Below are 113,776 nucleotides of genomic sequence, written 5' to 3'. Positions count from 1 at the left end.
CGCTGGGAGCGGCTGCGTTCTGGTGGTACCGCATGAAGGCCATGAACGACGCCGCGCGCGAGGTGGCCGACGTCGTCGGGCGCGTCCAGGGCAACATCCGCCGCAAGAAGCTGCGCAAGCAGGCGGCGCTGTCGCCGCTGACGGCGATCGACGACCCGGTCGTGGCGGCGGCAACGCTGATCACTGCCATGGCTGCGGAGCACGGCCCGATCCTGCCGAAGCGCGAAACCGTCATCCGTGAGGTGATTTCGCAGATCGCCGAGAACCAGAAGAAAACCGATGAGGCCGTCGTCTACGCCAAGTGGGCCTCGGCGCAGATCGACGACACGACCATCGTCATCGACAAGCTGGCGCCCTTCCTGCGCGAGCGCCTCGATCCGCACGAGCGGGAAGATCTGCTGCAGATGCTGAACCGCGTCGCGCAAGGCGGCGAGCAGAAGTTCAAGGTCGCCGATCAGCGCATGCTGCGGCTGAGGCAGAAGCTGGGTTTCGAGGTCAATTGAGAAACAGCTGGGGCGCATGTCATTCTGGATAGCGAGCGCGGTAGCATCGGTTGCCGCCTACCTCATCGGCTCTACGCCTGCGGGCTATCTGGCGGGGAAACTGGTTAAGGGCATCGATATCCGTGAGCACGGCTCCAAGTCTACCGGCGCGACAAATGTATTGCGCACACTTGGAAAGTGGCCCGCATTGGTGGTGCTTCTGGTGGATGTGCTGAAAGGCGCGGCAGCGGTCGTCTTTGCCCGCTGGTTTTGTTCCTGGCTTTTCACAACCATGCCGCCGGCACCGTGTGATATGCCCGCTTGGGCTCCTTGGGCTGTATGCTTGGCCGGACTTGCGGTTTTGCTGGGGCATAGCCGTTCGATCTGGCTGAATTTCACCGGCGGCAAATCGGCTGCGGCGGGGCTGGGCGTTTTGCTGGCGATATCCTGGCCTGTGGGTTTAGGCGCCGCGACGATATTTGGCATCGTGTTGGCAGTTTCCCGAATTGTCTCCCTGAGTTCTATGCTGGCGGCGCTCACCGCGATCGCTCTGGTCTGCGGTATGGAACAGCCGTTGCCCTACCGGTTGCTGGTCATTGCCGGTGGCATCTACGTGATCGCGCGCCATCGCCCCAACATTGCGCGGCTTATGTCAGGAGCCGAGCCGCGCCTGGGGCAAAGTGGCACTCATACCCGGCCTAAATCGCCTCACCCTTGAGCAGCCTTGGGGTGTCGCCCGACAGCCCCGACGCCTGGCGGATGAAGAACTCTTTCAGCCGGGGCATGCGCTCGACGAGGCCAAGGCCGATGTCGCGAAGCTGGCGCAGCGGGCCGATGTCGTTGGAGAACAGCCGGTTCAGCACGTCGGTGGTGACGCCCATCTGCACGGTGTCGAAGCGGCGCCATTGCTGGTAGCGCTCGAGTACGTCGAGCGCACCGATGTCCTGCCCCAGGCGATCGGCCTCGACAATCACTTCGGCCAGCGCCGCCACATCCTTGAAGCCGAGATTGAGCCCCTGGCCGGCGATCGGGTGGATGCCGTGGGCGGCGTCGCCGGCAAGCGCGATGCGGGGGGCGACGAAAGCGCGCGCGATGGTCAGGCCGAGCGGCCAGGCGCGCGGCTTGTCGGTGACGCGGATCTCGCCGAGCTTGAGGCCGAAGCGCAATTCCAGCTCATGCTCGAAGACGAGGTCGTCGCCCGAAACCAGTTTCTCGGCATCCTCGGAGCGTTCGACCCAGACCAGCGATGAGCGGTTGGTGCCGTCCTCGGTCGGCTTCAGCGGCAAAGTGGCAAACGGGCCGGCGGGCAGGAAATGCTCCTCGGCGCGGCCATTGTGTGGGCGCTCATGCGCCACCGTGCAGACGATGCCGGACTGGCCGTATTCCCATCTCACCGTCTTGATGCCGGCCATGTCGCGCAATTTCGAATTGACGCCGTCGGCGGCGACCAGCAGGCGCGCCTTCAGTGTCGCGCCGTCGGCCAGATGCACGGTGACGCCCGCGCCGTTCGTGTCGAAGGCGCTGACCGCGACACCTTCGATGATATCGATGCCAAGCTTTTGCGCGCGGCTGCGCAAGGCGCCGTTCAGATCGCGGTTGGCGACCATGTGGGCGAACGGTTCGCCCGGCGCGACCTCGCCGTCGAAGGTGAGGAACACCGGGCGCACCGGATCGGCGGTGCGCGAATCGGTGACGATCATTTCGGTGATGGCTTGCGAGTGGCCGACGATTTCCTGCCAGACGCCGAGCTGGTCGAGCATGCGGCAGGCGGCGGCGGCGATCGCCGAGGCGCGGCTGTCCTGCTGCCAGACGCCGGCAGGGGCTGCATCGACGACGGCGACCGCCAGGTTCGGCCGCGCCTGTTTCAGCGACACGCCCGCGGCGAGGCCGACATAGCCGGCGCCGGCGATCAGCACGTCGAGCGAGTTTTTTGCGTCCGTCTTGCGGCCTGCCATGTCAATTCCTTTCGAAGCCGTGACCGTCCTGCCTCCACGGGGACATTGCGGCCTTGACTGCCCGCCATTCCTGTCGGAAACCGCCATAGCATCTTAAGGCGAGGTCACGAAGCATGACAGCGGCCATGGACGAGCTTCTCAGCATTCTCGACCTCGAGCAGCTGGAACACAATCTGTACCGTGGTCGCAGCCCCAAGCTCGACTGGCAGCGCGTCTTCGGCGGCCAGACCATCGCCCAGGCGCTGGTCGCCGCGCAGCGCACGGTCGAGCCCGAGCGTCATGTGCATTCGCTGCACGGCTATTTCATGCGGCCGGGCGACACCAAGGTGCCGATCGTCTACGAGGTCGACCGCATCCGGGACGGCGGCTCCTTCACCACGCGCCGCGTGGTGGCGATCCAGCATGGCCAGGCGATCTTTTCGCTGGAAGCCTCGTTCCAGCAGGATGAGGTCGGGCTTGAGCATCAACTGCCGATGCCGCGCGACGTGCCGGCGCCCGACAGCCTGTTGTCGCAGCGCGAATTGCTGGGTAAATTCGGCGAGGCGGTGCCGGAAGGCATCAGGCGCTACTGGGAGCGCGACCGGCCGATCGAGATGAAGCCGGTGATGCTGAAACACTACACCAGCCGCGAAAAGCTGGAGCCGCAGCAGAACATCTGGATCCGCACCACCGGCCCGGTGCCGGCCGACCGCGGCATACAGGCTGCGGTGCTTGCCTACCTCTCCGACATGACGTTGCTGGACACCTCGACCTTTGCGCACGGCCGCGCCATTTTCGACCGCGACATCCAGGCGGCGAGCCTCGACCACGCCATGTGGTTCCACCGCAGCCATCCGCTCGACGACTGGATCCTGTACACGCAGGACAGCCCGTCGACGCAAGGGTCGCGCGGCTTCACCCGCGGCTCGCTGTTTGCCCGTGACGGCACGCTGATCGCTTCGGTTGCCCAGGAAGGCCTGATCCGCCTGAAGCGCCCGCCTGCCGAATAGGCATTTTCTGAAAATTGCCTATTTTTTAATCAGTGACTGTCCGATGACAATGTGCACCGCGCTGCTGCGGCCCGGGCAATCCGTTTGTTTACAATGAGTTAACGCACTGCTTCGGCAACTGGCACGGAGCTTGAATCCTGTCGGGCACTCTCCGGGCTCTTTGGGATCGGTGAAGGTGTGCAAACGCGGGGGACCGCAACAGCAAAGGGTGAAACCTTATGAAAATCGTGATGGCAATCATCAAGCCGTTCAAGCTCGACGAGGTGCGCGAAGCGCTCACCGCCGTCGGCATCCAGGGCCTGACCGTCACCGAAGTCAAAGGCTACGGGCGTCAGAAGGGACACACGGAAATCTATCGCGGTGCGGAATACGCGGTCAGTTTCCTGCCGAAAATCAAGATCGAAGTCGCGGTCAGCACCGACCTGGTCGACAAGGCCGTCGAAGCCATCACGGCGGCGGCCAAGACCGGCCAGATCGGCGACGGCAAGATCTTCGTCTTCGGCATCGATCAGGCGGTGCGCATCCGTACCGGCGAAACAGACACCGACGCGCTCTGAGCGGCGAACACGTATTCCAATGGAGAGTTCAATGAATATTCCTTCCACCTTGAAGACGACGGGACGCGCGGCCGCACTCGGCTCGCTCGCTCTCGCAGCATGGGGCAGCGTCGCCGCCTTCGCGCAGGAAGCAGCCCCCGCGGCCGCTGCTGCCCCGGCGGCGCCGACGCCCGTGCTCGATACCGGCAACACCGCCTGGATGCTGACTTCGACAGCGCTGGTGCTGATGATGACCATTCCCGGCCTCGCCCTGTTCTACGGCGGCATGGTGCGCAAGAAGAACGTGCTCGCCACCGTCATGCAGAGCTTCGCCATCACCTGCCTGGTGACGATCCTGTGGTTCATGTTCGGCTATTCGCTGGCCTTCTCCACCAATGATTCGGCGAGCTTGAACAGCTTTATCGGCGGCGCCTCGAAATTCTTCCACCATGGCATCACCACCTCGTCGCTGTGGTTGCCCGGCGTGGCGAACATTCCCGAGTTCGTCTTCTCGATGTTCCAGATGACCTTCGCCATCATTACCCCGGCACTGATCGCCGGCGCCTTCGCCGAACGCATGAAATTCTCGGCGCTGCTGATCTTCATGGCGCTGTGGCTGCTGGTCGTCTACGTGCCGGTCGCGCATTGGGTCTGGGGTGGCGGCTTCCTCGGTACGGCTGGCGTGCTCGACTTCGCCGGCGGCACGGTCGTCCACATCAACGCAGGTGTCGCGGGCCTGATCTGCGCCCTGGTTCTCGGCAAGCGCGAAGGCTACGGCACCGTCAACATGGCGCCGCACAACCTGGTCTATTCGGTGATCGGCGCTTCGCTGCTGTGGGTCGGCTGGTTCGGCTTCAACGCCGGTTCGGAACTGGCGGCTGACGGCCTTGCCGGTGCTGCCATGCTCAACACCCAGGTTGCCACCGCCGCGGCGGCGCTGGCCTGGATGTTTGCCGAATGGATCGTTGCCAAGAAGCCTTCCGTGCTCGGCATCATCTCGGGTGCGGTTGCCGGCCTCGTCGCGGTGACGCCGGCTTCCGGCTTCGTCAACCCGACCGGCGCCTTCATCGTCGGCATCGTCGCCGGCGTGCTCTGCTACATCTCGGCGGTCAAGGTGAAGCACATGTTCGGCTATGACGACTCGCTCGACGCCTTCGGCGTGCATGGCATCGGCGGCATCATCGGTGCGCTGCTCACCGGCGTCCTCGCCGATCCGGCAATCAACAGCCTGTCGTCGGGCGCCTCGCTCGGCAAGCAGGTCTACGGCGTTGCCGTCACCATCGTGTGGACGGCCATTGCTACCTTCGTGATCCTCTACATCGTCAAGGCACTGGTCGGCCTGCGGCCCAGCACCCAGGAAGAAGTCGAGGGCCTCGACGTCACCCAGCATGGCGAGGTGGTTCCGTAAGGCCACCTGCCAACGGGACCGGCGGAACCCTCCTCCCGCCGGTCCCCTTTTCCGGTTATGCAACTCCTGGGAAAGCCGCTGAACACTTTTCCTGGAGTTGCCTGGAGAAATCCCGTCGTGACGCTCCCGAAAAGGGCTCACGCCTTGAGGCCCGGTTCATTCCGGGCCTCTTTTTTTTGCAAACTGTTGCGGCGGGCCGGGACTCACCATTGTCGGCCGCATCCCCCGCGCGGGGGATGCAGGCGCCGGACCGGTGTGACACCTCGTGGAAGATCGCGAGATTCGCGACCTCACTCGAATCTCACCATGAAAAAAGCCTATGAGAAGCCGACGCTGTCAAAGCGTGAAAAACTGTCCCGTGTCACCGCTGGCATCCCTTTATCGCAGCAGGCATGAGGCGAAACGGCCGTGGCGCGCTCTGTTCAAGATCGTTGCCCACGTCCTTATAGTTAATGCGGCCTTAACCTTCCCCCCGATAGTCTGACGTTCGAATCTGCCGGAGTGCGTCATGCGCCCGGCCAGGCAAAAACAGACGGGGAAGAGCATGCGTTCAGGGGCTTCAGCACCGCTCGCGCTGACCGATACGGGGCACGGCATCCAGGCATTCGCGCGGCGCCAGGTCGGACGGCTGGTGGGCGCCGGCCTGTTTGTGCTGGTCGCCTCTGGGGTTGCGGCGCTGGCCACCTGGAACGTTGCCGACCCGAGCTTTTCGCACGCAACCGACAACATCGTCACCAACGCCATGGGCTATGCCGGCGCGGTGTTCTCCGACCTCGCCATGCAGTTCTTCGGCCTTGCCGCGGTTGCCGCGCTGGTGCCGGCGGTGATCTGGGGCTTCCTCCTGTTTTCGGCGCGTGGCGTCGACAGGCTGCCGAAGCGCGGCCTCGCCTGGTTCGGCTTCGCGCTGCTTGCAGCAGCGATGGCCGGCTGCGTGGTGCCCCCCAAGACCTGGCCGCTGCCGACCGGCCTCGGCGGCGTGTTCGGCGACATGGTGCTCAACATCCCGGGCCTGCTCATTGGCGGCTACCCGACCGGCCTCGTTGCCAGCATCATTGCGATACTGCTCATCGCGCCGGCGCTGTGGCTGTTTGCCTATGGCTCGGCGCTGATTGCGCGCAAGAACGGCTTTGCCGTCATGGAGCGCACTGCCGAGCCCGATCCCCGAGAGGACGACCTGCTCTTCGACGAAGACGAGGACGAGGGCGACGAAGGCATATTGGCGCTCGGCGCAATTACGCACTGGTGGCTCTCCTTCCGTGCCTGGATGCACCGCCGGGCTGTGCGCCGCCAGCAGGAGCGCGACGAGTACGAACCGGAGATGGAGCAGCGCTCCACCGCATGGCGCCGTGCCGCTGAACGGGTCGAATCGGCCGAGTTCGCCGAAGCGCGGATGAGCCCGGATGGGCGCGCCCGCGTCGAGCCGGAATTCTTCGCCGCCATGGTCAATGATCGCAGCGTTTCCGTCGATCCGGACGATGACGACGTCCTCGATGCCGGGTTCGACAATGGTGACGAAGAGGTCGATCTCGACGACGAACCGGTCCAGCGCCGTGCCGCGCCGAATGCCAAGGTGCAGAACTTCCGCTCCGATGCTGCGACCCGTGTTGCAGCACCTGCGCCGCGTCCCGCTCCTGGCGCCCGCGTCCAGCGCGAGGCGCAGACCTCGCTGATCGGCTCGGAAACGTTCGAAATGCCGTCGCTGCATTTCCTGTCCGAACCGAAGAATGTGGTGCGCGACGCCAGCCTCTCCAAGGACGCGCTGGAGCAGAATGCGCGCCTGCTCGAAGGCGTGCTGGAAGATTTCGGCGTCAAGGGCGAGATCGTCGCAGTGCGCCCCGGCCCGGTGGTCACGCTCTATGAGCTGGAACCGGCGCCCGGCATCAAATCGTCGCGCGTCATCGGCCTGTCCGACGACATCGCCCGCTCGATGAGCGCCATTGCCTGCCGCGTCGCGGTGGTGCCCGGCCGCAACGCCATCGGCATCGAACTGCCGAATGCCAAGCGCGAGACCGTCTATCTCAGGGAGATCATGGCCAGCCGCGATTTCGAAACGACCAAGGCCAAGCTGGCGCTGGCGCTGGGCAAGACCATCAATGGCGAGGCGGTCATCGTCGACATCGCCAAGATGCCGCACGTGCTGGTTGCCGGCACCACCGGCTCCGGCAAGTCGGTCGCCATCAACACCATGATCCTGTCGCTGCTCTACCGGCTGACGCCGCAGGACTGCCGGCTGATCATGATCGATCCGAAGATGCTCGAACTCTCGGTCTATGACGGCATCCCGCACCTTTTGACGCCGGTCGTCACCGATCCGAAGAAGGCGGTGGTGGCGCTGAAATGGACCGTGCGCGAGATGGAAGACCGCTACCGCAAGATGTCCAAGGTCGGCGTGCGCAACATCGACGGCTTCAACGCCCGCGTGCAACTGGCCGAGAAGAAGGGCGAAAAAATCTCGCGCACCGTGCAGACCGGCTTCGACCGCCAGACCGGCGAGGCGATCTACGAAACCGAGAATCTCGACCTCGAGCCGATGCCTTACATCGTCGTCATCATCGACGAGATGGCCGATTTGATGATGGTCGCCGGCAAGGATATCGAGGGCGCGGTGCAGCGCCTGGCGCAGATGGCGCGCGCCGCCGGCATCCATGTCATCATGGCCACCCAGCGCCCGTCCGTCGACGTCATCACCGGCACCATCAAGGCCAATTTCCCGACCCGCATCTCCTTCCAGGTGACGTCGAAGATCGACAGCCGCACCATTCTGGGCGAGCAGGGCGCCGAGCAGCTGCTGGGCATGGGCGACATGCTCTACATGGCCGGCGGCGGCCGCATCCAGCGCGTGCACGGCCCGTTCGTTTCCGATGATGAGGTCGAGAGGATCGTCGCGCATCTGAAGCTGCAGGGCGTGCCCGAATATCTCGACGCCATCACCGAAGATGACGGCGAAGACGATGACGACGAGCCGTCAGGCAAGGGCGGTGGCGGCGGTGGCGGCAATTTCGAGGATTCCGACGATCCCTACGACCAGGCGGTGGCCGTGGTGCTGCGCGACGGCAAGGCCTCGACCAGCTACATCCAGCGCCGGCTCGGCATCGGCTACAACCGCGCGGCGTCGATCATCGAGAAGATGGAGAAGGAAGGCATTGTCGGCCCGGCCAACCATGCCGGCAAACGCGAGATCCTGGTGCCGACGGAGGACGACAAGTTCTGATTGGCCAAATACCGCCTGGCGGCAACCTTTGAACCTTCTGGTGCGTTACAGCGACTGAGCGCTGTCCGGTCCGCCAAACTTAAGTCTAACTGGGGGTCCACGGACTGCAACGAGACACACACCACACGAGAGTGACCGGCATGAAAAACGACCTCAGCGATTTCGCTCCAAACCGCCGCCAGCTGCTCGGCCTTGGCCTGGTTCTTGCCGGCGCCGCGGCCGTCAATGTCATGCCGGGGTTCCAGCTTCTGGCCTCTGCGCAGGCGGCGGTGCCGCCGACGGCGCAAAAGATCGCCGACCACTTCTCCTCGGTCAAGTCGATGTCCGGCGAGTTCGTCCAGTTCGGCCCCAACAACCAGCAGACCGGCGGCAAGTTCTTCCTCGAGCGGCCGGGCAAGATCCGCTTCAACTATGACGGCAAGTCGAACTTCCGGGTGATTTCCGACGGCAAGTCGGTGGCCATCCTAAACAAGCGGCTGAACACGTCCGATCTCTATCCGTTGTCGAAGACGCCGCTGAAGCTGCTGCTCGACAACCGGATCGACCTCTCCGGCGGGCGCGTCAAATCGATCAAGGAAGAGAGCGACCTCACCACCATCCAGCTCGCCGACAAGTCGGTGTTCGGCAATTCGAAGATCACCATGATGTTCGATCCGAAATCCTACGACCTGCGCCAGTGGACCATCACCGACGCGCAGGGCAAGGACACCACGGTGATGATCTACAACACCAAGGAAGGCGTCAGCTTCCCGCCGGACACCTTTGCCATCGACTATACGGCGAACCGCGAACTGAACACCAAGACGAGATAGCGTTCTGCCGCTGCGGGCATCCTCCTGCGCCGTTGGCGGTTAACGCCTGCTTGTTTTTAGATCGTGTGGCTGGCAGTAGTTCCAGGACCAAATTCATAGGCACAATGTCCTGTCGGGCTGTCCCGGCAGGATTTTCGCTGCCTCGGACCGGACTCCTGCATGCCCTTTTCCATCGCCACCTGGAACATCAACTCCGTGCGTCTGCGCATGCCGATCGTCGAGCGGCTGCTCGCCGAGCAGGCGCCGGACGTGCTCTGCCTGCAGGAGACGAAGGTTCCCGACGAGCTGTTTCCGGAAAAAGCCTTCCGCAAGGCGGGCTACGAGCACATCGCCTTCCACGGCCAGAAGGGCTATCACGGCGTGGCCACGGTGGCGCGGCGGCCGATCGAGATGGTCGAAAAGCGGCGCTTCTGTGAGATCGACGACAGTCGGCATTTGTCGGTCAAAGTGCAGGCCGGCGGCAAGGCGATCCTCATCCACAATTTCTATGTGCCGGCCGGCGGCGACGAGCCCGATCCCGAGATCAACCGCAAATTCCGCCACAAGCTCGACTTCGTCGCCGAGATGAACGCCATCCGCGCTGAACATAGCGAGGCGTCGGCCGCGATCCTGGTCGGCGACCTCAACATCGCGCCGCTGGAGCACGATGTCTGGTCGCACAAGCAATTGCTCAACGTCGTCAGCCACACACCGGTCGAGACCGAAAATTTCGAGGCGATGCGGATCGCCGGCGACTGGGTCGACCTGATGCGGCTCAACGTGCCGCCAGAGGAAAAGCTCTACACCTGGTGGAGCTACCGGGCGCAGGACTGGGAAGCGTCGAACCGCGGCCGCCGGCTCGATCATGTCTGGTCGTCGCCGAACCTTGTGCGTGATTTTGCCGGCTACGAAATCCTGCGCGCCGCACGCGGCTGGGACCGGCCGTCGGACCATGTACCGGTGATTGCACGGTTCGACTTGGATTAGTCACGCCTATGTAACGCTTGTCTGGTTGGACTTACCCATCAAACCGCGGCGCCAGCTTCTCGATGCGGGCGATCATGGCTTGGAAATCCTCGAGGATGCGCTGGTGCAGTTTCACCGCCACGTCGGGGTACTCCTCGAGGATGCGGCGGAACATCTTGCGGCTCAGCCTTATCACTTCCGAATCGGTCTCGGCCGAGGCGCTGGTCAGTCGCCTTGAGTCGGCGATCAGCGCCAGTTCGCTGAGGATCGTGCCAGGACCGGCGGTGCCGATCGGGATGCGGTCGCCATCCTGCTCGCGGTAGAGCACGATCTTCCCACTGACCACGATATAGGCTGAGTCGGCTTCGTCGTCTTCGCGGTACAGCTTGCGGTCGGCCTGTAGATGCGTGGCTTCGGCGCCGAAGGCGAGCAGACGCAGCTGTTCCTGCGTGAAACCCTCGAAGAGCTTCACGGCAGACAGGATGCGGATGTCGTCATCCAGCGCCATCTCTAGCTGCGTCCCCGAACGGTCAGTCCAATCCCTCCCTTAGAGCGCCGCGCGTCCTCCTGGTCACGCAAAGGATGCTCCAACATCTTCAATTTGCGCAGCGTTCTTCCCCAAAACCGAATCGATTTTGGGCCGATGCGCGGGTCGATCCAGGCCCCTCCAGCCGGATCGTACCCGAAACAGTCCCGCCCCGACCGCCTATTGAATAATGAAATGTTTAAGGAACCAGCTTGTAGCCGCCGCTTTCTGTCACAAGAATTTCAGCATTGGAAGGATCGCGCTCGATCTTCTGGCGCAGCCGGTAGACGTGGGTTTCCAGCGTGTGCGTGGTGACGCCGGAATTGTAGCCCCACACTTCCTCGAGCAAGACGTCGCGCGTTACCACCTTCTGGTCGGCGCGATAGAGATATTTGATGATCGACGCCTCCTTCTCCGTCAGCCGCACCTTGGCGCCGCGCTGGTCGATCAGAAGCTTCTGGCTGGGCTTGAACGTATAGGGACCGACCGAGAAGGTGGCGTCCTCGCTCTGCTCGTGCTGGCGCAGTTGCGCGCGGATGCGGGCAAGCAGCACGGCGAAGCGGAACGGCTTGGTGACATAGTCGTTGGCGCCGGCCTCGAGGCCCAGAATCGTGTCGGAATCGGTGTCGTGGCCGGTCAGCATGATGATCGGCGCCTTGTAGCCGCCCTTGCGCAGGATCTTCACCGCCTCGCGGCCATCCATGTCGGGCAGGCCGACATCCATGATGAGCAGGTCGATGAGCCCACCACGCGCAGCAGCAACACCTTTGGCGGCGGTCGCTTCCTGCAGGACGTCGAATTCTTCGTAAAGGGCGAGTTGCTCGACGAGGGTTCCCCGCAGGTCGTCATCGTCGTCAACGATAAGAATGGTACGTGATGTCATGGATCAATCCGTTGTTTTGAAAAGAATTTTCAGTTGACCGACCCCCATTTATGCGGAAGCTGACCGGCGCAACAGTCCGATCACAGTGATTTGTTCCGTGACACGATCATACAAGAAAAAACGCGTTCGCAATGCAGCCGGCGCAATTTTGCCTAAAGGGCTGCGGGTGCTGGTGGTACGGGCGAGGCCCGGCAACCCAAGCCAGGGGATTTTGCAGGCCGGCAGCAAGGTGTTCGCGTGCGCGCTCGGACGCGGCGGCATCTCCGCCAACAAGCGCGAGGGCGACGGCGCGACGCCGCTTGGCGAGATGCGGATTCTATCGGGATATTTTCGGAGCGATCATTTCGCCGTGGCCCGCAAAACCCGGCTGGCAATGACACCGATCGGGCGCGATCTCGGCTGGTGCGAGGTGCCGGACGACCGCAACTACAACCGGCCGGTGAAAATCCCCTATGGCGCCAGCCATGAGCGGATGCGGCGCGATGATCGCCTCTATGACGCCTGCCTGGTGCTCGACTGGAACATGGCGCCACGCCGGCGCGGGCGCGGCAGCGCCATCTTCTTCCACCTGGCGCGTCCCGGCTTCACGCCGACGCAAGGCTGCGTTGCGGTAACCGCGCGGACGATGGCGCGGCTGTTGCCGCTGATTTCGGACAGGACGGTGGTGAGGGTGGTGAGGTAGCGGTGAATAGTGAATAGTGATGAGGGACGAACTCGCTGCTCTCTCACCATTCACCACTGCCTATTCCTCTGCCAGCCAATATCCAGCAGTCCCAGCCTGCCCAACTCCCGGTCCATGGCGCGGGCGACATCCTTGCGTTCGCCGCCAATGTCGCGCAGCTCGCGATCGGAGAGATCCTCGACGTCCTGGTGGACGACATTTTGCTGGGTGAGATGGATCGCGACCCTGGCGTGACTAAGCCAGTCGAGCACGGCACGCAACCAGGTCGGACGGGCGATCGGTGAATGAAAAGCGACGGTGGACATGGTGTGATCCGTTCCTCCGGATATCAAATCCGGTTTGATAGTGTTTCGATTGCGCCCATCATGTCGGATTGAAAGGCAAAGGAGAAACGAGTAGTTTTCTCCATATCATCAAGTTTTATTTGGAGATCAATTGGCCCGCCTGCTGCCCGGAACCCGCGCCTTGAGGACGCTCGAAGCGGCGGCCCGGCACCTCAATTTCACCCGGGCCGCGGACGAGCTCGGGCTGACGCCGGCCGCGGTCAGCCACCAGATCAAGGAAATCGAGGACCAGCTCGGCATCGTTCTGTTTACCCGCACCAGCCGGACCATCCGGTTGACCGAGGCAGGCACGGTGCTGTTCGAAGCCTCGCTCGATGCGCTCGACGTGCTCAACCGGGCGGTGTCGCGGGCACAAAAGATGACGCGCGGCATGGCGCTCCTGAAAATTACGCTCGACCCGCAATTTGCGACCAAATGGCTGATGCGGCGTGTCGACGATTTCCGCAAGCATCAGCCCGGGATCGAACTTCGCTTCGACATCGCCTATGAGGTGCGCGATTTCGATCGCGACGACGTCGATATAGGCATTCGCTTCGGCACCGGGAAATATCCGGGCATTGTCAGCCACCGTCTGTTCGACAACATCATCATTCCGGTGTGCAGCCCGGCTTTGCTGACCTCCGGTCCGCCGCTTCGAGAGCCGCGCGATCTCTTCCGGCACACGCTTGCCCATATCGTATGGGCGCGCCAGGGCGTGACCTGGCCGAACTGGCGCATGTGGATGGCGGCGGCCGGCATCGACGATTTTGATGACAGCCGGACCATCGTTTTCGGCTCTTCGTCAGATGCGGTGCAGGCGGCGCTCGACGGTAATGCGGTGGCGCTCGCCGATTTCGCCATGGTGGCCAACGACCTGTCGGAGGGACGGCTGGTGCGGCCATTCGAACTCGGCCTCAAGGTCGCGGCCGAGTTCGCCTATTTCCTGGTTTATCCAGCCGCATCGGCAAACGACGCCAGGATCATCGCGTTCAAGGACTGGATCCTGGGCGAAGTCCACAACCCGCAGCCGGACCCGACGCGCCGGACATGGGACGAGCTGTAGATCAGCCGGCGACGACCGGTGCGCCGAACCAGCCGATCACCACACCGATGATCAGAAGCACGCCGAGCCAGTGACCGCCGTCGATCAGGGTCAGGTCCCAGCCGAAATTTTCATAGCGGTGGTTGGCCGTCAGCGTCGTGGCGACAAAGCCGAGCCAGAGGACGAAGCCGAAGACCAGGCCGGCGACAAGGGCCGGCTCGCCGCCGGTCATCGCGCCGACAACCAGAGCAACAACTAGCGCCATGATGAGTTCGGCAATGAAGGAGATGACGAAGGGCAGCTTCGACTTGCTCATTGTCGCCGGATCGAGCTTGGCCGCCTTCAGCCACGGCTTGCTCAGAGCCGTGTACCAGACGGCGCCGAAGAGCCACGCCACCACGGCCGCGACAACGACCGCCAGCCAGTTCACTGCTGAAAAATCCATAAAAGTCCTCCCCTCAAGCATGTCGCCCAAAAAGCGTTGAGCGGTCTTGGGATAACGACATGCATATTCTTCAAATCAATGCGCGATCGAACGCCTGTTCGGCAGCGCCGTCAAGCGAAGCGCCAGACCGTGGTGCGCTTGACCAGCGCATCCTCGAGCGCCCGCGTCACCGCCACTTCGTAGACGGCCAAAGGCTCCAGTCCGGCCTTGGGCATGTAGGAGCGGCCGGGATCGCCAACGAGGATGTCGGCGCCGCGCGCCTTCAGCGTCGAAAACCACGGCATCAGCGTGTCGGCAAAAGATCTGTCGTAGAAAACGTCGCCGGCCAGCACCACGTCCCAGCCGGCATCGGTGCCGATGCAGTCCGTGCCGCAAAAGTCGATGGCAACACCGTTGGCCTCGGCGTTGAGCCGGATCGCCGTCTCGCAGAACGGGTCGATGTCGGCGGCGATCACTTGCGCCGCACCGGCCTTGGCGGCGGCGATGGCGACAAGTCCGGAGCCGGAAGCGAAGTCGAGCACGCGTTTGCCGCGCACTTCAGACGGGTTGTCGAGGATATAGCGGGCAAGGCCCTGGCCACCGGCCCAGGCAAAGGCCCAGAAGGGCGGCGGCAAGCCGATTTCGGTCAACTCGTCCTCGGTTCGCTGCCAGAGGTCATGCGCCTCATCGGCAAGGCGCAGAAAAATTTCCGGCACGTGCGGCGGCGCCACGAGCGCCGTGTTGTCGAGAATGAACTTTTTCGCGCTGTTCGGCGTGAGGACCGTCACGGAGCGGGCGTCAGGCCGCCCATGCGGCAGACTTCCTTCCATTCGGCCGGAGTCACCGGCTGCACGGAAAGTCGCCCGAGCCGCACCAGCGCCATCTCGGCGAGTTTCGGATTGGCCTTGACCTGTTCCAGCGTCGGCGGGTTCGGCACGTCCTTGAAGGCGCGGATGTCAACACATTCCCAGCGCGGATCGTCGGTCGTGCTATCCGGATGCGCCAGCGCGCAGACTTCGGCGATGCCGACGACGTTCAGCCCCTCATTGGAATGGTAGAAAAAGCCGAGATCGCCGATCTGCATCGCCTTCATGTTGTTGCGCGCCGCATAGTTGCGCACGCCGTCCCATTGCGTGCCAGCCTTGCCTTTCGCCTTCAACGCTTCGAAGGAGAAGACCGAAGGTTCGGATTTGAACAGCCAGTAGTTCATGTCTTTGCTCCTCCTCACGGCTTGCCCGATTAACTAGCCGCCGGCTTGTTGAAGGTCCAGTTCCACTGGCGGATTTCGACGCTTTCGAACAACCCGGCCTTGGCATAGGGATCGGCGGCCGATAGCGCCTGCGCACCCGCCATGTCAGGCGCCTCGACGACGACGAGGCTGCCGTTCGGCTTGCCGTCGGCATCGAGGAACGGACCGGCAAAGGCCAGTTTCTTGTCGGCGTTCAGGCCCTCGAGAAAGGCGACGTGGGCGGGCCGGGTGTCGACGCGCACCTGCAGGCTGCCGGGCTTGTCCTTGCAAATCAACGCAAACAGCATGCTTTCGAAACTCCGGGTTGGGATTGCGACTACAGTTCGCCTTGAACTGCCGAAACCGAGTTTTTGCTTTTATGGTGCCTTCGGGTCAATGCCAAATGACGATCTGCCGCGTTGGATCTCCGCCCCGCTCAAGGCCAAGGCATTGAAATGATTGATCCACTTGGGTTTGATGAAAGTCACAGGCGATATCGCTTCGCCCGAAAGAGCAGACACAGGCAATAGCGCTGCATTGCGAGAAAATAGCGCCTGGCCTTTGCGATTACTGCTTATAGGACGCGACTGGATATTTCGTAAGTCAAAGATAATCAATTTTCGATATGCTACGCTCCCAGCAGTTGTGGGAATGGGGCTGGTTCTTCCAGAACGCCTGAATAGAGGACGCAATGGAGAGCATCGCGGGTGACATGACAGACAGGATCGACGACGCCACGCCTGCTTTCACGGCCAGCATGGAGACCGAGCGTGTTCTCGTTTCTGCAATCATTCCTTGCCTGAACGAAGAATTGACGATTGGCATCTGCATCCGCAAAGCTTTCGATGCCTTCTCGAGGCGCGGCGTCAAGGGGGAAGTCGTCGTCGGCGATAATGGCTCCACGGACAGGTCGGTGGAGATTGCGCAACAGTTGGGAGCGCGCGTCGTCCATCAGCCGGTAAAGGGCTATGGCGCGGCAATCAGCGCCGCGGCTGAAGCAGCGGAAGGCAAATATCTCATCATGGCCGATGCCGATGATTCCTATGACTGGAGCCAGCTCGGCGATTTCATCGATGCGTTGGAATTGGGTGCGGACTTTGTCATGGGCAATCGGTTCGCCGGCGGTATCGAGCCGGGCGCCATGCCGCTATTGCATCGCTACCTGGGCAATCCCGTCCTGTCCACCATCGCCCGCTGGCTGCACAAATCTCCGATCCACGACTTCCATTGCGGCATGCGCGGTGTCACTCGAGAGGCATTTCATAAAATCGGCGCACGCTCGCCGGGAATGGAATTCGCCTCGGAAATGATCATCAATGCGCATCGCGCTGGGCTCGCCATTCGTGAAGTGCCGATCAAGCTCTACCCAGACAAGCGAAACCGCGCCCCGCATCTGCGTTCCTTCCGCGACGGTTGGCGCCATTTGCGGCTCATTATTGCTCACGCGCCGGACACGCTTTACCTGATACCTGGTCTTACCTTGCTGGCGACGGGTATTGTCGGCCTGGCCGTTCTCGCTGCCGGACCTGTTCGCATCGGCGGATGGTACTTCGGAATTCACTTCGTCGCGCTCTCGGCTATGGCGACGTTGATTGGCCTTTCAGCGATCCTGTTCGGTATGCTGGCAAAGGTGGCAATCGCCATCTACCATCCGGGCTACAGCGGTCGAATTGTGTCATGGCTGACGCGCGGTCGCCCTTTGGAATGGCTGGTTTTTTCCGGTGGTGTACTCGCGGCAGCCGGCTTCGCGGCGGACGTGGCACTGGCGCTACATTGGATTTTTGTCGGCGGCCCCATGGAGCAATCTGTGCACCTGACCTTTGTGGTCACCACTATCTGCGTGGCCGGCATGTCCATGGTCCTATCCGGCTTCGTGCTCAAGTTGCTGCTTGATACATTGAGTGCCAGACATGAGTTCTAACCCTTCAGCAGCCTCGCGAGCGGAAATTCAAGCAGTAAGCCGCGCGGCCGAAAAGCCTTTTCTGTCGGTCGTTATGCCTGTCCATGACGGGGCGGCATGGATTGGAGCGACACTTGCTTCACTTGCTGCGGAGCTGACTGGCGACCTGCAGATAATCATTATCGACAGCAGCCCGACGAACGCCACAGCTGCCATTGTCGAGCGATTCCTCCACTGGCCGGCGTTCCGGCTGCTTCGGCGAAAAGATCTCGGGCCTTGGCAGTCGAAGACCAACCTGGGCGTTGAGCTAGCCGCCGCCGATTATGTCTGCATACTCCACCAAGACGACCTGTGGTTGCCCGGGCGCATTGAGGCCGCTCGACGCTGGCTCGCGGACGCACCCGAAGCAGCGCTTCATTTAGCCCCGACTGCGATCGTTGACCGCCACGGCCGGCGAATGGGATGCTGGAACTGTCCCTTGCCAAGCGAAAAGGTGCTCGAATCTGAATTCTTGCTGGAACGGCTTCTCGTACAGAATTTTGTGTCTGTGCCTGCTCCGATTTTTCGTCGGAGTGCGTGGCTGGCATGCGGGGGCATGGATGAGATGCTTTGGTATACGGCGGATTGGGATATGTGGGCGAAGCTCGCTGTTGCCGGATCTGTCGTTTATCACCAAGAGATAACCACAGCCTTCCGGGTTCATGGAGGTTCGCTGACTGTAACCGGGTCGCGTAATGCGAATGAATTCCGTTCGCAAATGCAGACTGTCCTAGAGCGCCATCTGTACCGGCTTTCGGCGCGCAGCCGACGCCAGATTGAATCTGCTGCTCGGGCATCGATCAGCGTTAATGTGTCGCTGGCGGCTGCGTCGGGCGGCGACTTGAAGGCCTTGGTTCGAGCGGCTCGCACCATGCTGTCGCTCGGGCCGACGGGATTAAGGCGTTACTTGCGCGATTCGCGATTGCTAGAGCGCGTCATGTGCCGGCTTCGCGCGAAACTGACGGGAGCGTTCTGAGGCAATGTTCAGCTCTGCCAGGATCGCCGACAACCAAGTGGACAAGAGCGACCATGCCGGTGCTCACGAAAGACCGCTTTTGGAACGTGGATGGCGGTACACTGTGGTGGGAGCGATATGCGCAATTGCGCACAATGCCATCATGATTGCGGTTGATCAGCTGGGTGGGCACTACCTGCTGGGCATCATGATTTCATTCCTGGCTGTGATGCCTACGGGATACGCTCTGCACAGCTGGTTCACCTTCGGCAAGCCACTTCGCTTGAAATCATTTGCGCGTTTTGCGGCAGGTGTGGCTGCGGCCTACCCGATCTCGGTAGCCATGATGGTGCTTCTCTGTTCATGCCTCGGCCTTGGTGTTGCGATTGCGTCTCCGATCGCCACAGTTGCGTTACTCATCTGGAACGTTGTCGTTGCGCATTTTGCTATCTTGTCACGGTTCAATCTAAAGCCCGTCACCTTGCCGGCGACATCCTCTCGCTCAACCACGGGAAACGAGGAATGAGAATGTTGCCGCCAGGACAGATCATGCGCAGGGCTCTTGGCCGCCATTTCAAGCCGGTCGGAGACATCTACCGTCGTCTTTTCGTCAATCTCAATGTAATTGCGGATTTTCTCGATCGCGAATTGCCGAACGGCGCGAAGGTTTTGGATATCGGCGGCGGGGATGGAGCGCTCGTCGACCGGTTGCTTGATCGGCGCCCCGACCTAACGGTTACGATGTGCGATCTCGCACCTTCAATCGGTGCGTTTCTAAGCAACGCAAATCGACCGAAGGTCGAACTTCTGCCCGCCACGGACCTTTCCAGCGTGCAAGGATCTTATGATGTTGTGACGATTTCCGACGTCATTCATCATGTGCCGGTCGATGGGCGCGACGCATTCTTCAAATCGCTGGCCGACAGTTGCGAACGCTGGGCCTGCCGGAAGATCATCTTGAAGGACATCGAGCCTGGTGGAATACGCGCCACCTTGTCGCTTCTTGCGGACCGGCACATTACCGGAGACAAGCATGTCGTGCTATTTTCACGCTCGGACTTCACGGCCATGGCAAGACGGCATTTCCCTACAGCAAAAAGAGCATCGGCGTTACCGGACCGGCCGAATTATTGTGAACTGCTCAGCTGGTAGTAGATGGGTAGATCCTGGCGGGTCGCGAGGCGGTAAGCGCGCGGATCAACGACACGCTATTTGGTCGCGATGGTGCCGAGCATGCTGGCGATCCGATGACTCTCCGGGCGATCGACCAGGAATTTGTCGATAAACTTCAACGGGAATGTCAGCGTCAGGATCGCGGCTTTCGCTATCATGTAGCGGGTTCGGTTCTCTCGACCAACAACGACGCCGATATATTCCGAAAGGATGTTGACGATCGCGCTTGTCGGTCCTTGATGTGTCTGGACCTCCACCTTTCCGAACCGCCGGAGGAGTTGCTCAATCCCGTCCTTTGTGAAGTTGCAGTAGTGGGCAGGATAGCCATGGTAGGGGAACAGGAAGGGGTTGATGCACAGAAGCTTTCCACCCGGCCTTAGGACACGGAACACTTCATCGACGACCGCTTCCGGATTGGGAACATGCTCGATCACGCTGTCCAGAATAACGAAGTCGACGGAATTGCTTGCAAGCGGCGTGTGCTCGATATTCGCGACCAGATCGACGTTCGGGGTGGGGAACAGGTCAATGTTGAGGACATCGGAGCGAACGCGCCGTGCGCCAGAGCCAAACTCAACGATCATTGAGTCCTGAGGTATCAAAGCAAGAAACGAATTCAGCGTGTCGTGCGGTGAATATTCGCTTGTGATGACCTGCTTCAGCGAATTGTAGAGACGGGCGCGCGTGCTAGTACCGGTATACGCCTCTTCATGGAAGCTCGCGTCGAAGCCCTCCCTCACCGGCGACTCGACAAAGAATGGAATGCCTTTGTGCACGGGATAGGTGGCAGGGCAAGATTCGCAGGTCAGGGCAACCTGGCTTGTGCCAAGCTTAGAATAGCAGACTGGGCAGACGAGGCCCGATGCCATCTTGGGTTGTAGCACGCGATGTCCTTTCAAGCCGCCGCATTGTCGCAGAAGGCAGGTTGCCGTGTCTGAATATAGCCCCTTCTTAACAAGCAAAACGCTAACAGCGGCTAAAGTCCGCTGCGTATAAGCTGGCTGGAGCGGAGCACTGCAAGAACCCCGTATCATAAGCGCGACGGCCGCAGCACAGTGCTCGGAAAATTAACCGCGCTGGGACCATGCTCCGCCAAGCGGAGCTGCCGGGTAAGAGTGGTCTGCCTGGGGCACGATCGAGGGGGTTGTCTTGAATACGCAGGAGCCGGGACCAAACAAGCTGTTCGCTCTCGGGCAGCGCCCAACCACAATTCTTCTGCATGTCTTGATCGCACTCAAGATCATCTTGCTGTTCGTTCTGGCTTGGAACATCCGCTTCGTCATGGATGAATTCGTCCAACTCGGATGGGCCAAATATTTCTCCAACGGCCTGTTCGATACGATCTGGCACCCCAAGGCGGTCGGCTATGCGGTCTTTTATGAGATTGCTCATCTGATCGGCTGGAATGCCACATCAATTCTGCTTGCTGGCCGCATGCAGTCTGCGCTGCTGGCCTGCGGCACCATCGCTTTGATCTACGCATGCGCTCGCGCTCTTGGCGAGGACCGCGTGCGTTCTTTGACGATCATCCTCATTCTCCTGTGCTTTTCGAATTTTATGGAACGCATCTTTCGCACAATTGCCGAACCGCCAGCTGTGTTCTTCGCCGTGGCGGCGCTGCTGGTTATCCTGCGCGCACCTGCGTTGAGCGCAAGGCAGCTTCTCGCCGCTGGCATGTTAAGTGGCCTTGCCTTCCTCACCACTCAGAAATCGATCTACTTTAACGTTGCGCTCGGGGTCAGCCTTGTCGCTGACGCAGCCTTGATGAGACGCTACGCGACAGGTGTAGTCCGCGGGGGGTGGCTTGTGCTCGGATGGGCCGTTCCCGTAATTGTCTATTGCTTCATCTTCGGCGGTGGCGCCCCCGTTCTCGCGGCCAAAAACCTCATACTAGGCCCGGTCGAGATTGCGACGCGTGGAGGCGGTGACTACGGGGGACTGAGGCAGTTCGTGCTGCAGACCCTGGCGCGGAACGCCATTCTTTATGGGATCTGTTTCTCCGGCATGGCTCTGTCGCTGATGCGGATCATGAAGCTCGATGAACGAAGGCGAATTGCACTGATCTTTTCGCTCATCGTGACGGCGCTGGTGTTCGCACACGACCAGCCCTGGCCTTATGTCTTCATCATGGCGTTGCCGTTCATTGCGCTCTGGTCATTGGAGCTTCTCGACGTTACCGCGGCCTACGCGCGCTACCGGGTTGCTGTCCTGACGGTGCTGATCACAGCAATGGCCATGAGCTACGTAAGCGATGTTGTTTACCTTCGCCTCAACAATCAGACCCAGCTAGAACTGGTCGCGCGCGCGGAAACGTTGCTCGCGCCGAGTGAGAAGTATTTCGACGGCATCGGGATGCTGCCCAATCGACAGGAGCCTTCCACACTCTGGCTCGACCAGCACCATGTCTTGAAAACGTTGCAGGAAGGCAGGGAATCGGAAGCGTACAAAATCCTCTCTGACTCTCCGCCCAAGGTGGTCCTCTGGTCATATCGCATGGATTTGATCGACCCCGTGATCGCCCCTCTTATCCGTGACAGCTACGTCCAGATCGCTCCCAACATCAGAATGGCCGGTCGTCGCCTTCGCTCCGGTCGTCTGGACGTTTTCAAGGTGCCGGTCCCTGGACGGTACAACCTGTATACGACGAACGGGCAGCCAGCAGATGGCAAGGTCGAGATCAATGGCACCCCGCGTTCCTTGCCTTTGTCGTTGGAGGCCGGTGTCAGCGACGTTGTTCTGCGCAGCGGTCCGGCCGAGGCACTGCTGCTTCCGGAAGGTGATTACGAAAACCTCATCGTCGCGGGTGAGGACAATGCCGAGTTGTTCCGAGGTATATACAATTAGATATCAGCTTCGGTCTTCAGCGGCCGCGTCATCAGGGCGGACACAGCCTGCCGTATGGTGATCGTGCCGTCCAGTATCGCCGACACCGCAGTAATGATCGGCGCGTCGATGTCGCGCTCGGTGGCGATGCGGGCGGCGATCGCCGCCGTCGGCACGCCTTCGGCGAGTGGCAGGCCGGCAAGCGGTTTGCCTTGTCCCAAGGCCAAGCCGTAGGCGAAATTACGCGACTGGGCTGACGAGCAGGTGAGCAGCAAATCGCCGAGGCCGGAAAGCCCCATCAGCGTCTCCGGTTTTGCACCGAAGGACGCGCCGATGCGGCGCAATTCGACGAAACCGCGCGTCACCATGGCGGCCTGCGCACTGGCGCCGAGCCCGGCGCCGGTGACTGCACCGGCTGCGATGGCAAAGACATTCTTCAGCGCGCCGCCGATCTCGACGCCGATCAAATCGTCGCTGGAATAGCAGCGCAGGTTTTCCGCCGAAAAGCGGGCGGCAAGCTCGGCCGCCAGGGCATCATCACGGGCGGCGACCACGACGGCGGTCGGCAGGCCCCTGGCGACATCGGTGGCGAAGCTTGGGCCGGACAAGGCTGCGACCGGGGTTTCCGGCAAAATGTCCGCGACGATTGCCGACAACAGCGCGCCGGTGTCGCGCTCAATGCCCTTGGCGCAAAGAACCAGCGGAATGCCTTTCGGCATATGGGGCTTTGTCGTCGTCAGCATGGCGCGCAGCGCTTGCGCCGGCGCCACGGCCAGCACGCAATCGGCGTCAGTCAGCGCAGCGCCGATATCGCTCGTCGCCGCGATGCCGGGCTCGATGGCGATGCCGGGGAGATAGCGCGGGTTCTCACCGCGGTGGATGGCGGCGACCGTTTCTTCATCGCGGGCGTAGAGCCGGACAACGTGGCCGGCGCGCAGCATGGCCAGTGCCAGTGCAGTGCCCCAGGCGCCGCCTCCGAGCACGGCAACACGCCAGCCGGTCTTCTCCCGGGCGCTCATGCTTTCGCTCCGCGCCGGCCGGAGCCGACCATCGGCGCCGAGATCGAGTCCAACGGCCAGCGCGAACGCGGCACGAAATCGGCGGCGTTTTCATCGGCTATGCCGGCCCGCAGCCGTTCGATGCCGGCCCAGGCGATCATCGCCGCATTGTCGGTGCATAGTTTCAGCGGCGGCGCGACGAAGGCGAAGCCGGCCTCGGCGCACTGCTTCTGCAGCGTCGCCTTGATCGTGCTGTTGGCGGCGACGCCGCCGGCGACGACCAGCGAGGGCGTGGCCTTGTCCGGAAATTCCTGGCGGAAGCGGGCAAGCGCCCGTGAAACGCGGTCGCCCAGCGCGTCGGCCACCGCCGCCTGGAACGAGGCGCAGATGTCGGCGACATCCTGCTCGCTCAGCGGCTGGATGGCGGTCGCGGCCTGGCGCACGGCGGTCTTGAGGCCGGAGAAGGAGAAATCGGGTTGCGCCGACCCCTTCATCGGCCGCGGAAAGGCAAAGCGCGTCGCATCGCCGGTTGCTGCCGCCTTCTCGACATTCGGCCCGCCGGGATAGGGCAGGCCGAGCATTTTCGCCGTCTTGTCGAAAGCTTCGCCGAGCGCGTCGTCGATGGTCGTCGCCCAGCGCTGGTAGTCGCCGACGCCGCGCACGGCGACGATTTGTGTGTGGCCGCCGGAGACCAGCAGCAGCAGATAGGGAAAGTCGAGCCCGTCGGTCAGCCTTGCGGTCAATGCGTGGCCTTCGAGATGGTTGATGGCGATCAATGGCTTGCCGGCGGCAGCGGCAATTGCCTTGGCCGTCATCAGGCCGACGATCAGTCCGCCGACCAGACCAGGCCCGGCGGTGGCGGCAATGGCGTCGATGTCGGCAAGTGCTGTGCCCGAATCGGCAAGGGCGGCCTCGACGATGCCGTCCAGCGCCTCGACATGGGCGCGCGCGGCGATCTCCGGCACGACGCCGCCAAAGGCGGCATGCTCCTCGATCTGGCTGAGCACAATGTTGGACGCAATGACCGGCGCGGCGGCACCATCCAGCGTCACTACGCTGGCGGCGGTCTCGTCGCAACTCGTCTCAATGCCCAGAACGCGGATCAATTCGTCGCTGTCTCCAGAGATTGTGTCGCCGGACTTTCCTAGTTAGTAGAGGCGGGCCTCGTTAGGGAGAGTGCCGGAAACGCAAAGCCAGCCGGGGGTTATCACGGACCGCGCGCCATGCAAACTTTGAAAATCGGAACACGCGGCAGCCCGCTCGCGCTCGCCCAGGCGCATGAGACGCAGGCGCGGCTGATGGAAGCGCATGGCATGCCGGCCGAAGCGTTCGAGGTGGTCGTCATCTCGACCAGCGGCGACCGCATCCAGGACCGGCCGCTGTCGGAAGCCGGCGGCAAGGGCCTGTTCACCAAGGAAATCGAAGAGGCGCTGCTGGCCGGGGCGATCGACATCGCCGTGCATTCCTCCAAGGACATGCCGACGGTGCTGCCCGACGGGCTGGAGCTTTCCACCTTCCTGCCGCGCGAGGACGCGCGCGACGCCTTTATCGGCAAGGCGGTAAAGCGCATCATCGACCTGCCGCAGGGCGCCAAGGTCGGCTCGTCGTCGCTGCGGCGCCAGGCACTGATCCGGCGCATGCGGCCGGACCTCGACGTGGTGATGTTCCGCGGCAATGTGCAGACCAGGCTGCGCAAGCTGGAGGAAGGCGTCGCCGAAGGCACGATCCTCGCCCATGCCGGGCTGAAACGGCTGGGGCTCGGCCATGTCGTCACCGATCTGATGCCGCTCGATGCTTTTCCGCCGGCGCCGGGGCAAGGTGCGATCGGCATCGAGACCCGCATCGGCGACAGCGCTGTCGAAAAGATGCTGGCGGCCATCCACGATGTGCCGACGGGCCAGGCGCTGGCCTGCGAGCGCGCCTTCCTGGCGGCGCTCGACGGCTCCTGCCGCACCCCGATCGCCGGCTATGCGACGATAGCAGGCGGCACGCTGGTCTTCGCCGGGCTGATCATTTCGCCTGATGGTACGCAATCGCATGAGGTGACGGCCGAGGGCCCGGCGCAGGATGCCGCCCGTATCGGCATGGAAGCCGCCTTGACGGTGCGGGCCAAGGCCGGCGAAACCTTCTTCGACGGCTGGGTCTGATATGCGTGTCCTGGTGACGCGGCCGCAACCCGGGGCATCTCACACCATGCGGCGGTTACAGGAACTGGGATTTGAGCCGCTCCTTCTGCCATTGACCGAAACGGTGACGCTGCCGGTCAATGTCGGCGCAGCAGGCGACGAGGCCGTGGCCCTTGCGATCACCAGCGCCAATGCCGTGCGCCATGCGCCGAAAGAGCTCATCGCGACGCTTGCCGCCTTGCCTTGCCATGCCGTCGGCGCAAGGACGGCTGAAGCGGCGCGCGCGGTAGGGTTTTTGTCGGTCAGCGAAGGGCCGGGCGATGCCGAGAAACTGGCCGATACGATTGCCGCCGGCCTTTCCGGCAAGGCGATCATCTATCTCACGGGACGCGTGCGGTTTCCGGCTTTCGAGACGCGGCTGCGGGAGGGCGGCGTCGAGGTCCGCGCCATCGAAACCTATGACACCGTCTCACTGAACTATTCCGACGATGAAATCCGTGCGCGCCTGTCCGGTCAGGCGGTCGATGCGATGCTGCTTTATTCGGCCAAGGCGGCGGCAGCGTTGCAGACCTTGGTCAATCGGCCGGAATTGGGCGATCTCCTTGGAAAGGCGCGGGTTTTTGCCCTGTCCGAGCGCATAGCAGCTGCGCTCGGCGATGTCGCCGGCAAAAAAATAGGGGTTGCCCGGGAACCGCAGGAGGAGGCGTTGCTTGAGCTGTTACGTGCAGGCCCCTGACCCCCGTGTCATCACGCCGCCCCTTTTCACCGCTTGGTGATGTGCTAGACCATTTTTAAACCATCACGCGCCGTCAGGCGTTGAGACGAAGCAGGATTTGCGGAGCCCAGGCATGGTCAAGACGCCGAAGATGCGACATTCGAAAAGCCGCCGGGAGCCGGTGACCATCGAGCTCGAACCCGGCGCCGTCTCGCGTATCGTCGATGCGGATGCCGCCAAGTCTGATGCCGACGTGGCGGCATCCCCTAGCCCCGATGCGACCGAGACCTCGGCCGAATCGGTCATGCACGAGGAGGCGGCTGCCACAGCCGATGCACAGCCGGAGACGCCTGACGAGCCGGTTCATGCTGACCAAGCTGATCTCGAGCCGTGGGAGCATTCCGACGCCGCGGCGCAGGCTGTGCCGGAGAGCGCCGGTGCAAAGGTGTCCGGCGAACCGGAAAGGCCTTATCCCGCCGCCTCCGACGCACCACCACGCGCCAAGGCCTCCGACTACAGTTTCGAGGATGCCTCACCCAAATCGGGTGAGCCCCAGGAAACACCAAAAGCCGCCGAGGTGAGGAGCCAGCCCATGGCAGCGCAGCCGAAGCGTTCCAACGGCATTGCCGCCGGCATCATTGGCGGTGTCATCGCGCTGGCCGCCGCCGGCGGGCTGCAGTTTGCCGGCGTGCTCGGTGCTCCGGGTTCGGGCGGTGGCACGGTCTCGCTCGACGGCGTCAATGGCGAGATCGCCTCGCTGAAGAGCGAAATCGCCGACCTCAGGGAAGCCAGCGGCAGTGGTGCCGCAACGGCGAAGGTGGACGGGCTGTCATCGGCTCTGGATCAGGTGAAGGCCGATGTCGCATCGCTGAAATCGGCGGTCGAGCAAGGTGGCGCCGGCGACAATGCCGGGCTTGCCGCGCTTGGCGACAAGGTCAAGCAGATCGAGACGGCGGTCGCCGCGCTCGGCCAGGCCGGCAACGCAGCTCCGGTCGATCTCAGCCCGCTCAACGAAAAGCTTTCGAGCCTGGACGCCCTGGTGAAATCGGCCGGCGAGGCGGCCAAGGCGCAGGAAGGCCGGCTCGCCGCGCTTGAACAGTCGGTGACGCAGCTCTCCGGCAAGGTCGAGTCACAGGCCTCCCAGCCGAAGATCGCGATGGCCATCGCCGCTTCGGCGCTGAAGGCGGCGCTCGACCGCGGCGCGCCGTTCGCCGCCGAGCTGGAAACCTTCGCGGCGATCTCGCCCGATGCGCCGCAGATTGCGGCGCTGCGCCCCTATGCCGAAAAAGGCGTGCCGACCCGCACCGAAATCGCCGGCGAGGTCGATGCCGCGGCCAGTGCGATGGTCGCCGCCGCGACCCCGGTCGACGAAAATGCCGGCTTCTTCCAGAACCTTTTGTCGAGCGCCGAATCGCTGGTCAAGGTACGGCCGATCGGCGCCGTGGAGGGCGCCGGCGCGCCCGAGACCGTGGCGCGTATGGAAGTGGCGGTCAACCAGGGCGACTACGCCAAGGCGCTCAGCGAATATGCGACGCTACCGGACGCGGTCAAGGCGGCGGGCGCCGACTTTGCCGGCAAACTGAAGGCGCGCATCGAGGTCGAGACACAGGTCGACGCGCTGATTGCAGGCGCGATGAAGGCATGAGGACGACACGATGATCCGCATTCTCATCTTTCTCGCCGTCGTCTTTGCGCTCGGCCTCGGCTTTGCCTGGCTGGCCGACCGCCCCGGCGAGATGGTCGTCACCTTCAACGGCTACCAGTACCAGGTCAGCCTGATGGTGGCGGCGGTGGCGATCGTTGCCGTCGTCGCCGCGGTGATGATCGTCTGGTGGCTGATCAAGTCGCTGTGGAACAGCCCGTACACGATCTCGCGCTATTTCCGCGTGCGGCGCCGCGACCGCGGCTACCAGGCGCTGTCGACCGGCATGATCGCCGCCGGCGCCGGTGATGGCGCGCTGGCGCGCAAGAAGACCAAGGAAGCGGCCAAGCTGATCCGGTCCGACCAGGAACCGCTGATCCATCTGCTCGAAGCGCAAGCCTCGCTGCTCGAAGGCGACCATGAGGGCGCGCGCGAGAAATTCGAGGCGATGCTCGACGATCCCGAAATGCGGCTGCTCGGCCTGCGCGGGCTCTACCTCGAAGCCGAGCGGCTGGGCGACCGCAACGCGGCGCGCCACTACGCCGGCCGCGCGGCTGCCGTGGCGCCGCAACTGGCCTGGGCGGCCGAATCGACGCTGGAAGATTTGACCGGGCGCGGCGACTGGGACGGCGCGCTGAAGCTGGTCGAGGCGCAGAAGTCGACGCGGCAGATCGAACGTGACGCCGCCAACCGACGCCGCGCCGTGCTGTTGACCGCCAAGGCGCAGGCGCTGACCGACAGCGATCCCAATGCGGCCAAGACAGCCGCACTCGAGGCCAACAAGCTCGCGCCCGATTTCGCACCGGCCGCGGTTGCTGCGGCCAATCTTTTGTTCAAGCAGAATGACGTCCGCAAAGGCTCGAAGATCCTCGAAGCCGCCTGGAAGGCCGAGCCGCATCCGGAGATCTCGGAGCTCTACACGCATGCAAGGCCAGGCGATGCGGTGGTCGATCGCCTCAACCGGGCGAAGAAGCTGCAGGAGCTGAAGCGCAACAACGCCGAATCGTCGATGACGGTGGCGCGCGCCGCGCTCGACGCGCAGGATTTTTCCACCGCCCGCCGCGAGGCCGAGGCCGCCCTGCGCATGGATCGTCGGGAAGGCGCTTACCTGCTCCTGGCGGATATCGAGGAGGCCGAGACCGGCGACCAGGGCAAGATCCGGCAATTGCTGTCCAAGGCCGTCCGGGCGCCGCGCGATCCGGCCTGGGTTGCCGATGGCGTCGTCTCCGAACGCTGGGCGCCGGTGTCTCCGGTTAGCGGCAAGCTCGACGCCTTCACCTGGCGCGCACCGATGGAACGGCTCGGCCAGCTCATCGACAGCCATGAGGATGCGCCGGCAGCCGAGGTGCCGGTGCTTGCGGCACCGGCGAAGCCGGCAAAGGAGGCCGAGGTTGTTGACCATCCCGCCGTCGCCAGAACGATCAGCGAGGCTCCGATTGAGCCGAAGTCTCTGGTGGGCGACGACCATGTCACGCCGGTCACCGCCGCGGCTTTTGCTGCCGTGCCGACGGATAGCGAAGCGGTCGAGCCGGCCGAGGAGGTTATCCGGTTGCCAGACGACCCCGGCGTCGACCCCGAAGACGAAGCGGAGAAATCACCGCGCCGGTTCCGCCTGTTTTGAACCCTGATCTGATGTGAGCACCATGTTCGAACGCGTTCTGTCCTTTCTGAAAGACCTGCCGGCCGGCGCGGGGGCTCGCGCCAATGCCGACGATCCGCGCGTTGCCGCCTCGGCTTTGCTCTATCATGTGATGAGCGCTGACGGCGTGCGCCAGGATGTCGAGTGGGAGCGGTTCAAGCACGTGCTGGCGCAGAGCTATTCGATCAGCGGCGATGAGCTCGATGCGCTGGCTGCAGCCGGCGAGCGCGCCGACAATGAGGCGATCGACCTCTATGCTTTTACCAGCGTCTTGAAACGCCATCTCGATGCCGATGCGCGCAAGGCCTTCATCGGCCTGATGTGGGAGATCGTCTATGCCGACGGCGAACTGCATGAGCTGGAAGACAACACGGTCTGGCGCGTCGCCGAACTGATCGGCGTCGAGCGGCAGGACCGAATCGAGGCGCGCCGCAAGGCGGCGGCCGCCGCGCCCGGCGCCAGCGGAACATCGAGCGACGAATAGGATCCTAGCTCTCCATGCCGCCTAGACCGAGCTCGAAACCGAAAATCCTGATCGTGCTGCATCAGGAGACTTCGAGCCCCGGCCGGGTCGGCCACATGCTGCTCGAGGAAGGTTTCGATCTCGACATCCGTCGGCCGCCGCTCGGCGATAGCCTGCCGGAAACGCTGGAAGGGCATGCCGGCGCCGTCGTGTTCGGCGGGCCGATGAGCGCCAATGACGAGGATGAGTTCGTCCGCCGCGAGACCAACTGGCTGAATGTGCCGTTGCGCGAGAACCGGCCCTTCCTCGGCATCTGTCTTGGGGCGCAGATGCTGGCCAACCATCTCGGCGGCAAGGTCGAGGGTCATGGCGAAGGACTGGTCGAGATCGGCTGGTATCCACTGAAGCCGACCGAAGCCGGCAAAAAGCTGCTGCCTTGGCCCGACATGGTCTACCAATTCCACCGCGAGGGGTTTTCGCTGCCCAAGGATGCGACGCTGCTGGCGACGGCGGAAACCTACCCCAACCAGGCCTTCCGCTATGGCGACAATGCCTGGGGCATCCAGTTCCATGGCGAACTGACCAGGATGATGATGCAGCGCTGGGTAGTGCGCGGCGCGCACCGTTTCGAACTGCCCGGCGCGCAGCCCGGCCGCGACCATCTCGGCGGCCGGCTGATCTGGGACATGCATCTCAAGCGCTGGCTTAGCGAATTTTTGGGCCTGATCTTCGGTAAGCCCGCTTCGGGACAGGGTAAGACCGGATTGCCCTGAACGGGCTCACGACCAGGGCCATGTTAGATCCGCGCGCCGCCGGTCGCGTCGATCACCTGCCCGGTAGCCCAACGCGCCTCCTTGGTAGCCAGCAACGCGATGATGTCGGCTACGTCGGCCGGTTGACCGACGCGCGAAAATACCGACATGGCTTCCGCGCCGGCACGGGCCTCCGGTATCCTGATCCACTCCGCGTTCATGTCGGTTTCAGTGACACCCGGCATCACCGTATTCACCGTTATGCCTCGGCGGCCGAACTCCGGCGCCAGCGCCAGCGACAGGGTTTCCAGCGCGCCTTTCGATGCCGCATAGGCGGGATGGGTTGGCGCCGCGATCCGGGTAAAGCCGGTCGAAACGTTGATGATACGGCCATTGTCACGGATATGGTCGGCGACGGCCTGTATCAGGAAGAAGGGCGCCTTCAGGTTGATCGCCATCAGCTCGTCGAAGACATCCTCGCTGGTCTGCGCGAGCGAGACCGCGGGCGCTATGCCGGCATTGTTGACCAGAATGTCCAAGCCGGGCTCGCCGGTCGCGGCAATTGTCGCCGCCCTGAACTGCTCCCAGATACTGTCCGCCGCCTCCTTGCCTTTTCTGAGGTCGCCATGCACGGCGACTGCTTTGGAGCCGAGGGCCTCGATCTCGCGAAGCGTGGCCTGTGCGGCGTCGGCGTTGCTGCCGTAGTGCACGCCAATGAGCGCGGCGCCCTGCTTGGCGAAAGCCAGCGCCACAGCGCGGCCGATACCGCGCGAGCTCCCTGTGATGAGGGCTACCTTGTTTGACAATCCTGAAGACATTGGTCGCTCCTTGCGAATTTATAGTGATTGATATAAAAAGACCAAAAGCTAGGCTTGTCAATGATTTTATAGCGATCGATATATAATGAGTGAACCGACCCGGAAACGTGGCAGACCCAGGGTGCTGGATCGTGACGTCGGACTTGAAGTCGCAGCACGCCTGTTCTGGCAGCATGGCTATGAAGGGACGTCGATAGCGGACCTGACCCGCGCCCTGGGGATCACGCCGCCGTCGCTGTATGCGGCCTTTGGCTCCAAGGAGGAGCTCTACCGGCAGGCGCTCGACCACAATGCCGAGCACGAGAGCAAGCATCGCCTCGAGGCCCTGCAAGGCGAAATGTCCGCCTACGATGCGATTGCGTTCTACCTGCACGATGTGGCGAAGGAATTTGCCAACCCGGACAAGCCGCGCGGGTGCATGGTCTCAAACGCGGTTCTTCAACATGCGGAAGAGAACGAACCCATTGCCGAGGTCGTCGCCGACCGGCGAAAGACGACCACCAGGATCATCAAGGCTCGTTTCGACCGCGCCGTGGGCGAGGGCGAGCTGCCGGCCGGCACCGACACCAATGCACTCGCCCACTTCTACGTCGCTGTCATGCAGGGCATGTCGGCGCAAGCCTGTGACGCCGTATGTTCGGCGACATTGGAGCGTTTGGCGAACATTGCCCTGTCGGCCTGGCCAGGCATCCGGACGGATCACTCCGCCCCCCGCTGATGCGCGAACGCTGCATGCATTGCTCGTCCAAGCGCTAAAGGCTACTTCGCCAAGAAGTATTCCACTCGATCGCCTCAATCGCCGTGAGCTGCGCCCGGTATTGCCGCGAATCGCGGATCGGTTGGCCCCTTGCTTGCGCAACGCCTGATATGACGGCAATAATTTGGTTGCGGGACGGAGTGACGTAGCTGACGGCGTTGGGGGGAAGCGTCATGGAAAAGCTGATGCCGCTGTTTGTGGTCGGGGCGATGCTCCTGATCGTTGGCAGCCTGATCTACAGCGGGGCAAAACGCATTGCCGGGCTGTTTTCCGGTTCGTCTTCAAAAGAAAAAGACAAGCCACAGCCAAGCCGTGCGCGAACCTCTGAAGCGGCCCCCGCTATATCGCCCAAACCTAACTCTGCGGCAGAAAAGCTGATCGCCGAAATGCAGCAGCAGGCCAAGAACAGCGACGACCAGCGCAAGGCGGCGTTCAAAGCGCATGTCGAGCGCAAGATCCCGCCGATTTCTGTCGATGGCCGCGAAGCGATCGAACGTGGGCAAGCCGCGCGCATTGCGATCAAGCACGTCTTTCCGCCGCGTCTTCCCCAACGAAGCATGAGCTATTTTGGTGGGCTGCCGATTGTCCCCGATGAATTCGACTGGCCAACGGTTCATAATCGGGAGGGATTGCTCGAGCGYCTCAATTTCATGGCGCAAATTGACTGTTCGGATCTGCCGCCGGGACCGGGACGGAATCTGCTGCCCGAAAAGGGCTATCTCTATTTCTTCGCGCCGATGTCCGACACGTTTGGGGYGGATGCGATGCACTTCGTGACGCGCTACGAACCACGTCAGGTGACACAGAAGTGGGCGCCGCTTGACATGCCGGCCACTGCCAAGATCCAGGGATCGGATCCTATGGACGAAATCTTGCGGGGCAAGCGAACCCACTATGACCGGGTCGAGGTCGAGTTTGCCTGGATCGAGGAGCCGACCGACGCCGAAGTCGCGACGCGTGCGGACGAAGGTCATGCTTTCGAGGTCGCCGACAAAATTCGGGCCGAAAGGGTCGACGCCTTCTACGGTCCGCCAGTTGCCCCCGATTCGCTGCTTTCCGCTCATCATGCGCCGAAAGACACGTTTTGGACGCCGTATCCCGGATTTCCGGCCAATTGGCATTCGGCGCGGACCGTTCGGAAGCTTGTGGAGGCATATCACCGCGAAGAGGCAGCCGATGTCACGGCCCAACTGAAGGCGCTTGGCGATGTTGCCGAAGATGATCCGGAGGCCAAGCGGTTACGGACGGTGCAGCGCGAACTGTCGGCGTTCGGTTCGAAGATGTTCAACGCATTCTTTGCGACGGTCAATGTCGGACTGAAGGATTATGACGCACCGCCTCCCGAGGTGAAGCAGCAAATCCTTGCCTTTCTGGAAGAGTTGCATGTCAACGGTATGCCGTCATCCTCGGTGCGGCGGCCGCATCATCGGCAGCTTCCGCAGGTGATGAATGATTGGCTTTCAATCGCGGCCATCAAAGGCGCAGAAGGGGGACTGACAGATTCGGCCGGTGCGGCGCTCATCGGTCCTGACGTCGTTGCCGCCCTGTCTCACCGCCACATGTCCCGTACCCATCAGATGCTTGGCAAGGGTCAAGTCGCCCAGGTCGCGGCCGACGAGATGAAGGACCGCTACCTGCTGTTGCTCCAACTTGGGCCGGATATGGCGCTAAACTGGACCGTCGGGGAGATGGGGCCGCTTCAATATTGGATTACGCCAGAGGACCTTGCGACCAAGCGATTCCAGAACGCAATTTTGACAATCGAAGCCTACTGACTGATGTTGGTTGGGGCTTTGCCACCCCCATTTAACGTCCGCTATCTTTCTTCCCTGCACTAAAAGCGGACCTGCAGCTCCGGGCCATCTCAGCCGCCCAAGCGGATAGTCGCAAGCTGATTGTCGCGAGCGTCGGATCCAGTGGCTTGGATCCAGCGCTCGATCAGTTGCGGCTGTTGAGATGCCGCACCCGGCGCAGCTGCGGAAACAACACCGCCCATAGGCCGGCTACGGCAATCGCCCCGACGCCGCCGACCACTACTGCCGGCACCGTGCCGATCAGCGCCGCCATGGTGCCGGCGCGGAATTCGCCGACCTCGTTGGAGGCGCCGACGAAGACCTGGTTGACGGCGTTGACGCGACCGCGGACCTCGTCCGGCGTCCACAACTGGATCAGCGTCTCCCTGATATAGACGCTGAACATGTCGGTGGCGCCGAGACCGGCAAGGGCCAGGATGGACAGCCAGGTGATGGTGGATACGCCGAACAGCACGGTGAAGGCGCCAAAGCCTGCGACGAAGCCGAGCATGATCTTGCCGGCATTGTCGCGCAGCGGGTGCCCGGCCAGCCACACCGCAACGCAGATGGCGCCGATGCCGGGCGCCGAGCGCAGCAAGCCAAGACCCCAGGGGCCGAGTTCGAGAATGTCGCGCGCATAGACCGGCAGCAGCGCCGAGGCGCCGGATAGAAGCACGGCAAAGAGGTCGAGCGAGATGGCGCCGAGCACGATCTTCTCGCTCCAGATGTAGCGGAAGCCGGCAAACAGTGTCTCCATCGTCGGCTTGTCGGTGGCGCTCCGCTGGGCGGGCTTGGGAATGGTGAAGATCAGCAGACCGGCCACCAGCATCAGAGCGGAGGCGGTGGCGTAGGCGGTTTCGGCGGAGACGCCATAGAGCAGGCCGCCGGCGACCGGGCCGACAATGGTCGCCGTCTGCCAGGCCGATGAGTTCCAGGCGATCGCATTGCCGAAATCCTCCGGCGGCACCAGATTGGCGAACAGCGACGATGAGGCCGGGCCGTAAAAGGCGCGCGCCATGCCGAACAGCGCCAGCACGACGAAGATAGGCAGCGGACTGACGAGGCCGCGCAGCGTGAAATACAACAGAACAAGCGCACAGCCCGCCTCGGTCACGGTCGCCAGCGCCATGATCAGGCGGCGCCCAAAACGGTCGGCGACGACGCCGGTGACCAGTACCAGGAGCAGCGACGGCAGGAATTGGACGATGCCGACAATGCCGAGATCGAACGGATCGCGCGTCAGATCGTAGACCTGCCAGCCGACGGCGACCGACACGATCATGGTGGCGAAGGTGGTGAGGAAACGCGCCGCCCAGTAGCTCAGGAAGGAGCGGTGACGGAAGGCAGCGTAGCGCTGGTCCGGCGACGTTTGTTCTGCTGTCATGGAGAGAGGCCCCGTTGCAAAGACTTGGCCGGCGGGGCACTTCCACGATGGGCGCTGTTCCGGCCAGGGAACTGAGTTCGCCGGGGCATGTGCGCCCGAATCAATCTGGGATCAAGGGATTTCCGGTCCGTTTGACGAAACGGAATGGAAAATCATTCCCTCAGCGCGGCGGAGATAGCCTGCAAACCACCCTGCAATTCCGCCTCTTTCGGCCAGCCAAAGCCGACGCGGAAAAACCGCTTCGGCATGTCGAACCAGTGGCCCGGGCCGACATAGGTGCCGTGGCTTTCCAGCAAATTGACGTAGAAGCGGCCGAGGTCGAAGTCGGCATCGACATTCAGCCTGGGGAAGCCGACAACGCCGCCTTGCGGCCGCACCCAATCGACCAGGGGCTCGCGGTCGATCCAGGCCTGGACGATGTCGCGGCGCTTGGCCATTTCGGGCAGCAGTGCGGCCAGGAAAGCATCGCGGCGCTCCAGCATGCCGCGCGCAATGCCTTCGTCGATGACGCTGCCGCAAATGCCGATCTGCTCCTTGGCCGCGAGGAAGCGCTCCTGCAGTTCGGCATCCCTGGTGATCAGCCAGCCGATGCGGATGCCGGGAATGCCGAAGGCTTTCGACAGCGACGAGACGCTGATGGCCTTGGGGCTGAGCGAAGCCGCCGCCGGCAGGCGCTGCCCATAGGACAGGTCGCGATAAGTCTCGTCAACCAGCAGATGGCAGTTACGGCTTTCAGCGAGCGCAATCAGCGCATCGAGATCGGCGCGGGCCATCATGGTACCGGTCGGGTTGTGCGGGCAGGTGACGCTGATCAGCCTGGTGTTCGGCTGCAGCTGGGCCGCGACGCGGCCGACATCGACGGCAAAACCTTCGTCGAAGTCGAGATCGACATAGGAGATGGCGCAGCCAATCGCCTTGGGGGTCTCGATGTTGGTGGCGTAGTTCGGCCGGACCACGACGAGGTGGTCGCGCTCGGACAGAAGCGAGGTCGAGATGATGAACAGCGCGCCGGCCGCACCGGCGGTGACCAGCACGTCGTCGGCGGAGATGCCTTTGTCCTGCGCCGCGATCAGCGCCCGCAGCTCCTTGTCGCCGCGATGCTCGCCATAGAACAGCGTAAGGTCGGGCAGCGACAGGCCGATGTCGGAGAGTTTCTGGTCGGCGATCGAGCTTTCCGAGAGATTGAACCGAATGCGGTCGTAGCCGTATTCCTCCGGCGCCTCTTTCTCGATCACCATTCTGGCGTAGTTCATGGCCGCTCCCCCTGGCTTGCGCTGATATCCAAGCCACAAAAGCATGAAGCCCGCCAAGGCAAATTCGCCGGCAGGCTTCTGTTCCAGTCATCCAAACTGTTGGCTCAGCGCCGCGCCGCTGAGGATCAGGCCGGGACCTTGGCCTTGCGGCCCTTGGCCTTGGCCGGTGCGGCCACGGCTGCCTTGCGGCCGAGGCCGATCGACTTGGCCAGTTCGGAGCGCGACGCCGCATAGTTGGGGGCAACCATCGGATAATCGGCCGGCAGACCCCATTTGGTGCGATAGGCTTCTGGCGTCAGGTTGAAATGGACGCCGAGATGGCGCTTCAGCGATTTGAATTTCTTGCCGTCTTCGAGGCAGATGATGTAGTCCGCCGTCACCGACCGCTTGGGATTGACGGCCGGGATCTGCGGCGGCGCCACCGGAGCCGGCGGCTGGCTGAGCCCGCCGATCGACGCCGCAACGCTGGCGATGAGATCGCTCAGGCCGGCAACGGGCAAGCGGTTCTTCTCGACGTAAGCGGACACGATGTGGGCGGTTAGTTCGAGCAGGTCAATGTCCTTGCCAGAGTCGTTGCTGTCGTCGGCCAATTTATCTCTCCGTCGCTAGGGGGGTGGCGGAAACTTCCAGAGCTGTCCCAGCGGAGCCGGAAATCCGCTCTAGTCATTTGTCTTGCCGCATTTGTACGGTTGCGCCAGATGATTCCATCCGGTGCAACCGCTCTAATCGCCAAATCTGCGTAACGCAATGACTTCGTGTCGCATCACACGTCATTTTGAACAACTATACTGAATCTTAATACTATCAGACGATCAGCGCCCTGTCGCGCCATAGTCGAAAGCCGCCCTCGAAAGCGCGCGTATTGTCGCCGCGCCTGGATTTGGCGGGCAATTCATCCAGTCTGTCGACATTGCCGCCGCCAATGACGATATAATCCGGCTGCAGGGCCGCGCGCAGCCTCTCGACGACGTCGAAGACGTATTTGCGCCATTTCTTCTTGCCGTATTTCTCCAGGCCGCGCTCGCCGACATAGTCCTCGAAACTGCGGCCCTTGCGGTAGGGCAGATGCGCCAGTTCCATCGGCTGGCCGACATTGTCGAGGATCATCGCCGCGCCGAGCCCGGTGCCGAGGCCGAGAAACAGCATGCGTCCGCGATCGTAGCTGCCGATCGCCTGCAGCAGCGCATCGTTGACGACCTTGACCGGCTTGCCGAAGGCGGCTGCGAAGTCATAGCCGTCCCAGCCCTTGCCGAGATTGGCAGGATCGAGCGACGGTTTGTTGTTCCTGACGGGGCCGGGATAACCCATCGAGATCACATCATAGGCCAGCCCCTCGGCCAGCGTCTTCACCGTGGCGACCATCTGCTGCGGCGTCAGGTCCGGTCCGGAGTCGGCGCGGCGGGGTTCGCCGCCGGCGCTGGTGAGGATCTTTACATGCGAGCCGCCGACATCGATCGTCAGCACGATCGGTTCGGCCCCGGCTGTCGCAGGCTTGGCGGCCTTGGCCATGTCGTTTCCTCCGCTCACTTGGTCGGATTGATCCAGCCGTTGGGCGGGCCGAAGCTGGCCATGGCGTCGGCCGGGCCCCAGGTCTTCGGCTCATAGATGTGCGGCGGCGTGGTGTCGCCCAGCACAGGGCCGACGATGCGCCAGGCGAGCTCGCTGGCGTCCTGGCGGGTGAACAGCTGGCCATTGCCGTTCATGGCGTCGCCGATCAGCCGCTCATAGGGCGGCATGTCGCCTTTCGAGTCGTCGAGCGCGGTGAGTTCGACCTGCTCGCCGACCATGTCGTCGCCGGCCGCCTTGCGCTGCGCGCCGATCGAGATCGCCACCTGCGGGTCGATGCGGAAGCGGACGTAATTGGCATCGCCCGGCTTGATCGGATCAAAGACGTCGAGCGGCGGCCGCTTCAGCCGCACGATCACCTCGGTCACATGCACCGGCATGTTCTTGCCGGTGCGGATGAAGAACGGAACGTCCTGCCAGCGCCATGTGTCGACCATGAAGCGCACCGCGGCAAAGGTCTCGACCGGCGAGTTCGGCTTCACGCCTGGTTCCGCGAGATAGCCTGTGAACTGGCCTCGCACGACGTCGTCCTTGGTCAGTGTGCGGATGGCGCGCAGCACCTGCACCTTCTCGTCGATCAGGTCGTCGGCGGAGCGGCCGACCGGCGGCTCCATGGCGAGCAGCAAAAGGATGTTGAGCAGATGGTTCTCGATCACATCGCGGATGGCGCCGACGTCGTCGTAGAAGCGGCCACGCCCATCGATGCCGAAATCCTCGGCCATGGTGATCTGCACGCTCTCGACGAAGTTGCGGTTCCAGATCGGCTCGAGGAAGGAATTGGCGAAGCGGAAATAGAGCAGGTTCTGGATCGCTTCCTTGCCGAGATAATGGTCGATGCGGAAGATAGACTGCTCGTCGAACACCAGATGCAGCACCCGGTTCAGCCAGCGCGCCGATTGCAGATCGTGGCCGAACGGCTTTTCCACCATCAGCCGCGCGCCATGCGCGGTGCCCGACTGCTCCAGGCCCTGGACCACGGTCTCGAACATGGTCGGCGGCACCGCCATGTAGTGCAGCGGCCGCTGCGCCGAGCCGAGCGCGGTCTTCAGCTTTTCGAACGTCGCCGGGTCGCGATAGTCGCCGCTGACGTAGCGCAGCATATTGGCAAATTTGGCGAAGATCTTTTCGTCGATCTTGCCGACGACGTTGACGATGCCGTCGCGGGCGCGTGCTTGCAACTGCTTGATGTCCCAGGCGTCGAAGGCAACGCCGATCACCGGCTCGGTCAGCGTCCCCTTGGCGACCATCTGGTAAAGCGACGGAAAAATCTTCTTGTGGGCGAGGTCGCCGGTTGCTCCGAAGAGCACCAGCGTGTCGGACCGTTCCTGGCTCATACGTTCGTCTCCCCTGTCGGCTTCACTTGCCAGCCTTCGGCTTTTCGACATGGCCGCCGAAGGCATAGCGCATAGCCGACAAAAGCTTGTCGGAGAATTCGGATTCGCCTTGCGAGGAGAAGCGGTCGAACAGCGCCGAGGACAGCACCGGCGCCGGCACGCCGGTATCGATCGCCGCCTTCAGTGTCCAGCGTCCCTCGCCGGAATCCGAGACGCGGCCGCCGAACTGGGCCAGCCCCGGGTCGCTCTTCAGCGCGCCGGCGGTGAGGTCGAGCAGCCAGGAGCCGATCACGCTGCCATGCCGCCAGACTTCGGCGACTTGCGGGAGGTCGATGTCGAACTGGTAGTATTGCGGATTTTCCAGCGGGCTGGTTTCGGCGTCTGCCGTGCGCTGCCGTTTGCCGGCATTGGCCGATTTCAGGATGTTCATGCCTTCGGCGTAGGCTGCCATGACGCCGTATTCGATGCCGTTGTGGATCATCTTGACGAAGTGGCCGGCGCCGCTCGGTCCGCAGTGCAGATAGCCGAACGGCGCGGTCCCCGCAGCCTTGTCCGGCGTGGCGCCGGCATCGGCGCCGGGCGCCAGCGTGGCGAAGATCGGATCCAGATGTTTGACCGCAACGTCGGGGCCACCGATCATCAGGCAGTAGCCGCGCTCCAGGCCCCAGACGCCGCCGCTGGTGCCGACATCGACATAGTGCAGGCCCTTGGCCGCGAGCTCGGCCGCCTGGTCGACGGCGTCGTGATAGTAGGAGTTGCCGCCGTCGATGATGATGTCGCCGGGTTCCATCAGTGCCGCCACCTGGTCGGCGATCTTGCCGGTGATCGCCGCCGGCAGCATCAGCCAGGCGCTGCGCGGCTTGGACAGCTTGCCGACAAACTCCTCCATCGAGGCGGCGCCAATGGCGCCGTCGGCGACCAGGCCGGCAACGCTTGCCGGGTTGATGTCGTAGACGACGCATTCATGGCCGTCGCGCATCAGGCGGCGCACCATGTTGGCACCCATCCTGCCCAGTCCCATCATTCCGATCTGCATGGTGTTGTCCTAGTCGCTGGAGGAAAGAAAATTACTGGCTCTTTTGTTTGAGCATGATCTTTTCCGAAAACCGGTTCCCACTTTTCGGGATCATGCTCCTGGTTCTTCAATGCCGACGGTGAAGTCGACATTCTCCCAACGGTCGCCGTCGGGCCAGAAAAAAGTGAAGATGATGGTGTTACCTGGCGGAATATCGGCCACGGGCAAGTCAGCCAGATGAACGCCCAGAGCGTTTTCGGCTGTGTCGATTTCGTGGATGGTCTGCCAATGGTCGCCGCTCCAGCGGATCAGCGCCGGCTGCAGCAATTCGATGCGTAGGCTCTTGCCGGCCTGCATCGTGCGCAGCTTGTTGTTGAAGCGCCATATCCTGAGCGGCGAACCGGTCTTGCCCTCGATGTAGCGCTTGACGCCTTGCGGCGGCATGTCGAAGACGGCGCCGTCGCGCAGCGAACGCAACAGCTTTATGTGTTCGGAATGCGCCCAAACCAGCGGCATGGCGCTGCCCGACGGCGTGCCCAGCCACAATTCGCGTTCCGGCAAATCGGCGCCGTCCCAGACTTGTTCCGGCAGCAGGCCACCTTGCCCGGCGGACGCCTCGAATGTCCTCAGCAGGCTTGCCGCCTTGTCCTTGTTTCCGGCGGCCAATTCGTAGTGAGCGCGTTCGCCGGCAAGCAGCGGCCAGGGGCGGCCCTCGCCGGTGCCATCGAAGGGCGCGCCGTCGGCGTGTTCGCCATAGCCGTCGCTGGTGTAGCGATACCAGAGAGGTCCTTGCGGCAGGTCGCAGCGCAATTGCGCGTCGATGATCGTGACCGTGTCGACGATGCGCGGATCATCCGCGGCTCTGAGGCCAAAGCGGACCAGCGCCAGCGCGTCCGGGCTGACGATCGCCTCGGCGGGCTTGTCGGTATCACCCGGCGGCCGGTTCTTGATCGGCACGAAACCGTCCTTCGGTGAAGCCGCGCCAGCATCGTCGGCCGGCGCGATGCGGACATAGTAGCCGTCGACGCCGGTCTTCTGGCACTCCGGCGTGCCGCTGACGTAGGTCCAGCGCTCGATCTGGTCGTTCCAGCAGTCGGCGACCTCGCGCAAATAGTTAGCCGGCTCCGCCATGCCCGAGGCTTCGAACAGATCGGCGGCGCCAAGCAGCGCCGATATCTCGACGGCAAGCGTGAACGGGCTGTAGCCGGCATCTTCTTCCCAGCGGTCCTGCCCGGTAACGGGGCCGTTGCGCACGACATAGGACGCCGCCTTCTCGATCATCGGCATGAAAGCGGCGAGTTTGGCGCGCGGCAGATGTCCGGCACGGTGCAGCGCATCGGCCAGCAGCAGCGGGAAGGCACATTCGTCCATCTGGATGCCCGGCCAATAGGGCGATCCGTCAAGCCACACATTCTGTGGCCAGTGGCCGTCCGGTTGCTGGATGGAGCGGAGATAGGTGAGGATCTGCAACGCCTGCGGGGCGTCGCCGGCGGCGAGGAAGCCGCCCGCGGTCTCGACCAGGTCGCGCGGCCAGACAAGGTGATAGCCGCCAAGGTCGTCATCGCCCTTGCTCGCCCCCCACGGGATCGACAGGCTGGCGACGGCAGCACCTGGCCTGGCCAGCGACAGGTGCGTCGCCAGCACCGCGGTGCTGACACGGTAGGTGTTGCGGCCGGATGCATCATGGTGGTCGAGCGGCAGCAGCCCAGCCTGCCATTTCTGCCATTTCGCGACATAGGCCCTTGCCGCCGGCTCAAACCCGCGCTTCAAGCTGGCGGTGGCGTTTTCGGCGGCTTCGTCCGGGGTCGAACCGAAGCCGAGCGCCAGCAGGGCCGTGTTGTTGCCTGAGGAAAAACCGATCTCGCCGGTCAGCGCGACATTGCCGTCCTCGGCTCTTTGGCCGGATAGGCCGAGCCGGCCGTCGCGGCTGAGCTGCTGCCAGCCGTCGGAAAAGCCGACATAGCCGGCGGAGCAATCGCCCCAGGGTAGCGACGAGGCCAGCGCCAGGCAGGTGCCGCGCCCAGAGGCGAACAGCATCGGCTTGCCCTTGTGCTCGCCGACCCATGCGGTGTTGCCCATGCCGGCATTGACCAGATGCGGCGCCAGCAGGGCGTAGACACGGTAGTCGGCGGCATTGCCCTCCAGCGGCGTGAAGCTGGTCTCCTGCAGCAGCGCCGGGCGCGCCGGATCGGCCAGGATGCGCTTTTCGATCCGGTAGCGGAGCGTGGTGTTGACCAGCCGGTAGGCGGGCACGCCGTCCTCGAACGGCTCGATGACATGCGTGGCGTCGCGCTTCTCCTCGGAGAACCAGCCGCCGGGGCCGGTGACCAGCAGCCCCATGTCGCGCGTGCAGGCGCTGTCGAGGCCGGGATAATAGACCTCGTTGACGATGCCGTGGCTGAGCGTGAACCAGATGCGGCTCGCCGGCGACAGCGCTGCGCCAACGCCGCTCTTGGCGCTCGACGTCCAGCGCGCCGGAATTCCGGGCGCGCCTTCGGCTAGGGTCGGCGGCGTCGCTGCCATGCATGGTCTCTCCTGGACCCTTCCCTAGACCAGCACATGAAGGCTTTTCAATCATCGCACCTGAAGTTGATCGCCAAAGCGGGGCTGATCGCAGTTGACAAGCGGGCGCATCTGCATTTGTCTGACAATAGATAAAAAACAGGCAGCTAACGCCAAAATCATCAGCAACAGTCGGCGGGGCCGACAATCCATGGGAGGATAATGACATGAAGAAACTGCTCGTCCTGAGCGCGCTCGCGGCAATGCTCGCCTCGGGCACGGCGCTGGCCGACACCAGCGGCAAGAAGATCGCCTTCTCCAACAACTACGCCGGCAATTCGTGGCGCCAGGCGATGCTCGACAGCTACGGCATCGTCACCAAGAAGGCGGTCGAGGACAAGATCGTTGGCGCCGCCGACATCTTCACCACCGCCGACAAGGAAGTGCCGACCCAGGCGGCGCAGGTGCAGAACCTGATCCTGCAGGGCTACGACGCCATCGTCATCAACGCCGCCTCGCCGGATGCGCTCAACGGCGCCATCAAGCAGGCGTGCGACGCGGGCATCGTCGTCGTCTCCTTCGACGGCATCGTCACCGAACCTTGCGCCTATCGCGTCGTCGTCGACTTCAAGGATATGGGCAAGCAGGAAGTCGAGCAGATGGCCAAGTTCCAGCCCAAGGGCGGCAATCTTCTGGAAATCCGCGGCCTGGCCGGCACGTCGATCGACAATGCCATCCACGCCGGCATCCTTGAGGGCGTTGCTGCCCATCCCGAGTTCAAGATCGTCGGTTCGGTCACCGGCGACTGGGATCAGACGACGGCGCAGAAGGCGGTCGCGACCATCCTGCCGTCGCTGCCCGATATCGTCGGGATCGTCGACCAGGGCGGTGACGGCTACGGCGCCGCGCAAGCCTTCGCCGCCGCCGGCAAGCCGCGCCCGACCATCATCATGGGTAACCGCCAGGACGAGCTGAAGTGGTGGAAGGAGCAGAAGGAGAAGGACGGCTACAAGACCTGGTCGGCCTCGATCGCGCCCGGCGTGTCGACGCTCGCCTTCTGGGTGGCGCAGCAGGTGCTCGACGGCCGCAAGGACATCCCGCACGACCTCCTGGTGCCCTATCTCGCCTTCACCCAGGACGATTTCGAGGCCGCGCTGCCGAAGATCAAGGAAGGCGGCGTCGCCACCCACGAATACACGCAGGAAGAGGCTATCGCCGCTATCAAGGCCAATATCAAATAACAATGATGATCGCATTGCCGTACGCATCGCCAGCCGGGTATCGTTGAGCATGCTCAAGGCAAACACCGACATCGTCCGTCTGCACGGCGCCGAAAAGCATTTCGGCGCCGTTCGTGCCCTTAACGGCGTCGACTTCCATGTCGGCACCGGTGAATGCGTCGGGCTGGTCGGCCATAACGGCGCCGGCAAGTCGACGCTGATGCATATGGTGGCCGGCACGCTGCGGCCGGATGGCGGCGAGATCGCGGTGCGCGGCAATGCGGAAACCGATTACTCGGTGGCGCGCGCGCTAAAACTCGGCATACGCTGCGTGTTCCAGGAACTGTCGCTGTGCCCGAACCTCAGCATTGCCGAGAATACGCGCATCAATCATCCGGCGCTGACCGGGTTCGGCTGGCGGCGCAAGGCTGCCGCTCTCATCGCCACCAAGCTGGATGAAATTTTTCCGGATCACGGCATCTCGGCGGACGACATTGCCGGCGATCTGTCGATCGGCCGGCGGCAGATGGTCGAGGTAGCGCGCGCCTTCACAGTGACGCGCGATCCGCTCGACCTGGTCATACTGGACGAGCCGACCTCCTCGCTTGACGCGCATACGGCGGGCCAATTGCTTGCCTTCGTGCGCCGCTACGTCGCCGCCGGCGGCAGCTGCATCCTGATCTCGCATGTCTTGGGCGAGGTGCTTCAGAATGCCGATCGAATCGTGGTGATGCGTGACGGCAAGGTCGTTGCCACGGACGCGGCAAAGGCCTTCGACCGCGACCGGCTGGTGGCGACCATGGGCGGCGCGGAAGCGCGCGAGAAAATAGCTGCAGAGATCGCCGCCGCCAGACCAGCGGCCGGCCCGGTCAGGGTGCGGGCGCGGCCCGAACGGCAGCAGGACGGCAGGGAGCTTGTTGCCCGCGCCGGCGAAATCATCGGGCTTGCCGGGCTTGCCGGCCATGGCCAGACGGATCTGTTGCTGGCGATCTTCGCCGCCGCGGCCCGCGCCAAGGCCGGCATCGAGGTGACCGCGCCGGTGGCGCTGGTGGCCGGCGACCGTCAGTCGGACGGCATTTTTCCGCAATGGTCGATCGCGGAAAATATCGGCATCCGCTCGCTGGCGCGGCTGCGCAAAGGCCTGCTGATCTCGCCGCAGCGGGAGGCCGAGCTTGCCGAATTCTGGAAGCAGAAGATCGGTATCCGTACGCCCGACATGGCCAACAACATCTTTTCGCTGTCGGGCGGCAACCAGCAGAAGGCGCTGTTTGCCCGCGCACTGGGCTCGGATGCCGAGATCGTGCTGATGGACGATCCGATGCGCGGCGTGGACATCGGCACCAAGCTCGAAGTCTACGATCTCGTGCGCGAGGAAGCGGCCAAGGGCCGGACCTTCCTCTGGTACACCACCGAAACCGAAGAGCTCGACAATTGCGACCATATCCATGTCTTCAAGAATGGCCGCATCGTCGCCAATCTGACGCGCGACGAACTGACCGAGGAAAAGATCATCCAGTCCTCATTCGGTGATGCGGCCTGAGATGACGGCTATCGCTCCCGGCACGACCCCAAGTTCTTCGCCGCGCAGCAGTGCCGCGCGGGCCCGACTGCTGCGCAGCCTGTTGCCGGCGCTGTCGCTGGCGCTGGTGCTCATCGCCATTGCCTGGCTCAACCCGCGCGCCATCAGCTATTTCGGCTTCAGCCTGATGCTCAATCTGGCGATCCCGATCGCGCTGGCGACGATCGCGCAGATGTTCGTCATATCAGGCAATGAGCTCGATTTGTCGATCGGGACCTTTGTCGGTTTTGTCGGCTGCGTAACCGCGACCTGGCTGAAGGATGCGCCGCTGCTCGGGGTGGTTGTCCTGCTCGGCGCCATAGGCGTCTATGCGCTGCTCGGCGCGCTGATCCATCTGCGCAATCTGCCGTCGATCGTGGTGACGCTGGGCATGAGCTTCGTCTGGCAAGGGCTGGCCATCCTGGTTCTGCCCAAGCCGGGTGGCAAGGCGCCGGACTGGCTGCTGGCGCTGATGTCGTTCAAGCCGCCCTTCATTCCATTTCCGATCATCGCCGCGCTGGTGATCGCAGCGGTCGTGCATTTCGGCCTGATGCGCACCTCCTATGGCGTCATCCTGCGCGGCTCGGGCGGCAATCCGGCGGCGCTCAGGCGCGCCGGCTGGTCGTTGCTGCGCACCAAGATCGTGCTGTTTGCGCTGACCGGCCTGTTCGGCGTTCTGTCCGGCATGGCGCTGATCGGCATCACCACTTCGGCCGACGCCAATATCGGCAATGGCTACACGCTGCTGGCAATTGCCGGCGTCATTCTCGGCGGTGGCGAATTCGTCGGCGGCCGGGTGTCGCCGATCGGCGCCGTGCTCGGCGCGCTGACGCTGGCGCTGGCCGCGTCGCCGCTGCTCACCTTCATGCACATTCCGCCGGACTGGCAGGTCGCCGCCAACGGCGCCATCCTGATCATCGTGCTGGCAGCTCGCGTTCTGATCAGCCGCAGGGAGAGGTAGCGATGACATTTGTGAAATCGCTTACCGCCAAACCCTGGATCTGGTCCTTCCTCGGCGCGTTGCTGGTCTGGTTGGCGACCATCTCCTTCACCGGCGGCTACGGCGGCGGCGGCATGGTCACGGCGGCACTTTCGCTCGCTGTCTTCACCGTCATCGTCGGCGTCGGCCAGATGTTTGTCATCACGCTCGGGCCCGGCAATGTCGACCTGTCGCTGCCGGCCAATATCGGGCTCGCCAGCGCCGTCGCCATGAAGGTGATGGATGGCAGCGATTCCATGATCGTTGTGGGCTTGATTGCCGCGCTCGCCTGCGGCGCTGCCATCGGCGCCGTCAATTATCTGCTGATCTGGGCGCTGCGCATTCCGCCGATCATCGCCACGCTGTCGGCGAGCTTCATCATCCAGTCGATCGATATCAGCTATGGGCGCGGCTTGCAGATCAAGCCGCCGCCGGGCTTTGCCGACTTCGCCAACTGGCAGGTCCTTGGCATTCCGGTGGTGGCGATCCTGACCGTGCTGTTCACCATTGCTGCTGCCATCGCCTTGCAGCGCATGATCTATGGTCGCTCGGTGCTGGCGATCGGCCAGAACATCCGTGCCGCGTGGCTGGCCGGCGTCAATGTCGGCCGCACCCGCTTCCTCACCTACACGCTTTCGGGCGCGCTCGGCGGCATCGACGGCGCGCTGCTTGCCGGCTATTTCCGCGGCGCCAATGTCGACATCGGCAACGAGTATCTGCTGGCCTCCATCGCGGTCGTCGTCATCGGCGGCACCTCGGTTGCCGGCGGCAAGGCCAATGTGCCCGGCGTCTGGGGCGCGGCGCTGTTCCTGGTGCTGCTGTTGACCATGCTCAACACATTCGGCGTCAGCGCCGGCGTTCGTCTGTTGCTGACCGGGCTGATCATCGTCGGTGTCATCACTGTGGCCGGTGGCGAGAAGGCCTCGCGATAAATCGCGCCAAATTTGACCATGTGGACAAAAGTCCGCACCCGTTCCATAGTTCCGCGTCTGATTTCAGAACAGCCGGCTCGACACGGTTGTCAAACAGAGGGGCACTTGATGGAAAACCGGAAAAACAAATTGCAATCGACCGGCCTGTCGCGGCGCGACGTGCTGGAACTCGGCGCGCTTGGCCTGGCTGCGGCCATGCTGCCGACTGCCGCCTTCGCCAAGGACAAGAAGCTCAAGGTGGCGGCGATCTTCGCCACGCCGATCGAGGAGCCGTGGGACAACCAGATCCACGTCGCCTTGCAGAAGGCCGAGAAGGAACTCGGCATCGAATACAAATGGTCGGAAAAGGTGCAGACCGCCGATTTCAGCCGCGTCATGCGCGAATATGCGCAAGGCGGCTACCAGCTGGTGCTGGGCGATGCCTTCGCCGCCGAGCGTGAATCGCGACGCTCGGCAAAGCAGTTCCCGAAGACCGCCTGGCTGTTCGGTTCCGGCGCCGGCCCGGCCGAACCCAATTTCGGCGTCTTCGACAACTGGATCCATGAGCCCGCCTATCTCTCCGGCATCATCGCCGGCAAGATGTCGAAATCCGGCACGATCGGCGCGGTGGCGGCGATGGGCATTCCGGAAGTGAACCGGCTGGTCAACGCCTTCTTCGCCGGCGCCAAGGAGGTCAATCCGAACATCAAGAAGAAGGTCGCCTTCATCGGCTCGTTCTTCGACCCGCCCAAGGCCAAGGAAGCCGCTGTCGCCCAGATCGATGCCGGCGTCGACGTCATCTATGCCGAGCGCTTCGGCGTCATCGAAGCGGCGGTGGAGAAGAAAATCCTCGCCATCTCCAACATGTCCGACCAGTCGAGCCTCGGCCCCGACACGGTCATCACCGGCCCGGTCTGGGACATGTATCCAACGGTCGAGCAGGCGATCAAACTGGTCAAGGCCGGCGTCTTCACCGCGCAGGACTATGGCGATTTCTCGCGCATGGCCAAGGGCGGTTCGTTCCTAGCGCCCTACCACAAATTCGACAAGACACTGCCGGCCGACGTCAAGGATCTGGTCGAGAAGAAGAAGGCCGAGATTCTGGAAGGCAATTTCCGCGTGGATGTGGACGAGAACACGCCGGTTTCGGATTAGGCGCCGGCTTCCCCCTCCCCCTTGAGGGGAGGGTGGCCCGCAGGGCCGGGTGGGGTCCTCTGCGAAGTGCTCCATCCTGCTAAGTCATAGGTTGAGGCAGTTGAGGCGACCCCACCCGCCTCGCTTCGCTCGGCACCCTCCCCTCGAGGGGGAGGGGTATCAGCGCAGGAGCACCCTTGTCCGCCCCTCTCATCGAAATGCGCGGCATCACCAAGAGCTTCGGCGCCGTGAAGGCGAACGAGGGCGTCGACCTCAGCGTGGCCCCGGGCGAAATCCTCGGCCTGCTCGGCGAAAACGGCGCCGGCAAGACGACGCTGATGAATGTGCTGTTCGGCGCCTACGCGCCGGATGCCGGCGAAATCCTCGTCCAGGGCGAGCCTGTTCGGATCACCAGTTCGGCCGATGCGCTGGCCGCCGGTATCGGCATGGTGCACCAGCATTTCCATCTGGCGCCGCGGCTGACCGTGCTGGAAAACCTGCTCATAGGGATTCCTGGCAAATCCGGCCGCATCGATCGCGCCGGCGGGCTTGCCCGGTTGTCCGACATCAGCAGACAGCATGGGCTGACGCTGGATCCCGATCTGCCGGTCTCGGCGCTGTCGGTCGGCGAACAGCAGCGGCTGGAAATCGTCAAGGCGCTGTTTCGCGGCGCAAAGCTGCTGATCCTCGACGAGCCGACGGCGGTGCTGGCGCCAAGCGAGGTCGACGGGCTGTTTTCGGCGTTGAGGTCGATGGCGGCGCAAGGGCTTGGCATTATCTTCATTTCGCACAAGCTCAACGAGGTGCGGGCGCTGACCCACCGCTGCACCGTGCTGCGGCATGGCCGTGTCGCCGGCCGCGTCGACGATCCGGCCAACACGACGTCGGCGGAAATGGCGCGGCTGATGTGCGGCCACGAAATCGTACCGCCGGCGAGGGGGCCGTCAACGCCGGGTGCTGCGGTGCTGACGCTTGACGGTATTTCCACCTCACGGCATTCGGGCACGCCGCTGCGCGACATCTCCCTTGCCGTTCGCGCCGGCGAAATCCTCGGCATTGCCGGCGTCTCCGGCAATGGCCAGCGGGCGCTGGCCGAGGTGATTTCCGGCACACGGGTGCCTGATGCCGGTGCGATGACGATAGCCGGCAAACCGGTGACGCGGTTCTCGCCGCGAGAGATGCAGGCGCTCGGCCTCGGCCGCATCCCGGAAGACCGCATGACGACCGGGCTGGTGACCAATCTGCCGCTCGCCGATTCCATGGTGCTGCCGCGTATCGGCACCGAAGCCTTCAGCCGCAAAGGGCTGCTCAAGCCGGATGCGATCCGCGCCTTCGCCGAAGAACAGATCAAGGCCTATGATATCAGGTGCCCCGGGCCGATGACCCGCGCCGGCGCGCTGTCGGGCGGCAATCTGCAAAAGGCGCTGCTTGCGCGCGAGCTTGCCTTCGACCCGAAGGTTCTGATCGTCTCGCAGCCGACGCGCGGCCTTGACATCGGTGCTGCCCGTTTCATCCAAGAAAAGTTCCTTGACATGCGCGCCAAGGGCTGCGGCATCGTCGTCATCGGCGAGGATCTGGAAGAGTTGCTGGTGCTCTGCGACCGCATCGCGGTGATGTATGAGGGCCGCATCGCCGGCACGCTCGACAGCGCCGAGGCGACGATCGCGCGGCTGGGGCTGCTGATGACCGGGGCGGAGGGGAGGGCTTGAACTATGTCGTTGGCTAACTTCCTCGGATATCGCCCACAAAATATTGCTCGCGGCGTCAGCGCTGCCCCTCACCTGCCTGCCGGCATCCTCTCCCCGTATAGAGACGGGGAGAGGGGCGCTCTCACCACGGCTTTCGCTAATCGCTGGCGTTGCAGCAAAAGTGCCGAGGCCGCAAACAGCCCCCTTCTCCCCGTCCCTATACGGGGAGAAGGTGCCGACAGGCGGATGAGGGGCGGCGACAACGCCGGATACATCGGTGGGACGGCTGCGCCGAGGGCGGAGGGCCATAGCTGATGTTCCGTCTCGAAGCCCGCACCTCGACCCCTGCCTGGTTCAACTTGGCGCTGCCGATCATCGCCATCGCTGCCACGCTTGTGCTCTGCAGCGGCCTGATCGCTCTGGCCGGCGCTGGGGTGCTGGAAGCTTATGGCGTGATGCTGTCGGCCTCGTTCGGCGATAGCTATGCCATCACCGAAACACTGGTGCGCGCCGCCCCGATGATCTTCACCGGGCTGGCGGTCGCCGTCGCGTTCCGGGCCAAATTCTGGAACATCGGCGCGGAAGGCCAATTGCTGGCCGGCGCCGTGGCCAGCTGCTTTGTCGGCGCCATCCCGATGCCGGGGGCGCTCGCCATCCTGTTGATGGCGCTGGCGGGTGGGGCCGCCGGTGCAGCTGTCGCGCTGGTGCCGGCGACGTTGCGTGTAAAATTCAAGGTCGATGACGTCGTCAGTTCGCTGCTGCTCAATTCGGTCATCTACTACGCGCTGATGGCGCTGATCGAGGGGCCCTGGAAGGACTCCTTCAGCGGCTATCCGATCTCGCCGCCGATCGAGGATTCGGCGAATTTCCCGGTGCTGCTCGAAGGCACAAGGCTGCATCTCGGCGTCGTCGCGGCGCTGGTCGCAGCACCCTTGATCTGGTTCCTGATCGTGCGTACCACGCTCGGCTTCTGCATCCGGGTCACCGGCGAAAGCCCGGAGGCTGCCCGCTATGGCGGCATTCCTGTCGAGCGCGTGCTGATCTCGACGGCGCTGCTGTCGGGCGCGCTGGCCGGGCTCGCCGGTGTCGGCGAGGTCGGCGGGGTGCATTTCCAGGTGATGAGCGACGTCTCGCCGGGCTATGGTTATTCCGGCATCGTTGTTGCCATGCTGGCCAGGCTCAATCCGCTCGGCGTGGTGCCGGCTGCGATCTTCCTCGCCGCCGTCATGACCGGCGCCGAGGCGATGTCGCGCGCCACCGGCGTTCCGGCCTTCCTCAGCGATGTCATCCAGGGAACCGCGCTGCTTGCCATGCTGGTGGCGCTGCTCTTCACGGCCTATCGCATCCGCCGCGTCGGAGCAGCGTCATGAGCGCGGTGTTCGAACAGATCTTTCAGGTCGGCTTCCTCGCTGCCATCATCCGTATCGCCACGCCGCTGGCTTTCGCGACGCTCGGCGAAATGTTTTCCGAGCGCGCCGGCGTGCTCAATCTCGGCATCGAAGGCATCATGCTTTTGTCGGCAATGACCGGCTTCACCGCCGCCAGCCTGAGCGGCAGCCTGTGGTTTGGCATATTGGCCGCGGTGCTGACCGGCATGCTGATGGGCGCGCTGCATGCGCTGTTCACGGTGGCGTTGGGCCTCAGCCAGCATGTCTGCGGCATCGGCGTGACCTTGTTCTCGTCGGGTCTTGCCTATTTCCTCTACCGGCTGATCTTCGGCCAGCAATCGGTGCCGCCGAGCATCAGGGGTTTTCAGACCCTGCCGATTCCGATCCTCTCCGACATTCCCGTTCTCGGCCCGGCGGTGTTCAACCAGTTTGCGCTGGTCTACATGGCGATCATCGCCATCCCGCTCGCCGCCTTCGTTCTCTACCGCACACCCTGGGGCCTGTCTGTGCGCATGGTCGGGGAAAACCCGCGCGCGGCCGACTCGGCCGGGGTCAGCGTCATTGCCACGCGCTTCCAGGCCGTCATCCTCGGCGGTGCGCTGATGGGGCTGGCCGGCGCTTTCCTGTCGATGGCGCAGTTCAACGCCTTCACCTTCGGCGTGGTATCGGGCCGCGGCTGGGTGGCGATCGCGCTGGTCGTGTTCGGTCGCTGGGACCCGTGGCGCTCGGCCGGTGCGGCACTGCTGTTCGCCTTCGTCGATGCCTTGCAACTGCGCATGCAGGCGAGTGGGCTCGGGCATATCCCTTATGAGGCGTTCCTGATGCTGCCGTTCATCTTCACGATCGTGGCGATGGCCGTGATGTCGCGCAACGCGGTGGCGCCGTCAGCGCTGCTGAAGCCGTTTCGACGGGAAGAGCGGTAGGCCGGCAGGACTGGCGCCCTTCCTCTCCCTCCGGAGGGGGGAGAGGTGGCGCCGCGAAGCGGCGACGGAGTGGGGGAAGGCGCTCATGAAGCCCACGGCCGCCGAAAAATAGGAACGACGAAGCGAGTGCGCCACCTCTGGCAGGCGGATTTGGTGAACAGTCGACCCCCACTCCGTCGAGCTGCGCTCGACACCTCTCCCCCGATCGACGGGGGAGAGGAAGGGCGCCAAGCTGTCCCCGGGGCGAGGAACCAGAACCTGGAAAGTCTCACATCGCCGTAAAACCATTATCCACAAACAGATGCGTACCGTTGACGAAGCTGGACTCGTCGCTGGCCAGATACAGCGCGGCCTTTGCAACCTCTTCGGGCTCACCGATGCGACCCTGCTGCGCGGCAAGCGCTGCGTCTGAAACATCGACGCCGAGCTTGCCGAGATCGGCAACCTCGCGCAGGCCGTGCGGGGTGCGGATGAAGCCGGGGCAGACGGCGTTGCAACGGATGTTGCGGTCGCGGAACTCGACCGCAATCGCCCGCGCGAACATGTGGCAAGCGCCTTTTGTGGTGTCGTAGAGCACCTCCATCGGTGTCGCCGCCACCGCCGAGATCGACGAGGTGCAGACGATCGAGCCGCCGCCGGCGGCGATCATGCCGGGCAGCACGGCGCGGGTCATCAGGAACATCGAGCGGACATTGACGGCATGCAGCCAGTCCCACTCCTGCAGCGTCGTTTCCAGGAACGGCTTTATCACGATGGTGCCGGCATGGTTGAACAGCACGGTGGCCGGGCCAAGCTTGGCCGTCGCCGCCTTCACCGCCGCCTCGACTTGCGCTTCATCAGAGACATCGGCGACGAAATGCTCGGCCACATGTCCCCGCGCGCGTATCGTCGCTGCGGTGGCGGCAGCCGCATCGCCGTTGCGGTCGATGATTGCGACCTTGGCGCCTTCGGCCGCGAACAATTCCGACGCCGCTCCGCCCATGCCCGTCGCGCCGCCCGAGATGATGGCGACCTTGCCGGCCAATCTTGAACCCATATCTTCTGCTCCCCATACCCGGTTGAAATCGTCTGCTTTTACGCGGGAATGGCGATGCTATCCCCGATGTGAAGGCCGGCCAAGCGGGCTGGTCGCTTGCCGCGAATTGCGGCCTCCCAGCAATCTCAGACCAATTCACGCTGGAGATTGAGAAAATTGTTCTGCGTATTGCCAAAAAATAGCAATCGACAAAGTCTACTGATTTTATAGATTAACCAGCGAGACGGAGGTCGATATGTCCTATATCCAGAACGCCGAGACGGATCGCAGCAGCCAGAGGCTGGCCAATGCCCAGGCTTTTCGCCCGGCCTATGCAGGCGCTTTCGCCTATCTCGTCTTTGCCCTTGCGTTCGCGTTCACCGGGGCAGTCGTGCTCGGCCTGATCCCCTGATCCGTTCAGGCCGAGAGGGTGGCGACCTACCGCTTTCAGGTAACCGGAGTTGATGAACCGAATGCGGCTGCGCTTTGGCGTGGACCGCTTTGCTTTATGCATGTGGGCGACATGCATCCAACGTGATGGAGGAGATGGCAATGCCGATCGAGTTCACGCATGTTCCCGGTAAAACGCATGCCGCCGACGCCGGTTCGGCCGTACCTTTCTTCTATGATTTCGTCGAGACGGCGACAAAGCTGTCGCTGATCGAGGATTCCGGCTTCCAGAGGATCGTCGTCGACGACCAGGCCGGGCTGTTGACCAATATGGACATTGCCGCCCAGGCGCTCGACCGCACCTCGTCGCTGGAAGTGGTGCTGACGCATTGGGCCGGCGTGATCGCGCCCGCGGTTGCGGCGCGGCAGCTGGCGGCGCTCGACGCCAGGAGCGGCGGCCGGCTGTCGCTTCGGATGCTGAGCGAACCGCTCGACGACGACGATGCCGATGCGCGTCCGGTCGGCCACACGGTGGTCTGGCAGCGCATCGACGAATATCTGGTACTGTTGAAGCGGCTGTGGTCGAACGACAAGCCCTTCGACCATGAAGGCGCCTTTTACAGCATCAAGGGCGGCTACGTGCCGCGCAAGGGGCCACATGGCGCCGATATCACCATCCGTATGGGTGGCCAGTCCGGCACCGCGCTCAAGGTCGCCGGACGGCATGCCGATGTGTTCGAACTGCCGGCGGGTTCGCTCGACGAGATCCGCCAGCTGATGGAGCGGGCGCGCAGCGCCGCCGCCGAACATGGCCGCGCCGGCAAGGTGCGTTTTGCGCTTCCAGTCCGCATTCGTGCCGAAGGCAGCGTCTCCACCGGCGCCCACAAGGCCGTCGAGCTTTCCGGGCCGCCGGCGCAGATCGCTTTGTCGCTGCTGCCCTATGCGGCGCTGGGCATAAGTGAATTCATGATCGTCGGCATGGATCGGCCGCGCGAGATCGCCGGCGTCGGCCGCGAGACGATCGCGCTCTTACGCAACTCGCTGGCGCGCGGTGAGGCCGAGGTGCCGCAGCCAGGCGCGTTTGCATCGCGGGCCGGGTCGGACATTCACGCAGCACGGTAACTGCAACAAGGCAGGCTTCTAGCCTGCCTTGCCGCTCAGTCGCGCCAGCGCGGCAAGGACGGCGCGTGAATCCGCCAGTGCGCCGAAAACCCCATCCTCCACCGTCACCATATGCAGCGCCGCCTCATGCGCGTACTGGTCACCGCTGGCGCAGGCGTCGGCGATGGTCAGGCACTGGAAATTGCGGTCGCAGGCCTCGCGCAGCGGTGTGGACGCAGACATCGGTCGTGCAGCCCGAAAACATCAGATGCGTGATGCCTCGTGCGCGCAACACCAGTTCGAAATCGGTATAGGTGAAGGCGCCGTTGCAGGTCTTGTCGACGATGATGTCGTCGGGCGCGACCTCGATGTCGGCGACGATCTGGAAGCCGGGGCCGGAGCGCAGCAGCACGTCGGTGGCTTCGAGGCCCGCCCGCTTGCGGCGCCATTTCTCGTAAGGCGTCATGTCGGCCATGTCGCTGCGATAGCCTTGCCTGGTGTGGATGATGGTGAGGCCGGCCGACCGTGCGGCCGCGATCAATCGGTTGACCGTCGGCAGGATGGCGCGCAGCGGCGCAGGGTCATACCCTTTCCTGGCGAAATAGCCCGATGCCGAGAGAAAATCCTCCTGCAGGTCGATGACCAGCAGCGCGGTATTTTGCGGCACAAGCTGGCCGTCATAGGGGAAATCGAAGGGTGTCGCCTTGATCATCGGCTGCTTGCCTCAATTGCTGCCCGGCATCGTGGCCCAGCAACGCCGCCGCCGTCCATCCCTCAGTGCGACGCGGCAAGGTAGACCGACACAAAGACGATGCGCCGGTATCGCGCCAAAGGTCTGTTGGCCAAAAAGCCATCTTGTTTGTTGACTAGTAAACTCATGTTTTATAGTCAAGCGGGGGCGCGGCCGCCTGAATTGGTTTCCAGCGGCTGTGCCGTTTGAGAGAAAGCCAGAATCCGTGGCTGGTATTTTCGGCGTCGAGATGGGGGTGTTTGCGATCCCGTCACCGGCCCGCCCATCGGTTACGGGCAATGACGAAGCGAGGACGAAGCGTGTCCAGAAATGGTTTGTTGGCGGCGCTGGCCGCGGTCGTGCTGTCTGCCGGCAGCGCTGCTGCGCAAGAGCAGCCGAGCACGCAACCGGCCACGCAGCCCAGGGATACGACGGAACCAACAGCAACCGCCCAGCCGGCGCCAGTCTCGTCGCCAGCGGCGGTGGAAAAGGCGGCACCGGCTGCGCTTGCCGCGCAGACGTTACCAGCTGCCGGACAAGTCGCGCCGGCTGCGCCAGTGCCGGCCAGCCAGCCCGGCGCAACCGCGCAGCCTGATCCCTCGGCGATTTCGCTGACCCTGCCGCACGACCTGTCGCCCTGGGGCATGTTCATGGCCGCCGACATCATCGTCAAGGCGGTGATGATCGGGCTTGCTTTCGCCTCCCTCGTCACCTGGACGGTCTGGCTGGCCAAGTCGCTGGAAATCCTGTTCGGCAAGCTCGGCGCCCGGCGAGCGGCGCGCGCCATCGGCAATGCCGCCACCTTGCTGCAAGCCAGTCGTGCGCTGGGCAACAGCGGCGGCCCCGGCGCGCTCCTGGTGCAGGCAGCCGAGCAAGAGGCAGCGCTTTCGGCCGGCGCACTCGACCACGTCACCGGCGACGGGCTGAAGGAACGCGTGACGTCGCGGCTGTCGCGCATCGAAGCAGCGGCGGCGCGGCGTATGTCGCGCGGCACCGGCGTGCTGGCGACGATCGGCTCGACGGCGCCGTTTGTCGGCCTGTTCGGCACCGTCTGGGGCATCATGAACGCCTTTATCGGCATATCGCAGGCGCAGACTACCAATCTCGCCGTCGTCGCGCCCGGCATCGCCGAGGCGCTGCTGGCCACCGCGATGGGGCTGGTCGCGGCTATTCCGGCTGTTGTCATCTACAACGTGTTTGCGCGCTCCATATCCGGCTACCGGCAGATCCTTGCCGATGCCTCGGCCGGCGTCGAACGGCTGGTCAGCCGCGATCTTGATTTCCGCACGGTGCCGCAGGCGCCCGCGCTGGCGGCGGAGTGATGGGCCATGGCGGCTAGAATTCGCGAGACTATCGACGGCGATCTCGAGGAAAACCACGAGATCAACGTTACGCCGTTCATCGACGTCATCCTGGTGCTGCTGATCATCTTCATGGTCGCGGCACCGCTGGCGACGGTTGACATCAATGTCGATCTGCCAGGCTCCACCGCGACGCCGGCACCGCGGCCGGAAACACCGCTGTTCCTGACGCTGAAGGACGATCTGACGCTAGCGATCGGCAATGACGGCGTGCCGCGTGCGGCCTTCGCCGCAGTGCTCGACGGCAAGACGAAGGGCGACAAGCAGACCCGCATCTTCCTGCGCGCCGACAAAGCGGTCGGCTATGGCGAGCTGATGGAGGTGATGAATCTGCTGCGCGGCGCCGGCTACCTGAAGATCGCGCTGGTCGGGCTGGAGACGGTGCCGGCGGATCCGGCGGCGCCGCAACCAGGCGCTATCCCATGACGCATTTGGCCGCCGCCGTTCCCATGGCCGATCCGCCGCGTACAGGCGCGCGCGAGATCGGTTTGTGGACGGCTGCGGCCATTCTCATTGTCGGCGCGCATGTCGCGATCGCCTATGCCGTGCAGAATTTCAGCCTGGCCAACGAGATGGATGGCGGCCCGCCGCCGGCGGTGGCGATCGAACTGTCGCCGATGATGGTCGCACCGGCGGTGCCTGAGGACACGATGGCCGATGTGGTGACGCCGGAGCCGACGAACCAGGTCGAGGAGACCGTCGCCGACGCAAGACCCGTCGTGGAACCGGACGTCGACAAGCCGGAGCCGGTTACCGATGAGGCGGAAGCGGTTCAACCCGACCAGACCGCTCCGATCGAGACAGCAGCGGCCGAACAGCCCGATCAGGCGCCGCCGCTGGACGAGGTGGTGCCCGACATCATCCCGACCGTGGTGCCGGACGTGGTCATTCCGCTGCCGCAGGCCAAGCCGGTGGAGGACAAGCCGGTCGAGAAGGCAAAGAGGACGGTCGAAAAGCCCAAGCCGCGCCCGAAGAAAGAAAAGAAGGAAAAGGCCGCGCCGCCGAAAGCGGTCGTGACCGCCAGTGTCGATGCGAAGGCAGCGGCGAAAGCGTCGGCGCCGAAGGCCTCGCAATCGAGTGGATCATCAGTCAGTGCAAGCAAATGGAACTCACAGCTGATCGGATGGATCAATCGGCACAAGCGCTACCCGAGCGCGGCAAGGTCGCGGCGCGCCGTGGGTACCGCAAATGTGACCTTCGTCGTCAGCGCCTCGGGCAAGGTGACCTCCGTCCGGCTGACACGATCTTCGGGGGACGCGGATCTCGATCGCGCCGCGCTTAGCATTCTGCAGGGTGCGACGGTGCCCGCGCCACCGCCTGACAAGGCCGGTACGGCTGTCGTGGCGCCCTTGATGTTCACTCTGCGGTAACCATCCGCGGGCAAACGGGCCCAATTCTGAGCTTGGCAGGTGGAACGGTCAAAGGATGCGGACCTTGCGGCCCGCATCCAGTGTTCGTTCGCGCGCCATGCGGCGAGAAGCCAAGCCCGTTCTCGGCATTCTTGCCGCGCACGATCAGCACCATGGCAAGCGGAAGGATGGCGACTCCGATACCTCGCCTCGCTCGGCCACCTTTTCGTGAAGCTGAACGGGTTGAACCGCTCGCCTGTTTGCCTAGGTAAAGAGCGTGGCCGGGCGCATTGCAGATCCGACAATCGGTATGACATTTTCCTGTATTAGAAAGCTTGTCCTTCCTGTTCTTGTCGTCGGCGTCCAGTCTTCCTGCGTCATTCCCGACGATACATCACGCATCGCCAAGGTTGAGCCCACGGCGGCGGCGGCCCGCAAGGAGATGGTCGGCCTCAGCGAAGCCGACGTTCGAATGTGCGCTGGCTTTCCGACCGCCACCGCAGACGTTGGCGGGTCTGGCCAGATCTGGACCTACAAGCGCGTCGTTCAGCGCGGCAATCTCAGCATTGTCGTCCCAACCATGGCGGTAGGCGCGATCCCGGCGGTCGGCGGCTCAGTCAATGTCGCTCCCGGCGGTTATTGCGACACGCAAATTCGTATGGTCGACGGCCGCGTCGCCGAAGTCGCCTACGCGGGCGACAACAATTTGCCGAACAAACGGGACGCGCTTTGTGTCAGTACGGTGGACGCCTGTGTGGCCTATGCCCGCCAAAACAGTCAAAGAGCGACAGCCAGATAGCCGGTCACGGCTGATTGGCGAGCCGTGGCGTTGCATGTCGACGCCGGTAAGGGCTTGACTGACCCGCCGGACCGAATACGCTAGCGCAAAATACCGGCTTTGGTCGCCGGGCGGCAAATATGCCTCGTATGCCTCGCCCCTGCGGCGCTGGCTGCGGGGCATTGTCATTTCTGGGGTTCTGTTTGAAACGGCGTATCGAGATCGGCATCCTCTATTCGCGCTTGGGCAGCTATCAGCTGGTCTCCGATGCCTGCCGAATGGGCGCCATGCGCGCCATTGCCGACATCAATGCCGACCGCAGCTACGGCATCGAACTGGTGCCTATCGAGCGCGATCCGCAAAGCAATGCGGATCGCTATGCGACGCTCTGCGAAGACATCTTCAAGACCAGCAGCGCCCGCCATGTCGTCGGCTGTGTCACCTCGTGGAGCCGCAAGGAGACGATCCCCGTGCTGGAGAAGGCGGGCGGCATGCTCTGGTATGCCTGCCCCTATGAAGGCTTCGAGGCCAACGAGCATGTCGTCTACATGCACGCTTGCCCCAACCAGCATCTGGTGCCGCTGATGGCGCATGTCGTGCCGCGCTTCGGTGCCAACGGTTTCCTGCTGGGGTCCAACTACATCTGGGGCTGGGAGATGAACCGCGTGGCGCGCGACCTCATCGCCGATGCCGGCGGCAAGGTGCTGGGCGAGCGCTATCTGCGCATCGGCGAGACCGATGTGTCGCGCCTGATCGCCGAAATCCGGGCAACGCGGCCGAGCTTCATCCTCAACAATCTGATCGGCACCTCGTCCTATGCCTTCCTGGCCGCCTATCGCGATCTGGGTGATGAGGATTCGGCCTTCCGGTCGGAAAACTGCCCGGTCATTTCCTGCAACCTCACCGAGGGCGAACTGCCGGCGATCGGCGAAACGGGCAAAGGACATCTGTCGGTCGGGCCGTATTTCGCGCCGCGGCCGGCGGCCTTCGCCTCGTCCTTCGAGGCCTCCGCCTATGCCTCGGTGCAAGTGATGGCCGACGTGCTGTCGCGCGACGCCGACGCCGGCCCGGCGGAGTTTTCGAAGGCTTTCGCCGAGCGACGCTTCTCGACCCGGCTCGGGCCGATCTCCATCGACGCCCATTCCCAGCATGCGACGCTGCCGGTGATTATCGGGCGGATCGCGGACGGCTTCTTCGAGGTCGTCAGCCGCGAGGACGAGGTTGCGCCGGACCCCTATCTGTCGCGCTACGACCCGGCCAAGACGTTCGGCCGTCCGCGCCTGAGGGTGGTGTCGTGACGAGGGCGCGCATCCCCAATCTCGGCGGCGCCAGGGCCTTCATCTTGCATCGCCCGCACCCGACGGTGCAGGCCATCACAAGACAATTGTCGGCCATCGGCCTGATCACTGTCGACTGCTGGCCGGAATTGCCGCCCGAGGCGCTGGCGGCAGATTTCGTCTTCTTCGACGCCGATCTCGGCTTCGACGAGCAATTCCCGTGGCAGCCGGGCGAGGCGCCGATGCCGCTGGTGGCGCTGATCGGCTCCGAGGCGCCCGGCCGCATCGAATGGGCGCTGTCGCACAAGGCCGATGCGCAACTCTTGAAGCCGGTCGGCAATGCCGGTGTGTACAGCGCGCTTCTGATCGCGAGGCAGAGTTTCGAGGCGCGAAAACATTTAGCCGGCGAAATTGCTTCGCTGCGCCACCGCGTCGCCGAGCGCCAGACCATCGTGCGGGCGGTGGCGGCGCTGTCGAAGGGCAGCGACGACGAGCGCGCCTATGCGCAGCTGCGCTCGCTGGCGATGAGCTGGCAGATCAGCGTCGAGGATGCAGCGCGCCGGATCGTGGCGATGACAAGTGAGGAAGGAACGGGCGAGGAAGCAACGGGTGAAGAAGGCGGCGATGACCAGTCCTATCGCGCCTGATTTCCCCACGCCTGTCCGCATGCCGGTCAAGCCGCGCGCCGGCGTCTGGCGCCGGCTGATCAAACGCCGGCTGGCGCTGCTCGGGCTGGTCATTGTTGCCATCGTCGTCGCCGGCGCCATCCTGGCGCCGTGGCTGACCGGCTACGATCCCAACGAGCAGATGTTCGACGGCCTGACCATCGAGGGGGCGCCCTTACCGCCGAGCGCCCAGTACTGGCTCGGCACCGACCTGCTCGGCCGCGACCTGTTGACCCGCATCCTCTACGGCGCCCGCACCTCGCTGATCATCGGCATTGTCGCCAATGGCGTGGCGCTTCTGATCGGCACGCTGGTCGGCGTCACCGCCGGCTATTTCCGCGGCTGGGTCGGCAGCGCGCTGATGCGCTTCACCGATCTGATGATGGCATTCCCAGCCCTGCTGCTCGCCATCTGCCTGGCGGCGGTGTTCCAGCCGAGCCTGTGGATCGTCGCCATGGTCATCGCGCTGGTCAACTGGGTGCAGACCGCGCGCGTCATCTACACCGAAACATCCTCACTCGCTGAGCGTGAATTCATCGACGCTGAACGCACTATCGGCGCCGGTGCGCCGCGTATCCTGTTTCGCCACATCCTGCCGCATCTCCTGCCGACCATCATCGTCTGGGGCACGCTCGGCATCTCGACCACGGTGCTGCTGGAAGCGACTCTCTCCTTCCTCGGCATTGGCGTGCAGCCACCAACGGCGTCGTGGGGCAACATCATTTTCGAAAACCAGACCTATTTCCAGGCCGCACCCTGGCTGGTGTTCATCCCCGGTGCGGCGATCCTGGCGCTGGCGCTGGCCTTCAACCTGATCGGCGATGCGCTGCGCGACATCCTCGATCCGACGCAAAGAGGCCGGGCATGATCGCCTATCTCGGCCGCCGCCTGATCCAGTCGCTGCTGATCCTGCTCGGCGTCTCGCTGATCACCTTTGCGCTGCTCTACCTCTTGCCGGCCGACCCTGTGCGCCAGATCGCCGGCCGCAGCGCCACGCCGCAGACGGTCGAAAACATCCGCCAGCAGCTCGGCCTCGACCAACCCTTCGTCGTCCAGTACTGGCACTATCTGACAAAGCTTGTCAGCGGCGATCTCGGCCGCTCCTACATCCAGCGCTCAGAAGTCACCGAACTGATTGTCTCTCGGCTACCGGCAAGCCTGCTTTTGATGGTCGGCGCCATCCTGTGCGAATTGCTGATCGGCCTGAGCATGGGCCTGATCGCCGCCGTCAAGCGCGGCACCGCCACCGACCAGACCTTGATGGTCGCTTCCTTCGTCGGCGTCTCGGCGCCACAATTCGTCGTCGGGCTGTTGCTGCTCTACGTCTTTGCGGTGCGGCTGAGCTGGTTTCCGATCGGCGGCTACGGCACCTGGCGGCATCTGGTGCTGCCGTCGCTCACCATGGGTATCCTCGGCGCCGGCTGGTATGCGCGCATGATGCGCTCGTCGATGATCGACGTGCTGCGCCAGGATTATGTCCGCACAGCCCGCGCCAAGGGTCTTGCACGAAGCGCCATCATCTTCCGCCACGCACTGCCCAACGCCATCCTGCCGGTCATTGCCATGATCGGCATCGACATCGGCATCTTCATGGGCGGCATCGTCGTCGTCGAAAGCGTGTTCGGCTGGCCCGGCATCGGCCAGCTGGCGTGGCAGGCGATCCAGCGCGTCGACATTCCGATCATCATGGGCGTCACGCTGGTGTCGGCATTCGCCATCGTGCTCGGCAATCTGCTCGCCGACATCATCGCGCCGTTCATCGACCCCCGCATCAAGCTCAGATGAAAAACAACAAACCGAATAACAAAACAGAGAAAGGGAACATGTGATGAAGAGATTTCTGACATCCACCGTCGCGGCCTCAGCGCTCGCGCTGATGCTCGGCACTGCAAGCGCACGCGCCGAAGACACCGTCGACCCGAACGCCAAGCAAGGCGGCGAGATTGTCGCCACATACAAGGACGACGTCACGACGCTCGACCCGGCGATCGGCTATGACTGGCAGAACTGGTCGATGATCAAGAGCCTGTTCGACGGGCTGATGGATTACGAGCCGGGCACGACCAATCTGAAGCCGGACCTTGCAGAAAGCTACGAGATTTCGCCCGACGGCAAGACCTTCACCTTCAAGCTGCGCCACGGCGTGAAATTCCACAATGGCCGCGAGATGACCGCCGACGACGTGAAATACTCGCTCGACCGCGTCACCAACCCGAAGACGCAGAGCCCCGGCGCCGGCTTCTTCGGCTCGATCAAGGGTTATGACGATGTCGCCGCCGGCAAGGCCGAAGGCCTGTCGGGCGTCACCGTCGTCGACCCCTACACAGTCAAGTTCGAGCTGACTCGTCCCGACGCCACCTTCCTGCATGTCATGGCCATCAACTTCGCTCATGTCGTGCCGAAGGAAGAGGTCGAGAAATACGGCGCCGATTTCGGCAAGCATCCGGTCGGCACAGGCGCCTTCAAGCTCGCCGAATGGACGCTGGGGCAGCGCATCGTCTTCGAGCGCAACCCGGGTTACTGGCACAAGGGCCTGCCGCATTTGGACAAGATCACCTTCGAGGTTGGCCAAGAGCCAATCGTGGCGCTGTTGCGCCTGCAGAAGGGCGAGATCGACCTGGCTCTCGACGGCATTCCGCCGGCCAAGTTCCAGGAGGTGATGTCCGATCCAGAGCAAAAGTCGCACGTCATCGAGGGCGGCCAGTTGCACACCGGCTACATCACCATGAACACAACGATGGCGCCCTTCGACAATGTGAAGGTGCGGCAGGCCGTCAACATGGCGATCAACAAGGCACGCATCGTCCAGATCATCAACAACCGCGCGGTGCCGGCCAACCAACCGCTGCCGCCATCGATGCCGGGCTACGACAAGGAATTCAAAGGCTATCCCTATGACGTCGCCAAGGCCAAGGTGCTCCTTGCCGAGGCTGGTCATCCCGAGGGCTTCGAGACGCAGTTGTTCGCCATGAACACCGATCCCAATCCGCGCATCGCCCAAGCGATCCAGCAGGATCTGGCGGCGATAGGCATCAAGGCCAGTATCCAGGCGCTGGCCCAGGCGAACGTCATTGCCGCCGGCGGCGACAAGACCGGTGCGCCGATGATCTGGTCCGGCGGTATGGCCTGGATCGCCGACTTCCCGGATCCGTCGAACTTCTACGGCCCGATCCTCGGCTGCGCCGGTGCGGTGCCCGGCGGCTGGAACTGGTCGTGGTATTGCAACAAGGATCTCGACGCCAAGGCGGCCGAAGCCGACTCGATGACCGATCCGGCGAAGTCTGCGGAGCGCAACAAGATGTGGAGCGGGATCTACGACAAGATAATGGCGGACGCGCCCTGGGCGCCGGTGTTCAACGAGCAGCGCTTCACCATTAGGTCCGCGCGCATGGGCGGCGCCGACAATCTCTATGTCGACCCCGTCCATGTCTTCATCAACTATGACAATGTGTACGTAAAAGATGTGCAGTAACTGCGACTACACCATCCACGGGCGCCATCACCATTTCGGCTGGGACAACTCCTTTGTCCCAGCCGAGCGGGTGGCGCCCGGCGCGACCATCGAGTTCCAGTGCCTCGATGCAGGGGGCGGCCAGCTTCAGGCCGACAGCACGGTCGCCGACGTCGCCAAGCTCGACTTCGAAAGGGTCAATCCGGTGACCGGACCGATCTTCGTCGAGGGTGCGGAGCCGGGCGATGCGCTGAAGGTGACGATCGAAATGTTCAAACCGTCCGGCTTCGGCTGGACGGCGAACATTCCGGGTTTCGGCCTGCTTGCCGACGATTTTACAGAGCCGGCGCTGAACATCTGGAAATACGACGCCGCCTCGCTCGAGCCGGCGCTGTTCGGTAAACATGCGCGCGTGCCGCTGAAGCCTTTCGCCGGCACCATCGGCAACGCCCCGGCTGAGGTGGGGCTTCATTCGGTGGTGCCGCCGCGGCGCGTCGGCGGCAATCTCGACATCCGCGACCTCGCCGCCGGCACCACACTCTATCTGCCGGTGGAAGTGGCGGGTGCCCTGTTCTCGGTTGGTGATACGCATGCCGCGCAAGGCGACGGCGAGGTCTGCGGCACGGCGATCGAAAGCCCGATGGACGTCGTGCTCAAGCTCGATCTGGTCAAGGACGCCAGGCTGAAGACGCCGCGCTTCACCACGTCGGGCCCGGTGACGCGCCATCTCGACGCCAAGGGTTATGAGGTAACGACCGGCATCGGCCCGGACCTGATGATTGGTGCGAAGGAGGCGGTCGCGCAGATGGTCGACCTGCTGGCTGGGCGGTACCAAATCGATCCGGTCGAGGCTTATATGCTGGTTTCGGTGTGCGGCGACCTTCGCATCAGCGAGATCGTCGACGTGCCGAACTGGGTGGTATCGTTCTATTTTCCGCGCTGCGTGTTTGAATGACGTCAGGTCGGTGCCGCACCCCCACCCCGCTGCTTCGCAGCGACTTGCAGGGGCGAGCCACGGGTCTCGCCCGTCCTTCGGACCCCCACAAGGGGGAGGGTAGAGCGCTGGCGCCCTACCTCCCCCTTGTGGGGAGGTCGGACCGAAGGTCCGGGTGGGGGTCGCGCCGGAATAAATCCTTCGCGGGATTGGCTTCGCGATGACCGGCGAAACAAACCCCGTCCTTGACATCGCCAACCTCTCCGTCAGCGTGCGTGGCGAGGACGGTGAGCGGGAGGTTGTCTCCAACCTGTCGCTGACGCTGGCGCGTGGCGAGACACTCTGCATTGCCGGCGAGTCTGGCTCCGGGAAGTCGATGACCGCACTGGCGATCATGCAACTCCTGCCGCAGCCGGCTGCGCGTATTTCGTCCGGCAAGATCCATCTCGGCGACACCGATCTGGCAACCCTCGACGAGCGCCAGATGCGGCGCATCCGCGGTGACCGCATCGCCATGATCTTCCAAGAGCCGATGACCTCGCTCAACCCGGTGCTGTCGATCGGTCGGCAGCTGACCGAATCCATCGAGGCGCATACCAGCCTGTCGCAGGCCGAGGCCCGCCAGCGCGCCATCGAAGCGCTCAAGGCGGTGCGCATCTCTGAAGCCGAAAGCCGGCTAAAACAGTTTCCGCATGAGCTGTCCGGCGGCATGCGCCAGCGGGTGATGATCGCCATGGCGCTGGCGCTCGAGCCCGATGTGCTGATCGCCGACGAACCGACGACGGCGCTGGACGTAACCGTGCAGGGCGAGGTGCTGGAACTGTTGCGCGACCTGCAGCGTCAGCACGGCACCAGTGTCATCTTGATCACCCACGATATGGGCGTGGTCGCCGAAATGGCCGACCGCGTCATCATCATGCGGCATGGCCGCATGGTCGAGGAGGGCAAGACCGCTGATATCTTTGCCCGACCGCAGGCCGATTACACGTGCGAACTGCTGGCCGCCGTGCCGCGCATCGGCAGCGGCGTCGGGCGGCAGAAATCCAGGGATGTGCTTGAAGCCTCAAAACCGGCCAATGTCGCCGAGGTCAACGGCTTGCATGTCCGTTTCGATCTGCGCGGCGGCATCTTTGGCCAGGTCACCCGCCGCGTCCACGCCGTCGAAGGCGTCAGCTTCTCGATCGCGCCCAACGAGACGCTGGCGCTGGTCGGCGAATCGGGTTGCGGCAAGTCGACCACCGCCAAAGCGCTGGCAGGGCTGGTGCCGTATAGCGGTGACATCGTTATTGGCGGGCGCAATCTTTCCGGTCTCGGCCGCGTCGAGCGCAAGGCGGTGCGCCGCGACGTGCAGATGATTTTCCAGGACCCGTTCGCCTCGCTCGATCCGCGCATGCGTGTCGGCGATCTCGTCGCCGAGCCGATGGTGATCCACGGCATCGCCTCGAAGGACGAGCGCCGCGATCGCGTGGCAGCGCTATTCGAGCGCGTCGGCCTGTCGGCCGACCAGATGGAGCTCTATCCGCATGAATCCTCCGGCGGCCAGCGCCAGCGCGTCTGCATTGCACGGGCGCTGGCGCTGCGGCCAAAGCTGATCATCGCCGATGAAAGCGTTTCGGCGCTCGACGTCTCGGTACAAGCGCGCGTGCTCGACCTGCTGAAGGAATTGCAGCGCGAATTCGGCGTCGCATATCTCTTCATCTCGCATGACATGGCGGTGGTGGAGAACATCTCCGATCGCGTCGCCGTCATGTATCTCGGCCAGATCGTCGAAATGGGCACACGCGACCAGGTGTTTTCCAACCCGCGCCATCCCTACACCAGGCGGCTGATCGAAGCCGTGCCGGTGCCAGACCCGGCGCAGCGCAGAACCCGATTCGCCCGCCTCGACCAGGAGATACCGAGCGCGACCCGCAAGGTCGGCGAAGCGCCGCTGAAGCTGGCGCTGAACGATGTCGGCAACGGCCATCTCGTCGCTGCCGAGGGCTGAGGCCGGTTCGGTGCCTCAGCCGTGTTCGACGGCCCTATGCCAGGGCGATGCGGCAGAATTTTTCGCCCGCCCGGTTGTACCCGTTTTGCCGCGGCCTCGCGTTCGCGAAGGGCTTCCCCTCTCGGGTGCCAAGCGCTGCAGTTCTTGCAGCGGCCGAAAGTATGCCGCCATCGGAATGCCGGCATTGCAGCTATTCTTTTACCTTGTTCGGACCAACCAGGCGTTGTCGTCTTCGGATTTACCGCACCTTAGGCTGACAGCGGCCACGATAAATCAGGCGTCAGAGCCCAAGGGGACAAACAATCTTGCTCAAGGCGGTTCTGCAGCTGCTGCCGGGTCGGTTCATGGACGTGCGCATGCGCGTGTCCGACGGCTACGAGACGCGCGTCGTCGAGCGGCCCGGGCGCTGGATGAAGCCGGAAGAGCTGGACCAGTTGAGCAGCGATCTGCGGCTGGTGGCGTCGAAGACGCTGAAAGCCGGCAGCCTGACCTATGGCGTGTTTTCCGGCGATCGCAGTCGGCTGGAACATTCCATCATCACCATCGTCTACAGGCGCAGCGGCGGGCGGCCGATCGCCTTCAACGCGCTGGCGCTGATGGAGATCTCGCTGGCCGGCAAGCCCTATGAGGTGCTGCATCTGGGCCTAGTCATGGTCGATCCGGACGAGCGCAGCCGGGGCCTCAGCTGGATCCTCTATGGCCTCACCTGTTTCCTGATGTTTTTGCGCAATCAGCTGCGGCCAATCTGGATCTCCAACGTCACCCAGGTGCCCGCCGTCGTCGGCATGGTCGCTGAAGCCTTCACCAATGTGTTTCCGGGACCCCATGCCGGCGCGCGGCGGTCGCTGGCCCATGTGCTTCTGGCGCGGCAGATCATGGCGCGCCATCGCCATGTCTTCGGGGTCGGCCCGGAGGCCGGTTTCGACGAAGAGCGCTTCGTCATCACCAATGCCTATACTGGCGGTTCGGACGATCTGAAGAAGACCTTCGACGAGGCGGCCAAGCACCGCGACGAGGCCTTTAACGAGTTCTGTCAGAAAGAGCTCGACTATGGGCGCGGCGATGATGTGCTGCAGATCGGCCAGATGAGTCTTCAGGCCGCGCGCACCTATCTCGCCGACGCGGTGCCGCGCGGCTCGCTTGCCGCACTTGCCGTGGCGGGCGCCGCGGCCACGTTGCAGCGACTCATCCTGCCGGTGGTTCACTGGGCCGACTCCAGCCGCCAATGGAATGTGTTGCGACCATGGACGCGCTAGGTTTCAGCTATGAGGAGTTCACGACCCGCAACATCGGGTTCGTGACGCAGGCCCAGCAGGCCAGCTTCATGCTCAAGCTGATGGCAGCGGAGCCATGAGTTTCGACGATACGCTCGTCGCCGACACCATCACCTCGCTGGCGGCGCTGGCAGGCCTGCTGATCGTGATCTCGATCGTCGGCGGACGCGACACAAGGGATCCGCTGTCGCGGCGCTTCCTGTTTGGCCTCAGGGTGCTGGCGGTGCTGCTCGCCTGCCGCATCCTCGACTGGACTACCGGTCTCGCCCTCTTCCGCTTCGTCACCATCGCCGCGGCGGGCCTGTTGCCGCTGGCTGCCCTCCTGCTGACCGAAGGCCTGCTGCGCCGGCACGCGCCGTTCGCGCTCAAATTCTTCGCCGCCGGCGGTGCTGCGCTGTTCTTCCTGCTGGCGCTGATCCCGGAACGCTTCGCCGAGCCATGGCGGATGGCGATCCTTCTGGCCTTCCAGTTCTGTGGCTTTCTCGCCATCGGCTGGCTGGTGATGACGCGCGACCGCGACAGCCTGTCGGCGGCCGAAAACCGCACGGTGGAGCGCATGGCCCTGTCGCTGCTGTTGATCCTCCCGTTCATGGTCACCGATTACCGGCCCGGCCTGTTCGAGGTGCCGGTGCGACTTGGCGGCATCGCCATCCTGTTCCTGTGCTGGCTAACGATCGGTCTCGGGCGGGCGAGCCTCGGCCATCGCGACACGATCGGCGCCTTCGCCGTCATCGCGCTGGGCTCGGTGTTTGCCGGGCTGGCGCTGGGCGGCATCGACGATCTCGGTTGGCGCGGCAGCGTGCAGGGCGTGGTGATCGTGCTTTCGGCGACGCTGCTCGCCGTCATCTACAATGACAGCGTCAGCCTCACCGCCGAAAAACGCCGCGACTCGCTGCTGAAACATATGGCCGAGGGCGATCTCACCGATTCGGCGCGCTTCCTGCGCGGGCTGCAGCACCACATCCTCGTCGACGGCGCCTTGATCCTGCCGGCCGCCGACCTCGGCGATTTCGACCTCAAGGTGTTGGCGCGGGCGCTGGAGCAGGAGCCCGTGCGCTCGCTCGCCGACGTGCAGCCGGATGCGCCTGTCGACCAGGATATACGCGAGCAGCTGGCCTGGCTGTTCGAGAAATACGAGGCGACGCATGTGCTTCTGGCGACGCTCGAGCCGCTGACATTGGTGGCGCTCAACATGCCGGCGCTGGCCTCGTCGCCGGGGCTGGAGATGGAGCTGCGCGCCGTCCAGCGCATGGCGATGTTGATCGCGCAGCGGGAGGCGAAACTGTAGGATGGACAACGCTTTGCTTTCCCGCATCGTCGCCACCGCCAATCTGGCGCTGTCGGTGCACAACACGCAACCGGCGCGCTCCGTGGCTGATCATGCGCCAAGTGCGGAGATTTGCAGCCGGCATTTCGCCATTCCGCCCGAGCGGCGGCTGATCAATGTGCTGCGGGCCGGTGTCGCCGGTGCGGTGCCGAAACGGGCGCGGCTGCCGGTACAACTGGTCATCACATAAACAAAACAGGCCGGCGTCATGCGCCGGCCTGTTTGTTTCTGTCGAGCCGCCCCGATCAGGCGGCCTTGGTTTTCATGGCCTCTTCGTCGCGCACCATTTTGGTCACGCCGGCGAAGTCGAGCTTGCCGGAGCCGAGCACCGGCACCTTCGGGACAATCCGCACTTCGGCCGGCACCATAAGGTCCATGGCGCCATTGGCCTTGGCGAAGGCGAGGAAATCCGCGCGAACGGCGCCGGGGGCCTCAGTGATCAGGATCAGCTTTTCACCCTTGCGTGCATCCGGCACGGTCGCGACCGCCGACAGCGAGCCCTTCCACAATTCGCCGGCCAAAGCCTCGACAGCCGCCAGCGAGATCATCTCGCCGCCGATCTTGGCGAAGCGCTTGGCGCGGCCGCGAATGGTGATGAAGCCGCCCTCGTCGATGGCGACGACGTCGCCTGTATCATGCCAGCCATTCTCAAGCGGTTCGAGCACGCCGGGCTTCTCGGCCCGGAGATAGCCCGCCATGACGTTGGGACCGCGCACGAACAGCCGTCCGCCATCGTCGACGCCAGGCACCGGGTCGAGGCGATATTCCATGCCGGGCATGATCTTGCCGACGGTTCCGGAGCGGTTGTACATCGGCGTGTTGATCGAGATGACCGGTGCCGTTTCGGTGACGCCGTAGCCCTCGAGGATGCGCACGCCGAACTTCTCCATGTAGGTCATGCGCGTCGCTGCCTTGACCGGTTCTGCGCCGGCAAAACAATAGCGTATCGAGCGGAAGTCGTAGGGGTGCGCGGTGCGCGCATAGCCGCTGAGGAAGGTGTCGGTGCCGAAGATGATCGTCGCGTTCGAGGCGTAGATCAGTTCCGGCACGATGCGGTAGTGCAGCGGCGAGGGGTAGAAGTACACCGGCACGCCCGAGATCAGCGGCAGCACCGTGCCCGCGGTCATGCCGAAGGAATGGAAGATCGGCAGCACGTTGAACACCTTGTCGCCCGAATGGAAGTCGATGCGCGACGCGGCCTGGGCGGCGTTGGCCAGGATGTTGCGGTGGGTCAGCACCACGCCCTTGGGCGTGCCTTCCGAACCCGAGGTGAACAGGATCACCGCGGGATCATCAGGCTTGCGGGGCGCGCGTGGCGTCGACTTGCGCAGCAGGCCGAGCAACTTGTCTTTCAGGCCGATGGTCGTCCTGAGATCGTCGAGCCAGACGATGTCGACCGAGCGGCCAAGTTCCTCGACCACGGCGCCGAGTTTTGCCTGTTCGACGAAGGCGCGGGACGTGAGCACGGTCTTCACCTCGGCCGCCTTGCAGGCTGACAGGATGTTGGCCGCACCGGCGGTGAAGTTCATCATCGCCGGAACCTTGCCGGCCGACATGACGCCGAGCAGCGCGGCGCAGGCGCCGTTGGCGTTGGGCAGCATGATGCCCAGCGTCTGCTGATCGGCATAGAGGTGCTCGAACTTCTCGCCGAGCACGGCGGCAGCGGTCAACAGCTTGCCGTAACTCAGCGAACCGGTGACCGGATCTTCCACGGCGAGTTGCTTCATGCCGCGTTCGTTGGCTGTCTGGATGATCTTTTCCAGCACGGTCTTGTCGATGTCCTGGGTGCGGAAGACGAGATCCGACATCACCTGGTAGAGGGCAGAGCCCGCCGCGGCGCGGCGCTTGCGGCCCTTCAGCTCCTGCGGCACTTCGAGCTTGACCGGTTCCAGAATGGTCACCTTGACCTTTGGGAACAGACGACGGCGCACATGCTGCGAGCTCAGCCGCGAGAAGTAGGTCTTCTCCAGCCCGTCGATGCGCACCGGCACAACCATCGAGCCGGTCTTGTCGGCAACCATGGCGGCGCCGTCATAGACCTTCATCAGGCCACCGGTGACAGTGATGCGGCCCTCCGGGAAGATGACCAGCGGATCGCCAGCCTGCACGACCTTGATCAGCGTGCGGGTGGACATCGGCTTGGCCGGATTGAGCGGCAAAGCGCGGGCAAGTTTCATGAACGGCTTCATCCACCAGGCCTGGGCGATGAAGTAGTCGATGGCGAAGACCGGCTCTTCGTCGGTCAAAGTCAGCGCCAGCGGACCGTCGAGGAAGCTGACATGGTTGAGCGCCAGGATCGGCGCCTTGCCGGCTGCCTTGAGGTTGTCCATGCCCTCGACCTCCAGGCGCAGGAAGGCGCGGAACAGTATGGAGACGAAATCGCGGAAGGGGTTGGTCGGCAGGAATTTCAACATCAGCCAGGCAGCAATCGCATTGGCCGCGGCGAGGCCGAACAGAATGCCACCGGTGGAGACTTTCGTCTGGATAACGGCGACGACAACACCGCCAACGGTCATGAAGCCGGCATTGACGATGCTGACGGCAGCGACGACGCGGGCGCGGCGCGCCTCGGGCGACCAGGCCTGCACGGCGGCGAAGGTCGGCACCACCAGGAAGGCGGCTGCAATGGCCATGCCGGCAAGGTCGATGGCGACGCGGATCGTGTTCGGGCCAGCGAAGAATGCGCCGAGGGTTTCTGCCTGGAGCGAAGGCGGCATGCTCCAGATGGTCCAGGCCAGATGCAGACCGAATAGCGCCAGCAGCGCCGTGCCAACCGGTGCCGGCAGAAGCACGATGCGGCCCTGCGACATCCAGGCGGCAATGGCCGAGCCGATGGCGATCGAGACGGCGAACACGGCGAGATAGACGGTGACCGCCATTTCGTTGCCGCCGAGCGAATCCTTGACCAGTGTCGGCAGGATCGACAGCACGATGGCGCCGATCAGCCAGAACCACGAGGTCATCAGGCCGGCGCGCCAGATGCGCATGTCGGTGCGCAATTCGGCGACCTGACGCCAGGTCGAGCGGAAGATGTTCCTGTCGATGACGAGGTCGGGCGCCGCCGAACCGGTCGACGGGATGTAGCGGCTGACGAGCCAGCAGCCGACGGCGAGCGCCATCATGATCGGTCCGAACACTGTGACGCCGATGCCATCGGCCGAAACGACGCCACCGGCAATGGTGCCGCCGAGGATGGCAGCAAAGGTGGCGGACTCGATCCAGGCGTTGGCCTTGGGCAGTTCCTTGCGCTCGAGGTGATCCGGCAGGATGCCGTATTTGATCGGCCCGAACAGCGCCGAGATGATGCCGAACATCAAGAGCGCCACCATCAGCACAGGAATGGACGACAGCGCGATGCCGACGACGGAGACACCTGCGGCGGCGATCTCGGCGAATTTCAGTCGCTTGGCGATAAGCGCCTTGTCGAAGCGGTCGGCAATCTCACCGCCAAGCGCGGACAGGAACAGGAAGGGGGCCATGAAGACGGCGCCCGCCAGAGTGACCAGAGACGCCGCCTGATCCGCCGCCAGCGTGAACAGAATAAGGAACACCAGCGTGTTCTTCAGGAAATTGTCGTTGAAGGCGGACAGGAACTGCGTCCAGAACAAAGGCGCAAAGCGCCGGGACGTCATCAGATGAGCTGTGGGACGGTTGATCGGAGCGATTTCCATAGCGGCGACTTCCATTGGGCAAGACCGGTGAAATCCTGTTGGGATTGATCAGCGGTCTTGCGCGGTTTGAGCCTTGTTTTAGCGGGAACCCGGTTACACTTCGTTACTGCGGCTGACATCCATCAGCAGTTTCTCGGTCTTGGCGTCTTCCAGCCGGTTGATGAAGCGGCTTGCCTCTTCCGCGTCGCGCAGCGTCTTGGTGATGGTGATCGAGGTGTGCACGAGCATGATGGCGGCCATGGCATAGAACCCCTTGGCGGCGAAGCTTGCCTCCATGAAGTAGATGCCGCCGGCCATCATCGAGGCGGCAACGGCGAAACTGGCCATGGTGAATGTCTTCCAGGCGGCTGTGTCCTTGGGTGCGTAGGTGTTGGGGGTCATCGGTATAATCCTTTCGTTTCAGGGTTAGGTTGGTTGGGCGCGGGTCTGTTTCAGGCCGGATACAATCAGGCCGGCTTGGTCATCGTCTTCGCCAGCCGTTCGAGCACGGCGTCGGCGCTGCTTCTCAACGGGGCGCCACAGCCGGCGGCCGCGAGCTTTTCGCTGACCGCGGCCGGATCGCCCGACTGTTCCATCTCGGCCATGGCAGCCGCGGTGGCGTCGATCTGCTTTTGCCGTGTGCGCAGGCGCAGCAGCGTCTCCTCGGCGTCCTTGAGGGCCGAGAGGCTGGAGCCCGGAGCGCTTTCACGCAGGCGCTGGGTCGAGTCGACCGCGGCAACGATGCGCTGGCCGCGCTGCAATTCACGCAGGCGCATTTCAGAGACGCGAATAATCCGCTTCAGCCGTTCGATTTCGGTGCTGAAGCTCTTCTGCGCCTCGCTGGAGGCATCGCGTTCGGCTTCCAGCATGGCGATGGTTTCGGCGGCCTCACGGGCCAGTTCATTTTGTCCCTGCTCGATCGCGGCGATGGTGCGCTTCTCCAGGTCGTCGATGCGGACGACCAGCTTCTTGAACTGCGCGACTTCCTGTTCGTTCTGGGCGATGGCAATGGCGACCGCCCGGCGGGCAGCGGCGATGGCGTCGGCGCAGTCGCGGATCTGCTGGCGCAGGATCACCAGCGCGTTGCGGTCGACGACCGCCTCGGCGGCTTCGTAGCTGCGGCCGCGAACGAGAGCAAAAAACTGTTTCAACATTCTCGTTTCTCCTCTATGAACGCTGTTCACGAATGCAACGTAACACATCGTGAACGGCGTTCAAGAGAAAAATGAACGGTGTTCATGAACTTCGGAGCAAGACGGTTAATGACGGCAAAACGGGACGCCAAACGTGAGGATCTCAGGGGCAGGCTGATCGAGGCCGCGCAAGCGCGCATTCAAGCCTCGGGGCTCGCCGGGCTGCGCGCACGCGACATCACGGCCGATGCCGGCTGCGCGCTGGGAGCGCTCTACACCGCCTTTGCCGACCTCGACGAGCTCATCCTGCACGTCAATTCGATGACGCTGGCGCGGCTGGGAGAGGTCTTGCAGCAGGAGGCGACGGGCGCCGCAGAGCCAAGGGCGAGGCTGAAGGCGCTGGCCAAAGCCTATCTCGACTTCGCCCGCGACAACCGCATGGCATGGAAGGCGCTGTTCGAACACCGCATGGCGCCAGGCGTGGCGGTGCCCGAATGGCATCTGGCGGAACATGCGGTGCTGATCCAGCATCTGGTCGAGCCGCTTGCCCAGCTGCTCCCCGCGCTGGACTCGCACGATCTGCTGGCCCGCGCGCGCACCCTGTTCTCCGCCGTCCACGGCATCGTCGCCATCTCGCTTGAGGACCGGTTCGTCGGCCTCGCGCCCACCGACCTCGAAGGCGAGCTGCTGGGTTTCGTCGACACCATGGTGAGCGGGCTGGAGACGGAAAGAGAATGAGCTGCCGCGATCGGCTCTTTGCCTCACCGCTCGGGCACGCTGCTGTTCATTTCCAAGGCGCGCTGGGAGGAAACCGCCAAGCAGCGCGACAAATCATCATCTGACGACCAGCTATTCGCTTGCCTTGGCACCTTATCTCGCAGCGAAGGCGGGCTTTAGCAGGCGCCGAGTCGAACTGTCTTCCAGAGATGCGCGCGCGATAGGCTCGGGGAAAAAATTCCGCTGGTGGAGCTGAGGAGGATCGAACTCCTGACCTCGTCATTGCGAACGACGCGCTCTCCCAGCTGAGCTACAGCCCCGTCCAGCGGATGGCGCATTTATCGAAGGCTGCGGTTTCCTGTCAAGGCATTGTCCTGCCGAAATCCCTTACCGCGATGCGCAGCGACAGGTGCTGTGCAAAGGCTGCCCTTGCCGGTTCCGCGCGCAATGGCTACATGTCGGCGACAATTTGGAGACCGGCATGCTCGCCCTTATTCAGACCATCGTCATGGCGCTTGATATCTACTGGTGGATCATCATCGCCTCGGCGATCTTTTCCTGGCTTTATGCCTTCAACGTCGTCAACTCGCGCAATCAGTTCGTCAGCAGCATCGGCAACATGCTCTACCGGCTGACCGAGCCGGCGCTGCGGCCGATCCGTCGGTTCATGCCCGACCTTGGCGGGGTCGACATCTCGCCGATCATCCTGCTTTTGCTCCTGTTCTTCCTCAGGCAGCTCATTCTCACCACGATAGCGCCGCTGGTCCTGTGAGGCCGAAGATCGCTTGAGCGCGCCTTTTCGTACCCGCGAGAATGGCATCGACTTGTTCGTCCGGCTGACGCCGAAGTCTTCCGCGGACAGGCTTGAAGGCGTCGAAATATCGGCGGACGGGCGAAGCTATTTGAAGGCGCGCGTGCGCGCCGTGCCGGAGAATGGCGCGGCCAATCAAGCATTGCAAAGACTTGTCGCCAAGGCGCTGGGCGTCCCGGCATCGGCGGTGTCGGTTGTTGCGGGCGCTACCGCTCGTTTGAAGACGCTGCGCGTGAATGGCGACCCGGCGGAGTTGATGACGAACGTCAAGGTGCTCGGCGGCTAGCTCTCAATCCCCCAGCGGCAGCTTTGGATCATCAACCTTCAGCGTGTTCACGCTCTGCTTGATGCGGCGCAAATTTTCGAGAACCCTGGGTCCGCGCGTCTCAGCGACCGAGGTGACGATCATGTCGACGATCGACAGCAACGCATAGCGCGACGAGGTCGGTTTGTAGATGTTGCCGTCTTCCAGCGACTGGAACTGGATGACAGTGTCGGCCGCTTTGGCCAAAGCGGAATCCGGCGGGGTGATGGCGATGGTGGTGGCGCCATATTGCTGGGCAACCTGGACCGCATCGATGACCGAGCGCGCATAGCCGGACACCGAAAAGGCGATCAGCGTCGTCTCTGATGTGGCGACCGCGGCATACATGCGCTGCAATTGCCCGTCGATCTGCGCCAGCACCGGCACGCCCAGCCGAAACAGCCGGTTCTGCATCTCGGTCGCCATCATCGAGGAAATGCCGCCGGAGCCGATGCACAGCACATTGCCTGAATTGACGATGCGCGCGGCGACGCCCACCAGCGTCTTCATGTCGAGGTTTTCGCTGGCACGCTGGATGGCGGCAATTGCCGCTTCGGTGATGGCTGAGGCGATGCGCTGCTCGCGCGCGTCACGGCTGAGCGGCTCGGGCGACAGATACTGACCGCCAATGGCGATGGCCTGTGCCAGATAGAATTTAAAGTCGCGCAAGCCCTCGCAGCCGAGATTGCGGCAGAAGCGAGTGACCGTCGGCTCGCTGACGCCGACACGCGCGGCGATCTCGGAGATCGCAGCCTTGGAGGCGAAGTCGAGATCGGTCAGCACGAGGCCGGCCAGGCGGCGGTCCGATTTCGTACCATCCTGCAACATCAGCTGCAGGCGGGTGATGATGTCGGCCGGCGTTTTCATTTCTGGGTTGCCGTCTTCATCCCTGGATTTTCGTTTTCATACCGGCGCCTTCATAGCGGCAGGCCTGTCGCCGTGTCGAACAGATGGATGTTGCCCGGCGCGACGGAGACCGGCAGCATCTCACCCGGCTTGACCTGTATCCGGTCGCGGAACACGGCGCGCACGGTGTCGGAACCTATGGCGCCATAGACATGGGTTTCCGAGCCGGTCGGCTCGACGACATCGACCTTGATCGCCATCGCGTCGGCGGCCTCGCCGATGACGAAGTGCTCGGGCCTTATGCCGGCCTCGACCGTGCTGCCTGCCGGCACCGTCTTGCCGCCGAGTGCCAGCCGCCCACCGCCGGCTGACTCGAACCAGGTCTTCTCGGGCGTGGTCTTAAGCGCCCCGGACACGAAGCTCATCGACGGCGAGCCGATGAAAGAGGCGACGAATTTGTTGGCGGGGCGGTCATAGAGCTCCAGCGGCGCGCCGACCTGCTGGATCTTGCCGCGGTCCATCACCACGATGCGATCGGCCATGGTCATAGCCTCGATCTGGTCGTGGGTGACATAGACGATGGTTGATTTCAGCCGCTGGTGCAGCGCTTTGATCTCCGTGCGCATCTGCACGCGCAATTGGGCGTCGAGATTGCTGAGCGGCTCGTCGAACAGGAACACCGAGGGTTCGCGCACGATGGCGCGGCCCATGGCGACGCGCTGGCGCTGGCCGCCCGACAATTCCCGGGGGTAACGGTCGAGATAGGAGAAAAGGTTGAGGATGCCCGACGCCTTCTTGACCTTCTCATCGATGGCCGGGCGCGCCTCGCCGCGGATCTTTGGACCGAAGCCGATATTGTCTGCCGCCTTAAGGTGCGGAAACAGCGCGTAAGACTGGAAGACCATGGCGATGTTGCGCTGCTGCGGCGGCAAATCGTTGGCGCGCACGCCGCCGATCAGCAGATCGCCTGAGGTGATCGGCTCCAGCCCGGCCAGCATGCGCAGCAAGGTCGACTTGCCGCAGCCGGACGGGCCGACCAGAACGACGAACTCGCTGCTTTTGATGTCGAGGCTGATGTTTTCGAGGATCTTGTGGCGTCCGAAGGATTTCGACAGGTCACGGAACTCGACATCGGTCATGGTCAGGCTCCCAAAATATCGTCGATGAAAGGCAGGAAGCCGGCGGTCAGTCCGGCATCCACCGGCACCACCGCGCCTGTTATGCCCGATGCGCGTTCCGAGGCGAGGAAGGCCACCGCCTCGGCCACTTCCGCGGCATCGACGATGCGGCCGAGCGGATAGAGCCGCTGCAGCTTGCCCAGAATATCAGGGTTCTTGGCCAGGCGATGGTCCCATGCGGCGGTGCGGATCGAGCCGGGGCAGACGACATTGGCGCGCAGGCCGCTGCGTCCGAGCTCAACCGCAACCGATTTCGCATAGGCGTTGATGCCGGCCTTGGCCGCGGCATAGGCGGGGTTGCCGAAATGGGAAATCGCATTGACCGAGGAGATGAAAACCACGTTGCCCGAACCACGCGCGGCCATCGCCTTGATCAGCGGATCGGCGAACAGCATCACCCCGGTCAGATTGAGGTCGAGTTCATGCTCGATCTTGTCGGGAGTCAATGCCGCAAGCGTCTCGGCGCGCGTCCAGCCGGCATTGTTGATCAGGATGTCGGGGACGCCGTCTTTCTCAAGGATCGCTGGTATCGCCGCTTCGATGGAAGCCCGGTCGAGCAGGTCGAAGACGTGGCGCGACGCTAGATGCGCACTGCCAAGCTGGTCTTGCGACTGGTCACAGCCGACGACGCGCGCGCCGCGCTCGGCCAGCAGCGCCACGATGGCCGAGCCGAGGCCGCCGCCGGCGCCTGTTACCAGCACAGTCTTGCCTGCAAATTCGGCGTTCGAAACCACCCTGCGCGTCTCCCTGGGGTCTACGATAGTCGCAAAACGCTATTTTAAGAAATGTAATTAAGCAACAGGATAATCCGCTTGCGCAGCGCGAAATGATGGATAATGTAGGAAAGTCACATAAAGCTTGTGCCGTCTGAAAGCCGCAAGAGCGCAGGCGCGCACCAAATGGGAGAGATCATATGACGCTTGCGAAATGGACCATAGGCCTGATGGCCGGAATGAGCATGCTGGCGCTGACGGCGCAGGCGGACGCCGGCGAAGTGCGCGTCACCGTCGCCGAATACAGCGCCAAGACCGGGCCGTATTTCGAGGCGGTGAAGAAGGAATTCGAAGCCGCCAATCCGGGCATCACCATCAAGTTCGAAGTGGTGCCGTGGGACGTGCTGCTGCAGAAACTGACCACCGACATCACCGCCGGCACCAATGCGGATCTGTCGATCATCGGCACGCGCTGGCTGATCGATTTCGTCCAGCAGGATGTCGCCGAGCCGCTGGACGGCTACATCAAGCCTGACTTCAAGGACCGCTTCATCGACACCTTCCTGTCGCCCTCGATCATGGAGGGCAAGACCTACGGCCTGCCGATCGCCGCTTCGGCGCGCGCCATGTACTACAACAAGGAATTGTTCGAGAAGGCCGGCATCGCCAACCCGCCGGCGACCTGGACCGAACTGCAGGAAGATGCGCGCAAGATCAAGGCGCTGGGCACCGGCACGTTCGGCTTCGGCCTGCAGGGCAAGGAGATCGAGACCGACGTCTACTACTACTATGCGATGTGGTCGCAAGGCACCGAGATCCTCAACAAGGACGGCACTTCCGGTTTGAGCACGCCGGGTGCGCTCGAAGCCGCCAAGCTCTACAAGTCGATGATCGACGAGGGTCTGACCGAGCCGGGCGTCACCTCCAACAACCGCGAGGACGTCCAGAACCTGTTCAAGCAGGGCAAGGTCGGCATGATGATCACCGCACCCTTCCTCTCCAACCAGATCAAGGACGAGGCGCCGAACCTGAAATATGGCGTGGCTGCCATTCCGGCCGGTCCGACCGGCGCGCGCGGCACGTACGGCGTCACCGATTCCATCATCATGTTCAAGAACTCCAAGAACAAGGATGAGGCGTGGAAGCTGCTCGACTTCCTGTTCACCACCGAACAGCGCGCCAAGTTCACGCAAGGCGAAGGCTTCCTGCCGGTGAACAAGGAAGAGGCCAAGATGGATTATTACGTCAACAATGCCGATCTGGCGGCGTTCACGGCGCTTCTGCCCGATGCCCGCTTCGCGCCCGTCATCCCGGGCTGGGAGGAAGTCGCCCAGATCACCTCGGATGCCATGCAGAAGATCTATCTCGGCGGCGACCCAGAGGCAGGCCTGAAGGAAGCGGCTGACAAGGCCAACGCGGTGCTGAAGAAATAGGGCGTATCTCCCTGCGCCCGGCGCGCCCTAGAGATCGGGGCGCGCCACTTTTCCTCTCCCTCCGGAGGGGGGAGAGGTGGCTCGGCGAAGCCGAGACGGAGTGGGGGAACCACCTGGCAACCGCCGCGAACGACATAGGAAGGGCACCAGGCGCAAGCATCGCCTCGCCTTGCGCCCAAGGGTCGACCTCCACTCCGTCGAGCTACGCTCGACACCTCTCCCCCGATCGACGGGGGAGAGGAAGGGCTCCCTTCCGCAACCGTTGCGGAGGGCGGGCAGGCAGGCAGGTGAGGGTCAGCGCAAACGTCTGCAGGAAACTCAAATCCTGAAGCGCTGCTCTAGAACGATATGCAAGATTGATCCGAGCTGGGATGCCAGCGCCACTGATGTCCAACACGGTACAAAACCGGCCGATGCAAAATCGCTTCTTGCCCTATATGCTGACCTTGCCCAGCCTGCTGCTGGCGGCTGTGGTCATCTTCTGGCCGGTCTGGGACCTGATCCAGATCTCGACGCATGATGTCAGCCGCTTCGGCCAGCTGCGCGAATTCAACAATTTCGCCAATTACGCCGCCTTCCTCGCCGATCCTGATTTCCTGGCGGCGCTTTGGCGCACCGGCCTGTGGACCGTGCTGGTGGTCGGCGGCGCGCTGCTTCTGTCGGTGCCGGTGGCGATGATCCTCAACACCGATTTCTACGGCCGCGGCATTGCCCGCGTCATCATCATGCTGCCCTGGGCTGTGTCGCTGACGATGACGGCGGTGGTCTGGCGCTGGGCGCTCAACGGTGAAAGCGGCATGCTGAATTCGGCGATGATCGGGCTCGGCTTGATCCATGAGAACATCCAGTGGCTGGCGCGCGCCGAGACGGCATTTCCGATGCAGGTGCTGATCGGCATATTGGTGACGGTGCCGTTCACGACGACGATCTTCCTCGGCGGCCTGTCGTCGATCCCGGACGATCTCTACGAGGCGGCGGCACTGGAGGGGGCGACGCCGCTGCAGCAATTCCGCGAGATTACTTTTCCGCTGCTGAAACCGTTCATCAACATCGCCATCGTGCTCAACACCATCTACGTCTTCAACTCGTTCCCGATCATCTGGGTGATGACGCAGGGCGGGCCGGCCAACTCGACCGACATATTGGTCACCCATCTCTACAAACTGGCCTTCCGCATCGGCAAGCTGGGGGAAGCGTCGGCGGTGTCGCTGCTGATGTTCGCCATCTTGCTGATCTTCACCATGATCTATGTGCGCCTCGCCATGCGGGAGCAACGGACATGACGCCCAAGCTGAAGCGCACCATCATCGCCTGGCTGCTGCTTTCGCCGCTGCTGGTGGTGACGGTCTTTCCGTTTGCCGTGATGTTCCTGACCGCGGTCAAGCCCAGGCAGGAAGTGCTGTCGCCGACCTGGTGGCCGAGCGAATTCCGCTGGTCGAATTTCGCCGACATGTGGGTGGCGACCGGCTTCGGCCAGGCGCTTGCCAATTCGCTTTATGTCTCTGTCATCGCCACGGTCGGCGCCATCCTGATCTCGGTTCCGGCGGCCTACGCCATGTCACGGTTTCGCTTTGCCGGCTATGGCGCCTTCCGCCAGTTCCTGCTGATCTCGCAGATGATCTCGCCGATCGTGCTGGTGCTTGGTCTGTTCCGGCTGATGGCCGCCTGGGGTCTGATCGAATCGACCACGGCGCTCGGGGTCATCTACATGGCCTTCAACGTCGCCTTCACCGTGTGGATGCTGCAGAGCTATTTCGACACCATCCCGCGCGATCTCGAGGAAGCCGCCTGGATGGAGGGCGCCGGCCGCTGGCTGACACTGCGAAGAGTGTTCCTGCCGCTCTGCCTGCCGGCGATCGCGGTCACCGCCATCTTCACCTTCATCAATGCATGGAACGAGTTCGTCGTCGCACTGACCATGCTGCGCAGCCAGGAAAGCTACACGCTGCCGATCCAGGTGTTCTCGCTGGTTGCCGGCCGCTACACGATCGAATGGCACCATGTGATGGCGGCAACGCTGCTGGCGACGCTGCCGGTGGCGATCCTGTTCATCTGGCTGCAGCGCTATCTCGTCCGGGGGCTGGCGCTCGGGGCGGTCAAATAGCCTTCTTACGGAGCTTCCATGCGCATCTTCACCGCCTCGCTGGCGACGGAAACCAACACCTTCTCACCGGTGCCGACCGATCGCGCGTCGTTCGAGATGGCCTTCTATGCCGGACCGGGCAAACATCCGGACACGCCGACACTGTGCTCATCGCCAATGGTTGCGCTGCGCCGGCGTGCCGCCAAGGATGGGCTGACCGTCATCGAAGGCACCGCCACCTGGGCCGAGCCGGGCGGCCTGGTGCAGCGGCAGACCTATGAGGCGCTGCGCGACGAGATTCTCGGCCAGTTGAAGGCAGCGCTGCCGGTCGACGCCGTCATTCTTGGCCTGCATGGCGCCATGGTGGCGCAAGGCTATGACGATTGCGAAGGTGACCTGCTTGAACGGGCACGCGCCATGGTCGGGCCGGATGTGGTGATCGCGGTGGAACTCGATCCGCACAGCCATCTGACGCCGAAGCGCGTCGCGGCGTCAAACATCATGGCCTACTTCCTCGAATTCCCGCACACCGATTTCTACGAGCGCGGCGAGCATGTCGTCGAGCTCGGGCTGGCGGCGGCGCGCGGCGAGATCAAGCCGGTCATCTCGACCTTCGACTGCCGCATGATCCAGGTGCTGCCGACCAGCCGCGAGCCAATGCGCTCCTTTGTCGACCGCATCAAGGCGCTGCATGGAAAGGACGGCGTGCTGTCGGTCTCGGTCATCCATGGCTTCATGGCGGCCGATGTGCCGGAAATGGGCACACGCATCCTCGTCGTCACCGACAATGACAAGGCCAAGGGCGATGCACTGGCGGAGCAGCTGGGGCGCGAACTCTACGCCATGCGCGAAAAGACGGCGATGACGATGCTGAACACCGAGGACGGCATTGATCGGGCGCTGGCCGTGCGCAAGGAGAACCCGAACAGACCGGTGGTCGTCGCGGACATATGGGACAATCCCGGCGGCGGCGTCGCCGGCGACGGCACCGTCGTGCTGCGCGCCATGCTGGCACGCGGCATCGACAATGTCGGCGTGGCGACGATCTGGGACCCGATCGCGGTCACCTTCTGCCAGGCGGCCGGCGAAGGCGCCGTTATCGACCTGCGCTTCGGCGGCAAGGCAGGTCCGCTGGCCGGCGAACCGATCGATGCGCGCGTGAAAGTGTTGAAGGCGGTTCCGGAGGGGTGGCAGAGTTTCGGGCCAAGCCGGGTCACGCTCGGGCCGACGGCAGTGGTGCGCATCGAAGGCACCGAAATCGACATCATCCTCAACACCAACCGCACGCAAACCTTCGAGCCGGATATTTTCTCCAACATCGGCGTCGATCCGATGCGCAAAAACATTTTGCTGATCAAGTCGACCAACCATTTCTACGCCGGCTTCGAACCGATCGCGGCGGAGATTATTTATCTGTCGGCGCCGAGCTCGTACCCGAGCAATCCGGCGGTGACGGATTACAAGAAGCTGACGCGGCCGGTGTGGCCGAGGGTCAAGGATCCTTGGGCGGTGTAATCTCCCCCCTCGAGGGGGAGATGTCGCCGAAGGCGACAGAGGGGGTCCTTGCGCGTGAAGCGCTAGCCTCCATCTGCCGCTGGAGGTCGAGCCCGGTCGGACCGACCCCCCTCTGGCCGCTTTGCGGCCATCTCCCCCTCGAGGGGGGAGAGTATGCAGCGCTACACCAATCCGCGCTTCACCATCATCGCTTCCGGCGACGGCATCTTGCCACGAAACGCCGTGTACAGCTCCTCCGGATCCTTCGACCCACCGGCGGCGTAGATGTTCTTGCGCAGCCGTTCGGCCAGCGCCGGGTCAAAGGGGTCGCCGGTTTCCTCGAAGGCGGCGAAGGCGTCGGCGTCGAGCACTTCCGACCACATGTAAGAATAGTAGCCGGCTGAATAACCGTCGCCGGAGAAGACATGGCCGAAGTGCGGGGTGCGGTGGCGCATGGCGATGGTGTCAGGCATGTGTAGCTTCTCCAGCGTTTCCGCTTCGAATTGAAGCGGCTGGTTCGGTGCATCCGAGCGCGCGTGATAGGCCATGTCGATCAGCGCCGAAGCGGTAAACTCGACCGTGGCGAAGCCGGCGCCGAAGGTGCGGGCGGCCAGCATCTTGTCGAGCAGCGCCTTCGGCATCGGCTTGCCAGTCTTCACGTGCAGCGCATGTTTTTCCAGCACCGCCGGCACCGTCAGCCAATGCTCGTAGAGCTGCGAGGGCAGTTCGACGAAATCGCGGCTGACCGACGTGCCCGCCACCGACGGCCAGGTGACGTCGGTCAGCATGCCGTGCAGTGCATGGCCGAATTCGTGGAACAGCGTCTTGGCCTCATCGACCGACAGCAGGGCAGCTTCGCCTGCCGGCGGCTTGGCGAAGTTCATGATGTTGTAGATCACCGGCTTGGAGCCGTGGCCCAGCTTGTAGCCGGACTTCAGCGCGCTCATCCAGGCGCCCGAGCGCTTCGAGGAGCGGGCAAAATAGTCGGCGAGGAACAGGCCGCGTTCACTGCCGTCCGCGTTCTTCACCACGAAGGTGCGTGCGTCGGGATGCCAGGCGGCAATGCCCTTCTTCTCCTCGAAGGTGATGCCGAACAGTTTTGTCGCAACGTCGAAACAGGCGTCGATGACGCGGTCGAGCTGCAGGTATGGCTTCAGCTCCGCCTCGTCGAAAGCGAATTTCTCCGCGCGCAACTTCTCCTGGTAATAGCGCCAGTCCCAGGCGGCGAATTTCTCGTTGCTGCCGGCCTCTGTCGCCAGCCGCTCCAGCTCCTTCTGGTCGGCGGCGGCCTTCTCCAGCGCCTTCTCCCAGACGGGGTCCAGCAAATCGTGCACGGCCTTCGGCGTCTTGGCCATGGTGTCGTCGAGCTTCAGCGCGGCGAAGGAGCCATAGCCGAGCAGCTTGGCCTTCTCGGCACGCAGCTTCAGCATGTCGCGCACCACGGATGTGTTGTCGCTGGCGCCGCCATTCTGGCCGCGCATGGTGAAGGCGCGGAAAGCGGTCTCGCGCAGGTCGCGGCGCTCGGAAAAGGTGGTGAACGGCTCATAGATCGAGCGCGACAAAGTGACGGCGTAACGGCCCTTCTGGCCGCGCGTCTCGGCGGCCTCGGCCATCGAGCTCTTCACGAAGTCGGGCAGGCCGGCAAGGTCTGCCTCATCGAGGAACAGCGCCCAGTCGCGCTCGTCGGCCAGCACGTTCTGGCCGAAAGTGGTGCCGAGCGAGGACAGCTCCTCGCTGATGTTGGCCAGCCGCTTCTTGCCGTCGGCATCGAGTTTGGCGCCGGAACGGACAAAGCCTTTCCAGGTCTTTTCCAGCACGCGCAGCGTCTCGGCGTCGAGTTTCAGGCTTTCACGGCGCTGGTAGAGATCGTCGATGCGGGCAAACAGTTTCTCGTTCATCGAGATGGCCGAGAAATGCCTCGACATCTTTGGCGAAATCTCGCGCTCCAGCGCCTGGATTTGATCATTGGTGTGGGCGCCGGCCCGGCACCAGAAGATCGATGAGACATGGTCGAGCGGCTTGCCGGCGAGCTCAAGTGCTGCCAGCGTGTTTTCGATGGTCGGCGCATCCTTGTTGCCGGCAATGGCATCGATCTCGGCCTCGTGCGCCTTGAGCGCCGCGTCGAACACGGCGGAGAAATCGCCATCGCCAATGCTGACGAAATCTGGCAGGCCGAGCGGCCCTTGCCATTTGGTCAGCGGATGGGCGGCGAGGTCGACGGTCTTCGTGGACGGCATGGGGGATCTTTCGATGGATGATTGGGGGGCTTGCTGACCGATGTAGGGCGATGCCTGGCGCGGCGCAACAGCGCGGCTGTTCAAGCTGGCGTCAGAAGCCGTCGCAATTTTCCGCGATCGCCGCTTGCGAACTGGCGGTGATGCGGTTGCCGGTGGCAAACGTCTCCTGCATCAGCATGTCATTGTTGGAGAAATCATAGCAGGCGATCACCGTGGTGACGCCGGCCTCGCTCTTTTCGATGCGATGGCGGATTGCGGCGCCGGCCACCGCACCCTTCCATTCGTCGATCGAGGCGATGAATTCCTGCTTCGACTGCACGACGCCGAGATCGTCGAGCTTGATGCGGACATCGTCGGCGAGCAGGTCCGACAATTCGGTGCGGTCGGCGACCAGCAGCGCCGAATACCAACGGTCGATGATGGCGCCGTCATCGGCGCGGGCTGGGGTGAGCGTCAGCGTCAGTACTGCCACGACGAAAGGGACCGCACGCCAATCCCGCATTTCTCGCCTCCTACGTCAAATCAGGCCGCTCGAAGTCGCCGGTGTCCTTGTTCATCACCCAAAGTTCGCCTGTCGAAATGTCGAACCAGGCGCCGTGCAGCGCCAGCCGTCCCTTGCCTTCGAGGATCGAAACGCAAGGGAATGTCCTCAGATTGGCAATCGAATAGCGGATGGAAATGCGCTCCAGCGCCGTCTGCCGTTCGGTCGCCGTCATGAAGGTGCTGGACGACACGGTCTCGGCCGCCGGCGCGATCAGGCTCATCCATTTGCCGATAAAGTCGCCGGGCGACAGCGGCGCCGAATTGGGATCGAGCGCGGCGCGGATGCCGCCGCAGCGGCCATGGCCCATCACCACGATGTTTTTCACCTTCAGGCTCTGCACGGCGAATTCGAGCGCGGCCGAGGTCGAGTGGAACTCACCATCCGGCGCGTATGGCGGCACCAGATTGCCGACATTGCGCAACACGAAGAGTTCGCCGGGGCCGGCGTCGAAGATCGCCTCGGGGGCGGCGCGGGAATCGCAGCAGGCGACGATCATGGTTTCGGGCGACTGCCCCTCGCGGGCGAGTTCGCGATAGCGTCCGCTCTCGGTCAGATAGCGGCCGTTCATGAAGTTGCGATAGCCGTTGAGAAGGTGTTCGGGGAGGTGGGGCATGGGCGGAGGACGGAGCCTTTCCGGGTTGGAGACGGCAGCTCGTTTTCAGTTGAGAAAGCCTCTAACGGCAAAAGCCCGTCGCGGGCAATGCCGAATTGCGGATGGCTTCGTCGCAAATCGTCATGCGGCGCGCATGGCTCACGGCTTGCTTCAAGCCCAAATCGCGACGGGAATGCCGAAACGGTCGGCAAGTGGTGGATCGGGAAACGGTCTTGCTTCGCCGCAGGCGATGCGTCCGGCAATCAGCATCATTACGGCTGCGTCGAGGAAATCGTCGGCGGCAGCGCCGCGTGGCGGCGGTTGATCGAGAAAGGTCTTTTCGTAGCCGTGTCGGCACAGCAGCGCCTTGCGCTCTTCCATGCCAGCCGGATTGACGACGCCCTTGATCTTCTTCGGCAACGCATCGGTTTGCCGTTCAGCCGGCAGAAGGCGACTTCCGGATGCGATTCGTAGACGCGGTTGCGCAAATCGGGGCGCGCAATCAGCAGCGCGTCGATCTCGCGGATCTTGGCAAAGATGCCGAAAGCCTGGATCGAGACGCCACGCGGCGGGTCGGAGGTCGCCTTGGCTACGTCGCTGGCGCGGCGATGCGCTGCATACCAGGCTTCGATCGTGGTGAAGTCGTTGGTGTCGGCGCAAAGGGCCGCGCGGGACGGGATAGAGAAAACGCTGGATTGCCTGTCACCAAGCAGCGGCCGCACCAGCGCCTCCGGTCCGCGCCCGCCTCTTTGCGAAAAATCCGGCAGGCCGATCGGCATGTCGACGGCCGCTGTCGCATCGGCCGGCAAGGCGTCGAGCAGGGCTGCGAAGCTTGGAAAGACAGTCACCGAGGGCTCAGTGTCCGGATAGCGATGGACGACGATCCAGCCGGTCTTGCAGCCGTCGACGCCGACGATCACGGCCGAGGTCACGCCCGGCGGTCCCGCCCCGGATGTGTGAGATGGCGCATCTGCACCATCGCCATCGGGTGCGACAGGCTCTGGGCATCGGTTTCCAGCTGCAGTTCGTCGCCACCGCGCTTGGCTGTGCGTGCCAGGATCTCATAGACGGCGGCCGTGGTCGACTGCAGCGCCTTGATCGGCGGCTGTCCCGACAGGATGCGGGCGAGGTAGACGGCAGCGGTCAGGTCACCCAGCCCATTCGGCGGCTTGTCGATCAGGCGGTGTTCGGCCAGCAGCGCCTGGGTGCCATCAAGCAGCAGATTGCCGGTGCCGCCGGTCATCATCGACGGCGCCGACGTCACCAGCATGGTGCGCGGTCCTGCGTGAAGGGCGGCTGCAATGACCGATTTCAGGTCGGGCAAGGGCGCCCCTGCCATCCACTCCAGCTCGAAGCGGTTGGGGGTGGCGATATCCGCGATCGGCATCAGCCGGTCGCGCATGGCGGCGGCCGTCGGCTCGGGCACGTAGAGCCCGCCGGAATCGCCCATCACCGGGTCACATATATAGACCGCGTCCGGCGTCTTGGCCTTGACCGCAGCAACCAGCGAAGCGGCGGCCTCGGCCTGGCCGGCCTCGCCGAGATAGCCCGACAGCACGGCGCCGACCTCGCCCAGCCAGGGCGCGCGCTCGAGATCGGCCATCAGCGCCTTGAACTGGTCGAGCGGCGGCACGATGCGCGTCGCCCGCCCATGGCCGGGATGCCAGGGCAGGATGACCGTCGGCACCGCCCACACCGGGAAGCCCAGCGTCTCCAGCGCAAACACGGCGGCGCGGTTGCCGACCGAGCCGCGGGCGACATGGCTGGAAATGACGATGACCGCGCGCGGCGCGTCGGCTTTTTCGCTGTTCATGGAATTCCTAGGTCAGGATAACGTTTCGTTGAATCGTCATCCTGATCCATTTCTTTTGTTGGAGCATGATCTTTTCCGAAAACCGGTTCCCACTTTTCAGGATCATGCTCTAGCTGCCCCGGGAGACGAAATACACGAGCCAGATCAACAAGCCGAGGGCGAAGATAAGGCCAAGCGTTCGGCCAATGCGGGTGCCCCAGACCTCGATCGGATCGGAGCGGTCGGCCTCGGCGGCGGTGACGTGATCGCGCGCGCCTTTCGCGGCACGCGCGATGAACGACGTCCCGCCCGGGCCGCTCTCGTTTGCCACGCGCTCGATAATGCGGCGCGATTCGCTGTCATCGTCTTGGCGTTGCGCCATGATCCTGTCCTGTTTGCCGGCGACCTTAACGTGTTCGCGCGGTCAATCACAGGGCCTCGCGAGCGCATGCGTGCGCGCCAGCCGCAGACATTTTCTTGAGCGCGGATTGTGCTAATGCTTCGCATGCAACTTCTGTCGAGGGACCACATTATGTTTGCCCAGCGCCTTGCCATCCCCTTCCGCAACCTGCCGGCCGTGCTGATGATGGCCATCGTGCTGCCGCTGCTTGCCGGCTGCGGCTACAACACGATTCCCACGGCGGAGGAAAACGCCAGGGCAGCTTGGAGCGAGGTGCTGAACCAGTATCAACGCCGCTCCGACCTGATCCCCAATTTGGTCGAGACGGTCAAGGGCTATGCGGCGCATGAAAAGGACACGCTCGACGCGGTGGTCGAAGCGCGCGCCAAGGCAACGCAGATCACGGTGACGCCGGAAACGCTGAAGGATCCCGAAGCCCTCAAGAAGTTCCAGGATGCCCAGGCAGGGCTGACCAGCGCGCTGTCACGGCTGATCGCGGTGTCAGAGGCCTATCCCGACCTCAAGGCCAACCAGAATTTCCTGGCCCTGCAGGCGCAGCTCGAAGGCACCGAGAACCGCATTGCAGTGGCGCGGCGCGACTACATCCTGGCGGTCAAGGACTACAATCTGACGCTGAAGACCTTCCCCTCGGTGCTGTGGGCAACCTTCTGGTTCCGCAGCAATGAGCCCTTCGCCAACTTCACCGTCGACGAAGACAAGATGCAGCCGCCGAAGGTCGATTTCGGCACGAAGCAGGGCGGGTAAGCAAAGGCGTTAGCGGGGTCTGGTCTTTGTTGACCTTGAGTTCCGTCACACCCCCCTCTGGCCTGCCGGCCATCTCCCCCTCAAGGGGGGAGATCAGCTGTTTTTTGTTCTTTCGCCAATTTTCAACGTGGCAGGCGAAGCGCCAGCGGCGGGACTGCCAATCTCCCCCCTTGAGGGGGAGTTGGCCGGCAGGCCGAAGGGGGGTGTGCCGGAGCGCCTTCGTCGGCGCCTTGCTCACGCTCCTCTTCCTCCCCCTCACCGCCTTTGCCGCCGATCTCCCGGCGCTGACCGGGCGCGTCGTCGACGGCGCCGGCATCATTGACGCCGGCACTGAAGCTGCACTCACCCGAAAACTCGCCGACTTCGAGGCAAAAGGCTCAGACCAGATTGTCGTCGCCACCATTCCCAGTCTCGATGGCGAGGAGATCGAACCCTATGCGAACCGGCTGTTCCGCTTCTGGAAACTCGGCCAGGCCAAGGAAAACAACGGCGTGCTGCTGCTGGTGGCGCCGAACGACCGCAGAATGCGCATCGAGGTCGGTTACGGGCTGGAAGGCACGCTGACCGACCTGCACACCAAGCTGATCATCGAAAACGACATGGTGCCGGCCTTCCGCGCCGGTGATTTCTCCGGCGGTATTTCCAAAGCCGTCGACGACATGGTGATGGTGCTGGAAGGCAATCCGGAGGAACTGGAGGCGCGCGGCAAGCGCAATGAGCAGCCGCCCGTCGACATGGACAATCTGTTCTTTGGCGTCTTCATAACCATCTGGGCGGTCATCTTCTTCGGCAGCATGGCGGCCTCCATCCTGCCGCCGATCTTCGGCAAGAAACTCGGTCCCGGCCGCTACCGCTGGCTGGGCATGACATTCGAGCCAGGCCGGCGGTCATCCAGCAGCGGCTGGTCTTCGGCCGGTGGCGGCTGGTCGTCGGGTTCAAGCGGTGGCGGCGGCTTTTCCGGCGGTGGCGGTTCGTCCGGCGGCGGCGGCTCTTCGGGCAGCTGGTGAAGGCAATGACCACACGCGTCATCAATTCCTGGCATGGCCGTCTCGTCGCAATGACCGCCGCTCTGTTGCTGGGCTTGGCGGTCTTGCTCGTAGGCTTCCCGGCTTTTGCCGCGGAGTTGCCCGCACTCACCGGTCGCGTCGTCGACAATGCCGACATGATCGACCCGGCGGCCGAGGCGGCGCTGACGCAGAAGCTGGCGGATTTCGAGACCAAAGGCTCCGACCAGATCGTCGTCGCCACGATTCCCAGCCTCGGAGGCGAGGAAATCGAACCCTACGCCAACCGGCTGTTCAACTTCTGGAAGCTTGGCCAGGCCGGCAAGAACAATGGTGTGCTTCTGCTGGTGGCAAGGGGCGACCGCAAGATGCGCATCGAGGTCGGCTACGGGCTGGAAGGCGAGTTGACCAACCAGCACGCCACACGGATCATTGAAGATGACATGGTGCCCGCCTTCCGCGCCGGCGATTTCGCCGCCGGTATTTCCAAGGCCGTCGACGACATGATCATCGTGATCGAGGACAGTCATGGCACGTGAGGGGAGCCGGTGACCGTATGACAGGACGCGTCTTCAATCCGCCAGAACCCGGCCGCGCGGCAGCGACCATCGGCATCGCCTTGATGGCGATGATCGCAATGCTGTTCGCCGCCTTTGCCGCGGAGTTGCCGGCACTCACCGGCCGCGTCGTAGACAATGCCGGCATCATCGACGCGGCGACCGAGGCGGCACTGACCCAGAAACTGGCCGACTTCGAGACAAAAGGTTCCGATCAGATCGTCGTCGCCACCATCAACAGCCTCGACGGCGAGGAGATCGAGCCTTACGCCAACCGGCTGTTCCGCTTCTGGAAGCTCGGCCAGGCCGGCGAGAACAACGGCGTGCTTCTGCTGGTGGCCAAGAACGACCACAAGATGCGTATCGAGGTCGGCTATGGGCTGGAAGGCACGCTGACCGACCTGCACACCAAGCTGATCATCGAAAACGATATGGTGCCGGCCTTTCGTGCCGGCGATTTCTCCGGCGGTATTTCCAAAGCCGTGGATGACATGGTCATGGTGCTGGAAGGCAATCCGGAAGAGCTGGAAGCGCGCAGCAAGCGCAACCCGGCCGACCACGGCACGCCCATCGATCCCATCGTCGCGATCTTCCTGATCCTGTGGGGGACGATGTTCTTCGGCGGCCTGGCGATGGCCTTCCTGCCGCCGATCTTCGGCACCAAGCTGTCGCCGGGCGTGTATAAATGGCTGGGCATGACCTTTCGCTACGGCCAGGGACCGAGGGGATCGTCCTCGGGCAGCAGTTGGACGACAAGTTCGTCGTCGGGCTGGTCCTCGGGTAGTGGTTGGTCATCAGGAAGTTCGGGCAGCAGTTGGTCTTCGGGCTCAAGCAGCGGCGGCGGGTTTTCAGGTGGCGGCGGTTCGTCCGGCGGTGGCGGGTCTTCAGGGAGCTGGTGAGACAAGATGGCAACACGACCGATCAGCCCGCAGGACCATGAGCGCATAGCCACCGCGATCCGTGCCGCCGAATCGAAAACCGACGGCGAGATCTACTGCGTCGTCGCGCATGCCAGCGACGGCTATTTCTTTCCGGCCGCCTTCATGGCGACATCCGGCATGCTGATCGTCAGTCTGGCCGTCGCCTACGGGCTGGAAGCCTGGTGGCTGTCGATCCGGCTGCCGCATTTCGTCATTGTACAGCTGCTGGTGCTGGCCTCGGTGCTGGTGCTGTTGTGGGCGCTGCCCGCTTTGCGCATCCATCTGGTGCCGCGCCGGCAGCGTTACCAGGCAGCGCATGACAATGCGCTCAGGCAGTTCCTCGCCCGCAATGTCCATCGCACCACGGCGCGCACCGGCGTGCTGGTCTTCGTGTCGATCGCCGAGCGCTATGCCGAAGTGGTCGCCGACTCGGGCATCAACAGCAAGGTCGGCCAGCAGGTCTGGGACGGCGTCATCCGCGACCTTACGCAGCATGCCGGCGACGACCGGCTCGCCGACGGCTTCGTCAAGGCGATCGAGCAGGTCGGCGCGGTGCTGGCCGAGCATTTCCCGGTTACATCGGGCGATGCCAATGAGCTGGACGACCATCTGGTCGAGATCTGAAAAGCTCGCCTGCAAACGCTACTCAGCCGGGACGACTGACGCGGATTTCTGCGCTTCCGGTGCTCACGTACAAAAGTACGCTCCGCTCCGGTTCTCGAAACCCACGCCATTCGCCTCGGCTGAGCGCGTTTTCAGGCGAGCTTTTGCCCGATGTCAGCAACGTGCTTATCGGCTGTGAGAAAGCGGTTGGCGGGCTGGCCTCGACTCTTGCAAATGGCCGATGCGGGTTTATGGTTAACAAATCATGAATACGCTGAGCATCGACATCAGGAAGGCAGAACCACGCGACGCTGGCGCCATCGCCGACGTACACCAGCAGGCTTGGGAGGGCGCCTATTCCGGCATCATCCCGCATCGCTCGCTGACCTCGATGATCAACCGTCGCGGCGCCGACTGGTGGGCGAACGCGATTCGCCGTGCCGCCACCGTGCTGGTGGTCGAGATCGGCGGCACCATTGCCGGCTATGCCACGATCGGCAAGAACCGCGCCCGCGAGCTTCGGCAGCAGGGCGAGATCTACGAGCTTTATTTGCGTCCGGAGTATCAGGGCATCGGGCTCGGCAGCCGGCTGTTCAAGGCGGCGCGGGCACGGCTTGCCGACCACGGTCTGAAAGGCATGGTGGTGTGGGCGCTGGAAGACAACCAGAACGCGCTCGCCTTCTATGCCGGCGCCGGCGGCCGCGATGTTGCCGAGGGCGTCGAGATTTTCGAGCAGAAGGCACTGAAGAAGGTCGCCTTCGTCTGGGAATAACGAGCACCGCCTCGGTTACAGCCCGTTCACAAACTGTGCACTTCCATGAGCGCTGCGTACCAATCGCCGCATTGCGCCCTTGCGCTTCGCCCGCTATCGATCTTGGAAATCGAGAGAGGGATTTGAGCCATGCGCATTGAAGCCATTGCCAGCGGAAAGAATCCGCCTGACGACGTCAACGTCATCATCGAGGTGCCGATCGGCGGCGAGCCGATCAAGTACGAGATGGACAAGGAGGCCGGCACGCTGTTCGTCGACCGCTTCCTGCACACCTCGATGCGCTATCCCGGCAATTACGGTTTCGTGCCGCACACGCTGTCGGGCGATGGCGACCCGATCGACGTGCTGGTCTGCAACACCCGCGCCCTGGTGCCGGGCTGCGTCATCAATGTGCGGCCGATCGGCGTCTTGATCATGGAAGACAATGCCGGCCAGGACGAGAAGATCATCGCCGTGCCGTCGCCGAAGCTGACGCTGCGCTATGAAAACGTCACCGAATACACGCAGCTGCCCGAGATCACCCGTGACCAGGTCCAGCATTTCTTCGAGCACTACAAGGATCTCGAGCCCGGCAAATGGGTCAAGATCGAAGGCTGGCACGATTCCAAATACGCCAAGAAGATGATCGTCGACGCGATCGCGCGGGCGAAGGCGGCGAAGTAGGCGGCGCTGGGGGTGCGAGCGGCCGCTAAGCACGGCGCCGCCCCTCATCCGCCTGCCGGCACCTTCTCCCCGTATAGTGACGGGGAGAAGGGAGTAGCCCGGCCCTCGGCTTCTCATTCTGCAACGTGTGTGATTGGCGAAAGCTGCGATGACAGCGTCTTTCTCCCCGTCACTATACGGGGAGAAATGTCCGGCAGGACAATGAGGGGCAGCACGAACCGACGACACTGCATAAGGGGCGTCCAGCGCGAACGGCCCTTAATTATCCACTCTACCAAACGCCGGCACGTTGCCGATGACGGCGTGCTTGTCCTTACCGCAGGCGAAACTTTTTGCCTTTTCGTCGGCCAGTTTTCGCGCCTGGTCGTTGGCTTGCGGGTTGCCGGTGGCGAGCACGAGGCCGACGGTGCAGCCGTCGCGGGCTTCCATCTGGGCGACCTTGGCGACGAGCAGCACTTCGGTCGGCTTGTTCTCATCCTCGGGATTGCTGATCGAGCGGCGGTGGATGACGGCGAAAGGAACGGCGACGTTGCCCTTGCTCTCGATGCGCCATTCGACCTTGGCGCCGGACGAGTTGAAGCCGGAAAAACTCTCCCAGACCGTAGTCATGTCGCCGCCGGGCGGAAATCCGTAGAACAGCGATTCCCGCGCATCGTCATAAGCGATCAGCACGGGATAGCCGCGGTAGCCGGAGCACGCGAGTTCGGCCCAGTCGCCGTCGCCCTCCTCGGCCTGCGCATAGGTCACGCAATCCTTTTGCGAGTCGAGGTCGGTGTAGACGCTGGATATGCCATCGGCATGGGCGACCTGGCAGAGACCGGCGAAAGCAAAGGGGACAAGCAGCAGGGTGCGCATGTGGACGTCTCCCGTGGAGTTCGTCCCAGCCTATCGCCAAATTTTCGGCAGGCCTAGCGCCCCATCCATCGGCAAAGTTGGCGCTGCCCCTCACCTGCCTGCCGGCATCCTCTCCCCGTAAACGGGGCGAGGGACGCTCCCGCCACCGATTTCGCCAATCACCAGCAAGAGAGTCGCCGGCGGCCCGGCCGGCCTCTTTCTCCCCGTTCACGGGGAGAAATGCCCGGCAGGGCAATGAGGGGCGGCGCCAACGCCCGAGAATGTTACTTCTTCAAGCTCGCCTCGATCAGCAGGTCGGCATTGCGGGCGACCGATGCCGCCGGGCCGCCGAGGCCGAACAGCTGGCCGCTGATGTAGGCGCCTTCGATCAAAAGCAGCAGGCCGTCGCCGAGCGTGTCAGGGTCTTGCGCACCCATTGCTGCCGCCATTTCGCGCAATCGGTGGCGTAGTTCCTGCTTGTTGGCTTCGCTGACGACGCGTGCCGGATGGCCGTGTTCGGGGTATTCCACCGCCGCGTTGGTCATGCCGCAGCCGCGATAGTCCGGTCTTTGCGTACGCTTGCCGACGCGGGTCAGGAAGGCGCCGATCTGTGCGCGCGGGTTGCCGGGATGGGCGGCCACGGCTTCGTCGAAACGCTCCCAATATTCACGGTCATATTGCCGCAGATACGAAGCGGCGAGCTCATCCTTGGAGGGAAAGCTGCGGTAGAGGCTGGGCTTGGTGACGCCGGCGCGCTTGACGATCTCGTCCACGCCGATTGCCCTGATGCCGCGCCGGTAGAACAGGTCGTAGGCAACGTCGAGGATCTTCTTGGCAGCCTTCGGCGGCGCCGCTGCATGACCGTCGTTGATGGTCAGTTCAATATTTTTGTCCGTTGGCATTATATGACTCGATTGACGTGTTACCGATCGGTACGTATACATCTCCTCACCCTGCAACGTACCGGTCAGTAACATGATAGCTCAATCCCGTCCCTTTGGCCAGCGCTACGCTTTCGTCGTGGTCGGCGTCATCTTCCTCTGCCTGCTGATCGCGGCCGGTCTGCGTTCGGCTCCCTCCGTGATGATGCTGCCGCTGGACAACAGCTTCGGCTGGGGGCGCGATACCGTTTCGATTGCCGCCGCCATCGGCATCTTCCTCTACGGTCTGACCGGGCCGTTCGCCGCTGCATTGATGGAGCGTGTCGGTCTGCGCCGCACGCTGCTTGCCTCGCTGGCGATCATGTCCGGCTCGACCGCGCTCAGCCTTCTGATGACCGAGCCCTGGCATCTGTTTCTCACCTGGGGCGTGTTTTCCGGCATTGGCTCGGGCGCTGTCGCCACCGTGCTCGGCGCCACCATCGTCAATCGCTGGTTCAAGACCAATCGCGGCCTCGTCATGGGGCTGATGTCGGCCTCCAGCGCCACCGGCCTGCTGGTGTTCCTGCCGCTGCTCGCCTCGCTCGCCCAATCCGGCGGCTGGCAACCGGTCGCCATCGCCGTCTCTGTCGCCACCGCCTGTCTGCTGCCGCTGGTCTGGCTGCTCGTGCCGGAGCGCCCGGCTTCGATCGGCATGGTGCGCTATGGCGCCGAGGCCGATGACGTGCCGCCGGTGTCGCCGGCATCGCAAGGCAACTTCCTGGCGCATACGCTCAACACGCTGCGCCGCGCCGCCGGAACCCGCGTCTTCTGGTATCTGTTCGCCACCTTCTTCGTCTGCGGATTCACCACCAACGGGTTGGTCGGCACGCATCTGATCTCCTTTTGCGGCGACATGGGCATTGGCGAGGTGCAGGCGGCCGGCCTTTTGTCGATGATGGGCATTTTCGACCTGATCGGCACGACGCTGTCGGGCTGGCTCACCGACCGTTTCGACCCGCGCAAGCTGCTCGGCGTCTATTATGGCATTCGCGGCCTGTCGCTGATTTACCTGCCCTATTCCGGCTTCTCGGCAACCAGCCTGATCATCTTTGCCGTGCTCTACGGTCTCGACTGGATCGCCACCGTGCCGCCGACGCTGCGGCTCGCCAACGAAGCCTTCGGCGACCGCAGCGGACCGATCGTCTTCGGCTGGATCGTCGCCGGCCACCAGGTGGGTGCCGCCGCTGCCGCAGCCTTCGGCGGCACCATGCGCGAATTGCAGGGCAATTACGAACTGGCCTTCCTGATTGCCGGCATGACGGCGATTGTGGCGGCGTGTCTGTCGCTGCTGATCAACACGAGCCGTCCGGCCTTCGATCCGGAACCGCAGGTGGCTTAAGCGCGACGCTGATCTCCCCCCTTGAGGGGGAGATGGCCGCGAAGCGGCCAGAGGGGGTCGGTCCGACCGGGCTCGGCGTCCTTGTGGCACAAGGGAGGTCGGCGCTCCACGAGAGGCGACCCCCTCTGTCGCCTTCGGCGACATCTCCCCCTCGAGGGGGGAGAGATCACCTGTCCATTGTTATCAAAACTTCATCTTTCCGAGATGCGGCTGAAACATTGAGGCTGGACGCTGGTGGCGGACGTTCAAGCCATCAGGAGACAGCCATGAACAAGATCTCGTTGACCCGCCGCGCTTTTGTCACCTCAGCGAGTGCGGCCGGTCTGCTCGGCGCATCGGGCCTCGCTTTGCCCTATTATTCGCGCGCCAGCCAGCGCCCGGCCTTTACCCATGGCGTCCAGTCCGGCGATGTCGATGCCTCGAGCGGCATGGTGTGGACGCGCACCGACCGTCCCTCGCGCGTCATGTTCGAAGTGTCGTCGACGGAGAATTTCGCCAACGCCACCCGGCTGGCGCCGCTCGATACCTCGCCGGCCAGCGACTTTACGATCAAGCGGCTGCTCACCGACTTGGCTGCCGACCAGGACATCTTCTACCGCATGACGGCCGCCGACCTCGCCGACATCAATGTCGTTTCCGAGCCGATCGTCGGGCGCTTCCGCACTGCACCCGCCTCCAAGCGCGACATCAAATTCGCCTGGTCGGGCGACACGGCCGGCCAGGGCTGGGGCATCGACGAGACCGGCATGAAGACCTACGCCACCATCGCCAAGCACACGCCCGACTTCTTCCTGCATTCCGGCGACACGATCTATGCCGATGGCGCCATGAAGGATGAGGTCGACCTGCCTGGCGGCGGCAAGTGGAAGAACGTCGTCCTCATCGACGGCAAGCGCAAGGTCGCCGAGACGCTGGACGAGTACCGCGACCAGTGGAAGTACAACATGATGGACAAGAACGTCCTCGCCTTGAGCGCCATCTGCCCGACCTTCTACCAGTGGGACGACCACGAAGTGCTGAACAACTGGTCGGATTCGAAGAATCTGAGCGCCGACAACCGCTACACCGAAAAATCCATCCATGTGTTGGCGGCGCGTGCCGCGCGCGCCTTCCATGAGATGACGACGATCCGCTACGAGCCGTCGGAACCGGGCCGCGTCTATCGCAAGATATCGCACGGGCCGCTGCTCGACGTGTTCTTCCTCGACATGCGCTCCTATCGCGGCCCCAACGGCCCGGACATGCAGGACACGATGACGCCGGAATCGCGCATGCTGGGCGAACAGCAGACGAAATGGCTGAAGCGCGAGCTGGCCAATTCCAAGGCCACCTGGAAGATCATAGCCGCCGACATGCCGCTCGGCCTCGTCGTCTGGGACGACGGCACCAAGAAGGTCGGCGCGGAAGCCGTCAGCAATGGCGACAACGGCCTGCCCAAGGGCCGCGAGCTCGAGATCGCCGACCTGTTGCGCTACATCAAGAACGCCGGCATCACCAACACGGTGTGGCTGACGGCCGACGTGCACTACACGGCCGCGCACTACTACAACCCCGACAAGGCGCAGTTCCAGGACTTCAACCCGTTCTGGGAATTCGTCTCCGGCCCGATCCATGCCGGCACGTTCGGCCCCAACGATTTCGACATGACGTTCGGTCCGGAATTGAAATTCATCAAGGCGCCGACCGCCGAACAGGGCCAGAACCTGCCGCCTTCGGCGGGGCTGCAGTTCTTCGGGCTGGTCGACATTTCGGGGGCTACAGAGCAGCTGACGGTGCGGCTGATGGATCGTGATGACAACGAGCTCTACAAGGTGACGCTCGATCCGGTGCGGTCGGCGTAGGATCGGGGTGGGGTCTTCCCACGCCGGCGCTTCACCCCCGCCCGTCTCGCCAGCTTCGCTTGCGAAGCCGCCTCGCCGACCCTCCCCACAAGGGGGAGGGTAAAGCGGTGCATCAATCCGGATAGCAAACCGTTGGAATCTTTGGCCAAACCGCGCTGTCGCAGCCGGCAACCTGCTGCCTCTGCTTGAAGGAGGCGCTGACCGGGCCGGTGACGACGGGGTCGACGCCATCAGGGGCGTCGGCGAACATCTGCTCGGCCGTCTGGTCAGAGGACGAGACTGGATTGGCTTCCTTCAGCGTCGCGGCCGATTGGGCGGCATTGGCCGCCAGCAGGGCAGCGAATGCGACCGAAGCGATGAGTGGCCAAAATCGGTTGAGTTTGTCGGTCATGAATTTCGAACTGCCCGGGCCCCGAAAGGTTCCCACCTTGGTTAACAAAACCATCTCACACCGAGATGCTTAAGATTTGATGAGTATTTGGTGATGCGCCTCCTCTTTCGCAATTGCGAAAAACCCTGTATGAGCCGCGCAACCGAAAGAGGCGGCGCCTTTTGGCCTGCTGCCTGCAACGCTCCCGAGACCACAACATGAAAATTCGTAATATCGCGATCATCGCGCACGTCGACCATGGAAAAACCACCCTCGTCGACCAGTTGCTCCGGCAATCCGGCTCCTTCCGCGACAATCAGCGCGTCGCCGAGCGCGCCATGGATTCCAACGACCTGGAAAAGGAACGCGGCATCACCATCCTGGCCAAGGCGACCTCGGTCGACTGGAAGGACACCCGCATCAACATCGTCGACACCCCCGGCCACGCCGATTTCGGCGGTGAGGTCGAGCGCATCCTGTCGATGGTGGACTCGGCCATCGTGCTGGTCGACGCCGCCGAGGGCCCGATGCCGCAGACCAAGTTCGTCGTCGGCAAGGCGCTCAAGGTCGGCCTGAAGCCGATCGTCGTCATCAACAAGATCGACCGCCCGGACGCCCGGCATGTCGAGGTGGTCAACGAGGTGTTCGACCTGTTTGCAGCACTCGACGCCACCGACGAGCAACTCGACTTCCCGATCCTTTACGGTTCGGGCCGCGATGGCTGGGTCTCAGAAAATCCGGAAGGCCCCAAGGATCAGCAGCTTGCGCCGCTGTTCGACCTCGTCATCAAGCATGTGCCGGAGCCGACGGTTCATCCCGGCCCGTTCCGCATGATTGGCACCATTCTGGAAGCCAATCCCTTCCTCGGCCGCATCATCACCGGCCGCATCGAATCCGGCACCTTGAAGTCCAACCAGGCGGTCAAGGTGCTGCACCATGACGGCACCCAGATCGAAACCGGCCGTATTTCCAAGATCCTCGCCTTCCGTGGCCTCGAGCGCCAGCCGATCGACGAAGCGCAGGCGGGCGACATTGTCGCCATTGCCGGCCTGTCGAAGGGTACCGTCGCCGACACCTTCTGCGACCCGAGCGTCACCGAGCCGCTGCATGCGCAGCCGATCGATCCGCCGACGGTCACCATGTCCTTCCTGGTCAATGACTCGCCGCTGGCCGGCACCGAAGGCGACAAGGTGACCAGCCGCGTCATCCGCGACCGCCTGCTGCGCGAAGCCGAAGGCAATGTTGCGCTGAAGATCGAGGAATCGCCTGACAAGGATTCGTTCTTCGTCTCCGGCCGCGGCGAATTGCAGCTGGCCGTGCTGATCGAGACGATGCGCCGCGAGGGTTTTGAGATCGCCGTGTCGCGTCCCCGCGTCGTCATGCAGAAGGGCGAGGACGGCGAATTGCTGGAGCCGGTCGAGGAAGTCGTCATCGACGTCGACGAGGAGCATGCCGGCGTCGTGGTGCAGAAAATGTCGGAGCGCAAGGCCGAGATGGTCGAACTGCGCCCCTCTGGCGGCAACCGCCAGCGCATCGTCTTCCACGCGCCGACACGCGGCCTGATCGGCTACCAGTCGGAATTGTTGACCGACACGCGCGGCACTGCCGTGATGAACCGGCTGTTCCACGCTTACGAAGCCTACAAGGGCGAGCTGCCCGGCCGCACCAATGGCGTGCTGATCTCCAACGAGCAGGGCGAGTCCGTCGCTTATGCCATGTGGAACCTGGAAGACCGCGGCCCGATGGTCATCGATCCCGGCGTCAAGGTCTATCAGGGCATGATCATCGGCATCCATAGCCGTGACAACGACCTCGAAGTGAACGTGCTGAAGGGCAAGAAGCTGACCAACATCCGCGCTGCCGGCAAGGATGAGGCGGTCAAGCTGACGCCGCCGATCCGCATGACTCTGGAGCGCGCGCTGGCCTGGATCCAGGACGACGAACTGGTCGAGGTGACGCCGAAGACCATCCGCCTGCGCAAGCTCTATCTCGACCCGAACGAGCGCAAGCGCTTCGAGAAGTCGGCGAAAGTTGTCGGCGCGGCGTAATCGTCTGATTTTTCCGGATACGGGACGGGGCGAAGCACCAACATGCTTCGCCCCTTTTTCGTTTATCCGCTGGCCGCTGAGATAATGGCTTTGCGGTCGGCTTCGCCGGCGAGATCAATCAGCACGGTCGTGCCGTTGCGGGCCGGCTTGCGCAAAGCCTTGGCGCCATCGGGAACAACAACCAGCAATCGCTTCTCCTCCAGCGCCTGAAGCCTCGACCGCGAGATGCCGAGTTCACCGGCGAGCAAGCGGTCGAGCCGCAGCGATGTCGGCATTTCGAGCCCAAGCCTGAGTTCGAGCGCGGTTGCGCGTTCGCCCTCGTCGCCGAGCCTGCGCTTGTGAACGGCGACGTCGGAGAATTCCTCGACGCGTCCGACCCGGCTTCGCAACGTCACGACGTCGAAGGCGTGGCGGCGGGCGAGGGCCGGGTCGTTGCTCTCCAGTGCGGCCAGCAGCGCCGGTCCGATGTCGCGGCGGTTGCAGCGTTCGAAAATGCCGAAATTCCACGAATTGTCGCAGTCGACACAGCGATAGATCAGCCAGACGTCGATGCGCTTGCCATTGGCGTTGACGCGGAATTTGTCGCTGCAGCAATAGGCTTTCACGGCGCCGCAGCGGTTGCAGTTGATGAGAGGTCGAGGTGCGATTTCGGGCGCAATCGCCCAGCGGATGCGCAAAGTGCCGGACATGCCGATAAGCCCTTCCCGTCGGGAAGTTCATCAGGCCGGCGATGTCGAGATGCCCATGCGGGCACGGCGTGGCGGTAGGCTGCGGTTCTCGGAAGTCAGGTGTCGCGGACGCGCGACAGCGGTTCAGCAGTGCCAAACCGGTCTCGAACCGCCGCCTGAGGAACACATGAAAGTGAAGCAGGCACCGCTGATGCGGCGCCCTGCCAGGTGTGAACAGGGGAGTTGGCGAGACCGGCGGTTACTGAGGCAAAGTGAAGCTCGAAATGGATGTCGGGACGGCTCTTCTAGCCACAGAGTAGCGCACAAACAAGCCTTGTGGTTTGCCTAACTGAACGCGATCTGCACCTTCATCGATTGGGTGCGGTCGCCGGCGATCTCGAACGCCGCAACCGCCTCGTCCATCGGATAGATGCCGGTCAGCAGCGGCTTGACGTCGACACGACGGTTGTTGATCAGGTCTACGGCCAGCGCGAACTCGTCGTGGAAACGGAAGGAGCCGCGCATCTCGATCTCCTTGGCGACGATGAGATTCTGCGGCAGGGACATGTCGCCGCCAAGGCCGAGTTGAACAAGCACGCCGCGCGGCTTCAGCACGTCGAGCCCCGCCCGCACCGCGCGCTCGTTGCCGGAGCATTCGAACATCACGTCGAAACTGCCCTTCTCGACATTGTAGGCGGCGAGGCTGCCGCTATCGGTGGCGACATTGATGGTGCGGTCGGCGCCGATCTCTCGGGCCTTGACCAGAACGGCGTCCATGACATCGGTGGCGACGATCTCGCGCGCGCCGTGGACGCGCGCAGCCAGGATGCAGAGCGCGCCGATCGGCCCGCTGCCGGTGACCAGCACCCGCTTGCCGAGCAGCGGGCCGGCGCGGTTCACGGCGTGCAGCGTCACCGCAAAGGGCTCGGCGAAGGCGGCTTCGTTGATGGAGACATGATCCGCTATTTTGTGGCATTGCCAAGCCTCGGCGACGAGGCGCTGGCGGAAGGCGCCCTGTATATGCGGCATCGGCATGGCGCTGCCGTAAAAGCGCATGTTCAGGCACTGGTTCTGCATGCCTTGCAGGCAGTAGCGGCAGGCATTGCAGGGCCGGCTTGGTGAAATCGCGACGCGGTCGCCGACGGCGAGGCTGGAGACGCCAGCGCCAAGCGCCCTCACCGTGCCGGCGACCTCATGTCCCAGAATCATCGGCTCGCGCAGGCGCACGACGCCGAAGCCGCCATGATTGTAATAGTGCAGGTCCGAGCCGCAAATGCCACCGGCTTCGACTGAAATCTCGACCTGTCCGGCGCCCAACACGCCCGGATCGGTCTCTTCGATGCGCAGGTCTTTTGCAGCGTGGATGACGATCGATTTCATGGCCGCGATCCTTTCTCAAACCACCGGCGTCAGCAAGGTCCAGCCACTGAAACTTGTCGGGCCGCTGGCCCATCAAGGCTCAAGGGTGCCAAATCGCCGGAGATCGGATATTCTTTGCCATCCAACGCTCGAAGGCTCCGTCATGCACCTCACCTCGCTGCTCATTTTCGCCGCCGCTTTGTTCGTTGCCGCCGGCTCGCCAGGCCCGTCGATCGCGGCACTTGTCGCGCGCGTCATCTCGAAAGGCTTTCGCGACGTGTTCCCGTTCCTGCTCGCCATGTGGATCGGCGAGGGCATCTGGCTGTCGCTGGCGGTGTTCGGACTGGCCGTCGTGGCGCAGACTTTTCACTTCGCCTTCGTGGTCGTGAAATGGGTCGGTGTCGCCTACCTTGCTTACCTCGCCTGGAGGATGTGGACTGCACCGGTCGACGCCAGGGAAGGCGAGATGCCGCGCGAGGACTCTCCCGCAAAACTGTTCTTCGCCGGCATGGCGGTGACGCTCGGCAATCCCAAGATCATGATGTTCTATCTGGCGCTGCTGCCGACCATCATTGACCTCGCTTCGGTCAGCATTGTCGGTTGGGTCGAGTTGACGGCCACGATGGCGGTGGTGCTTATCGCCATCGATCTCGCCTGGGTGGTCGCGGCCTCTCAGGCGCGCAAGCTCTTGAGGAGCAAGCGCGCCATGAAGATCGCCAATCGCATCAGCGCCACGACGATGGCCGGCGCCGCGGCGGCGATCGCAGCGCGGTCCTGAACCGGCGCGTCAACCCATCATATTGAGGATCGGCGCGATCTCGACGTTGCAGTTCGGCTCCATCAGGATCGGACAATCCTTGGCCTTGCTGGTGGCGTCGTCGATGTCTTTCGCTTCGATGATTGAATAGCCGCCAGTCGGGTTGCTGCCGCCATTGTTCTCGACCTTGCCGCCGGGCAGAACGGTCTTCGACATGCCAACCGGATTGCCTCGGTCGACCACAGCCGAACCAAGCTTTCCGAACCAGCCCGTCCAGGTGTCCGTCAACGCCTTTAGATCGGCCTCGTTCGCGGGCATCTTGCCGGAACCGTGATAGATGTAGAGAAACTTCGCCATGTTCTCCTCCCTTCGTCGGCGGCATCGAACCGGCATGCGGTCACGCCGCGTGCCGATCATCTGACCAAACCGCCAAACAAGCAACGGGGATGCGTGACCGCTAAAATACGGCGCGGCTGGGCGATAGAAGCGACGGCTACCTCGCCATGGCGTGGTATTCGTCGTTCGGCCGCATGTCGATCGCTGCTGCCACGCGGTTGGACATGTTGAAGAAAGCGGCGGTCGAGGCGATGTCCCAGATGTCGCGGTTGCTGAAGCCGGCGTTGCGCAATGCCGCCCTGTCCGCCTCGACGATCTTTGCCGGCTCTTCGGTCAGCTTGACGGCGAATTCCAGCATCGCCGTCTGCTTCGGGGAAAGATTGGCGGCGCGGAAATTCATCACCATCATCTCGCCCAGCGCGGGGTCTCCGGAGAGCTGGCGCACCGCCGCGCCATGCGCGGTCAGGCAATAGTAGCAGTGGTTGATCGAGGAGACGACGACCGCGATCATCTCGCGCTCCAGCTTTGATAGGCCGGATTCACCCAGCATCAGATCATTGTAAGTGTCGGTGAAGGCGCGCAGCTTCTTCTCGTCGAAGGCGTAGGCAAGAAGCACGTTGGGGACCAGACCGAGTTTTTCCTCGCATTTTGCGAAATAGGCTTTTGTCGCCTCGCTCAGCTCGGCGATGCCGAGGTCAAGGGCGCTGATTTTGCCGGACATGGGTCTTCCTCCTCGTTCACTGCCGCCTGACCGCCGAATTCCGATAATTCTTAGCGAGCCGTCAAACCTTTGTCGCCAAACGGCGGTCATCTGCTACCATAGTCGTAAAAGCATGTGACGGGAGGACATCATGGCGAGCGTGAAATCCGCAGCTAAGTCGAAGAAAAAAGCCAGCGCGGCGGTGAAGCCTGACGAGAAGTCGGCCAGGCTCGCCGACTATCTGTTGGCTCGCGCGCCGGCCGAAGACATTGCCGCCTATGACGCCGCCGACCTCGAGCGCGCCGCCAATCTGGCGGGACGGGCCGTCGCCGTCCACAAGAAAGGCCAAAGTGTTGTCGCCGTCGATACCGATTCCGGCGTCTCCCGCGAAGGCCGTCCGATGACGGTCATCACCGTCGTCAACGACAACATGCCGTTCCTGTTCGATTCGATCCTTGGCGAGATCACCGAGACATCAGGCGAACCGACTTTGGTTACCCATCCGGTCATCGTGGTGCGCCACGGCAAGACCGGCGTCGACGAGATCCTCGGCGACGGCAGCGCTCTCAAGGACGACGGCAATCACGACCGGCTGAGCGTCGTTCATGTCCACATTCCCCGCCTGACGGCGGAACAGGCGAATGCGCTGGCCGATCGCTTGCGCAAGATGCTCACCCAGGTGCGCGCCGCGGTCAGCGACTGGAAGCCGATGCTGGCCCGTCTCGACCAGGCGATTTCCGAATTCCGCTATTCCGCCGTGCCATTGGACAAGAAGAGCGTCGCCGAGGCGATCGCCTTCCTGGAGTGGCTGCGCGACGACAATTTCACCTTCCTCGGCATGCGTGAGTTCAAATACACCGGCGGCGCGGAGAGCGGTAATCTGGAACGCGCCGACAAGCCCGGCCTCGGCATCCTCTCCGACCCCGACGTGCTGGTGCTCAGGCGCGGCACAGAAGCCGTGACGACGACGCCCGAGATCCGCGCCTTCCTGCATGGGCCGGAGCCGCTGATCGTCACCAAGGCCAATGCCAAGTCGCTGGTGCACCGGCGCATCTATCTCGACTATATCGGCGTCAAGACCTACACCGCCAAGGGCACGCTTGCCGGCGAACTGCGCATCGTTGGCCTGTTCACCTCGACCGCCTACACGCGCTCGGTGATGAAGATCCCGTATCTGCGGTCGAAGGCTGAGACCATCATCGCCAAGTCCGGTTTCGACCGGCACGACCATTCCGGCAAGGCGCTGATCAACGTCTTGGAGAGCTATCCGCGCGACGAACTGTTCCAGGTGCCGGTGCCCGTCCTGAAGAAGCACGCGGCAGCCATACTCGGCCTGATCGAGCGGCCACGGGTGCGGGCGCTGGTGCGCGCCGACCAGTTCGACCGCTTTGTCTCTGTTCTCGTCTTCGTGCCGCGTGACCGCTATGACAGCGTCGTGCGCGAGAAGATCGGCACCTATCTCAAGACGGTGTTCGAGGGCCGTTTGTCGGCTTACTATCCGGCCTTCCCCGAAGGCGGGCTGACACGTGTTCACTTCATCATCGGCCGTTCCGGCGGCAAGACGCCGAAGGTCGAGCAGGCGGCGATCGAGGCGGCTATCCGCGACATCGTGCGCACCTGGGACGATGCGCTGGCCGAAGCCGCTGAAGACGGCGGCAGCGATCAAGCGTTGAAAGCCATCGCCGCGCGGTTTCCGGAGAGCTATCGCGATTCCTTCAGTGCTGCCGTGGCGCTAGCCGATGCCGGGCGCATCGCCAGCATCAGCGACGCCAATCCGATCGCCATCGATTACTACCGGCATGCCGAGCAGAAGCCCCACCAGGCGGCGCTGAAGATCTACCATCATGGCAGCCCGGTGGCGCTGTCGCGGCGGGTGCCGGTGCTGGAAAACATCGGTTTCCGCGTCATCAGCGAGCGAACGTTCGAAGTCGGCGAAGATGGCGGCGACACGGTCTTCGTCCACGACATGGAGTTGGAGAACAGCTACGGCAAGCCGATCGACCTCACCGGTGGCGGGGCGCTGTTCGAGGACGCCTTCCTGTCGGTGTGGCGCGGTGATATCGACAATGACAGCTACAACGGCCTTGCCCAGACCGCCGGCCTGTGGTCGAGCGAAGTCACCGTCCTGCGCGCCTATGGCCGCTATCTGCAACAGGCCGGCATCCCGCAGAGCCAGGATTTCATTGCCGCCGCACTCAACCGCTACCCCGACATTGCGCGCGGCCTGCATGCGCTGTTTGTCGCCCGCCTCGGCCCGACGGCCGCGACGGAAGGCGTGGTTGCCGCCAAGCACCTCAAGGCCAAGATCAAGGACGCCCTGGAAGAGGTGCCCAACATCGACGACGACACCATCATCCGCCGCTACCTCAATCTGATCGAATCTTCGCTGCGTACAAACCATTTCGTCGCCGAAACGAAGGCGAGGGGCCAGTCGCTGGCGATCAAGCTCGATTCGCAGGCGGTCGAAGGCCTGCCGGCGCCACGGCCATGGCGCGAGGTCTTCGTCTACGGCTCCGAAGTCGAGGGCGTGCATCTGCGCTTCGGCCCGGTGGCGCGCGGCGGCCTGCGCTGGTCGGACCGCGCCCAGGATTACCGCACCGAAGTGCTCGGCCTGGTCAAGGCGCAACAGGTCAAGAACGCCGTTATCGTACCGGTCGGCGCCAAGGGCGGTTTCTTCCCCAAACGCCTGCCCGCTGGCGGCAGCCGCGACGCCATCTTCGAGGCCGGCACCTCGGCCTACAAGAACTTCGTCTCCAGCCTGCTGTCGATCACCGATAATATCGGCCTCGACGGCGTCATTCCGCCGGCCGGCGTTGTCAGGCGCGACCCCGACGATCCCTATTTCGTCGTTGCCGCCGACAAGGGCACGGCGACCTTCTCCGACACCGCCAACGCTATCTCGGAGAAGCATGGCTTCTGGCTCGACGACGCCTTCGCCAGCGGCGGCTCGGCCGGCTACGACCACAAGAAGATGGGCATCACCGCAAAGGGCGCCTGGGAAGCGGTGAAGCGGCATTTCCGCGAGATGAACCGCGACATCCAGACCTCCCCCTTTACCGTCGTCGGCGTCGGCGACATGTCGGGCGACGTGTTCGGCAACGGCATGCTGTTGTCGCCGCAGACCAGGCTGATCGCCGCCTTCGACCATCGCGACATCTTCATCGATCCCGATCCGGACAGGGTGGCGTCGATGGCCGAGCGTGAGCGCATGTTCGCACTGCCGCGTTCGAGTTGGCAGGATTACGACAAGACCAAACTGTCGGAAGGCGGCGTGATCGTCTCGCGCAGCCAGAAGTCGATCACGCTGCCGACGGCGGCAGCCGCCGCGGTCGGCCTCACCAAGACCACCGCGACTCCGGTCGAGATCATGACCGCCATCCTCAAGGCGAATGTCGATCTGTTGTGGTTCGGTGGCATCGGCACTTACTTGCGGGCCTCCAGTGAAACCAACGCCGATGTCGGCGACCGCGCCAATGACGCCATCCGCATCACAGCGCTCGATGTCCGGGCGAAAGTGATCGGCGAGGGCGCTAATCTCGGCGTTACGCAGCGTGCCCGCATCGAGTTCGGCATGAATGGCGGCCGCTGCAATTCCGACGCCATCGACAATTCCGGTGGCGTCAATTGCTCTGACGTCGAGGTCAACATCAAGATTGCGCTGGCGTCGGCCATGCGCAAGGGATCGCTGACCCGGCCGGCCCGCAACAAATTGCTGGCTGAGATGACCGACGAGGTCAGCGGGCTGGTGCTGTCCAACAATTACGAACAGACGCTGGCGCTTTCGATCGCCCGCAAGCGCGGCCTCGCCGACATCGCGCATCAGAGCCGTTTCATGACGGCGCTCGAGGCGCGCGGCCTGCTCGACCGCGCCGTCGAGACACTGCCGTCGCCGGCCGCCCTTGCCGAGCGCGAGGCGCGCGGCGAGCCGCTGACCCGGGCCGAACTCGGCGTGCTGCTTGCCTATGCCAAGATCGTGCTGTTTTCCGACATCGTCGCCAGCGACGTGCCGGACGACGCGCATTTCGACCGCGATCTGATGGGCTATTTCCCCGACCGGATGGCGAAGAAATACGCCGCCGAGATCCACGGTCACCGGCTGCGCCGCGAGATCATCGCCCGCGTCGTCGCCAACGATCTGGTCAATCGCGGCGGTCCGTCCTTCGTCAACCGCCTGCAGGAAGCCACGGGGCGCAGCGCCGCCGACGTGGTGCGGACCTTTGCCGTGGTGCGCGATGGCTTTGCCCTGCCGGCGCTCTACCGCGAGATCGATGCGCTGGACAGCCAGATCGACGGCCAGGTGCAGCTCGACCTCTATCAGTCGGTCAGCCGGCTTATCTTTGTGACCAGCGGCTGGTACCTGAAGAACGATGCCGGCACCGCAGCGCTCGGCCAGCGCATCGCCGAATTGCAGGAGGCGCGCAAGGCGCTGGAGCCGAAGCTCGTCTCGCTGCTGCCGGCCTTCTCGCGCGAGCGGATCGAGGAGCGGCGGCACGGCCTGTTCAAGGCCGGCGCGCCGGAGAGGCTGGCTGAAAAGCTGGCGCTGGCCGATCTGGCGGAACTGATCCCCGATATCGCACTGACGTCGCGCATGGCCAATGCCGACATCGTTGCGGCGGCCAAGGCGTTCTTTGCCGTCAGCGATGCCTTCCGCATTCCGCGCGTCGAGGACGCGGCGCGGTCGATCACGCCGTCGGACTATTACGACCAGCTGGCGCTGTCCCGCGCCACAGACACGATCGGCGCGGCGCGACGCGGTATCGCGGTCGCCGCTCTCACCGGCCATGCCGGCACGGCCGACCCGGTGGCGGCCTGGCTGGAGGCCGGCGGCGAGCGGGTGGCCCGCATCCGCGAGCGGCTGCAGGCGCTGACCGAAGGCGGCGACATCACCGTGTCGCGGCTGTCGGTGGCGTCCGGGCTGATGAGCGATTTGACGGGGATGTGAGGCCTTACCCTCCCCCTTGTGGGGAGGTCGCTGCGAAGCAGCAGGGTGGGGGTGCGGCACCGACCCCCACCCGGACCTACGGTCCGACCTCCCCACAAGGGGGAGGTAGGGCGTCGTGCCTTTCTTCGGGAGAGAATGCCGGCAGGCAGGCGAGGCGCCGACCTGGGTGGTTTGCAAGACAATGCGAAACATGCAGACATGGCGCCCGACACGGGCGGCGCGGATGTCGGGGGAATCATGGCGGCAGTAGAAACAGTGCAGCGGGCATCCGGGCGCGGCATCTGGGGATGGATGCTGTTCGACTGGGCGGCGCAGCCGTTTTTCACCGTCGTCACCACCTTTATCTTCGGCCCGTACTTCGTCTCGCGCATGGCCAGCGATCCCGAAAGCGGCCAGGCCGCCTGGGGCTATGGCATTGCCGCCGCGGGCCTGGTCATCGCCGTTCTGTCGCCGATCCTCGGCTCGATTGCCGACCAGACCGGCCCACGCAAACCATGGATCGCCTTCTTCGCCTCGATCAAGATCATCAGTCTTTGCCTGCTGTGGTTCGCCGCTCCCGGCTCGAACCTGTTCCTGGTGGTGCTGTTCTTCTCGCTGGCTTCAGTCGCGGCGGAATTCTCGACCGTGTTCAACGATTCGATGATGCCGCGCCTGGTGCCGAAGAGCGAGATCGGCCACATCTCGAATATGGCCTGGGGCCTCGGCTATCTCGGCGGCATGATCGCGCTGATCTTCGTCGTCACCTGCCTGGCTGGCTCAGCGGAGACCGGCAAGACGATCATCGGCATCGACCCTCTGTTCGGGCTCGACCCGAAACTCGGCGAGGACGCGCGCGCCACCGGGCCGCTTTCGGCTGGCTGGTATTTCCTGTTCATCCTGCCGATGTTCCTCTTCACGCCGGACGCCATCAAAGGCATTCCGATCGTGCCGGCGGTTCGTGAAGGCCTGTCGGAGCTGAAGTCGACACTGACCGAAGTGCGCCAGCGCAGCGGCATCCTCCGCTTCCTCATTGCCCGCATGATTTATCATGACGGCGTCAACGCGCTGCTCGCCTTGGGCGGTACCTTTGCGGCGGCGATGTTCCACTGGTCGATCACCGAGATCGGCATGTTCGGCATCATCCTCAATGTCGTCGCTATCGTCGGTTGCCTGGTTGCCGCGCGTCTCGACACCGCGCTTGGCTCCAAGACGATCGTGATGATTTCGCTCGTCATGCTCAGCCTCGCCACCATCGGCATCGTTTCGACCGGGCCTGGTTACACGCTGTTCGGCGCCTGGATGATGCCGGGAGCCGATAGCGGCGGCCTGTTTGGCACGGCGGCGGAAAAGGCCTACATCTTCTACGGCTTGTTGATCGGGCTGGCCTTCGGGCCGGTCCAGGCATCGTCGCGCTCCTATATGGCGCGCAGCGTCACCGCAGCCGAGTCCGGCCGCTATTTCGGCATCTATGCGCTGGCCGGACGTGCGACGAGTTTCCTGGCGCCGTTCATGGTGGCGTCGATCACGCTCGCCAGCGGCTCGGCGCGGCTCGGTATGGCTGCGATCGTGCTGTTCCTCGGCGTCGGCATCGCGATATTGATCTGGACGCCATACCCGGCGGATCAGCCGGTGGAGTGACTGCTGCTTCCTTCCCCCCTTGTGGGGGAAGGTGGCCTCGCGAAGCGAGGTCGGATGAGGGTGTTCCAGGGAACACCGACGTCTCACTCTGCTGGAACACCCCTCATCGTCTCGGCGCTGCGCGCCGATCCACCTTCTCCCACAATGGGAGAAGGGGAAGAGGCGCCTAATGCCTAAAGTGCCTGACACCCGTAAATACCATCGCGATGCCATGCTCATCGGCGGCGGCGATGACGTCTTCGTCGCGCATCGAGCCGCCGGGTTGGATGACGGCGGTGGCTCCAGCTTCGATGGCTGAGAT

Annotated in this window: 105 protein-coding genes, 1 tRNA gene and 3 pseudogenes (2 of these 109 only partly in view); 67 read left to right on the top strand and 42 right to left on the bottom strand. The window is 63.6% G+C overall.

Features of this window, described 5'->3' with window-relative positions:
- A protein-coding gene (locus AC1DXM_RS20090; protein ID WP_477235489.1) for a hypothetical protein crosses the window boundary here: on the top strand, positions 1-503 show its 3' portion. It extends 28 nt beyond the left edge of the window; 503 of the gene's 531 nt are visible here — the last part of the coding sequence; its start codon lies beyond the left edge, outside the window; it ends in the stop codon at positions 501-503.
- A gap of 16 nt (positions 504-519) precedes the next feature.
- A complete protein-coding gene (gene plsY, locus AC1DXM_RS20085; protein ID WP_477235487.1) occupies positions 520-1,200 on the top strand; it encodes a glycerol-3-phosphate 1-O-acyltransferase PlsY in 681 nt (226 codons plus the stop codon).
- Here plsY and AC1DXM_RS20080 read toward each other — a convergent pair.
- A complete protein-coding gene (locus AC1DXM_RS20080; RefSeq protein WP_477235485.1) occupies positions 1,181-2,437 on the bottom strand; it encodes a ubiquinone biosynthesis hydroxylase in 1,257 nt (418 codons plus the stop codon). The genes plsY and AC1DXM_RS20080 overlap by 20 nt on opposite strands.
- A gap of 113 nt (positions 2,438-2,550) precedes the next feature.
- On the opposite strand from AC1DXM_RS20080, the gene tesB reads away from it, so the two are divergent.
- From tesB to AC1DXM_RS20050, 6 genes are all read left to right on the top strand, one after another.
- Positions 2,551-3,426 carry an acyl-CoA thioesterase II gene (gene tesB / locus AC1DXM_RS20075; protein ID WP_192254745.1) on the top strand — a complete coding sequence of 292 codons (876 nt, stop codon included), beginning with the start codon at positions 2,551-2,553 and terminating at the stop codon, positions 3,424-3,426.
- A gap of 218 nt (positions 3,427-3,644) precedes the next feature.
- Positions 3,645-3,983 (top strand): P-II family nitrogen regulator, encoded by a 339-nt coding sequence (locus AC1DXM_RS20070; RefSeq protein ID WP_023670499.1) that lies wholly within the window; start codon positions 3,645-3,647, stop codon positions 3,981-3,983.
- A gap of 31 nt (positions 3,984-4,014) precedes the next feature.
- Entirely contained in the window at positions 4,015-5,370 is a 1,356-nt protein-coding gene (locus AC1DXM_RS20065) for an ammonium transporter (protein ID WP_477235482.1), read from the top strand.
- Between the two features lie 544 nt (positions 5,371-5,914).
- Positions 5,915-8,581 carry a DNA translocase FtsK gene (locus tag AC1DXM_RS20060; RefSeq protein WP_477235480.1) on the top strand — a complete coding sequence of 889 codons (2,667 nt, stop codon included), beginning with the start codon at positions 5,915-5,917 and terminating at the stop codon, positions 8,579-8,581.
- 140 nt (positions 8,582-8,721) lie between these two features.
- Positions 8,722-9,393: an outer-membrane lipoprotein carrier protein LolA gene (locus AC1DXM_RS20055; protein ID WP_477235478.1), complete on the top strand. Its 672-nt coding sequence runs from the start codon at positions 8,722-8,724 to the stop codon at positions 9,391-9,393.
- A 159-nt stretch (positions 9,394-9,552) separates the two neighbouring features.
- On the top strand, positions 9,553-10,359 hold the full coding sequence (locus AC1DXM_RS20050) for an exodeoxyribonuclease III (RefSeq protein WP_477235476.1): 807 nt from the start codon (positions 9,553-9,555) through the stop codon (positions 10,357-10,359).
- 31 nt (positions 10,360-10,390) lie between these two features.
- On the opposite strand, the gene AC1DXM_RS20045 is transcribed toward AC1DXM_RS20050, so the two are convergent.
- Both AC1DXM_RS20045 and AC1DXM_RS20040 read right to left on the bottom strand, forming a co-directional pair.
- Positions 10,391-10,846: a cyclic nucleotide-binding domain-containing protein gene (locus AC1DXM_RS20045; RefSeq protein WP_477235474.1), complete on the bottom strand. Its 456-nt coding sequence runs from the start codon at positions 10,844-10,846 to the stop codon at positions 10,391-10,393.
- A gap of 217 nt (positions 10,847-11,063) precedes the next feature.
- On the bottom strand, positions 11,064-11,747 hold the full coding sequence (locus tag AC1DXM_RS20040; protein ID WP_112561232.1) for a response regulator transcription factor: 684 nt from the start codon (positions 11,745-11,747) through the stop codon (positions 11,064-11,066).
- Positions 11,748-11,892: 145 nt separating this feature from the next.
- Between AC1DXM_RS20040 and AC1DXM_RS20035 the strand changes: the two genes are divergently transcribed.
- Positions 11,893-12,429: a L,D-transpeptidase family protein gene (locus AC1DXM_RS20035; protein ID WP_477235629.1), complete on the top strand. Its 537-nt coding sequence runs from the start codon at positions 11,893-11,895 to the stop codon at positions 12,427-12,429.
- Positions 12,430-12,479: 50 nt separating this feature from the next.
- Here the strand turns inward: AC1DXM_RS20035 and AC1DXM_RS20030 are convergent, their stop codons facing one another.
- Positions 12,480-12,734: a hypothetical protein gene (locus AC1DXM_RS20030; RefSeq protein WP_477235472.1), complete on the bottom strand. Its 255-nt coding sequence runs from the start codon at positions 12,732-12,734 to the stop codon at positions 12,480-12,482.
- A 130-nt stretch (positions 12,735-12,864) separates the two neighbouring features.
- Here AC1DXM_RS20030 and gcvA point away from each other — a divergent pair, with 130 nt between their 5' ends.
- Complete coding sequence (gene gcvA / locus AC1DXM_RS20025; RefSeq protein WP_477235470.1) at positions 12,865-13,815, top strand: transcriptional regulator GcvA; 951 nt, start codon at positions 12,865-12,867, stop codon at positions 13,813-13,815.
- A gap of 1 nt (position 13,816) precedes the next feature.
- On the opposite strand, the gene AC1DXM_RS20020 is transcribed toward gcvA, so the two are convergent.
- The 4 genes from AC1DXM_RS20020 to AC1DXM_RS20005 form a co-directional block, all read right to left on the bottom strand.
- Positions 13,817-14,239, bottom strand: a complete 423-nt coding sequence (locus tag AC1DXM_RS20020) for a DUF1761 domain-containing protein (RefSeq protein ID WP_477235468.1) — start codon at positions 14,237-14,239, stop codon at positions 13,817-13,819.
- Positions 14,240-14,349: 110 nt separating this feature from the next.
- Positions 14,350-15,048, bottom strand: a complete 699-nt coding sequence (locus AC1DXM_RS20015) for a class I SAM-dependent methyltransferase (protein ID WP_477235466.1) — start codon at positions 15,046-15,048, stop codon at positions 14,350-14,352.
- A complete protein-coding gene (locus AC1DXM_RS20010) occupies positions 15,003-15,428 on the bottom strand; it encodes an EVE domain-containing protein (RefSeq protein ID WP_112621800.1) in 426 nt (141 codons plus the stop codon). Before AC1DXM_RS20010 ends, AC1DXM_RS20015 begins: the two co-directional genes overlap by 46 nt.
- 29 nt (positions 15,429-15,457) lie before the next feature.
- On the bottom strand, positions 15,458-15,754 hold the full coding sequence (locus AC1DXM_RS20005; RefSeq protein ID WP_477235464.1) for a YciI-like protein: 297 nt from the start codon (positions 15,752-15,754) through the stop codon (positions 15,458-15,460).
- Between the two features lie 383 nt (positions 15,755-16,137).
- Between AC1DXM_RS20005 and AC1DXM_RS20000 the strand changes: the two genes are divergently transcribed.
- The 4 genes from AC1DXM_RS20000 to AC1DXM_RS19985 are packed head-to-tail and all read left to right on the top strand — an operon-like array spanning position 16,138 to position 19,492.
- On the top strand, positions 16,138-17,367 hold the full coding sequence (locus tag AC1DXM_RS20000) for a glycosyltransferase family 2 protein (RefSeq protein ID WP_477235462.1): 1,230 nt from the start codon (positions 16,138-16,140) through the stop codon (positions 17,365-17,367).
- Entirely contained in the window at positions 17,357-18,361 is a 1,005-nt protein-coding gene (locus AC1DXM_RS19995) for a glycosyltransferase (RefSeq protein WP_477235460.1), read from the top strand. The genes AC1DXM_RS20000 and AC1DXM_RS19995 overlap by 11 nt, the downstream gene beginning before the upstream one ends.
- 4 nt (positions 18,362-18,365) lie before the next feature.
- Positions 18,366-18,866, top strand: a complete 501-nt coding sequence (locus AC1DXM_RS19990; protein WP_477235458.1) for a GtrA family protein — start codon at positions 18,366-18,368, stop codon at positions 18,864-18,866.
- A 23-nt stretch (positions 18,867-18,889) separates the two neighbouring features.
- Positions 18,890-19,492 (top strand): class I SAM-dependent methyltransferase, encoded by a 603-nt coding sequence (locus tag AC1DXM_RS19985; RefSeq protein WP_477235456.1) that lies wholly within the window; start codon positions 18,890-18,892, stop codon positions 19,490-19,492.
- 56 nt (positions 19,493-19,548) lie between these two features.
- Here the strand turns inward: AC1DXM_RS19985 and AC1DXM_RS19980 are convergent, their stop codons facing one another.
- On the bottom strand, positions 19,549-20,397 hold the full coding sequence (locus AC1DXM_RS19980) for a methyltransferase domain-containing protein (protein WP_477235454.1): 849 nt from the start codon (positions 20,395-20,397) through the stop codon (positions 19,549-19,551).
- Between the two features lie 265 nt (positions 20,398-20,662).
- On the opposite strand from AC1DXM_RS19980, the gene AC1DXM_RS19975 reads away from it, so the two are divergent.
- Positions 20,663-22,357, top strand: coding sequence for a DUF7056 domain-containing protein (locus tag AC1DXM_RS19975; protein ID WP_477235452.1), 1,695 nt, complete (start codon positions 20,663-20,665; stop codon positions 22,355-22,357).
- On the opposite strand, the gene AC1DXM_RS19970 is transcribed toward AC1DXM_RS19975, so the two are convergent.
- Together AC1DXM_RS19970 and tsaD are read right to left on the bottom strand one after the other, a co-directional pair.
- Positions 22,354-23,355 (bottom strand): NAD(P)H-dependent glycerol-3-phosphate dehydrogenase, encoded by a 1,002-nt coding sequence (locus tag AC1DXM_RS19970; protein WP_477235450.1) that lies wholly within the window; start codon positions 23,353-23,355, stop codon positions 22,354-22,356. The two genes, AC1DXM_RS19975 and AC1DXM_RS19970, sit on opposite strands and share 4 nt — an antisense overlap.
- Positions 23,352-24,437 (bottom strand): tRNA (adenosine(37)-N6)-threonylcarbamoyltransferase complex transferase subunit TsaD, encoded by a 1,086-nt coding sequence (gene tsaD, locus AC1DXM_RS19965; protein WP_477235627.1) that lies wholly within the window; start codon positions 24,435-24,437, stop codon positions 23,352-23,354. Before tsaD ends, AC1DXM_RS19970 begins: the two co-directional genes overlap by 4 nt.
- Positions 24,438-24,557: 120 nt before the next feature.
- Between tsaD and hemC the strand changes: the two genes are divergently transcribed.
- The 6 genes from hemC to AC1DXM_RS19935 all read left to right on the top strand — a co-directional run bounded on the left by hemC (position 24,558) and on the right by AC1DXM_RS19935 (position 30,692).
- Positions 24,558-25,481 carry a hydroxymethylbilane synthase gene (gene hemC / locus AC1DXM_RS19960; protein ID WP_477235448.1) on the top strand — a complete coding sequence of 308 codons (924 nt, stop codon included), beginning with the start codon at positions 24,558-24,560 and terminating at the stop codon, positions 25,479-25,481.
- A 1-nt stretch (position 25,482) separates the two neighbouring features.
- Positions 25,483-26,196, top strand: a complete 714-nt coding sequence (locus AC1DXM_RS19955) for a uroporphyrinogen-III synthase (protein WP_477235446.1) — start codon at positions 25,483-25,485, stop codon at positions 26,194-26,196.
- 112 nt (positions 26,197-26,308) lie between these two features.
- Positions 26,309-27,820 (top strand): COG4223 family protein, encoded by a 1,512-nt coding sequence (locus AC1DXM_RS19950; RefSeq protein WP_477235444.1) that lies wholly within the window; start codon positions 26,309-26,311, stop codon positions 27,818-27,820.
- A gap of 10 nt (positions 27,821-27,830) precedes the next feature.
- Positions 27,831-29,438 carry a heme biosynthesis HemY N-terminal domain-containing protein gene (locus AC1DXM_RS19945; RefSeq protein WP_477235442.1) on the top strand — a complete coding sequence of 536 codons (1,608 nt, stop codon included), beginning with the start codon at positions 27,831-27,833 and terminating at the stop codon, positions 29,436-29,438.
- A gap of 22 nt (positions 29,439-29,460) precedes the next feature.
- Complete coding sequence (locus AC1DXM_RS19940; protein WP_477235440.1) at positions 29,461-29,940, top strand: tellurite resistance TerB family protein; 480 nt, start codon at positions 29,461-29,463, stop codon at positions 29,938-29,940.
- A gap of 14 nt (positions 29,941-29,954) precedes the next feature.
- Positions 29,955-30,692 (top strand): glutamine amidotransferase, encoded by a 738-nt coding sequence (locus AC1DXM_RS19935; protein WP_477235438.1) that lies wholly within the window; start codon positions 29,955-29,957, stop codon positions 30,690-30,692.
- A 23-nt stretch (positions 30,693-30,715) separates the two neighbouring features.
- Here AC1DXM_RS19935 and AC1DXM_RS19930 read toward each other — a convergent pair whose 3' ends face one another.
- Positions 30,716-31,489, bottom strand: coding sequence for an SDR family NAD(P)-dependent oxidoreductase (locus tag AC1DXM_RS19930; protein WP_477235436.1), 774 nt, complete (start codon positions 31,487-31,489; stop codon positions 30,716-30,718).
- An 85-nt stretch (positions 31,490-31,574) separates the two neighbouring features.
- Here AC1DXM_RS19930 and AC1DXM_RS19925 point away from each other — a divergent pair, with 85 nt between their 5' ends.
- Both AC1DXM_RS19925 and AC1DXM_RS19920 read left to right on the top strand, forming a co-directional pair.
- A complete protein-coding gene (locus tag AC1DXM_RS19925; RefSeq protein WP_477235434.1) occupies positions 31,575-32,207 on the top strand; it encodes a TetR/AcrR family transcriptional regulator in 633 nt (210 codons plus the stop codon).
- A gap of 212 nt (positions 32,208-32,419) precedes the next feature.
- Positions 32,420-34,021: a DUF1963 domain-containing protein gene (locus tag AC1DXM_RS19920; protein WP_477235432.1), complete on the top strand. Its 1,602-nt coding sequence runs from the start codon at positions 32,420-32,422 to the stop codon at positions 34,019-34,021.
- Between the two features lie 163 nt (positions 34,022-34,184).
- On the opposite strand, the gene AC1DXM_RS19915 is transcribed toward AC1DXM_RS19920, so the two are convergent.
- The 7 genes from AC1DXM_RS19915 to AC1DXM_RS19885 form a co-directional block, all read right to left on the bottom strand.
- Positions 34,185-35,423 (bottom strand): MFS transporter, encoded by a 1,239-nt coding sequence (locus AC1DXM_RS19915; RefSeq protein ID WP_477235430.1) that lies wholly within the window; start codon positions 35,421-35,423, stop codon positions 34,185-34,187.
- Positions 35,424-35,575: 152 nt separating this feature from the next.
- Complete coding sequence (locus AC1DXM_RS19910) at positions 35,576-36,676, bottom strand: aminotransferase class I/II-fold pyridoxal phosphate-dependent enzyme (protein WP_477235428.1); 1,101 nt, start codon at positions 36,674-36,676, stop codon at positions 35,576-35,578.
- 125 nt (positions 36,677-36,801) lie between these two features.
- Positions 36,802-37,266, bottom strand: coding sequence for a Ros/MucR family transcriptional regulator (locus tag AC1DXM_RS19905; protein ID WP_477235426.1), 465 nt, complete (start codon positions 37,264-37,266; stop codon positions 36,802-36,804).
- Positions 37,267-37,480: 214 nt separating this feature from the next.
- A complete protein-coding gene (locus tag AC1DXM_RS19900) occupies positions 37,481-38,185 on the bottom strand; it encodes an ROK family protein (RefSeq protein ID WP_477235424.1) in 705 nt (234 codons plus the stop codon).
- A gap of 14 nt (positions 38,186-38,199) precedes the next feature.
- Entirely contained in the window at positions 38,200-39,576 is a 1,377-nt protein-coding gene (gene zwf / locus AC1DXM_RS19895; RefSeq protein ID WP_477235422.1) for a glucose-6-phosphate dehydrogenase, read from the bottom strand.
- A 22-nt stretch (positions 39,577-39,598) separates the two neighbouring features.
- A complete protein-coding gene (gene gnd / locus AC1DXM_RS19890; protein ID WP_477235420.1) occupies positions 39,599-40,612 on the bottom strand; it encodes a phosphogluconate dehydrogenase (NAD(+)-dependent, decarboxylating) in 1,014 nt (337 codons plus the stop codon).
- A gap of 90 nt (positions 40,613-40,702) precedes the next feature.
- A complete protein-coding gene (locus AC1DXM_RS19885) occupies positions 40,703-43,114 on the bottom strand; it encodes a glucan 1,4-alpha-glucosidase (protein ID WP_477235418.1) in 2,412 nt (803 codons plus the stop codon).
- Positions 43,115-43,320: 206 nt separating this feature from the next.
- On the opposite strand from AC1DXM_RS19885, the gene AC1DXM_RS19880 reads away from it, so the two are divergent.
- The 8 genes from AC1DXM_RS19880 (at position 43,321) to AC1DXM_RS19845 (ending at position 52,894) form a co-directional block, all read left to right on the top strand.
- Positions 43,321-44,334, top strand: a complete 1,014-nt coding sequence (locus AC1DXM_RS19880) for a substrate-binding domain-containing protein (protein ID WP_477235416.1) — start codon at positions 43,321-43,323, stop codon at positions 44,332-44,334.
- A 49-nt stretch (positions 44,335-44,383) separates the two neighbouring features.
- A complete protein-coding gene (locus tag AC1DXM_RS19875; protein ID WP_477235414.1) occupies positions 44,384-45,853 on the top strand; it encodes a sugar ABC transporter ATP-binding protein in 1,470 nt (489 codons plus the stop codon).
- A gap of 1 nt (position 45,854) precedes the next feature.
- Entirely contained in the window at positions 45,855-46,832 is a 978-nt protein-coding gene (locus AC1DXM_RS19870; protein ID WP_477235412.1) for an ABC transporter permease, read from the top strand.
- 2 nt (positions 46,833-46,834) lie between these two features.
- Entirely contained in the window at positions 46,835-47,782 is a 948-nt protein-coding gene (locus tag AC1DXM_RS19865) for an ABC transporter permease (protein WP_477235410.1), read from the top strand.
- Between the two features lie 108 nt (positions 47,783-47,890).
- Positions 47,891-48,916, top strand: coding sequence for a BMP family protein (locus tag AC1DXM_RS19860; RefSeq protein ID WP_477235409.1), 1,026 nt, complete (start codon positions 47,891-47,893; stop codon positions 48,914-48,916).
- A 176-nt stretch (positions 48,917-49,092) separates the two neighbouring features.
- Positions 49,093-50,604: an ABC transporter ATP-binding protein gene (locus AC1DXM_RS19855; protein ID WP_477235407.1), complete on the top strand. Its 1,512-nt coding sequence runs from the start codon at positions 49,093-49,095 to the stop codon at positions 50,602-50,604.
- 293 nt (positions 50,605-50,897) lie between these two features.
- Positions 50,898-51,953 (top strand): ABC transporter permease, encoded by a 1,056-nt coding sequence (locus tag AC1DXM_RS19850; protein WP_477235405.1) that lies wholly within the window; start codon positions 50,898-50,900, stop codon positions 51,951-51,953.
- The gene (locus tag AC1DXM_RS19845) at positions 51,950-52,894 is read left to right on the top strand and encodes an ABC transporter permease (protein WP_477235403.1); all 945 of its coding nucleotides are present in this window, start codon (positions 51,950-51,952) and stop codon (positions 52,892-52,894) included. The genes AC1DXM_RS19850 and AC1DXM_RS19845 overlap by 4 nt, the downstream gene beginning before the upstream one ends.
- A 268-nt stretch (positions 52,895-53,162) precedes the next feature.
- On the opposite strand, the gene AC1DXM_RS19840 is transcribed toward AC1DXM_RS19845, so the two are convergent.
- Positions 53,163-53,930 (bottom strand): SDR family NAD(P)-dependent oxidoreductase, encoded by a 768-nt coding sequence (locus tag AC1DXM_RS19840; protein WP_477235401.1) that lies wholly within the window; start codon positions 53,928-53,930, stop codon positions 53,163-53,165.
- A gap of 235 nt (positions 53,931-54,165) precedes the next feature.
- Here AC1DXM_RS19840 and AC1DXM_RS19835 point away from each other — a divergent pair, with 235 nt between their 5' ends.
- Both AC1DXM_RS19835 and AC1DXM_RS19830 read left to right on the top strand, forming a co-directional pair.
- A complete protein-coding gene (locus AC1DXM_RS19835; RefSeq protein WP_112561314.1) occupies positions 54,166-54,321 on the top strand; it encodes a hypothetical protein in 156 nt (51 codons plus the stop codon).
- Positions 54,322-54,461: 140 nt separating this feature from the next.
- Positions 54,462-55,421 (top strand): LLM class flavin-dependent oxidoreductase, encoded by a 960-nt coding sequence (locus AC1DXM_RS19830; protein ID WP_477235399.1) that lies wholly within the window; start codon positions 54,462-54,464, stop codon positions 55,419-55,421.
- An 18-nt stretch (positions 55,422-55,439) separates the two neighbouring features.
- Here AC1DXM_RS19830 and AC1DXM_RS19825 read toward each other — a convergent pair.
- Positions 55,440-56,112: pseudogene (locus AC1DXM_RS19825) on the bottom strand (cysteine hydrolase family protein).
- A gap of 338 nt (positions 56,113-56,450) precedes the next feature.
- Here AC1DXM_RS19825 and exbB point away from each other — a divergent pair.
- The 14 genes from exbB (at position 56,451) to AC1DXM_RS19755 (ending at position 70,723) form a co-directional block, all read left to right on the top strand.
- Positions 56,451-57,452, top strand: a complete 1,002-nt coding sequence (exbB, locus tag AC1DXM_RS19820) for a tonB-system energizer ExbB (protein ID WP_477235397.1) — start codon at positions 56,451-56,453, stop codon at positions 57,450-57,452.
- 6 nt (positions 57,453-57,458) lie between these two features.
- Positions 57,459-57,917: a TonB system transport protein ExbD gene (exbD, locus tag AC1DXM_RS19815; RefSeq protein WP_477235395.1), complete on the top strand. Its 459-nt coding sequence runs from the start codon at positions 57,459-57,461 to the stop codon at positions 57,915-57,917.
- On the top strand, positions 57,914-58,861 hold the full coding sequence (locus tag AC1DXM_RS19810) for an energy transducer TonB (RefSeq protein WP_477235393.1): 948 nt from the start codon (positions 57,914-57,916) through the stop codon (positions 58,859-58,861). The genes exbD and AC1DXM_RS19810 overlap by 4 nt, the downstream gene beginning before the upstream one ends.
- A 256-nt stretch (positions 58,862-59,117) precedes the next feature.
- Positions 59,118-59,639 (top strand): hypothetical protein, encoded by a 522-nt coding sequence (locus AC1DXM_RS19805; RefSeq protein ID WP_477235391.1) that lies wholly within the window; start codon positions 59,118-59,120, stop codon positions 59,637-59,639.
- A 182-nt stretch (positions 59,640-59,821) separates the two neighbouring features.
- The gene (locus AC1DXM_RS19800) at positions 59,822-60,916 is read left to right on the top strand and encodes a transporter substrate-binding protein (protein ID WP_477235389.1); all 1,095 of its coding nucleotides are present in this window, start codon (positions 59,822-59,824) and stop codon (positions 60,914-60,916) included.
- Entirely contained in the window at positions 60,913-61,542 is a 630-nt protein-coding gene (locus tag AC1DXM_RS19795) for an ANTAR domain-containing response regulator (RefSeq protein WP_477235387.1), read from the top strand. Before AC1DXM_RS19800 ends, AC1DXM_RS19795 begins: the two co-directional genes overlap by 4 nt.
- A gap of 19 nt (positions 61,543-61,561) precedes the next feature.
- On the top strand, positions 61,562-62,428 hold the full coding sequence (locus AC1DXM_RS19790; protein ID WP_477235625.1) for an ABC transporter permease: 867 nt from the start codon (positions 61,562-61,564) through the stop codon (positions 62,426-62,428).
- Complete coding sequence (locus AC1DXM_RS19785) at positions 62,425-63,345, top strand: ABC transporter permease (protein ID WP_023815305.1); 921 nt, start codon at positions 62,425-62,427, stop codon at positions 63,343-63,345. The genes AC1DXM_RS19790 and AC1DXM_RS19785 overlap by 4 nt, the downstream gene beginning before the upstream one ends.
- 43 nt (positions 63,346-63,388) lie before the next feature.
- The gene (locus AC1DXM_RS19780; RefSeq protein WP_477235385.1) at positions 63,389-65,032 is read left to right on the top strand and encodes an ABC transporter substrate-binding protein; all 1,644 of its coding nucleotides are present in this window, start codon (positions 63,389-63,391) and stop codon (positions 65,030-65,032) included.
- A complete protein-coding gene (locus AC1DXM_RS19775; protein WP_477235383.1) occupies positions 65,022-65,966 on the top strand; it encodes an acetamidase/formamidase family protein in 945 nt (314 codons plus the stop codon). The genes AC1DXM_RS19780 and AC1DXM_RS19775 overlap by 11 nt, the downstream gene beginning before the upstream one ends.
- A 199-nt stretch (positions 65,967-66,165) precedes the next feature.
- Positions 66,166-67,932 carry an ABC transporter ATP-binding protein gene (locus AC1DXM_RS19770; protein WP_477235381.1) on the top strand — a complete coding sequence of 589 codons (1,767 nt, stop codon included), beginning with the start codon at positions 66,166-66,168 and terminating at the stop codon, positions 67,930-67,932.
- Between the two features lie 305 nt (positions 67,933-68,237).
- On the top strand, positions 68,238-69,188 hold the full coding sequence (locus AC1DXM_RS19765; protein ID WP_477235379.1) for a hypothetical protein: 951 nt from the start codon (positions 68,238-68,240) through the stop codon (positions 69,186-69,188).
- Between the two features lie 94 nt (positions 69,189-69,282).
- Positions 69,283-70,494: a hypothetical protein gene (locus AC1DXM_RS19760; protein ID WP_477235377.1), complete on the top strand. Its 1,212-nt coding sequence runs from the start codon at positions 69,283-69,285 to the stop codon at positions 70,492-70,494.
- A gap of 1 nt (position 70,495) precedes the next feature.
- Positions 70,496-70,723, top strand: a complete 228-nt coding sequence (locus AC1DXM_RS19755; protein ID WP_477235375.1) for a hypothetical protein — start codon at positions 70,496-70,498, stop codon at positions 70,721-70,723.
- Positions 70,724-70,778: 55 nt separating this feature from the next.
- Here the strand turns inward: AC1DXM_RS19755 and AC1DXM_RS19750 are convergent, their stop codons facing one another.
- The 3 genes from AC1DXM_RS19750 to AC1DXM_RS19740 form a co-directional block, all read right to left on the bottom strand.
- A complete protein-coding gene (locus AC1DXM_RS19750) occupies positions 70,779-74,204 on the bottom strand; it encodes an acyl-[ACP]--phospholipid O-acyltransferase (RefSeq protein ID WP_477235373.1) in 3,426 nt (1,141 codons plus the stop codon).
- A 93-nt stretch (positions 74,205-74,297) separates the two neighbouring features.
- Complete coding sequence (locus AC1DXM_RS19745) at positions 74,298-74,585, bottom strand: YiaA/YiaB family inner membrane protein (RefSeq protein ID WP_477235371.1); 288 nt, start codon at positions 74,583-74,585, stop codon at positions 74,298-74,300.
- A gap of 65 nt (positions 74,586-74,650) precedes the next feature.
- On the bottom strand, positions 74,651-75,337 hold the full coding sequence (locus AC1DXM_RS19740; protein WP_477235369.1) for a PspA/IM30 family protein: 687 nt from the start codon (positions 75,335-75,337) through the stop codon (positions 74,651-74,653).
- A 108-nt stretch (positions 75,338-75,445) separates the two neighbouring features.
- On the opposite strand from AC1DXM_RS19740, the gene AC1DXM_RS19735 reads away from it, so the two are divergent.
- Positions 75,446-76,054, top strand: coding sequence for a TetR/AcrR family transcriptional regulator (locus tag AC1DXM_RS19735; protein WP_477235367.1), 609 nt, complete (start codon positions 75,446-75,448; stop codon positions 76,052-76,054).
- Positions 76,055-76,277: 223 nt separating this feature from the next.
- Here AC1DXM_RS19735 and AC1DXM_RS19730 read toward each other — a convergent pair.
- Positions 76,278-76,353: transfer RNA gene (locus AC1DXM_RS19730), tRNA-Ala, on the bottom strand.
- A gap of 161 nt (positions 76,354-76,514) precedes the next feature.
- On the opposite strand from AC1DXM_RS19730, the gene AC1DXM_RS19725 reads away from it, so the two are divergent.
- Both AC1DXM_RS19725 and AC1DXM_RS19720 read left to right on the top strand, forming a co-directional pair.
- On the top strand, positions 76,515-76,805 hold the full coding sequence (locus AC1DXM_RS19725) for a YggT family protein (protein WP_477235365.1): 291 nt from the start codon (positions 76,515-76,517) through the stop codon (positions 76,803-76,805).
- A gap of 13 nt (positions 76,806-76,818) precedes the next feature.
- Positions 76,819-77,130: a DUF167 family protein gene (locus AC1DXM_RS19720; protein ID WP_477235363.1), complete on the top strand. Its 312-nt coding sequence runs from the start codon at positions 76,819-76,821 to the stop codon at positions 77,128-77,130.
- Positions 77,131-77,133: 3 nt separating this feature from the next.
- Here the strand turns inward: AC1DXM_RS19720 and AC1DXM_RS19715 are convergent, their stop codons facing one another.
- The 3 genes from AC1DXM_RS19715 to AC1DXM_RS19705 are packed head-to-tail and all read right to left on the bottom strand — an operon-like array spanning position 77,134 to position 79,906.
- Positions 77,134-78,015: a MurR/RpiR family transcriptional regulator gene (locus tag AC1DXM_RS19715; protein WP_112561284.1), complete on the bottom strand. Its 882-nt coding sequence runs from the start codon at positions 78,013-78,015 to the stop codon at positions 77,134-77,136.
- 50 nt (positions 78,016-78,065) lie between these two features.
- Positions 78,066-79,133 (bottom strand): ABC transporter ATP-binding protein, encoded by a 1,068-nt coding sequence (locus tag AC1DXM_RS19710; protein ID WP_477235361.1) that lies wholly within the window; start codon positions 79,131-79,133, stop codon positions 78,066-78,068.
- A gap of 2 nt (positions 79,134-79,135) precedes the next feature.
- Positions 79,136-79,906, bottom strand: coding sequence for an SDR family oxidoreductase (locus tag AC1DXM_RS19705; protein WP_477235360.1), 771 nt, complete (start codon positions 79,904-79,906; stop codon positions 79,136-79,138).
- A gap of 179 nt (positions 79,907-80,085) precedes the next feature.
- On the opposite strand from AC1DXM_RS19705, the gene AC1DXM_RS19700 reads away from it, so the two are divergent.
- The 4 genes from AC1DXM_RS19700 (at position 80,086) to AC1DXM_RS19685 (ending at position 84,916) form a co-directional block, all read left to right on the top strand.
- Positions 80,086-81,318, top strand: coding sequence for an ABC transporter substrate-binding protein (locus AC1DXM_RS19700; protein WP_477235358.1), 1,233 nt, complete (start codon positions 80,086-80,088; stop codon positions 81,316-81,318).
- A gap of 413 nt (positions 81,319-81,731) precedes the next feature.
- On the top strand, positions 81,732-82,601 hold the full coding sequence (locus AC1DXM_RS19695) for a carbohydrate ABC transporter permease (protein WP_192254888.1): 870 nt from the start codon (positions 81,732-81,734) through the stop codon (positions 82,599-82,601).
- Complete coding sequence (locus tag AC1DXM_RS19690) at positions 82,598-83,422, top strand: carbohydrate ABC transporter permease (RefSeq protein ID WP_477235356.1); 825 nt, start codon at positions 82,598-82,600, stop codon at positions 83,420-83,422. Before AC1DXM_RS19695 ends, AC1DXM_RS19690 begins: the two co-directional genes overlap by 4 nt.
- An 18-nt stretch (positions 83,423-83,440) precedes the next feature.
- Positions 83,441-84,916: a M81 family metallopeptidase gene (locus tag AC1DXM_RS19685; protein ID WP_477235354.1), complete on the top strand. Its 1,476-nt coding sequence runs from the start codon at positions 83,441-83,443 to the stop codon at positions 84,914-84,916.
- A gap of 161 nt (positions 84,917-85,077) precedes the next feature.
- Here the strand turns inward: AC1DXM_RS19685 and AC1DXM_RS19680 are convergent, their stop codons facing one another.
- The 6 genes and pseudogenes from AC1DXM_RS19680 to AC1DXM_RS19655 form a co-directional block, all read right to left on the bottom strand.
- Entirely contained in the window at positions 85,078-87,132 is a 2,055-nt protein-coding gene (locus AC1DXM_RS19680) for a M3 family metallopeptidase (RefSeq protein WP_477235352.1), read from the bottom strand.
- A gap of 91 nt (positions 87,133-87,223) precedes the next feature.
- Positions 87,224-87,634, bottom strand: a complete 411-nt coding sequence (locus AC1DXM_RS19675; RefSeq protein ID WP_477235350.1) for a nuclear transport factor 2 family protein — start codon at positions 87,632-87,634, stop codon at positions 87,224-87,226.
- 10 nt (positions 87,635-87,644) lie between these two features.
- A complete protein-coding gene (locus tag AC1DXM_RS19670; protein ID WP_112561294.1) occupies positions 87,645-88,289 on the bottom strand; it encodes a carbonic anhydrase in 645 nt (214 codons plus the stop codon).
- A 150-nt stretch (positions 88,290-88,439) separates the two neighbouring features.
- A pseudogene (locus AC1DXM_RS19665) lies at positions 88,440-89,200 on the bottom strand (DUF429 domain-containing protein).
- On the bottom strand, positions 89,197-90,081 hold the full coding sequence (gene pdxY, locus AC1DXM_RS19660) for a pyridoxal kinase PdxY (protein WP_477235348.1): 885 nt from the start codon (positions 90,079-90,081) through the stop codon (positions 89,197-89,199). The pseudogene AC1DXM_RS19665 and the gene pdxY overlap by 4 nt, the downstream one beginning before the upstream one ends.
- Positions 90,082-90,190: 109 nt before the next feature.
- Positions 90,191-90,442 carry a hypothetical protein gene (locus tag AC1DXM_RS19655; RefSeq protein WP_477235346.1) on the bottom strand — a complete coding sequence of 84 codons (252 nt, stop codon included), beginning with the start codon at positions 90,440-90,442 and terminating at the stop codon, positions 90,191-90,193.
- Positions 90,443-90,592: 150 nt separating this feature from the next.
- Here AC1DXM_RS19655 and AC1DXM_RS19650 point away from each other — a divergent pair, with 150 nt between their 5' ends.
- The 7 genes and pseudogenes from AC1DXM_RS19650 to ppa all read left to right on the top strand — a co-directional run bounded on the left by AC1DXM_RS19650 (position 90,593) and on the right by ppa (position 95,744).
- Complete coding sequence (locus tag AC1DXM_RS19650) at positions 90,593-91,225, top strand: LemA family protein (RefSeq protein WP_477235623.1); 633 nt, start codon at positions 90,593-90,595, stop codon at positions 91,223-91,225.
- A 170-nt stretch (positions 91,226-91,395) separates the two neighbouring features.
- A complete protein-coding gene (locus AC1DXM_RS19645) occupies positions 91,396-92,232 on the top strand; it encodes a TPM domain-containing protein (RefSeq protein ID WP_477235344.1) in 837 nt (278 codons plus the stop codon).
- Positions 92,233-92,282: 50 nt separating this feature from the next.
- Positions 92,283-92,750, top strand: a pseudogene (locus AC1DXM_RS19640) (TPM domain-containing protein); the annotation flags it as partial.
- A gap of 35 nt (positions 92,751-92,785) precedes the next feature.
- Positions 92,786-93,685: a TPM domain-containing protein gene (locus AC1DXM_RS19635; RefSeq protein WP_477235343.1), complete on the top strand. Its 900-nt coding sequence runs from the start codon at positions 92,786-92,788 to the stop codon at positions 93,683-93,685.
- Between the two features lie 6 nt (positions 93,686-93,691).
- Positions 93,692-94,330: a TPM domain-containing protein gene (locus AC1DXM_RS19630; RefSeq protein ID WP_477235341.1), complete on the top strand. Its 639-nt coding sequence runs from the start codon at positions 93,692-93,694 to the stop codon at positions 94,328-94,330.
- Positions 94,331-94,574: 244 nt separating this feature from the next.
- Complete coding sequence (locus tag AC1DXM_RS19625; protein WP_112561301.1) at positions 94,575-95,081, top strand: GNAT family N-acetyltransferase; 507 nt, start codon at positions 94,575-94,577, stop codon at positions 95,079-95,081.
- Positions 95,082-95,210: 129 nt separating this feature from the next.
- Positions 95,211-95,744: an inorganic diphosphatase gene (ppa, locus tag AC1DXM_RS19620; protein ID WP_477235339.1), complete on the top strand. Its 534-nt coding sequence runs from the start codon at positions 95,211-95,213 to the stop codon at positions 95,742-95,744.
- Between the two features lie 258 nt (positions 95,745-96,002).
- Here ppa and AC1DXM_RS19615 read toward each other — a convergent pair whose 3' ends face one another.
- Both AC1DXM_RS19615 and AC1DXM_RS19610 read right to left on the bottom strand, forming a co-directional pair.
- Positions 96,003-96,599, bottom strand: a complete 597-nt coding sequence (locus tag AC1DXM_RS19615; protein WP_477235337.1) for a hypothetical protein — start codon at positions 96,597-96,599, stop codon at positions 96,003-96,005.
- Positions 96,600-96,862: 263 nt separating this feature from the next.
- On the bottom strand, positions 96,863-97,480 hold the full coding sequence (locus tag AC1DXM_RS19610) for a TetR/AcrR family transcriptional regulator (protein ID WP_477235335.1): 618 nt from the start codon (positions 97,478-97,480) through the stop codon (positions 96,863-96,865).
- A gap of 73 nt (positions 97,481-97,553) precedes the next feature.
- Between AC1DXM_RS19610 and AC1DXM_RS19605 the strand changes: the two genes are divergently transcribed.
- Together AC1DXM_RS19605 and AC1DXM_RS19600 are read left to right on the top strand one after the other, a co-directional pair.
- Positions 97,554-98,837, top strand: a complete 1,284-nt coding sequence (locus AC1DXM_RS19605) for an MFS transporter (RefSeq protein WP_477235333.1) — start codon at positions 97,554-97,556, stop codon at positions 98,835-98,837.
- 266 nt (positions 98,838-99,103) lie between these two features.
- The gene (locus AC1DXM_RS19600; RefSeq protein WP_477235331.1) at positions 99,104-100,678 is read left to right on the top strand and encodes an alkaline phosphatase D family protein; all 1,575 of its coding nucleotides are present in this window, start codon (positions 99,104-99,106) and stop codon (positions 100,676-100,678) included.
- 112 nt (positions 100,679-100,790) lie between these two features.
- Here AC1DXM_RS19600 and AC1DXM_RS19595 read toward each other — a convergent pair whose 3' ends face one another.
- Positions 100,791-101,069, bottom strand: coding sequence for a hypothetical protein (locus AC1DXM_RS19595; protein WP_477235329.1), 279 nt, complete (start codon positions 101,067-101,069; stop codon positions 100,791-100,793).
- Between the two features lie 197 nt (positions 101,070-101,266).
- Here AC1DXM_RS19595 and typA point away from each other — a divergent pair, with 197 nt between their 5' ends.
- Positions 101,267-103,096, top strand: coding sequence for a translational GTPase TypA (gene typA / locus AC1DXM_RS19590; RefSeq protein WP_477235327.1), 1,830 nt, complete (start codon positions 101,267-101,269; stop codon positions 103,094-103,096).
- A 62-nt stretch (positions 103,097-103,158) separates the two neighbouring features.
- On the opposite strand, the gene AC1DXM_RS19585 is transcribed toward typA, so the two are convergent.
- Both AC1DXM_RS19585 and AC1DXM_RS19580 read right to left on the bottom strand, forming a co-directional pair.
- On the bottom strand, positions 103,159-103,785 hold the full coding sequence (locus AC1DXM_RS19585) for a DUF1062 domain-containing protein (RefSeq protein ID WP_477235325.1): 627 nt from the start codon (positions 103,783-103,785) through the stop codon (positions 103,159-103,161).
- A gap of 324 nt (positions 103,786-104,109) precedes the next feature.
- Positions 104,110-105,144 carry an L-idonate 5-dehydrogenase gene (locus AC1DXM_RS19580; RefSeq protein ID WP_477235323.1) on the bottom strand — a complete coding sequence of 345 codons (1,035 nt, stop codon included), beginning with the start codon at positions 105,142-105,144 and terminating at the stop codon, positions 104,110-104,112.
- A 142-nt stretch (positions 105,145-105,286) separates the two neighbouring features.
- Between AC1DXM_RS19580 and AC1DXM_RS19575 the strand changes: the two genes are divergently transcribed.
- The gene (locus AC1DXM_RS19575) at positions 105,287-105,901 is read left to right on the top strand and encodes a LysE family translocator (protein ID WP_477235321.1); all 615 of its coding nucleotides are present in this window, start codon (positions 105,287-105,289) and stop codon (positions 105,899-105,901) included.
- Between the two features lie 9 nt (positions 105,902-105,910).
- On the opposite strand, the gene AC1DXM_RS19570 is transcribed toward AC1DXM_RS19575, so the two are convergent.
- Complete coding sequence (locus tag AC1DXM_RS19570) at positions 105,911-106,237, bottom strand: YciI family protein (protein ID WP_112561310.1); 327 nt, start codon at positions 106,235-106,237, stop codon at positions 105,911-105,913.
- Positions 106,238-106,373: 136 nt separating this feature from the next.
- A complete protein-coding gene (locus tag AC1DXM_RS19565; RefSeq protein ID WP_477235319.1) occupies positions 106,374-106,937 on the bottom strand; it encodes a peroxidase-related enzyme in 564 nt (187 codons plus the stop codon).
- Between the two features lie 130 nt (positions 106,938-107,067).
- Between AC1DXM_RS19565 and AC1DXM_RS19560 the strand changes: the two genes are divergently transcribed.
- Both AC1DXM_RS19560 and AC1DXM_RS19555 read left to right on the top strand, forming a co-directional pair.
- On the top strand, positions 107,068-111,858 hold the full coding sequence (locus AC1DXM_RS19560; RefSeq protein WP_477235317.1) for an NAD-glutamate dehydrogenase: 4,791 nt from the start codon (positions 107,068-107,070) through the stop codon (positions 111,856-111,858).
- 198 nt (positions 111,859-112,056) lie between these two features.
- Entirely contained in the window at positions 112,057-113,475 is a 1,419-nt protein-coding gene (locus AC1DXM_RS19555) for an MFS transporter (protein ID WP_477235315.1), read from the top strand.
- A gap of 166 nt (positions 113,476-113,641) precedes the next feature.
- Here AC1DXM_RS19555 and purH read toward each other — a convergent pair whose 3' ends face one another.
- Positions 113,642-113,776, bottom strand: partial view of a bifunctional phosphoribosylaminoimidazolecarboxamide formyltransferase/IMP cyclohydrolase gene (purH, locus tag AC1DXM_RS19550; protein WP_477235313.1) — the 3' portion only. 1,482 nt of this gene lie beyond the right edge of the window; only the last 135 of its 1,617 coding nucleotides appear in the window; the start codon falls outside the window, past its right edge — the gene reads right to left on this strand; it ends in the stop codon at positions 113,642-113,644.

The sequence above is a fragment of the Mesorhizobium sp. P3_A2 genome (assembly GCF_056403115.1).
This window is presented reverse-complemented; position numbering and strand designations above follow the sequence as displayed.

Coding starts and splice junctions, on each gene's coding strand:
- AC1DXM_RS19880 (WP_477235416.1), top strand. CDS start 43,321: ATGAAGAAACTGCTCGTCCTGAGCGCGCTCGCGGCAATGCTCGCCTCG.
- AC1DXM_RS19715 (WP_112561284.1), bottom strand. CDS start 78,015: ATGAAAACGCCGGCCGACATCATCACCCGCCTGCAGCTGATGTTGCAG.
- AC1DXM_RS19865 (WP_477235410.1), top strand. CDS start 46,835: ATGACATTTGTGAAATCGCTTACCGCCAAACCCTGGATCTGGTCCTTC.
- plsY (WP_477235487.1), top strand. CDS start 520: ATGTCATTCTGGATAGCGAGCGCGGTAGCATCGGTTGCCGCCTACCTC.
- AC1DXM_RS19940 (WP_477235440.1), top strand. CDS start 29,461: ATGTTCGAACGCGTTCTGTCCTTTCTGAAAGACCTGCCGGCCGGCGCG.
- AC1DXM_RS20010 (WP_112621800.1), bottom strand. CDS start 15,428: ATGAACTACTGGCTGTTCAAATCCGAACCTTCGGTCTTCTCCTTCGAA.
- AC1DXM_RS19885 (WP_477235418.1), bottom strand. CDS start 43,114: ATGGCAGCGACGCCGCCGACCCTAGCCGAAGGCGCGCCCGGAATTCCG.
- AC1DXM_RS19600 (WP_477235331.1), top strand. CDS start 99,104: ATGAACAAGATCTCGTTGACCCGCCGCGCTTTTGTCACCTCAGCGAGT.
- pdxY (WP_477235348.1), bottom strand. CDS start 90,081: ATGAACAGCGAAAAAGCCGACGCGCCGCGCGCGGTCATCGTCATTTCC.
- AC1DXM_RS19615 (WP_477235337.1), bottom strand. CDS start 96,599: ATGCGCACCCTGCTGCTTGTCCCCTTTGCTTTCGCCGGTCTCTGCCAG.
- AC1DXM_RS19835 (WP_112561314.1), top strand. CDS start 54,166: ATGTCCTATATCCAGAACGCCGAGACGGATCGCAGCAGCCAGAGGCTG.
- AC1DXM_RS19785 (WP_023815305.1), top strand. CDS start 62,425: ATGATCGCCTATCTCGGCCGCCGCCTGATCCAGTCGCTGCTGATCCTG.
- AC1DXM_RS20050 (WP_477235476.1), top strand. CDS start 9,553: ATGCCCTTTTCCATCGCCACCTGGAACATCAACTCCGTGCGTCTGCGC.
- AC1DXM_RS19830 (WP_477235399.1), top strand. CDS start 54,462: ATGCCGATCGAGTTCACGCATGTTCCCGGTAAAACGCATGCCGCCGAC.
- AC1DXM_RS20015 (WP_477235466.1), bottom strand. CDS start 15,048: ATGGAAGGAAGTCTGCCGCATGGGCGGCCTGACGCCCGCTCCGTGACG.
- AC1DXM_RS19840 (WP_477235401.1), bottom strand. CDS start 53,930: ATGGGTTCAAGATTGGCCGGCAAGGTCGCCATCATCTCGGGCGGCGCG.
- AC1DXM_RS19725 (WP_477235365.1), top strand. CDS start 76,515: ATGCTCGCCCTTATTCAGACCATCGTCATGGCGCTTGATATCTACTGG.
- AC1DXM_RS19750 (WP_477235373.1), bottom strand. CDS start 74,204: ATGGAAATCGCTCCGATCAACCGTCCCACAGCTCATCTGATGACGTCC.
- AC1DXM_RS20040 (WP_112561232.1), bottom strand. CDS start 11,747: ATGACATCACGTACCATTCTTATCGTTGACGACGATGACGACCTGCGG.
- AC1DXM_RS19950 (WP_477235444.1), top strand. CDS start 26,309: ATGGTCAAGACGCCGAAGATGCGACATTCGAAAAGCCGCCGGGAGCCG.
- AC1DXM_RS19925 (WP_477235434.1), top strand. CDS start 31,575: ATGAGTGAACCGACCCGGAAACGTGGCAGACCCAGGGTGCTGGATCGT.
- AC1DXM_RS19605 (WP_477235333.1), top strand. CDS start 97,554: ATGATAGCTCAATCCCGTCCCTTTGGCCAGCGCTACGCTTTCGTCGTG.
- AC1DXM_RS20055 (WP_477235478.1), top strand. CDS start 8,722: ATGAAAAACGACCTCAGCGATTTCGCTCCAAACCGCCGCCAGCTGCTC.
- AC1DXM_RS19970 (WP_477235450.1), bottom strand. CDS start 23,355: ATGAGCGCCCGGGAGAAGACCGGCTGGCGTGTTGCCGTGCTCGGAGGC.
- AC1DXM_RS19670 (WP_112561294.1), bottom strand. CDS start 88,289: ATGCCCCACCTCCCCGAACACCTTCTCAACGGCTATCGCAACTTCATG.
- AC1DXM_RS19610 (WP_477235335.1), bottom strand. CDS start 97,480: ATGCCAACGGACAAAAATATTGAACTGACCATCAACGACGGTCATGCA.
- gnd (WP_477235420.1), bottom strand. CDS start 40,612: ATGCAGATCGGAATGATGGGACTGGGCAGGATGGGTGCCAACATGGTG.
- AC1DXM_RS20060 (WP_477235480.1), top strand. CDS start 5,915: ATGCGTTCAGGGGCTTCAGCACCGCTCGCGCTGACCGATACGGGGCAC.
- AC1DXM_RS19625 (WP_112561301.1), top strand. CDS start 94,575: ATGAATACGCTGAGCATCGACATCAGGAAGGCAGAACCACGCGACGCT.
- zwf (WP_477235422.1), bottom strand. CDS start 39,576: ATGAGCCAGGAACGGTCCGACACGCTGGTGCTCTTCGGAGCAACCGGC.
- AC1DXM_RS19915 (WP_477235430.1), bottom strand. CDS start 35,423: ATGACAGCAGAACAAACGTCGCCGGACCAGCGCTACGCTGCCTTCCGT.
- AC1DXM_RS19685 (WP_477235354.1), top strand. CDS start 83,441: ATGCGCATCTTCACCGCCTCGCTGGCGACGGAAACCAACACCTTCTCA.
- AC1DXM_RS19735 (WP_477235367.1), top strand. CDS start 75,446: ATGACGGCAAAACGGGACGCCAAACGTGAGGATCTCAGGGGCAGGCTG.
- AC1DXM_RS19565 (WP_477235319.1), bottom strand. CDS start 106,937: ATGTCCGGCAAAATCAGCGCCCTTGACCTCGGCATCGCCGAGCTGAGC.
- ppa (WP_477235339.1), top strand. CDS start 95,211: ATGCGCATTGAAGCCATTGCCAGCGGAAAGAATCCGCCTGACGACGTC.
- AC1DXM_RS20065 (WP_477235482.1), top strand. CDS start 4,015: ATGAATATTCCTTCCACCTTGAAGACGACGGGACGCGCGGCCGCACTC.
- AC1DXM_RS19850 (WP_477235405.1), top strand. CDS start 50,898: ATGTTCCGTCTCGAAGCCCGCACCTCGACCCCTGCCTGGTTCAACTTG.
- AC1DXM_RS19595 (WP_477235329.1), bottom strand. CDS start 101,069: ATGACCGACAAACTCAACCGATTTTGGCCACTCATCGCTTCGGTCGCA.
- AC1DXM_RS19700 (WP_477235358.1), top strand. CDS start 80,086: ATGACGCTTGCGAAATGGACCATAGGCCTGATGGCCGGAATGAGCATG.
- AC1DXM_RS19740 (WP_477235369.1), bottom strand. CDS start 75,337: ATGTTGAAACAGTTTTTTGCTCTCGTTCGCGGCCGCAGCTACGAAGCC.
- AC1DXM_RS19875 (WP_477235414.1), top strand. CDS start 44,384: ATGCTCAAGGCAAACACCGACATCGTCCGTCTGCACGGCGCCGAAAAG.
- AC1DXM_RS19935 (WP_477235438.1), top strand. CDS start 29,955: ATGCCGCCTAGACCGAGCTCGAAACCGAAAATCCTGATCGTGCTGCAT.
- AC1DXM_RS19755 (WP_477235375.1), top strand. CDS start 70,496: ATGGACAACGCTTTGCTTTCCCGCATCGTCGCCACCGCCAATCTGGCG.
- AC1DXM_RS20005 (WP_477235464.1), bottom strand. CDS start 15,754: ATGCTGTTTGCGTTGATTTGCAAGGACAAGCCCGGCAGCCTGCAGGTG.
- AC1DXM_RS19900 (WP_477235424.1), bottom strand. CDS start 38,185: ATGGCCAAGGCCGCCAAGCCTGCGACAGCCGGGGCCGAACCGATCGTG.
- AC1DXM_RS19680 (WP_477235352.1), bottom strand. CDS start 87,132: ATGCCGTCCACGAAGACCGTCGACCTCGCCGCCCATCCGCTGACCAAA.
- exbD (WP_477235395.1), top strand. CDS start 57,459: ATGGCGGCTAGAATTCGCGAGACTATCGACGGCGATCTCGAGGAAAAC.
- AC1DXM_RS19570 (WP_112561310.1), bottom strand. CDS start 106,237: ATGGCGAAGTTTCTCTACATCTATCACGGTTCCGGCAAGATGCCCGCG.
- AC1DXM_RS19780 (WP_477235385.1), top strand. CDS start 63,389: ATGAAGAGATTTCTGACATCCACCGTCGCGGCCTCAGCGCTCGCGCTG.
- AC1DXM_RS19690 (WP_477235356.1), top strand. CDS start 82,598: ATGACGCCCAAGCTGAAGCGCACCATCATCGCCTGGCTGCTGCTTTCG.
- AC1DXM_RS20080 (WP_477235485.1), bottom strand. CDS start 2,437: ATGGCAGGCCGCAAGACGGACGCAAAAAACTCGCTCGACGTGCTGATC.
- AC1DXM_RS19760 (WP_477235377.1), top strand. CDS start 69,283: ATGAGTTTCGACGATACGCTCGTCGCCGACACCATCACCTCGCTGGCG.
- AC1DXM_RS19985 (WP_477235456.1), top strand. CDS start 18,890: ATGCGCAGGGCTCTTGGCCGCCATTTCAAGCCGGTCGGAGACATCTAC.
- AC1DXM_RS20045 (WP_477235474.1), bottom strand. CDS start 10,846: ATGGCGCTGGATGACGACATCCGCATCCTGTCTGCCGTGAAGCTCTTC.
- AC1DXM_RS19655 (WP_477235346.1), bottom strand. CDS start 90,442: ATGGCGCAACGCCAAGACGATGACAGCGAATCGCGCCGCATTATCGAG.
- AC1DXM_RS19675 (WP_477235350.1), bottom strand. CDS start 87,634: ATGCGGGATTGGCGTGCGGTCCCTTTCGTCGTGGCAGTACTGACGCTG.
- typA (WP_477235327.1), top strand. CDS start 101,267: ATGAAAATTCGTAATATCGCGATCATCGCGCACGTCGACCATGGAAAA.
- AC1DXM_RS19870 (WP_477235412.1), top strand. CDS start 45,855: ATGACGGCTATCGCTCCCGGCACGACCCCAAGTTCTTCGCCGCGCAGC.
- AC1DXM_RS20020 (WP_477235468.1), bottom strand. CDS start 14,239: ATGGATTTTTCAGCAGTGAACTGGCTGGCGGTCGTTGTCGCGGCCGTG.
- AC1DXM_RS19770 (WP_477235381.1), top strand. CDS start 66,166: ATGACCGGCGAAACAAACCCCGTCCTTGACATCGCCAACCTCTCCGTC.
- AC1DXM_RS19930 (WP_477235436.1), bottom strand. CDS start 31,489: ATGTCTTCAGGATTGTCAAACAAGGTAGCCCTCATCACAGGGAGCTCG.
- AC1DXM_RS19955 (WP_477235446.1), top strand. CDS start 25,483: ATGCGTGTCCTGGTGACGCGGCCGCAACCCGGGGCATCTCACACCATG.
- AC1DXM_RS19560 (WP_477235317.1), top strand. CDS start 107,068: ATGGCGAGCGTGAAATCCGCAGCTAAGTCGAAGAAAAAAGCCAGCGCG.
- AC1DXM_RS20000 (WP_477235462.1), top strand. CDS start 16,138: ATGGAGAGCATCGCGGGTGACATGACAGACAGGATCGACGACGCCACG.
- AC1DXM_RS19635 (WP_477235343.1), top strand. CDS start 92,786: ATGACAGGACGCGTCTTCAATCCGCCAGAACCCGGCCGCGCGGCAGCG.
- AC1DXM_RS20070 (WP_023670499.1), top strand. CDS start 3,645: ATGAAAATCGTGATGGCAATCATCAAGCCGTTCAAGCTCGACGAGGTG.
- AC1DXM_RS19555 (WP_477235315.1), top strand. CDS start 112,057: ATGGCGCCCGACACGGGCGGCGCGGATGTCGGGGGAATCATGGCGGCA.
- AC1DXM_RS19790 (WP_477235625.1), top strand. CDS start 61,562: ATGCCGGTCAAGCCGCGCGCCGGCGTCTGGCGCCGGCTGATCAAACGC.
- AC1DXM_RS19860 (WP_477235409.1), top strand. CDS start 47,891: ATGGAAAACCGGAAAAACAAATTGCAATCGACCGGCCTGTCGCGGCGC.
- AC1DXM_RS19910 (WP_477235428.1), bottom strand. CDS start 36,676: ATGAACTACGCCAGAATGGTGATCGAGAAAGAGGCGCCGGAGGAATAC.
- tesB (WP_192254745.1), top strand. CDS start 2,551: ATGACAGCGGCCATGGACGAGCTTCTCAGCATTCTCGACCTCGAGCAG.
- AC1DXM_RS19650 (WP_477235623.1), top strand. CDS start 90,593: ATGTTTGCCCAGCGCCTTGCCATCCCCTTCCGCAACCTGCCGGCCGTG.
- AC1DXM_RS19775 (WP_477235383.1), top strand. CDS start 65,022: ATGTGCAGTAACTGCGACTACACCATCCACGGGCGCCATCACCATTTC.
- AC1DXM_RS19845 (WP_477235403.1), top strand. CDS start 51,950: ATGAGCGCGGTGTTCGAACAGATCTTTCAGGTCGGCTTCCTCGCTGCC.
- AC1DXM_RS19695 (WP_192254888.1), top strand. CDS start 81,732: ATGCAAAATCGCTTCTTGCCCTATATGCTGACCTTGCCCAGCCTGCTG.
- AC1DXM_RS19745 (WP_477235371.1), bottom strand. CDS start 74,585: ATGACCCCCAACACCTACGCACCCAAGGACACAGCCGCCTGGAAGACA.
- AC1DXM_RS19995 (WP_477235460.1), top strand. CDS start 17,357: ATGAGTTCTAACCCTTCAGCAGCCTCGCGAGCGGAAATTCAAGCAGTA.
- AC1DXM_RS19630 (WP_477235341.1), top strand. CDS start 93,692: ATGGCAACACGACCGATCAGCCCGCAGGACCATGAGCGCATAGCCACC.
- AC1DXM_RS19945 (WP_477235442.1), top strand. CDS start 27,831: ATGATCCGCATTCTCATCTTTCTCGCCGTCGTCTTTGCGCTCGGCCTC.
- hemC (WP_477235448.1), top strand. CDS start 24,558: ATGCAAACTTTGAAAATCGGAACACGCGGCAGCCCGCTCGCGCTCGCC.
- AC1DXM_RS19990 (WP_477235458.1), top strand. CDS start 18,366: ATGTTCAGCTCTGCCAGGATCGCCGACAACCAAGTGGACAAGAGCGAC.
- AC1DXM_RS19710 (WP_477235361.1), bottom strand. CDS start 79,133: ATGACCGATGTCGAGTTCCGTGACCTGTCGAAATCCTTCGGACGCCAC.
- AC1DXM_RS20030 (WP_477235472.1), bottom strand. CDS start 12,734: ATGTCCACCGTCGCTTTTCATTCACCGATCGCCCGTCCGACCTGGTTG.
- AC1DXM_RS19580 (WP_477235323.1), bottom strand. CDS start 105,144: ATGAAATCGATCGTCATCCACGCTGCAAAAGACCTGCGCATCGAAGAG.
- AC1DXM_RS19810 (WP_477235393.1), top strand. CDS start 57,914: ATGACGCATTTGGCCGCCGCCGTTCCCATGGCCGATCCGCCGCGTACA.
- AC1DXM_RS19585 (WP_477235325.1), bottom strand. CDS start 103,785: ATGTCCGGCACTTTGCGCATCCGCTGGGCGATTGCGCCCGAAATCGCA.
- AC1DXM_RS19575 (WP_477235321.1), top strand. CDS start 105,287: ATGCACCTCACCTCGCTGCTCATTTTCGCCGCCGCTTTGTTCGTTGCC.